The 115,343-nt window shown below is 64.4% G+C and carries 91 protein-coding genes, 6 tRNA genes and 3 pseudogenes (2 of these 100 only partly in view); 33 read left to right on the top strand and 67 right to left on the bottom strand.

Features of this window, described 5'->3' with window-relative positions; genetic code table 11:
- From OKW35_RS35175 to OKW35_RS35145, 7 genes are all read right to left on the bottom strand, one after another.
- Positions 1–1,438 carry the 5' portion of an NCS1 family nucleobase:cation symporter-1 gene (locus OKW35_RS35175; protein ID WP_429554464.1) on the bottom strand. It extends 44 nt beyond the left edge of the window, so 1,438 of the gene's 1,482 nt are visible here — the first part of the coding sequence; the start codon lies at positions 1,436–1,438; its stop codon lies beyond the left edge, outside the window.
- Positions 1,439–1,807: 369 nt separating this feature from the next.
- Positions 1,808–2,521, bottom strand: coding sequence for a GntR family transcriptional regulator (locus tag OKW35_RS35170; RefSeq protein ID WP_429554463.1), 714 nt, complete (start codon positions 2,519–2,521; stop codon positions 1,808–1,810).
- Between the two features lie 319 nt (positions 2,522–2,840).
- A complete protein-coding gene (ldcA, locus tag OKW35_RS35165; RefSeq protein WP_429355696.1) occupies positions 2,841–3,767 on the bottom strand; it encodes a muramoyltetrapeptide carboxypeptidase in 927 nt (308 codons plus the stop codon).
- 26 nt (positions 3,768–3,793) lie between these two features.
- Positions 3,794–4,513: a tRNA adenosine(34) deaminase TadA gene (gene tadA, locus OKW35_RS35160; RefSeq protein WP_429554462.1), complete on the bottom strand. Its 720-nt coding sequence runs from the start codon at positions 4,511–4,513 to the stop codon at positions 3,794–3,796.
- On the bottom strand, positions 4,510–4,911 hold the full coding sequence (locus tag OKW35_RS35155) for a DnaJ family domain-containing protein (protein WP_429554461.1): 402 nt from the start codon (positions 4,909–4,911) through the stop codon (positions 4,510–4,512). The genes tadA and OKW35_RS35155 overlap by 4 nt, the downstream gene beginning before the upstream one ends.
- Before the next feature lie 459 nt (positions 4,912–5,370).
- Complete coding sequence (locus OKW35_RS35150; protein ID WP_429554460.1) at positions 5,371–5,994, bottom strand: 2'-5' RNA ligase family protein; 624 nt, start codon at positions 5,992–5,994, stop codon at positions 5,371–5,373.
- Positions 5,995–6,114: 120 nt separating this feature from the next.
- A complete protein-coding gene (locus tag OKW35_RS35145; RefSeq protein ID WP_184056838.1) occupies positions 6,115–7,017 on the bottom strand; it encodes a LysR family transcriptional regulator in 903 nt (300 codons plus the stop codon).
- Between the two features lie 125 nt (positions 7,018–7,142).
- On the opposite strand from OKW35_RS35145, the gene OKW35_RS35140 reads away from it, so the two are divergent.
- From OKW35_RS35140 to OKW35_RS35115, 6 genes and pseudogenes are all read left to right on the top strand, one after another.
- Positions 7,143–8,426, top strand: coding sequence for an MFS transporter (locus OKW35_RS35140; protein ID WP_429360902.1), 1,284 nt, complete (start codon positions 7,143–7,145; stop codon positions 8,424–8,426).
- 51 nt (positions 8,427–8,477) lie between these two features.
- The gene (locus OKW35_RS35135) at positions 8,478–9,458 is read left to right on the top strand and encodes an amidohydrolase family protein (protein WP_429554459.1); all 981 of its coding nucleotides are present in this window, start codon (positions 8,478–8,480) and stop codon (positions 9,456–9,458) included.
- A gap of 583 nt (positions 9,459–10,041) precedes the next feature.
- The gene (locus tag OKW35_RS35130; protein WP_429554458.1) at positions 10,042–11,502 is read left to right on the top strand and encodes a DUF3375 domain-containing protein; all 1,461 of its coding nucleotides are present in this window, start codon (positions 10,042–10,044) and stop codon (positions 11,500–11,502) included.
- Positions 11,503–11,504: 2 nt separating this feature from the next.
- Positions 11,505–12,162: pseudogene (locus OKW35_RS35125) on the top strand (DUF4194 domain-containing protein).
- The gene (locus OKW35_RS35120) at positions 12,155–15,526 is read left to right on the top strand and encodes an ATP-binding protein (protein WP_429554457.1); all 3,372 of its coding nucleotides are present in this window, start codon (positions 12,155–12,157) and stop codon (positions 15,524–15,526) included. The pseudogene OKW35_RS35125 and the gene OKW35_RS35120 overlap by 8 nt, the downstream one beginning before the upstream one ends.
- The gene (locus OKW35_RS35115; protein WP_429554456.1) at positions 15,523–16,707 is read left to right on the top strand and encodes a DUF3322 domain-containing protein; all 1,185 of its coding nucleotides are present in this window, start codon (positions 15,523–15,525) and stop codon (positions 16,705–16,707) included. The genes OKW35_RS35120 and OKW35_RS35115 overlap by 4 nt, the downstream gene beginning before the upstream one ends.
- A gap of 92 nt (positions 16,708–16,799) precedes the next feature.
- Here the strand turns inward: OKW35_RS35115 and OKW35_RS35110 are convergent, their stop codons facing one another.
- Positions 16,800–19,271: a DEAD/DEAH box helicase gene (locus OKW35_RS35110; RefSeq protein WP_429554455.1), complete on the bottom strand. Its 2,472-nt coding sequence runs from the start codon at positions 19,269–19,271 to the stop codon at positions 16,800–16,802.
- 424 nt (positions 19,272–19,695) lie between these two features.
- On the opposite strand from OKW35_RS35110, the gene OKW35_RS35105 reads away from it, so the two are divergent.
- On the top strand, positions 19,696–19,968 hold the full coding sequence (locus OKW35_RS35105; protein ID WP_184003951.1) for a DUF1778 domain-containing protein: 273 nt from the start codon (positions 19,696–19,698) through the stop codon (positions 19,966–19,968).
- A gap of 874 nt (positions 19,969–20,842) precedes the next feature.
- On the opposite strand, the gene guaA is transcribed toward OKW35_RS35105, so the two are convergent.
- From guaA to guaB, 3 genes are all read right to left on the bottom strand, one after another.
- Positions 20,843–22,426 (bottom strand): glutamine-hydrolyzing GMP synthase, encoded by a 1,584-nt coding sequence (gene guaA, locus OKW35_RS35100; RefSeq protein WP_090800560.1) that lies wholly within the window; start codon positions 22,424–22,426, stop codon positions 20,843–20,845.
- A 215-nt stretch (positions 22,427–22,641) separates the two neighbouring features.
- The gene (locus OKW35_RS35095) at positions 22,642–23,385 is read right to left on the bottom strand and encodes a hypothetical protein (protein WP_184056874.1); all 744 of its coding nucleotides are present in this window, start codon (positions 23,383–23,385) and stop codon (positions 22,642–22,644) included.
- A 6-nt stretch (positions 23,386–23,391) separates the two neighbouring features.
- Positions 23,392–24,852, bottom strand: a complete 1,461-nt coding sequence (guaB, locus tag OKW35_RS35090; protein WP_429355707.1) for an IMP dehydrogenase — start codon at positions 24,850–24,852, stop codon at positions 23,392–23,394.
- Between the two features lie 317 nt (positions 24,853–25,169).
- On the opposite strand from guaB, the gene OKW35_RS35085 reads away from it, so the two are divergent.
- Positions 25,170–26,156, top strand: coding sequence for a DMT family transporter (locus OKW35_RS35085; protein WP_429554454.1), 987 nt, complete (start codon positions 25,170–25,172; stop codon positions 26,154–26,156).
- Between the two features lie 70 nt (positions 26,157–26,226).
- Here OKW35_RS35085 and OKW35_RS35080 read toward each other — a convergent pair whose 3' ends face one another.
- A complete protein-coding gene (locus OKW35_RS35080; protein WP_090800565.1) occupies positions 26,227–26,559 on the bottom strand; it encodes an RnfH family protein in 333 nt (110 codons plus the stop codon).
- Complete coding sequence (locus OKW35_RS35075; RefSeq protein ID WP_429554453.1) at positions 26,556–26,993, bottom strand: type II toxin-antitoxin system RatA family toxin; 438 nt, start codon at positions 26,991–26,993, stop codon at positions 26,556–26,558. The genes OKW35_RS35080 and OKW35_RS35075 overlap by 4 nt, the downstream gene beginning before the upstream one ends.
- 100 nt (positions 26,994–27,093) lie before the next feature.
- Between OKW35_RS35075 and smpB the strand changes: the two genes are divergently transcribed.
- Positions 27,094–27,540, top strand: a complete 447-nt coding sequence (gene smpB / locus OKW35_RS35070) for an SsrA-binding protein SmpB (RefSeq protein WP_013089686.1) — start codon at positions 27,094–27,096, stop codon at positions 27,538–27,540.
- A gap of 104 nt (positions 27,541–27,644) precedes the next feature.
- Here the strand turns inward: smpB and OKW35_RS35065 are convergent, their stop codons facing one another.
- The 3 genes from OKW35_RS35065 to ppsA form a co-directional block, all read right to left on the bottom strand.
- Positions 27,645–28,592, bottom strand: coding sequence for an SPFH domain-containing protein (locus OKW35_RS35065; protein WP_184056883.1), 948 nt, complete (start codon positions 28,590–28,592; stop codon positions 27,645–27,647).
- Between the two features lie 87 nt (positions 28,593–28,679).
- Positions 28,680–29,135 (bottom strand): NfeD family protein, encoded by a 456-nt coding sequence (locus OKW35_RS35060; protein ID WP_018417664.1) that lies wholly within the window; start codon positions 29,133–29,135, stop codon positions 28,680–28,682.
- 118 nt (positions 29,136–29,253) lie between these two features.
- Entirely contained in the window at positions 29,254–31,656 is a 2,403-nt protein-coding gene (gene ppsA, locus OKW35_RS35055; RefSeq protein WP_429405577.1) for a phosphoenolpyruvate synthase, read from the bottom strand.
- 514 nt (positions 31,657–32,170) lie between these two features.
- Between ppsA and ppsR the strand changes: the two genes are divergently transcribed.
- On the top strand, positions 32,171–32,986 hold the full coding sequence (ppsR, locus tag OKW35_RS35050) for a posphoenolpyruvate synthetase regulatory kinase/phosphorylase PpsR (protein WP_090800570.1): 816 nt from the start codon (positions 32,171–32,173) through the stop codon (positions 32,984–32,986).
- Between the two features lie 58 nt (positions 32,987–33,044).
- On the opposite strand, the gene OKW35_RS35045 is transcribed toward ppsR, so the two are convergent.
- The 16 genes and pseudogenes from OKW35_RS35045 to rpsB all read right to left on the bottom strand — a co-directional run bounded on the left by OKW35_RS35045 (position 33,045) and on the right by rpsB (position 49,344).
- Complete coding sequence (locus OKW35_RS35045; RefSeq protein ID WP_429554452.1) at positions 33,045–33,833, bottom strand: TrmH family RNA methyltransferase; 789 nt, start codon at positions 33,831–33,833, stop codon at positions 33,045–33,047.
- 92 nt (positions 33,834–33,925) lie between these two features.
- The gene (gene rnhB / locus OKW35_RS35040; RefSeq protein ID WP_090800573.1) at positions 33,926–34,675 is read right to left on the bottom strand and encodes a ribonuclease HII; all 750 of its coding nucleotides are present in this window, start codon (positions 34,673–34,675) and stop codon (positions 33,926–33,928) included.
- Positions 34,672–35,841, bottom strand: coding sequence for a lipid-A-disaccharide synthase (gene lpxB, locus OKW35_RS35035; protein ID WP_429554451.1), 1,170 nt, complete (start codon positions 35,839–35,841; stop codon positions 34,672–34,674). The genes rnhB and lpxB overlap by 4 nt, the downstream gene beginning before the upstream one ends.
- Positions 35,842–35,844: 3 nt before the next feature.
- A complete protein-coding gene (gene lpxA, locus OKW35_RS35030; protein WP_184056892.1) occupies positions 35,845–36,633 on the bottom strand; it encodes an acyl-ACP--UDP-N-acetylglucosamine O-acyltransferase in 789 nt (262 codons plus the stop codon).
- 101 nt (positions 36,634–36,734) lie between these two features.
- On the bottom strand, positions 36,735–37,199 hold the full coding sequence (gene fabZ, locus OKW35_RS35025; RefSeq protein WP_006048683.1) for a 3-hydroxyacyl-ACP dehydratase FabZ: 465 nt from the start codon (positions 37,197–37,199) through the stop codon (positions 36,735–36,737).
- A gap of 186 nt (positions 37,200–37,385) precedes the next feature.
- A pseudogene (lpxD, locus tag OKW35_RS35020) lies at positions 37,386–38,499 on the bottom strand (UDP-3-O-(3-hydroxymyristoyl)glucosamine N-acyltransferase).
- Positions 38,500–38,641: 142 nt separating this feature from the next.
- Positions 38,642–39,163: an OmpH family outer membrane protein gene (locus tag OKW35_RS35015; RefSeq protein ID WP_026225318.1), complete on the bottom strand. Its 522-nt coding sequence runs from the start codon at positions 39,161–39,163 to the stop codon at positions 38,642–38,644.
- An 89-nt stretch (positions 39,164–39,252) separates the two neighbouring features.
- Positions 39,253–41,556: an outer membrane protein assembly factor BamA gene (gene bamA / locus OKW35_RS35010; RefSeq protein WP_184056894.1), complete on the bottom strand. Its 2,304-nt coding sequence runs from the start codon at positions 41,554–41,556 to the stop codon at positions 39,253–39,255.
- Between the two features lie 67 nt (positions 41,557–41,623).
- Positions 41,624–43,018: an RIP metalloprotease RseP gene (gene rseP, locus OKW35_RS35005; RefSeq protein WP_429355714.1), complete on the bottom strand. Its 1,395-nt coding sequence runs from the start codon at positions 43,016–43,018 to the stop codon at positions 41,624–41,626.
- A gap of 7 nt (positions 43,019–43,025) precedes the next feature.
- Entirely contained in the window at positions 43,026–44,231 is a 1,206-nt protein-coding gene (locus OKW35_RS35000) for a 1-deoxy-D-xylulose-5-phosphate reductoisomerase (RefSeq protein WP_184056899.1), read from the bottom strand.
- A gap of 10 nt (positions 44,232–44,241) precedes the next feature.
- On the bottom strand, positions 44,242–45,063 hold the full coding sequence (locus tag OKW35_RS34995) for a phosphatidate cytidylyltransferase (RefSeq protein ID WP_184056901.1): 822 nt from the start codon (positions 45,061–45,063) through the stop codon (positions 44,242–44,244).
- Positions 45,057–45,836 (bottom strand): polyprenyl diphosphate synthase, encoded by a 780-nt coding sequence (uppS, locus tag OKW35_RS34990; protein ID WP_090800585.1) that lies wholly within the window; start codon positions 45,834–45,836, stop codon positions 45,057–45,059. The genes OKW35_RS34995 and uppS overlap by 7 nt, the downstream gene beginning before the upstream one ends.
- Before the next feature lie 62 nt (positions 45,837–45,898).
- Positions 45,899–46,459: a ribosome recycling factor gene (gene frr / locus OKW35_RS34985; RefSeq protein ID WP_090800586.1), complete on the bottom strand. Its 561-nt coding sequence runs from the start codon at positions 46,457–46,459 to the stop codon at positions 45,899–45,901.
- 97 nt (positions 46,460–46,556) lie between these two features.
- Positions 46,557–47,270 (bottom strand): UMP kinase, encoded by a 714-nt coding sequence (gene pyrH, locus OKW35_RS34980; protein WP_090800588.1) that lies wholly within the window; start codon positions 47,268–47,270, stop codon positions 46,557–46,559.
- A gap of 222 nt (positions 47,271–47,492) precedes the next feature.
- Positions 47,493–48,374, bottom strand: a complete 882-nt coding sequence (gene tsf, locus OKW35_RS34975) for a translation elongation factor Ts (protein WP_090800589.1) — start codon at positions 48,372–48,374, stop codon at positions 47,493–47,495.
- Positions 48,375–48,591: 217 nt separating this feature from the next.
- Entirely contained in the window at positions 48,592–49,344 is a 753-nt protein-coding gene (gene rpsB / locus OKW35_RS34970) for a 30S ribosomal protein S2 (RefSeq protein WP_013089705.1), read from the bottom strand.
- A 555-nt stretch (positions 49,345–49,899) separates the two neighbouring features.
- Here rpsB and map point away from each other — a divergent pair.
- Genes map through OKW35_RS34955 form a run of 3 tightly spaced genes read left to right on the top strand, consistent with a single transcriptional unit; the run spans position 49,900 to position 55,469 of the window.
- Positions 49,900–50,709: a type I methionyl aminopeptidase gene (gene map, locus OKW35_RS34965; protein ID WP_184056903.1), complete on the top strand. Its 810-nt coding sequence runs from the start codon at positions 49,900–49,902 to the stop codon at positions 50,707–50,709.
- A gap of 29 nt (positions 50,710–50,738) precedes the next feature.
- Positions 50,739–53,318, top strand: coding sequence for a [protein-PII] uridylyltransferase (locus tag OKW35_RS34960; RefSeq protein WP_184056905.1), 2,580 nt, complete (start codon positions 50,739–50,741; stop codon positions 53,316–53,318).
- 6 nt (positions 53,319–53,324) lie between these two features.
- On the top strand, positions 53,325–55,469 hold the full coding sequence (locus OKW35_RS34955; protein WP_429554450.1) for a pseudouridine synthase: 2,145 nt from the start codon (positions 53,325–53,327) through the stop codon (positions 55,467–55,469).
- Between the two features lie 96 nt (positions 55,470–55,565).
- Here the strand turns inward: OKW35_RS34955 and def are convergent, their stop codons facing one another.
- The 5 genes from def to OKW35_RS34930 all read right to left on the bottom strand — a co-directional run bounded on the left by def (position 55,566) and on the right by OKW35_RS34930 (position 64,523).
- Positions 55,566–56,099, bottom strand: coding sequence for a peptide deformylase (gene def / locus OKW35_RS34950; protein WP_090800596.1), 534 nt, complete (start codon positions 56,097–56,099; stop codon positions 55,566–55,568).
- Positions 56,099–58,162 carry an NAD-dependent DNA ligase LigA gene (ligA, locus tag OKW35_RS34945; protein WP_429554449.1) on the bottom strand — a complete coding sequence of 688 codons (2,064 nt, stop codon included), beginning with the start codon at positions 58,160–58,162 and terminating at the stop codon, positions 56,099–56,101. Before ligA ends, def begins: the two co-directional genes overlap by 1 nt.
- Positions 58,163–58,328: 166 nt before the next feature.
- Positions 58,329–59,645 (bottom strand): cell division protein ZipA C-terminal FtsZ-binding domain-containing protein, encoded by a 1,317-nt coding sequence (locus OKW35_RS34940; protein ID WP_429554448.1) that lies wholly within the window; start codon positions 59,643–59,645, stop codon positions 58,329–58,331.
- 113 nt (positions 59,646–59,758) lie between these two features.
- Positions 59,759–63,277: a chromosome segregation protein SMC gene (smc, locus tag OKW35_RS34935; RefSeq protein WP_429554447.1), complete on the bottom strand. Its 3,519-nt coding sequence runs from the start codon at positions 63,275–63,277 to the stop codon at positions 59,759–59,761.
- Positions 63,278–63,461: 184 nt separating this feature from the next.
- Entirely contained in the window at positions 63,462–64,523 is a 1,062-nt protein-coding gene (locus tag OKW35_RS34930) for a DMT family transporter (protein ID WP_429554446.1), read from the bottom strand.
- 304 nt (positions 64,524–64,827) lie between these two features.
- Between OKW35_RS34930 and dapC the strand changes: the two genes are divergently transcribed.
- The 6 genes from dapC to cls all read left to right on the top strand — a co-directional run bounded on the left by dapC (position 64,828) and on the right by cls (position 71,183).
- Positions 64,828–66,048, top strand: coding sequence for a succinyldiaminopimelate transaminase (gene dapC, locus OKW35_RS34925; RefSeq protein ID WP_429405560.1), 1,221 nt, complete (start codon positions 64,828–64,830; stop codon positions 66,046–66,048).
- 73 nt (positions 66,049–66,121) lie between these two features.
- Positions 66,122–66,949 (top strand): 2,3,4,5-tetrahydropyridine-2,6-dicarboxylate N-succinyltransferase, encoded by an 828-nt coding sequence (gene dapD / locus OKW35_RS34920; RefSeq protein ID WP_090800603.1) that lies wholly within the window; start codon positions 66,122–66,124, stop codon positions 66,947–66,949.
- Positions 66,949–67,314 carry an ArsC family reductase gene (locus OKW35_RS34915; RefSeq protein ID WP_090800605.1) on the top strand — a complete coding sequence of 122 codons (366 nt, stop codon included), beginning with the start codon at positions 66,949–66,951 and terminating at the stop codon, positions 67,312–67,314. Before dapD ends, OKW35_RS34915 begins: the two co-directional genes overlap by 1 nt.
- A gap of 141 nt (positions 67,315–67,455) precedes the next feature.
- Positions 67,456–68,595 carry a succinyl-diaminopimelate desuccinylase gene (gene dapE, locus OKW35_RS34910; protein WP_429346400.1) on the top strand — a complete coding sequence of 380 codons (1,140 nt, stop codon included), beginning with the start codon at positions 67,456–67,458 and terminating at the stop codon, positions 68,593–68,595.
- A gap of 14 nt (positions 68,596–68,609) precedes the next feature.
- Positions 68,610–69,494 carry a 50S ribosomal protein L3 N(5)-glutamine methyltransferase gene (gene prmB, locus OKW35_RS34905; RefSeq protein ID WP_090800608.1) on the top strand — a complete coding sequence of 295 codons (885 nt, stop codon included), beginning with the start codon at positions 68,610–68,612 and terminating at the stop codon, positions 69,492–69,494.
- A gap of 201 nt (positions 69,495–69,695) precedes the next feature.
- The gene (gene cls, locus OKW35_RS34900) at positions 69,696–71,183 is read left to right on the top strand and encodes a cardiolipin synthase (protein ID WP_429554445.1); all 1,488 of its coding nucleotides are present in this window, start codon (positions 69,696–69,698) and stop codon (positions 71,181–71,183) included.
- 10 nt (positions 71,184–71,193) lie between these two features.
- Here cls and OKW35_RS34895 read toward each other — a convergent pair whose 3' ends face one another.
- Complete coding sequence (locus OKW35_RS34895) at positions 71,194–71,673, bottom strand: glutathione peroxidase (RefSeq protein WP_090800611.1); 480 nt, start codon at positions 71,671–71,673, stop codon at positions 71,194–71,196.
- A gap of 166 nt (positions 71,674–71,839) precedes the next feature.
- Here OKW35_RS34895 and OKW35_RS34890 point away from each other — a divergent pair, with 166 nt between their 5' ends.
- Positions 71,840–73,795 (top strand): ATP-binding cassette domain-containing protein, encoded by a 1,956-nt coding sequence (locus OKW35_RS34890; RefSeq protein WP_429489112.1) that lies wholly within the window; start codon positions 71,840–71,842, stop codon positions 73,793–73,795.
- A gap of 109 nt (positions 73,796–73,904) precedes the next feature.
- Positions 73,905–74,960, top strand: coding sequence for a CaiB/BaiF CoA transferase family protein (locus OKW35_RS34885; protein ID WP_429555112.1), 1,056 nt, complete (start codon positions 73,905–73,907; stop codon positions 74,958–74,960).
- 70 nt (positions 74,961–75,030) lie between these two features.
- Here OKW35_RS34885 and OKW35_RS34880 read toward each other — a convergent pair whose 3' ends face one another.
- From OKW35_RS34880 to alr, 3 genes are all read right to left on the bottom strand, one after another.
- Positions 75,031–75,309, bottom strand: a complete 279-nt coding sequence (locus OKW35_RS34880) for a DUF2866 domain-containing protein (protein WP_090800615.1) — start codon at positions 75,307–75,309, stop codon at positions 75,031–75,033.
- 153 nt (positions 75,310–75,462) lie between these two features.
- Entirely contained in the window at positions 75,463–76,839 is a 1,377-nt protein-coding gene (gene radA / locus OKW35_RS34875) for a DNA repair protein RadA (RefSeq protein WP_184056927.1), read from the bottom strand.
- A 3-nt stretch (positions 76,840–76,842) separates the two neighbouring features.
- Complete coding sequence (gene alr, locus OKW35_RS34870; RefSeq protein ID WP_429489120.1) at positions 76,843–77,913, bottom strand: alanine racemase; 1,071 nt, start codon at positions 77,911–77,913, stop codon at positions 76,843–76,845.
- A 218-nt stretch (positions 77,914–78,131) separates the two neighbouring features.
- Here alr and lplT point away from each other — a divergent pair, with 218 nt between their 5' ends.
- Positions 78,132–79,439 (top strand): lysophospholipid transporter LplT, encoded by a 1,308-nt coding sequence (gene lplT / locus OKW35_RS34865; protein WP_184056931.1) that lies wholly within the window; start codon positions 78,132–78,134, stop codon positions 79,437–79,439.
- 62 nt (positions 79,440–79,501) lie between these two features.
- Positions 79,502–80,308 carry a bifunctional hydroxymethylpyrimidine kinase/phosphomethylpyrimidine kinase gene (gene thiD, locus OKW35_RS34860; RefSeq protein ID WP_187610460.1) on the top strand — a complete coding sequence of 269 codons (807 nt, stop codon included), beginning with the start codon at positions 79,502–79,504 and terminating at the stop codon, positions 80,306–80,308.
- A 6-nt stretch (positions 80,309–80,314) separates the two neighbouring features.
- Here the strand turns inward: thiD and OKW35_RS34855 are convergent, their stop codons facing one another.
- Genes OKW35_RS34855 through tsaB form a run of 4 tightly spaced genes read right to left on the bottom strand, consistent with a single transcriptional unit; the run spans position 80,315 to position 83,640 of the window.
- Positions 80,315–81,316, bottom strand: coding sequence for a DUF1853 family protein (locus OKW35_RS34855; RefSeq protein WP_429554444.1), 1,002 nt, complete (start codon positions 81,314–81,316; stop codon positions 80,315–80,317).
- 26 nt (positions 81,317–81,342) lie between these two features.
- Positions 81,343–82,326 carry a uracil-DNA glycosylase gene (locus OKW35_RS34850; protein ID WP_429554443.1) on the bottom strand — a complete coding sequence of 328 codons (984 nt, stop codon included), beginning with the start codon at positions 82,324–82,326 and terminating at the stop codon, positions 81,343–81,345.
- Complete coding sequence (rimI, locus tag OKW35_RS34845; protein ID WP_184049061.1) at positions 82,313–82,807, bottom strand: ribosomal protein S18-alanine N-acetyltransferase; 495 nt, start codon at positions 82,805–82,807, stop codon at positions 82,313–82,315. The genes OKW35_RS34850 and rimI overlap by 14 nt, the downstream gene beginning before the upstream one ends.
- Complete coding sequence (gene tsaB / locus OKW35_RS34840) at positions 82,804–83,640, bottom strand: tRNA (adenosine(37)-N6)-threonylcarbamoyltransferase complex dimerization subunit type 1 TsaB (protein WP_429554442.1); 837 nt, start codon at positions 83,638–83,640, stop codon at positions 82,804–82,806. The genes rimI and tsaB overlap by 4 nt, the downstream gene beginning before the upstream one ends.
- A 167-nt stretch (positions 83,641–83,807) precedes the next feature.
- On the opposite strand from tsaB, the gene OKW35_RS34835 reads away from it, so the two are divergent.
- Complete coding sequence (locus OKW35_RS34835) at positions 83,808–84,077, top strand: acyl-CoA-binding protein (RefSeq protein WP_429554441.1); 270 nt, start codon at positions 83,808–83,810, stop codon at positions 84,075–84,077.
- A 169-nt stretch (positions 84,078–84,246) separates the two neighbouring features.
- Here OKW35_RS34835 and OKW35_RS34830 read toward each other — a convergent pair whose 3' ends face one another.
- Complete coding sequence (locus OKW35_RS34830; RefSeq protein ID WP_184056947.1) at positions 84,247–84,570, bottom strand: hypothetical protein; 324 nt, start codon at positions 84,568–84,570, stop codon at positions 84,247–84,249.
- 8 nt (positions 84,571–84,578) lie between these two features.
- Here OKW35_RS34830 and OKW35_RS34825 point away from each other — a divergent pair, with 8 nt between their 5' ends.
- Together OKW35_RS34825 and aceA are read left to right on the top strand one after the other, a co-directional pair.
- A complete protein-coding gene (locus tag OKW35_RS34825) occupies positions 84,579–86,186 on the top strand; it encodes a DEAD/DEAH box helicase (RefSeq protein ID WP_429405542.1) in 1,608 nt (535 codons plus the stop codon).
- 401 nt (positions 86,187–86,587) lie between these two features.
- Entirely contained in the window at positions 86,588–87,892 is a 1,305-nt protein-coding gene (aceA, locus tag OKW35_RS34820) for an isocitrate lyase (RefSeq protein ID WP_184057372.1), read from the top strand.
- Positions 87,893–88,161: 269 nt separating this feature from the next.
- On the opposite strand, the gene OKW35_RS34815 is transcribed toward aceA, so the two are convergent.
- Both OKW35_RS34815 and OKW35_RS34810 read right to left on the bottom strand, forming a co-directional pair.
- Positions 88,162–88,596: a universal stress protein gene (locus OKW35_RS34815; RefSeq protein WP_429554440.1), complete on the bottom strand. Its 435-nt coding sequence runs from the start codon at positions 88,594–88,596 to the stop codon at positions 88,162–88,164.
- A 127-nt stretch (positions 88,597–88,723) separates the two neighbouring features.
- Positions 88,724–89,626: a LysR family transcriptional regulator gene (locus OKW35_RS34810; RefSeq protein ID WP_429554439.1), complete on the bottom strand. Its 903-nt coding sequence runs from the start codon at positions 89,624–89,626 to the stop codon at positions 88,724–88,726.
- A gap of 151 nt (positions 89,627–89,777) precedes the next feature.
- Here OKW35_RS34810 and OKW35_RS34805 point away from each other — a divergent pair, with 151 nt between their 5' ends.
- Both OKW35_RS34805 and aceB read left to right on the top strand, forming a co-directional pair.
- Positions 89,778–90,584 carry a haloacid dehalogenase type II gene (locus OKW35_RS34805; protein WP_184056955.1) on the top strand — a complete coding sequence of 269 codons (807 nt, stop codon included), beginning with the start codon at positions 89,778–89,780 and terminating at the stop codon, positions 90,582–90,584.
- Between the two features lie 80 nt (positions 90,585–90,664).
- The gene (aceB, locus tag OKW35_RS34800; RefSeq protein ID WP_429554438.1) at positions 90,665–92,257 is read left to right on the top strand and encodes a malate synthase A; all 1,593 of its coding nucleotides are present in this window, start codon (positions 90,665–90,667) and stop codon (positions 92,255–92,257) included.
- 125 nt (positions 92,258–92,382) lie between these two features.
- On the opposite strand, the gene OKW35_RS34795 is transcribed toward aceB, so the two are convergent.
- A complete protein-coding gene (locus OKW35_RS34795) occupies positions 92,383–92,784 on the bottom strand; it encodes a gamma-glutamylcyclotransferase family protein (protein ID WP_090800635.1) in 402 nt (133 codons plus the stop codon).
- Positions 92,785–92,966: 182 nt separating this feature from the next.
- Here OKW35_RS34795 and OKW35_RS34790 point away from each other — a divergent pair, with 182 nt between their 5' ends.
- Entirely contained in the window at positions 92,967–93,866 is a 900-nt protein-coding gene (locus OKW35_RS34790) for an AraC family transcriptional regulator (protein ID WP_184056960.1), read from the top strand.
- A gap of 47 nt (positions 93,867–93,913) precedes the next feature.
- Here the strand turns inward: OKW35_RS34790 and OKW35_RS34785 are convergent, their stop codons facing one another.
- The 8 genes and pseudogenes from OKW35_RS34785 to gltX form a co-directional block, all read right to left on the bottom strand.
- A complete protein-coding gene (locus OKW35_RS34785) occupies positions 93,914–94,378 on the bottom strand; it encodes a GNAT family N-acetyltransferase (RefSeq protein ID WP_184056962.1) in 465 nt (154 codons plus the stop codon).
- 123 nt (positions 94,379–94,501) lie between these two features.
- Positions 94,502–94,834, bottom strand: a pseudogene (locus tag OKW35_RS34780) (group II intron reverse transcriptase/maturase); the annotation flags it as partial.
- A gap of 298 nt (positions 94,835–95,132) precedes the next feature.
- Positions 95,133–95,209 (bottom strand) — tRNA-Asp (locus tag OKW35_RS34775).
- A gap of 80 nt (positions 95,210–95,289) precedes the next feature.
- A tRNA-Glu gene (locus tag OKW35_RS34770) sits at positions 95,290–95,365 on the bottom strand.
- 61 nt (positions 95,366–95,426) lie between these two features.
- Positions 95,427–95,503, bottom strand: a tRNA-Asp gene (locus OKW35_RS34765).
- Between the two features lie 90 nt (positions 95,504–95,593).
- Positions 95,594–95,669: transfer RNA gene (locus tag OKW35_RS34760), tRNA-Glu, on the bottom strand.
- 187 nt (positions 95,670–95,856) lie between these two features.
- A tRNA-Ala gene (locus tag OKW35_RS34755) sits at positions 95,857–95,932 on the bottom strand.
- Positions 95,933–96,051: 119 nt separating this feature from the next.
- Positions 96,052–97,461, bottom strand: a complete 1,410-nt coding sequence (gene gltX, locus OKW35_RS34750; protein WP_429554437.1) for a glutamate--tRNA ligase — start codon at positions 97,459–97,461, stop codon at positions 96,052–96,054.
- Positions 97,462–97,949: 488 nt separating this feature from the next.
- Here gltX and OKW35_RS34745 point away from each other — a divergent pair, with 488 nt between their 5' ends.
- The gene (locus tag OKW35_RS34745) at positions 97,950–98,897 is read left to right on the top strand and encodes a patatin-like phospholipase family protein (protein WP_090805355.1); all 948 of its coding nucleotides are present in this window, start codon (positions 97,950–97,952) and stop codon (positions 98,895–98,897) included.
- Between the two features lie 113 nt (positions 98,898–99,010).
- Here OKW35_RS34745 and OKW35_RS34740 read toward each other — a convergent pair whose 3' ends face one another.
- The 6 genes from OKW35_RS34740 to OKW35_RS34715 form a co-directional block, all read right to left on the bottom strand.
- On the bottom strand, positions 99,011–99,676 hold the full coding sequence (locus tag OKW35_RS34740; protein ID WP_429355731.1) for a C40 family peptidase: 666 nt from the start codon (positions 99,674–99,676) through the stop codon (positions 99,011–99,013).
- A gap of 136 nt (positions 99,677–99,812) precedes the next feature.
- The gene (locus tag OKW35_RS34735; protein ID WP_429554436.1) at positions 99,813–101,444 is read right to left on the bottom strand and encodes an ABC transporter ATP-binding protein; all 1,632 of its coding nucleotides are present in this window, start codon (positions 101,442–101,444) and stop codon (positions 99,813–99,815) included.
- Positions 101,441–102,547 carry an ABC transporter permease gene (locus OKW35_RS34730; RefSeq protein ID WP_184056969.1) on the bottom strand — a complete coding sequence of 369 codons (1,107 nt, stop codon included), beginning with the start codon at positions 102,545–102,547 and terminating at the stop codon, positions 101,441–101,443. Before OKW35_RS34730 ends, OKW35_RS34735 begins: the two co-directional genes overlap by 4 nt.
- Complete coding sequence (locus OKW35_RS34725; protein ID WP_090800650.1) at positions 102,547–103,584, bottom strand: microcin C ABC transporter permease YejB; 1,038 nt, start codon at positions 103,582–103,584, stop codon at positions 102,547–102,549. Before OKW35_RS34725 ends, OKW35_RS34730 begins: the two co-directional genes overlap by 1 nt.
- A 49-nt stretch (positions 103,585–103,633) precedes the next feature.
- Positions 103,634–105,550, bottom strand: a complete 1,917-nt coding sequence (locus OKW35_RS34720) for an extracellular solute-binding protein (protein ID WP_184056971.1) — start codon at positions 105,548–105,550, stop codon at positions 103,634–103,636.
- A 192-nt stretch (positions 105,551–105,742) separates the two neighbouring features.
- Positions 105,743–106,090 carry a hypothetical protein gene (locus OKW35_RS34715; RefSeq protein ID WP_184056973.1) on the bottom strand — a complete coding sequence of 116 codons (348 nt, stop codon included), beginning with the start codon at positions 106,088–106,090 and terminating at the stop codon, positions 105,743–105,745.
- Positions 106,091–106,553: 463 nt separating this feature from the next.
- Between OKW35_RS34715 and OKW35_RS34710 the strand changes: the two genes are divergently transcribed.
- From OKW35_RS34710 to OKW35_RS34700, 3 genes are all read left to right on the top strand, one after another.
- Positions 106,554–107,840, top strand: coding sequence for an MFS transporter (locus OKW35_RS34710; protein WP_184056975.1), 1,287 nt, complete (start codon positions 106,554–106,556; stop codon positions 107,838–107,840).
- A 19-nt stretch (positions 107,841–107,859) separates the two neighbouring features.
- Positions 107,860–110,295 (top strand): TIM-barrel domain-containing protein, encoded by a 2,436-nt coding sequence (locus tag OKW35_RS34705; RefSeq protein WP_429554435.1) that lies wholly within the window; start codon positions 107,860–107,862, stop codon positions 110,293–110,295.
- Positions 110,296–110,356: 61 nt separating this feature from the next.
- Positions 110,357–111,541 (top strand): porin, encoded by a 1,185-nt coding sequence (locus tag OKW35_RS34700; RefSeq protein WP_429554434.1) that lies wholly within the window; start codon positions 110,357–110,359, stop codon positions 111,539–111,541.
- 275 nt (positions 111,542–111,816) lie between these two features.
- Here the strand turns inward: OKW35_RS34700 and OKW35_RS34695 are convergent.
- The 4 genes from OKW35_RS34695 to OKW35_RS34680 all read right to left on the bottom strand — a co-directional run.
- Positions 111,817–111,910, bottom strand: a tRNA-Ser gene (locus tag OKW35_RS34695).
- 180 nt (positions 111,911–112,090) lie between these two features.
- Positions 112,091–113,341, bottom strand: coding sequence for an aspartate kinase (locus OKW35_RS34690; protein WP_429489372.1), 1,251 nt, complete (start codon positions 113,339–113,341; stop codon positions 112,091–112,093).
- A gap of 414 nt (positions 113,342–113,755) precedes the next feature.
- A complete protein-coding gene (gene tilS / locus OKW35_RS34685; RefSeq protein WP_429554433.1) occupies positions 113,756–115,231 on the bottom strand; it encodes a tRNA lysidine(34) synthetase TilS in 1,476 nt (491 codons plus the stop codon).
- Between the two features lie 53 nt (positions 115,232–115,284).
- Positions 115,285–115,343: the end of an acetyl-CoA carboxylase carboxyltransferase subunit alpha gene (locus OKW35_RS34680; protein WP_184057263.1), read on the bottom strand. Its footprint extends 913 nt past the window's final position; only the last 59 of its 972 coding nucleotides appear in the window; its start codon lies off the right edge, out of view; the stop codon is at positions 115,285–115,287.

The raw sequence follows: 115,343 nt of genomic DNA, 5'->3' as shown, positions 1-115,343 counted from the left end.
CGATGAACCACGAGAAATTCGCGCAGCCGTCGAGCCCCGGCACCATCACGCAGATCACCGCGATCAGCGCGGCCGGCAGCAACGCGGCCACCGCGCGATAGTTGACGCCGTTGCGATACCAGTACGAGCCGCTCGGCGCGACCGTGTACAGATCGTCGAGCACGATCTTCTGACGCTTGACGAGGTAGAAGTCGACGATCAGGACGCCGTACAAAGGCCCGATGAAGCTGCCGAGCACGTCGAGCGTGTAGTGGATCACGGCCGGATTGTTGAACAGGTTCCACGGCGTGATGAACACCGACGCAACCGCCGCGAGCATGCCGCCCGCGCGCCAGCTGATCAGACGCGGTGCAACGTTCGAGAAGTCGAAGGCCGGCGACACGAAGTTCGCGACGATGTTGATGCCGATCGTCGCGATCGTGAAGGTCAGCGCGCCGAGAATCACGGCCATCGGATAGTCGATGCGGCCCACCGTCTCGACCGGGTCCGTAATCAGTTCGCCGAACACCGGCAGCGTGGCCGCGGTGGTGATCACCGTGACGAGCGAGAACGCGAGGAAGTTGATCGGCAGGCCCCAGAAGTTGCCGCGCTTGACGCTGCGAAAGCTCCTGCCGTAGCGCGAGAAGTCACCGAAATTCAGCATCGGTCCGGAGAAGTACGACACCACCAGCGAGATCGCCGTGATCATCACCGGTACCACTTCCATGCCGTGATATTTGACGCCGCCGAGGTTGATGCCGATGTTGCGCCAACCCGCGCGATACACCATGTAGCCGGCGAGAATGAACATCACGACGTAGACGGCTGGCCCGGCAAAGTCGATGAACTTCTTGATGGTCTCCATGCCGTGCCAGAACACCAGCGCCTGCAGTACCCACAGCAGCATGAAGCCCGCCCAGCCGAGCGTCGACAGACCGAGCAGACCATGCCGATGCACGTCCGCATACGGCAGCAGTTGCGGCACGAACTTCAGCACGACGATCACGAGCGCGCTCGACGCGAGATAGGTCTGGATGCCATACCACGCGACCGCGATCAGGCCGCGGATCACTGCGGGGACATTCGCGCCGAGCACGCCGAAGGTCGCGCGGCACGCGACCGGATACGGCACGCCGTTCAGTTGGCTCGGCTTCGCGATCAGGTTGCACAGCACGTTCACGAGCGTGATGCCGATCAGCAGCGACACCAGCACCTGCCAGCTCGTCAGGCCGAGCGCGAACAGACTTCCCGCGAATACATAACCACCCACGCTATGCACGTCCGACATCCAGAACGCGAAGATGTTGTACGCGCTCCAGTTCTGCGCGCGCAGCGGCGCGAGGTCCTTGTTGTAGAGCCGCTCGCTGTAGCCGGCCGGCATCGACGGATCGGTTTGAGCCGTGCCGTCCGGATAGTTGGAGATGGGGTGACTGCCTGGCGCTGCACTGAACTGAGCCATGATTCCTCCTTTGGATAGGGACCGTCGAAAGAGCATCGACGGACATTGCATCGGCCATGCCAGTTGCTCGCTTCTCGTCCCGCGTGGGTCGAAGAAGTCGGCGTCGTGGTTCCGGACCGTGCCGCGCGTGTCTCCGTACTGACGTACTTGTGGTTGTCGCATCGCCAGCCGCCGCGGCTTTCCGGCGATGCGTCGCTACCCGAGCTCCGTCGTCTCGCGACGGACGTGCGTGTTCAGGCCGGCGGCGCTCACGCGAGGCCGCCTGGCCGTGCATCTATCGGTTCAGTTCAATTCAGTGCGGCGCGCACCACGAACGGGCGCTCGCCTGCTGCTTGCCTCAGCCTGGGGTGGAGTCGGCTTCGGCTCTGTCTAGGTGGATGCTTCTTTCGACGCAAGCGCGCCGAATACTTCATGCAGATCCGCTGCCCCGCGCGCGGGGCGCTCCAGCATCTTCAACTCGACGCTTTGCAGATGGCGCGACATCAGCGCGGCCGCCTGCTTCGCATCGCCGGCGTCGAGCGCGGCGAGAATCGCTTCGTGGTCCTCGAACGAGCACGGGCTGCGTCCGAGCGATTCGTACAGCGCGGAAATCAGCGTGGAACGCGCGACCAGCCCGTTCAGGCAATCGCACAGCACTGAGTTGCCGGTCAGGTTCGCGAGCTCCGTATGAAACTCGCCCGACAAGCGGATCCATGCCGGAAAATCCCGCGTTTCGAATGCCTTGCGTTCCCGGCCGATCATGCCGCCGATGTTCTTCAGACGCCGCATGCCGTGTCCGCTACAGATCTTTTCGACGACGGCCAGCTCGATGATGCGGCGCATTTCGAACACCTCGTGCACCTCCTGCAACGACGGACTCGCGACGAACGCGCCACGATTCGGCTCGAGATCGACGAGGCGCTCAGTCGCCAGCTGCGACAGCGCCTGGCGGATGGGGCCGCGCTTCACACCGAATACTTCGCATAGCTGAGCTTCGGTGAGCTTCGCGCCGGGTGCCAGCCGGTGCTCGAGGATCGCCGCGCGGATGCGCTCGGCGATTGCTTCGGGCTTCGAACTGTTCGCGACGGATTCGGTGTCGGACATGATTGGCGTCTCGGTATGTTGGTCATCATAGGACGGACACAAATATTGTCAACAATTTTTGCGTCGATTTTCGACAGTTTTTGTGCTGTGTTGCGTCAGCGGAAGGCTGTGAGCCAAGCTGCGCGGCTGTCTGGCGGGAATCTTACCCGGTTTTGATAGTGCCAAGATGAGTACTGGCAGCCAGTTTTTGTCAACAAAAACTGAAAACATTGGCGATGGGTGTGGGAGGTGGTGAGTGTGGAAATGCTGACAGTTAGTTGCGTTACTGACGCAAAAAAAAGCGAGCGATCCGCCCGCCTCCGCCCCGCCCACGACGGCTTCAGCCAATGCTCGGATAGCCCGACGCCGTCAGCCTGAAGCCATGCGCATTGGCGACCAGATGCGCGGCCGCGCCGACCGGCAGCGTCACCATGTTATGAACGTGCCCGAACTGCAGCCCCGTCACGACAGGAATGCCGATCAGCGAGCGCACTTGCTCGACCATCGCGTGCAGGTCGTAGCCGTTGTCGTAGTCGTACGGCTTGCCGCCCGAGAAATCACCGAGCACGAGCGCCTTCTGCTGCGCGAGGATGCCGGCCAGATGCAGTTGATAGATCATCCGCTCGATGCGGAACGGCTGCTCGTTGACGTCCTCGACGAACAGGATTCCACCCTGCACCGGCGGCATGTACGGCGTGCCGACAAGCGACGCAACCACCGCCAGATTGCCGCCCCACAGCGTGCCCGTTACGTCGACGCTCTGCGCTTGCGGCGTGTCGCTCGCGACCGTGATGGTCGGCTGCGTCAACGCCGACCAGAAATGCCGCATCGTGAATTCGCTGAGCTGCTCGGCGCCGAAATCACTCATCAGCATCGGGCCGCCGAAGGTCTTCAAGCCGGCCCGCGCGAGCAGCGCCAGTTGGATCGCGGTGAAGTCGCTGTGACCGACCAGCGCTATCGGCTGATCGGCGAGCCGCCGCTGCAGCCCTTCGTAGTCGAGACCGTGCAGAATCCGCACCGCGCCGTAGCCGCCGCGCACGGCCAACACGACATCGGGCAGCTCACGCGATGGATCGGCGAGCCGGTTCAGATCGGCCGCGCGCTCGCCGTCGGTGCCGGCGAAGCGCTGGTAGCGGCGCTTCGCGGCCTCCTCGCCGTCGACTCGATGCCCCTGCGCACGCAGCCGATGCAGCGCGCGATGCAGCACCTCCGGATCATGCGGATAGCCGGATGGCGCAATCAGTTCGATGGTGCGAGAAGCGGTCATGGCGAGACCCGTTGGGCGTTGTTGTTTTAGAGCGGCGTGGTTGGGGGCGGTTCGCTGCTGGAGGGTGTGGCGGTGTCAACGGCCGCTTCAGCCGTTTCGTCACGCGCCGCCGCGCGGGCTGCGCGACTCGTCCGACGCCGTTCGGCAAAAAACGACCTGAGCGCGGCACCACATTCGGCTTCGAGGACGCCGCCGCTGACCGTCGCGTGATGGTTCAACTGAGGATTCGCGAACGCATCGACCACGCTGCCGCACGCGCCGGTTTTTGGATCGCGCGCGCCGAACACGACACGGGCGATGCGCGCGTGCATGATCGCGCCGGCGCACATCAGGCAAGGCTCGAGCGTCACATAGAGTTCGCAACCCGGCAGACGGTAGTTTTGGAGCGACTGCGCGGCTGCGCGCAGCGCGACCATTTCGGCGTGCGCGGACGGGTCATGCGCGCCGATCGGATGATTGAAGCCCGTGGCGATGACTTCGTCACCGCGCACGAGCACCGCGCCGACCGGTACTTCGCCGGCTGCGCGCGCTTCTTCGGCGGCGGCCTGAGCGAGCGTCATGAAGCGCAGGTCGCGTTCGGAGATGATGGGAGCGTCGGAATTTCCGGGAGGGATGGCGGCAGCGGCCATCGGGTGATCAGCCGCCGGTGCGAAGACCGCGCCGACGCAAGCGCCAACGGATTTCTCACCGGCCTCGGCTTGCGCAGAAGAGCCGATCGAGGCGGCACACGGGAGCGGCTCGTTCACTGCGAACCCGCGGCGGCCACATCGACATTGCCCACGCGCTCAGAGAGACGCTCCGCGATGCGGCGGCAATATTCGCGCGGCAGGACCATCGGGCCGCCGCGCAGCGATTCGAGCGCCATATCGAGCGCGAGCATGCGCGCCTGAAAACGGCAACGGGTCGGCTGATCGCTCACGGCATTCAGCTCCGTTTGCAGATCGCGCAACGCGCGAAGCTGCTCGACGGCGGGCGGCACGAAGCCCGCATTTTTCAGAATCCGGTTGGCGACGCGCACCTCTTCCGGCACCAACGCATCGTCGTCAAGGGCCAGCGGCGCGCCCGCTCCCGGCAAGTCGTCGAATTCTCCGCGCGCAGCGGCGGCGGCAATACGCTGTTCGACAAGCGCATCAAGCAATTTCATCTGCAATCCACAACGTTGCGGCCCGAGCATTCTATCAGGGAGCGCACGGACGCTCCGTGCTCACTTGACGGCATAAAGGCGCCGATTTGCCGGCAACCCGGCATTTGACGGTGCTTCAGCGTGGACTTAGAGTAAGTCATCAAGTCGCACAACGCGCGCGGCGCTTAACCGGCGCGGCACGCAGAGGTTCCCTCTCGTCGAATTTGACGCCGCCATGCCATTCAAACCGATCGGCCGTCCCAGTGCTCTTCCCGTCCAAGCGTCTCGGCGGATCGGCGTGCGTAGCGCGCTGGCGGCGATTACCGCGGCCGCGCTGCTTTCCGGCTGCGGCGTTTTTTGCGGTGGCGCCGCGGCGAGCGGCGGAGCCTATGCCGGGGGCTGCGGGACGAGCGTGCGGTTCTAGCCGGCGCCTCGCGAAACAGCCGCGAATTCGTTACCGAGGTGGCCTATGCCCCTCCCTCAGCTCGGCCCCACCAACGGCCAACGCGCGAGGACGACATGTCTGGTCCGTCCCAGCAGGCTGTGCATCAGCGCAAACTCGCGCACATTCCAGCACGCCGCCTCGGCCGTATGGCGCTCGATCCACTGCATCCCGTACGCCAGCGTCATGTGCGGCGTAAAACGTGCGTCGGGCTCGATGCCGTCGTCGCGCAAGCCCGCTTCGAGCGCATCGTGAAGCGCTTGCAGTCCGTGCACACCGTGCTCGCCCACCAGCACCGCCGGCCCATGCCGCGGCCTTTTCGCGAAGCTGGCGACCGCGTCGAATTCGACCGTAAATGGCGCCATGCTGACCGCCGCGGCCGCCCGTTTCGCCGCCTCGACCACATTCGCCGGCAAGCCGCCCGCGAAATTGCCGAGATGCCTGAGCGTGACGTGCAAGCGGTTCGCCGCGAGCGGTTTGCCGCGCACGCCGCTGTGCCCGCCGCTACGCACGCCGCTGCGCATGCGTGCCTCCGCACAAAGCTGCTGCGCGAACTTCGCGATACCGGCCGCGGTATTGGCATCGGGATAGACCGCGAAAAAGAGCCCGTCGGTGGGCGGAGACGGCGCCTCGAGCCCGGGCAACCACAGTTGTTCAGGCATCGCGCCTCGTTCCTTCGCTGATTCTTTCCGTCGATGCGCACACCGCCGCACAAGCGGCCCATTGCAGTCATGATACTGTATATTCATACAGTATGACAGGCCGTGTGCAACTGCGACGCGCTACAGATCGGCCGGCTTGCCGATGCGTTTGTACCAAAGCTCGATAAACGACTCGGCCGCCGGCGACAGCGAATGCTCGGCGCGTCGGATCAGATTCACGTCGCGTGTGACGAGCGGCGCTTCGAGCCTGCGCGCGACCAGATCGCGATGTGGAAACGACCCGAGCAGAATGCCCGGAAAAATCGCGATGCCGAGACCGGCCTGCACCATCGAAAGCCCGGTCGTCATATAGGACACTTCGTACTCGACCGCCTTGCGCATGCCGAGCGTGAACAACGTTTCGTCGATCAACTTGCGGATGCCGCTCGTCGACTTGATGCCGAGCCACGGATACTGCAGCGCATCCTTCCAGCTCACACGCCGCTTTTTCGCGAGTGCCGAATCCTTGCGGCAGATCGCGCACAAGTTGTCGCGCGCGAGGCATTGCAGCGTGATGCCCTCGGGGCGCTCGCTGATCGTGCCGATGCCGAACTCGACGTCGCCCGTCAGCGTCGACGCGGTCAGGCGATCGGGCGCGGCGTCGTCGACCGAGACCTCGATATTCGGGTACAGCGCGCGATATTCGGCGAGCAGTTTCGGCACGATCGCCGCCGCGATCGACGGCGTCGCCGCGAAGCGCAGCCGACCGCGCTCGCGCCCGGCCAGCTCCTTCACGCTCGACTGGATCGACTCGAGATCACGCAGCATCCGCTCGACGGTCGGCAGGATTTCATGCGCGGCCGCGGTCGGCCGCAACGAGCGCGACGTGCGGTCGAACAGCCGCAGGCCGAGCGCCACCTCCATTTGCCGGATCAATACGCTGACCGCGGGCTGGGTGATGAACATCTCGTCGGCAGCGCGCGTCAGCACGCCGAAACGGCAGACGAGCGCGAATGCACGCAACTGTTTGATGGTTGGAGTCATGGAAGCGCAATCATAAAGTTACTTTATGGGACCATTGATTTTGTTCGATTGTTTTCATTCGGACAGTACCCTACATTGCTCTCCTACGCAGCGCACAGCCGTTCAAAAAACGACAGGAGACAGTCGTGACAGCAATCGATTCGCGCAAACGCTTGATCGGCGCAATGGCGTCGACGCTCGGCAATGTGCTCGAGTGGTACGACTTCGTCGTGTTCGGGTTTCTGTCGATCATCATCGCGAAGCAGTTCTTCCCCAGCCACAGCGAGTACGCCGCGCTGATGCTCACCACGGCGACGTTCGGCGCGGGCTTCGTCGTGCGGCCGCTCGGCGGGATTCTGCTGGGCATGTACGCGGACCGCAAAGGCCGCAAGGCAGGCCTCACGCTCGTCATCGCGATGATGACGGTGGCCGCCGCGATGATCGCGCTCACCCCCGGCTTCCAGCAGATCGGCCTGATCGCGCCGGCGATCGTGCTGTGCGCGCGTCTGTTGCAGGGCATTTCGGCCGGCGGCGAATTCGGCACCGCGACCGCGATGTTGATCGAATATGCACCGACAGCGCGCCGCAATCTGTATGGCAGCTGGCAGATGTTCGCGCAGGCCCTGGGCGCGTTGCTCGCGGTCGCGATGGGCAGCGCGCTCACGCATCTGTTCACGCATGAGGCGCTCGAGTCGTGGGCATGGCGCATTCCGTTCCTGCTTGGTCTGCTGATCGGCCCGGTCGGCTTCTATATCCGCCGCAACCTGCCCGAAACCGAGGCGTTCCAGAAGCTTGGCGCGCGTGTGAAGGTGCCGTTCTCGCGCGTCGTGATGCACTATCCGCGCGAGTTGTTCGTCGCGACCGCGCTGTCGGCCGCGCTCAACGTGATGGCCTACGTGATCATCACGTATCTGCCGATTTACGCGGTGCAGAACCTGCATATGCCGGTGACGCTGCCGTTTTCCGTGCTGCTCGCGAGCGTGCTGCTGCGCGTGGTGACGATTCCTCTATTCGGTCATCTCGCGGATCGCATCGGCGGCGAGCGCATGATTCGCGTCGCGCTCGCGCTGTTTCTCGTCGTGCTGTACCCCGCTTACTACTGGATCGTCAACGCGCCGTCGTTCGCGTCGATCATGTCCGTCGAACTCGGCTTCGCGCTGCTGATCAGCGCGTCGAACGCGCCGATTCCGACCGCGCTCGCCGGCCTGTTTCCGACCGAAGTGCGCTCGACCGGCCTCGCGATCTCGTACAACATCGGCGCGGCCGTTTTCGGCGGCTTCTCGCCGATGGTGCTGACGTGGCTGCTGCACGTGACTGGCAACAACATGATGCCTGCGCATTTCTGCGCGGTGTTCTTCGCGCTCGGCCTGATCGGCGCGTTCATGCTGAAACGCCGCGCCGCGCCGGTGAACGAGTTCGCCACCCAGTAGCCCGCTCATCCCCGTTTTCCTCTTACCCGCACTTTCTCCGGGAGATCCCGCATGCCTGTCATTGACGTTCATACGCACATCTTCACGCACAAATGGCTCGAACTGCTGCGGCAGCGCGGCGGTGCGTACAACATTCAGACGCGCCCCGACGGTCAGCAGGAAGTGTTTCGCGGCAACACGCCGGTCGTGATTCCGCAAAAAGGCCACTTCGATTTCGACATGCGGATCCGCCAGATGGATGAATCGGGCATCGATATTTCGGTCGTGTCGCTGACCTGCCCGAACGTGTACTGGGGCGATCAGGCAACCAGTTGCCTCGCCGCGCGCGAATCGAACGACACGATCGCCGAAGCACAGGCCAGATATCCCGGCCGCATCCGCTGGTTCACGTCGCTGCCGTGGGAATATCCGGAAGCGGCGCTCGAAGAACTGCACCGCACCTGCGAGAACGGCGCGAGCGGCGTGATGGTGCTCGCGAACATCGCGGGACGCAGCCTCACCGATCCGATGTTCGCGCCGATCTGGGCCGAGATCGACCGTCGCGCGTTGCCGGTGCTCGTGCATCCGACCGATCCGCCCGGCGTCGATCTGATGGACATGACGAAGTTCGATCTGAGCTGGGCGGTCGGTTTCATGTTCGACACGACGCTCGCCATCACGCGCATGATCTTCGAAGGCTTCTTCGATCAGTATCCGAATCTGAAGCTCATCGCGTCACATGCGGGCGGCGCGTTGCCTTATCTGGCGGGCCGCTTCGAGAAAGGCAACGAGGTCGAGATCCCGCAACGTCGCAAGATGAAGCGCAAGCCGATCGATTATCTGCGCCATATCTACTACGACTGCATCACGTACAGCCCGGCGTCGTTCGAATTTCTCGTCTCGGTGGTCGGCGCGGATCGCGTGATGTTCGGCACCGACTGGCCGCATCAGGTGTACGACATTCGCGGCGCGTTCGCCAACACCGCGCGTCTGCCGAAGGAGCAATGCGACGCGATCCGCGGCAACAACGCGCTGCGGGTCTTCGGGTTCTGACGCGAGTCGCGGCGGCAGCTACCTGCCAGGAACCGTCAGCTGGTCGCCACCTACGCGGCGCTGCTCGACGATCTGATCGCGCGAGCGCCGCGGTAGTCGTCGCGCGCGGTGCAAGGGCGAGGTGTCGTTGCGAGAACAGAATTGCCAGCGTATCCCGGCGCATCAGGTCCTCCGATCGTGCCGGTACGTGCGGGGCGTCCAATCACTCCCACTCGATCGTCAATCAGCCGGCTGGAGCCTTGTGGGAACGGCGTTTCCGCCTGGTCACGCGGCGTCGATGCCGTCAGTCATACCGAAATTCTGGCTCGGCAGTTAATGGCTTCCATTGCACGGCATTGGACAATCGGCACCCGCTCCGTTAAAAAAGCCAGCAAGACCGAGCATCTGAAGCCGATTCGATACCGTCGTCGATACCGTGAGCGAACCCCTGCGCGGGCGTCCACGTACACCGCCAGAAACACCGTGAGACTCATTCCAGAGCGGAGCCTTGCAAAATTGGGATGATAGTCGGAGTAGGATACTGGCCTTTTGAGCCAAAGTTCGGCGATCTCCTCAGGGGTGCCGAACCCGTCATCTCGCACCGATGCCCCTCGACTACCCTACCCTCGATGCGCTGCGCACGCGCCATCCCGCTTGGCGCCTGTTACGCTCCGACCACGCGCCGCTCGCTGTCAGCTTCCTGCACCGCGTGTTCGTCGCGCCAAACGTGCGCGTGGTGGCGGCTCCGCTTCTTGCCGAAGCACTCGAAGATGAGCTTTACGCGTTGCGCGAACAACTCGGCGATGACGCCTTCCCGAAGCCGGCGCTCGAGTATCTGAACGACTGGGCCAGCCCTGAAAAGGGATGGTTGCGCAAGTACTATCGCCAAGGTTCCGATGAACCGCAGTTCGACCTGACACCCGCCACGGAGAAAGCGATCGCGTGGCTCGGCACGCTGACGGAACGCAGCTTTGTCGGCACGGAATCGAGGCTCTTGACACTTTTCGAGCTGCTGCGGCAGATGGGCGAAGGCAGCGAGGCGGACCCCGAAAAGCGTCTTGCCGAGCTCCACACGCGGCGCGGCCAGATCGATGAAGAAATCGCCCGCGTGGAGGCCGGTGACGTTCGGCTGCTCGACGATGCCGCGCTCAAGGACCGCTTTCAGCAATTCATGCAAATGGCGCGCGACCTGCTCACGGATTTCCGTGAAGTCGAACAAAACTTTCGGCTGCTGGACCGACATGTGCGCGAGCGAATCGCGCTCTGGGAAGGATCGAAGGGTGCGCTCATCGAGGAAATCATGGGCGAGCGCGACGCGATCGCCGATTCGGACCAGGGCAGCAGCTTCCGGGCGTTTTGGGACTTCCTGATGTCGAGCCGCCGTCAAGAGGAACTCTCGAAACGGCTCGAGCGCGTGCTGGCGCTGCCGGCGGTCATGGAAATGAGGCCCGACGCGCGCACGCGGCGCGTCCACTATGACTGGCTGGAAGCCGGCGAGCATACGCAGCGCACGGTAGCTCAGCTCTCGCAGCAGCTTCGACGCTTCCTCGACGATCAAGCGTGGCTCGAAAACCGCCGCATCATGGACATTCTGCGCGGTATCGAAACGAAAGCGCTTGCGCTGCGCGAAGGGCCCCCACCAGGCTCCGTCATGGAGATCGAGACCGCATCCACTGACATCGAGCTGCCGATGGAACGCCCGCTTTACGCGCCGGCGCTGCGCCCTCTCATTGCCAACGTCTCAATCGAAACCGGTGAGGCGAACCTCGATGCCTCGGCACTCTACACGCAGATCGTCGTCGATCGCGCGCGCCTCGCAGGCCATATCCGTCGATGCCTGCAAGATCGGCCGCAAGTGACGCTAGCCGAACTGACCGCTTCGCAGCCTCTCGAGCATGGGCTCGCCGAGCTCGTCGCCTATTTGCAACTGAGCGCCGAAGCTGGATCATTTCGCGCGACCGTCGACGAGACCATTTCCGATACGATCGAGTGGCAGGCGAACGACGCCAACGGAACACCAATCATTAAGCGCACGACGATGCCGCGTGTGATTTTCACAAGGTAGAGATGACGGAAGAACAGCAAGCCTCGTCGCCTGGTCGAGGTGATTTGTCGACAGTTGCCATCGCGCTGCTCAAGGGCGTGGTTTATCGTGATGGAAACGAGCGCCTCTGGGCCGCACTGCTCGAATTGCAGACGCACGCGCGCGACTACGTCGCCGTGCTTGGCCTCGAGCTCGTCGTGGACGAGGCGGAAGGCTACGCCTTCGTAAAAAGCCGCGCCGCGCATGACGCCGAAGTCGATGGGGAACAGGCTCAGCTACCCCGGCTCGTTGCCCGGCGTCCACTCTCGTTCCCCGTGAGCCTGCTGCTCGCGCTGCTGCGAAAGAAGCTGGCGGAATGGGATGCTGGCGGCGGCGACACGCGGCTCGTCCTTGCGCGCGAGGACATCGTCGAGCTCGTACGCGTATTCCTTCCCGCGAGCACCACACGAGGCGCGCCTGGTCGATCAAATCGATACACACGTGAACAAGATCGTCGAGCTCGGCTTCCTACGCCGGATGAAGACCACGAGCGGACCGCCCACATTCGAGGTGCGGCGCATTCTCAAGGCGTTCGTCGATGCGCAATGGCTGCTCGATTTCGACGCGCGGCTCGCGAGCTATCGGGCGCACCACCTTCAAGATTCGACGGTTTCTGACCAACAGGAGAGTCGCGATGAATGAGCCGCGCACGCTCGGCCTCGATTTTGCCGTCGACGACGCCCTGACGGGCTTTCGCCTCGAGCGGCTCGAGGTTTTCAATTGGGGAACCTTCGACCAACGAGTCTGGGTGCTGCGGGTCGATGGCCGCAACGGCCTGCTGACAGGAGACATCGGCTCCGGAAAGTCGACGCTCGTCGACGCCATCACCACCCTCCTCGTGCCCGCGCAGCGCATCGCCTACAACAAGGCGGCAGGCGCGGACAGCAAGGAACGTACGTTACGCTCGTATGTGCTTGGCTACTACAAGTCGGAGCGCAACGAGGTCACGGGGACGGCCAGGCCCGTGAGCCTGCGCGACCATAACAGCTATTCGGTGGTTTTGGGCGTGTTTCGTAACGCCGGGTACGATGCCACAGTCACACTCGCGCAGGTGTTCTGGATGAAAGACGCACACGCTCAACCCGCGCGATTCTTCGTCTGTGCCGAACGCGACCTCTCGATCGCCGCTGACTTCTCGCGCTTCGGCACCGACATCGCACAGCTGCGCAAAAAGCTGCGCGGGCTGGGTGCCGAAATCGAGGACACATTTCCGAAATACAGCGCCTGGTTCCGGCGGCGCTTTGGAATCGAAAACGAGCAAGCGCTCGAGCTCTTCCATCAAACGGTATCGATGAAATCGGTGGGCAATCTCACCGACTTCGTACGCAGCCACATGCTTGAGCCGTTCGACGTCGCACCGCGCGTCGACGCACTGATCACGCACTTCGACGATCTGAATCGCGCGCACGAGGCGGTACTGAAAGCCAAGCGCCAGGTGGAACTGCTGACACCGCTCGTCGACGACTGCGATCGCCACAGCGAGCAAGGACACGTTCTCGAAGGCTGGCGAGCGTGCCGTGAAGCACTGAAACCCTACTTCGCCGGGCTCAAGCTCGGCCTCATCGAGCGCCGCCTCCAATTGCTCGACGAGGACCACGCGCGTGCAATATCACGCAAGGCGCGGCACGAAGAAGCGCGCGACCAGGCGCGCCAGCGCGTGGACGATTTGCGCCGCGCCGTGGCCGAGCAAGGCGGCGATCGCATCGCGCAACTCGAGGTCGAAATCCGCCAGCACGAGCGAGAAAGCGCGCGTCGCCGCGAACGCGCGCAACGCTATGCCGCCATCGTTACGCTGCTCGGCGAAACCGAGGCCACGGATGAGGCCGCATTCGCTTCCCAACGCCAACGTCTGGCCGAGCGGCGCAGCTCGCTCGTCGACGACGAAGCGCAAGAGCAAAATGCGATTACCGAATGGAGCGTGGCCTTTCGCGAAGGGAAAGCGCAGCGTGATCTGCTAGAGGACGAAATCGCGAGCCTGAAAGCTCGACGTAACAACATCCCGAAGGAACAAGTCGCGATGCGGGCGAGCCTATGCTCGGCGCTCGGTCTGGAGGAAGACGCCCTGCCGTTCGCCGGCGAACTCATTCAGGTGCAAGAGGATGCGCGCGATTGGGAGGGCGCCGCCGAGCGCGTCCTGCACAACTTCGGCCTGTCGCTGCTCGTGCCCGACGAGCACTATGCGAACGTCGCGGCGTGGGTCGATCGCACTCATCTCCGGGGGCGGCTCGTCTACTTTCGCGTGCGCTCTGAACGCGCCGCGCGCGCAGCCGAGGCCATCGAGCTACACCGCCACTCGCTCGCGCACAAACTCGCGATCAAGCCCGATTCGCTGTTCTATGGCTGGCTCGAGCGCGAAATCGGCCGCCGGTTCGACTATGCATGCTGCGATACGCAGGAGCAGTTTCGGCGCGAGATGCGCGCGATCACGCGTGCGGGCCAGGCGAAAGCGCTTGGCGAGCGCCACGAAAAAGACGACCGCCGCGCGCTTGACGATCGCAGCCGCTACGTGCTGGGTTGGAGCAACACGGCCAAAATTGCCGCCCTCGAAGCCCAACGGCGAGCGCTCGAGGTTCGGCTTGGCGAGATCGGACAGAAGCTTGAAGAAGCTCAAAGCGAGCACGCGAAGGTGCGCGAGCAGCTCGAAGCGCTTGCGCGCATCGGCGAGTTCGTCGACTTCCGCGACATCGACTGGGGAAGCTGCGCGACCGCGATCGCACGTCTGGCAGACGAAAAAGCCCGCCTCGAAGCGGCAAGCGACGCCCTCGCGGAGCTAACGGCCCAATTGGACTCGGCGCAAGCGTCGTTGACAGAGAGTGAAGCGGCGATCTCGGAAACCGACTCGGAACTGGGCGGTATCCTGGCCAGGCGGGAGGCAGCGCAAACGTTGCGCGACGAGACGCACGCGCTCGTTGCGCAAGTGAATGCCGAACTTGCCGAGCGAATCGAGGCGCTGCGAGCGGAGATTCTCGGCGAACACCAGCTTTCCGTCGAGTCATGCGACAACCGCGAGCGGGACGTGCGAGAGACGTTGACAACCCGTATCGACAACGAAACGAAGTCGCTCGGCCGCCTTGCCGAAAAAATCGTCAAGGCCATGGCGGCCTTCAAGGATGCCTACAAGCTCGAAACGGCCGACTTCGATGCGAGCCTCGACGCGACCTCAGAGTACCGTGACATGCTCGCGCGGCTGCAAGCGGACGATCTGCCGCGCTTCGAAGCGCGTTTCAAAGAGCTGCTCAACGTCAATACGATCAACGAGATCGCCAACTTCCACGGCCAGCTCGCCCGCGAACGGCAAACGATCAAGGAACGTATCGAACGCATCAACGAATCGTTGCGACAAATCGACTACAACGCGGGCCGATACATCGTCCTCGAGAGTCAGTCCAGCCCCGACGCGGAGATCCGCGAATTCCAGAGCGACCTGCGTGCTTGCACCGAGGGCGAACTCACCGGCTCGGACGATAGCCAATACTCGGAGACCAAGTTCCTGCAAGTCAAACGGATCATTGACCGCTTCCGCGGCCGCGAAGGGTTGACCGAGCAGGACCGGCGCTGGCGCGCCAAAGTGACCGACGTGCGCAACTGGTTTCTGTTCGCCGCCAGCGAGCGTTGGCGTGAGGACGACAGCGAATACGAGCACTATTCGGACTCGGGCGGTAAATCGGGCGGCCAGAAGGAAAAACTCGCCTATACGATCCTTGCCGCGAGTCTCGCCTATCAGTTCGGCCTCGAATGGGGCGCCGTGCGTTCTCGATCGTTCCGCTTCGTCGTCATCGACGAGGCGTTTGGACGAGGCTCCGACGAATCGGCGCAATACGGTCTCACATTGTTTCAAAAACTGAACCTGCAATTGCTGATCGTCACGCCGCTGCAGAAGATTCACATCATCGAGCCGTTCGTTTCGAGCGTCGGATTCGTTCAGAACGAGGGCGGACGCGCCTCGAAGCTGCGCAACCTGTCGATCGAGGAGTACCGCGCGCGCAAGGCGGAGTTCGAGCAATGAATTGGACCACGACCGCCGAACTGCGCGTTCGCCTCCAGCGCCTATGGGAGCGTGGCGAATGGCTGCGGAGCCTCGTAGACGGCACCGAGGGGCTGTTCCCACTACGTCTAACGATAAAAGGCCCGAGCTCGTCCGAATTGGCCGAACGCTTCGACGCGGTACGCGCATGGATCGCGGAGATTGCCGCGACACCGCGCGTACGCATCGAATGGCGAGAAATCAATCATCGCATTCTCGGCCTGCAGCGTTTGCCACAAGCAGCTTGGGTGGACAGTCTGGACGATGCGCTCGCGGTCGCCGGCAAGCGCCGCGACGCAGCGCAGTTCGAGCGGCTGCTCGAAATCACACGCTCGCGCCAGCCGAAGCTCACCACGTGGCTTGCGCAGCGCCCGTTGCAAGCACTCGAATTCGCAGGCGATTGGGAACGACTGCTGGCAGTCGTCGATTGGCTGCAAGCACATCCGCAGCCGGGCGTATATCTTCGCCAGGCCGAAATCGCCAACGTCGACACGAAATTCATCGAGGCGCGGCGCGGCGTCCTCGCCCAATGGCTCGATCTCGTGCTGCCGTCGGAGTCAATCGACAGCAGCCGGACAGCCGCCGCCCAATTCGCTGCTCGCTACGGGTTCCGCGAGAAGCCGCCTCGGATTCGATTTCGCGCGCTCGATGACAGGCTCGCCGTTCTGCCTGGCATGGGCCGGCCCGACATCGCACTCGACGCTGACAGCTTCGCGCGCCTCACACTGCCATGCCGCCACGTGTTCATTACGGAAAACGAGATAAATTTTTTGGCGTTTCCCGACGTTCCACAGTCGATCGTGCTCTTCGGGGCGGGCTACGGTTGGGAAGCTCTCGAGCCGGCGCGATGGCTCACGGACTGTGCGCTCCACTACTGGGGCGACATCGACACGCACGGCTTCGCCATTCTCGATCAATTGCGCAGCCGGCTCCCGCATGTTGGATCGTTCTTGATGGACCGCGCGACGCTGGTGGCGCATGAAGCGTTCTGGGGAGAAGAAGGCGATCAGGTCACGCGCGATCTGCCGCGGCTCACTGCCAGAGAGCGGGAACTCTTCGATGACCTCCGCGACAACCGGATTCGCCATGGATTGCGGCTCGAGCAGGAGCGCGTGGGATTCGGGTGGGTCAGGGCGGCGCTCGAAGAGCGGGCTTGCGCTTAGAACTTCCCCATCTCACCGCCAGGTACAACTCGAATACGACTCGAAGCAGGCCGCCTCGAAGATGCCTGCCCCGACTCCCACGTTCAGCGACTTTAGTTTGCGCTGCCGTTGCGCAGCAGAGCATCCGAGATCGTCGACAGCACCTCAGCCAGTCGTCTTGCCGTCTCGGGAGATGGCAGCGGCAACTTGAGACTTCGCGCGCCCGTCACGGCATCGCGCTCGACCCACGGGTGTGCGGACACCGCGCCATCGCCCGGCTCATTCAACGCCGACGCTAGCGCCGCGCCGAACTGCAGCAACCCTGACCACGGTTCGATGGACGCGCCTCGTTGCGCTGTATCGATGGTCGAAGCTTGAAGCCGCTCGCCGGTACCGGCGAGGTCGGTTTCCACGACGCTCGCGTCACGCGCCGCGTCGCCGGACACGACTGCGCCGCTCGCGGCTTCCTCCGCCGCGGCCATGACCTCGCTCTCTCCCATGCGCCCCGCGACGTTTTCGACATCCTTCATGAAGCGGGTCAGGCGCGAACCACCGAGCAGAATTTCGCTGGCGCCGCCATCGAGGATGCCTTCCGCCAGCGAGCGCTTGAAAGCCAGCACCGACAGCATGCCCTCCTCGATCGTTCCCTTCGCGATGTAATTGACGACTTGTACCGGCTTTTTCTGGCCCAACCGATAGATGCGCGCGATGCGCTGTTCCAGCACCGCCGGGTTCCACGGCAGATCCATGTTCACGAGCGTCGACGCGTGCTGGAGGTTGAGCCCCGTGCTACCTGCGTCCGTCGACAGAAATACCCGACAGTCCGAATCGTCCCGAAAGCGCTGCACCAGCGCGGGCCGATTTTCCGACGGCACGCCGCCATGGAAGCTGACGTAGCCGATGCCGAGCTTCTTGAGCCGGCGAATGACTATCTCATGCGTGCGCGTCCATTGACTGAACACCACGACTTTCTCGTCCGGCTGCGTGAAAAGCGACTCGAACAACGTCGCCAGCTCGTCGGCCTTCACGCCATGATCGGTTTCCTGGTCCAGCAGATAGGTGCTGTTGCACGACATGCGCATGTTCTGCAAAGCACAGGTGAGGCGCCGCTGGTCCTGATCCGACAGAAACCTGGTGTTACGCCAGCGCCGGACGATTTTGGCCACGATGTCCGCGTTTTCCGTGTGATACGCCATCTGCAGCTCGGTCATGGGCACCAGCAGATTCTGGTCGGTGCGCCCGGGCAACTGCAGCAGCACCTCGGACTTGCGACGCCGTATCATGATCGGTGCCAGGGTCTGGCTGATCTTCTCGAGGCCCGTGTATCCCGTCACGCGTCCCGCCTCGTCCTTGACCTGATGTTCGTGCAGCAGCTTCCACGTGGGCCCAAGACGGTGCTGGTCGACGAATTGAACGATGGAAACGAGTTCCTCCAGCTTGTTTTCGAGAGGCGTTCCCGTCAGCACGACGGCATAGGGGCTGTCGATTCGCTTGAGAGCCTTCGCCGCAATGGTGTTCCAGTTCTTGATGCGCTGCGCCTCGTCGACGATGACCAGCTCCGGCGCCCACGCGGAAATCATGTCAAGGTCCGATTTCAGCTTCTCATAGTTGGTGATCTTGTAGAGATCCTGGGCCGCATATTCGCCCCGCCTCTGGGCAAGGCCGCCCGCGACTACCCTCGAAGCGTGGCCGGAGAACCGCGTGATCTCGCTCTGCCACTGATACTTGAGCGAAGTCGGGCAAATCACCAGCACTCTCGACACGCCAAAATGCCGGATCAGGATTTCCGCCGCCGCGACGGCCTGCACCGTCTTGCCGAGGCCCATTTCGTCGCCGATCAAGGCGCGCCCGGCACGCACGGCGAACAATGCGCCTTCGGCCTGGTACGGATAGAGCGGCACCTTGAGCAGCTTCTTCAGCGAGGGCGTCGCCCCTCCTTGCGGAAACTGCCCGTCGAGCATCCTGGCACGGCGCGCCGCATCGTTTCGGCCAGCGATGAAGTCGAGCGCGTCGTCATGGGCGCGCAATTCGTGCCCGGCCTTCGCCACCCTGGAGAGAAAGCGCCCGAGATCTTCGAAACGGTCCTCCGGCAGATGCCATCGCCGAGACTCGTCGAACAAAGCGGCGGCCGCTTTGGCTACCTTTGCCGGACAATCCGCGCCGGCGCGAAAATGGACCGCTCGCCCTCCCTCGTTTCGCAAATACAGCTCCGAGAATGCGGGCTGATAACCACGGGCGAAGGCCGCCTTTGCGCCTCGCTTGCGCAGCAGTCGCGACAAGGTAAATTCAATGTGCTTGCAGGTGCCGAGTTCGTTGGTGGCGTAATCGGGACAGTCGCAAAAGTTGTCGCCCGGGCAGGTCCCACGAATCGACACGCGATAGCTGAAGTTCGACTCCGGATTGCCGACGCGGAATTCGGAGAAATACGTCTCCGTCCCGAGATTCTCCAGCGAGAACGCTTGCTCTTGCCCGAATTGCCGACGCAAGGCGCGCTGCCAGTCGGCGGGCGACATGTGATCGGGGGCGTGGATGCGGGAAAGCTTCGAGGATCGACGTGACTTGGTGGAAGAGTGTTTGCTAGTCATGACTTGACGTGATATTTGCGCGACCGACCCGCTCAAACAATGCGAAGTCCAGCGGGTCTCGGATTGCCTCCCACGCGGGCAGATCCAGTCAAGTCAATCCGCCAACGGCTGAATCCGCCCCCCGGATCGAGTCCGTAAGGCGTCCTTGATTGCCTACCGGCTCGGTAAAAAAGAGGCCACACAGAATATCCCGGGCCTCGTCCTCCATCGCCCGCAGATTCGACACACAAGGTGGCACTCAGCACCGGCACTACCACATTCTCGGGCAATAGTTTCGGCACGTAGCTCTACCCGTCGATCCAGGCAATTCTCGATCCAGTCGCCAGGCTGAAACCTGACTGATTCAGCCACGGCGCGTACTGACATCAGATATACATTGCTCCATCATACGTATATCTATCGTATATACAGTATGGAGTGCATCATGCGCGACGCACCTATTAATCTTCGCGCCTTGCCAGAGCAACGTGATCTGATCGATTACGCAGCGAGCCTGCTTGGCAAAAACCGCTCTGACTTTATGTTGGAGGCCGCTTGCGAGCGCGCTCAGGCCGTCGTCCTGGATCGCACTTTCTTTGGGCTTGATTCGGAAAAATTTAAGCAGTTCACCGAATTGCTAGACGCACCGAAAGTCGCAAACGCGGGTCTTGCACGTCTTATGGACGTGAAAACACCTTGGAATGAAAACAGCGAATGAATCGGAAGCTTTCTGCTCCGCAGCCGCTGCTGGCCGAGCACGACGTTGCCAGCTTTTCCTGCGGAAGGCCGGAGCTTGACGACTGGGCTGAAGCGGCGCGCCCTGAATAACCACAACAGTGGGACAAGCCGTGTATTTGTAACGACCGATGATACCGGCCGCGTCTACGGCTCCTATGCCCTCGCGGCTGGAGCCGTTGCCCATGTCGATGCAACCGGCAACGTTCGTCGAAATATGCCGGATCCAATTCCGGTGGTTGTGCTTGGCCGGCTAGCGCGAGACGTAAATACAAAAGGCATCCAACTCGGCGCTGCCCTTTTGAAGGACGCCCTCAATCGCGCTAGCTCGATCGCAAAAGATCTTGGCGTACGTGCGATGCTTGTGCATGCGATTGACGCACACGCAGCGGCTTTCTATGAGTCGTACGGGCTCACACCGTCTCCGATTCATACCCTCACACTCATGCTCCGACTGGCATGACGAGTGCGCAGAAAAGCCGCAGGGTGCGGCTTTTCTTCACCTGGCCAACTTTCCGCCACTACAGGCGCGTGGTTGGGACGACTTTTTACCGTCACCAACCACAAGACCTACAGACGCCCGCAAACCCACGCGGAGTCTAGCTTTTCGGGGAAAACTTTACCGTCATGCCCGGAATCGCATTGACGGTAACAATTGAAACCCGAATTTCGAACGGAACCATACCGTCCGGTTTAGCGATACTTGTACCGTCCTTGATACCGTCGAAGACGCCCAGCTTTCTACGGAATGGTGGATATATTCATTAAAAATCAAATACTTAGAGGCAACGTTGCACTCTGATAGACAATCCGAACACACCTCGTAAGCCATTGATTTAATTGAGATATTTTTACCCTCACTCCCACTCGATCGTCGCAGGCGGCTTCCCCGAGATGTCGTAGACGACCCGGTTGATCCCGCGCACTTCGTTGATGATCCGGTTCGACACATGCCCAAGCAGTTCATGCGGCAGATGCGCCCAATGCGCGGTCATGAAGTCGAGCGTCTGCACCGCGCGCAACGCGACGACGTACTCGTAGGTGCGCCCGTCGCCCATCACGCCGACGCTCTTGACCGGCAGGAACACCGCGAATGCCTGGCTCGTCAGGTCGTACCACGACTTGCCGGTTTCCTTGTCGATCGTGTCGCGCAGCGTCTCGATGAAAATCGCGTCCGCGCGGCGCAGCAGGTCCGCGAAATCGCGCTTCACTTCGCCGAGGATCCGCACGCCCAGACCCGGACCCGGGAACGGATGGCGATACACCATCGAGTGCGGCAGACCCAGCTTCACGCCAAGCTCGCGCACTTCGTCCTTGAACAGCTCGCGCAGCGGTTCGAGCAGCTTCAGGTTCAGCGTCTCCGGCAGACCACCGACGTTGTGGTGGCTCTTGATGGTTTGCGCGGCCTTCTTGCCCTTGCCCGCCGATTCGATCACGTCCGGATAGATCGTGCCTTGTGCCAGCCACTTCGCGTCGGTCAGCTTGCCGGCTTCGGCCTGGAACACTTCGACGAACTCCGCGCCGATGATCTTGCGCTTCGCTTCAGGATCGGTCACGCCGGCGAGCTTACCGAGGAATGCTTGGCTCGCGTCGACGTGAATCACCTTCACGCCAAGGTGATCGGCGAACAGCGCCATCACCTGCTCGGCTTCGTTCAGGCGCAGCAGGCCATGGTCGACGAACACGCAGGTCAGTTGATCGCCGATCGCGCGGTGCAGCAGCGCCGCCGCCACCGACGAATCCACGCCGCCCGACAAGCCCAGAATGACGTGCTCGTTACCGACCTGCTCGCGAATCTTCGCGACGGCTTCGTCGATGTAGTGGCCCATTTCCCAATCGGCCTTCGCGCCGCAGATCTGCAGCACGAAGCGCTCGAGCATCGCGCGGCCCTGCACCGTGTGCGTGACTTCCGGATGCCATTGCAGGCCATAGAAGCGGCGCTGCTCGTCGGCCATCGCGGCGATCGGGCACGATTCCGTCGATGCCATCAGCGCGAAACCCGGCGGCATCTCCAGCACCTTGTCGCCGTGGCTCATCCATACCTTCAGCATGCCGTGGCCTTCGGACGTGGTGAAGTCGCTGATGCCTTCGAGCAGGCTCGTATGGTTGCGCGCGCGCACTTCGGCGTAGCCGAATTCGCGCAGATGACCGATGTCGACCTTGCCGCCGAGCTGCTGCGCCATCGCCTGCATGCCGTAGCAGATGCCGAGCACCGGCACGCCGAGTTCGAACACGGCTTGCGGCACGCGCGGCGTGTCTTCCTCGGTGACCGAGCTCGGGCCGCCCGACAGAATCACGCCCTTCGGCGCGAAGTCGCGGATGAACGACGCGTCGACGTCGTACGGATGGATTTCCGAATACACGTTGGCTTCGCGAACGCGACGTGCAATCAGTTGGGTGACTTGCGAACCGAAGTCGAGAATCAGGATCTTGTCATGCATGGCAGCGGACGGAATCAGAAGTGAGCGGATACGGAATGCCGCGCGCGAGGCGCGGCGTCGAATTCAAAGCGGTCCGCGCGGCGACGGTCTTGGCGCGGAGCGGACCGCCAACATTACGATGAAGCACAAGGGCGCGGCCAACCACGGAACTCGCCGCCTGCGATGCGCGCGAACGAAATCCGCTAGCTTCGGCAAACGGCCTGGCGCGCGGCGCTTCAACCATGAAACGGCGGGCGGGGTGCGCCGGGCACGTCGTTGCTGGTGTCGCGCGCGGCGCGTTCGGACTCGCTCTGGCCGGGCTCGCTTGCGGCCGGATGAAGCGGCGCGGGAGTGGCAACGGAAGCCGCGGAAGCCGGATTGGCCGGCCGCGTGACCGGCACGACGGGCTCTGGCACCGGCTCGGCGTGATAGACCGGAAAGCCCGCTGAGGCACGTGGCTCGCGCGCGTTGTCGCGTTCGGGTTCACGCTGCCGTGCGGCATCCTTTTCGGCCTCTTTCGCGGCACGCTTATCGGCACGACTGTCGGCCTTGCTCGACGAGGGCTTGACCACGATCCCCTTCTCGCGCCGCCGCACCGCACCCGACAGTCGCACGCCGCCGAGCCCGATCACCACCAGCACGACACCGGCCAGCACCGCCACCATCTGGCCGATACCGGTCAGCGACGGCGTATGCAGCCCCAGCAGCCAGACCAGCATCAGCACGCCGATCAGCCAGTGCACATGACCGACGACCTTCGCGACCGTCGAGGTCAGCGCCCCGTCGAACGACGCATGCACCGCGAGCCACGCGAGCCCGATCAGCGCGACGCCGAACGCCTGGCCGACCAGCATCGGCTCCGTTGGCACCAGTTGCAACGCGTCGTACAGCGAGGTCCAAGGCGTCAGCACGAACAGCAGGCCGAACGCCAGCAGCAACAACGCATCGAGGATCAGTACAACGCGCAGCAGTGGCTTCATGGGCGTTTAGTCCACGTGGTAGTTGGGCGCTTCCTTGGTGATTTGCACATCGTGCACATGCGACTCGCGCAGGCCCGCACCGGTGATCTGCACGAACTCGGCCTTCTCGTTCATTTCGGCGATGGTGCGGCAGCCGCAGTAGCCCATGCTCGCGCGCACGCCGCCGATCAGCTGGAACAGGATCGCGTTGACCGAACCCTTGTACGCGACGCGACCTTCGATGCCCTCCGGCACCAGCTTGTCGATGTTGGCCGAGTTGTCCTGGAAGTAGCGGTCCGCCGCGCCGTCCTTCATGGCGCCGACCGAGCCCATGCCACGGTACGACTTGTACTGGCGGCCCTGGTACAGGAATACATCGCCCGGCGACTCCTCGGTACCGGCGAACATGCTGCCCATCATGACCGCGCTGGCGCCCGCCGCGAGCGCCTTGCTGACGTCGCCCGAGAAGCGCACGCCGCCGTCGGCGATGACCGGCACGCCGGTGCCACTCAGCGCTTCGGACACGTTGGAGATAGCGGTGACCTGCGGCACGCCGACGCCTGCGACGATTCGCGTCGTGCAGATGGAGCCCGGGCCGATACCGACCTTGACGCCGTCCGCGCCGTATTCGACGAGCGCCCTGGCGGCCGCGGCGGTTGCGATGTTGCCGCCGATCACCTCGACGTGCGGGAAGTTCTGCTTGACCCACTTGACGCGCTCGAGCACGCCCATGCTGTGGCCATGCGCGGTATCGACGACGATCACGTCGACGCCGGCCTGCACGAGCAGCTCGACGCGCTCTTCGTTGTCCGCGCCGACGCCGACCGCCGCGCCCGCGCGCAGCTTGCCGTGCTCGTCCTTGCATGCATCCGGGTGCTCGGTCTGCTTGGTGATGTCCTTGACGGTCATCAGGCCGCGCAGTTCGAAGGCGTCGTTGATGACCAGCACGCGCTCGAGGCGGTGGCTGTGCATCAGCGCCTTCGCTTCGGCGAGCGGCGTGCCTTCCTTGACGGTGACGAGGCGCTCGCGCGGCGTCATGATGTTGCGCACCGGCTCGTCCAGACGCTCTTCGAAGCGCAGGTCGCGATTCGTCACGATGCCGACGAGCTGCGAGCCCTCGACGACCGGGAAGCCCGAAATGCCATGCTGGCGCGACAGTGCGATCACGTCGCGCACTTTCATATGCGGCGGCACGGTGATCGGATCGCGCACGACGCCCGACTCGAAACGCTTGACCTTCGCGACTTCACGCGCCTGCTCGGCCGGCGTAAGGTTCTTGTGGATGATGCCGACGCCGCCCATTTGCGCCATGGCGATTGCCAGACGTGCTTCAGTGACCGTGTCCATCGCGGCGGACACGAGCGGCATGTTGAGGGAGATGTTGCGGGTCAGCCGGGTCTTGAGGCTGGTGTCGCGCGGCAGAACATCGGAGAAGGCCGGGACGAGGAGCACGTCATCGAACGTGAGTGCTGTTTGGATCAGACGCATGGCAAATCCTATAGGCGCAAAAGCGAATTATACGCGATACCACCCCGGTTTTCACTGCGCGAACAGCAGCTTAGCGAATTTCAGACGATTTTTTGCCGCTCCCGCCTGCGTCGATTTCGCTCGCCTGTTCGCGTCAGGTTCGAACGGGTTTCGTTTGCGCGTTCGCAGGCGAAACCGGAGCAGAGCCGGCGGCATTTTCGCGGCACGTACCCTGTCGAGCGGCGGTCGAGCGGTCCGAATGCAGGATCGAACAAGACGCCCTGCTCGCAAAACCGCTATTCTGCCGGCCATTCCAGTTTATCCAGCAGAGGCAGTCGATGCAGCGCGGTGTCGTATATGGCGTCATGGCCGGAGCCTTGTGGGGCATGGTGTTTCTGGTGCCGCGGGTGCTGCCCGACTTCTCCCCGCTCCTGCTCGTCGCCGGCCGCTACTCGATGTACGGCGTCGTGTCGCTCGCCGCGGCGCTGCCGATCGCGCGTTCGCTCGCCAAACGGCTGAGCCGCGAGGATCTGATCGCGCTCGTCAAGCTCGCGCTGGCCGGCAATATCGTCTATTACCTGCTGCTGACGGCCGCCGTGCACCTGATCGGAATCGCGCCGGCCTCGCTGATCGTCGGCGTGCTGCCGGTCACGGTCACGCTGGTCGGCCGGCGCGATCACGGCGCGGTGCCGCTCGCGCGCCTCGCATGGCCGCTCGCGACCGTGATGGCGGGCATCGTCTGCATCAATATCGACGTCTTTACGGTGGCCGGCGCGGCGCCGGTGAGCATCGCGACGCGCCTGCTCGGCGTGGCCTGCGCGGTGGGCGCGCTCATCTGCTGGACCTGGTTCGCGGTCGAGAACGCCCGTTACCTGCAGCGTCAGACGCATTTCAGCGGCAATGAGTGGTCGGTGCTGTGGGGCGTCGTGACTGGCGCGCTCGGCGGCGCGTTGTGGCTCGTGGTCGCGGTGCTGCCGTCGGGCGGCCCGCACGGTGAGTTGGCCGACCCGCGCTGGCACACGTTCTGGCTGCTCAACCTCGCACTCGCGATCGGCGCGTCGTGGCTCGGCAACGGCCTGTGGAATGCCGCGGCAAAACGGCTGCCGCTAACGCTGTCCGGCCAGATGATCGTGTTCGAGACGCTGTTCGCGCTGCTTTACGCGTTCATTTACGACGAGCGCCTGCCGCGCCCGCTCGAACTCGCGGCGATCCTGCTGCTGGTGGCGGGGGTCTGGTGGTCGGTGCGCCGGCATTCGGACGACGATTCGTCGGGTACGGCGCGCATCGAGGGCATGAACGATAAGGCGCAGACGGCGGCGCCTTGAGGTGACGTGACGCGATGATGCAAAACGGGCGGCGCGCAAAAAAAGTCCGCCGCCCCCCAACTAGCGCCGCCTAGCGCGAATCCTTGTTCAACCAACGCCGCCCCTCGATCGACCCCGCCTTGCGTGTCTTTTCGACGCGGCGTTGGCGCGACACCTTCGGATCCACCAGCAACGGCCGGTAAATCTCGACGCGATCATGGTCGGCCAGCACCGTATCGAGCGGCTTGAGCTTGCCGAACACGCCCACCTTCTGCGTGTTCAGATCGATCGACGGAAAGCGCTGCAGAATCCCGCTTGCGCCGATCGCCTGTTGCAGCGTCGCGCCCGCGGGCAACTCGACCGCAATCAGCGCCTGCTCGGCAGCGAGCGCATAGCAGACCTCGACCGTTAGCCGCGCGCTCATGACTGACCATAGCGCTGGTTGGCGCGCTTCACGAAAGATTCGACGAAGGTATTGGCGATGTGATTGAACACCGGCCCGATGATCTTCTCGAGCAGGATGCTGGTGAACTCGTAGTGCAGCGCGAATTCGATCTTGCACGCATTGGCGCGCAGCGGCGTGAAGCGCCAGAAACCGGTGAACTTGCGAAACGGACCGTCGGCGAATTCCATGTCGATGCGCGTGGGGCGCTCCATCGAGTTACGCGTGGCGAAATGCTGCTTGATGCCCTTGAAGTTGATATCGATCCTCGCCTCCATGCTGGTGTCGTCCCGGTGACGAATTTCGATGCCCCCGCACCATGGCAGGAACTTGGGGTAATCGTCGACGTCGGTGACGAGGTCGAACATCTGCTCCGCCGAGTGGCGAATCAAAACGGTTTTCTGGACATCTGCCATAAATTGAACAGCGCGTGGCAACGGTGGACGAGCGCCGCGGGCTTTCCTTGCCCCGCTTTGCTAAAATCGTGATTTTAAACGAGTTGGGCACTTTCCATTCATGAGCATCATAGACAACAGAAAAGCCTTCTACGACTACTCGGTCGAGGAACGCTATGAGGCAGGCCTCGTGCTCGAAGGATGGGAGGTCAAGGCGTTGCGCGCCGGGCGCGGCCAGATCAAGGAAGGCTACGTGGTGATCCGCAACGGCGAGCTGTTCCTGATCGGCACGCACATCAGCCCGCTGCCCGAAGCGTCGACGCACATCCATCCCGACCCGGTGCGCACGCGCAAGTTGCTGCTGCATAGCGAGGAGATCAGCAAGCTGATCGGCAAGGTCGAGCAGCGCGGCTACACGCTCGTGCCGCTGAATTTTCACTACAAGAACGGTCGCGTCAAATGCGAGATCGGTCTCGCGAAGGGCAAGAAGATGCACGACAAGCGCGAGACCGAGAAGAAGCGCGACTGGGAGCGCGAGAAGGCGCGCTTGATGCGCTCGCCGACCTGAACGCGATTCGTTTCCGGCTCATGCAAAAATGGCCCGCGCATCGATCGATGTGCGGGCCATTTGCTTTTACGTCACGCACTCATTGCGCATGCATTGCCCGTTCGTCAGCGCAAGTCGCCGCGCGGCGGCTCCGCTGCCGCCTTGCTCCTGTTCACGATGGTCAGCGCCGACGCGATCATCGAACTCATGTTCGACATGTCGCCCGGCACGATCAGTGTCGTGCCCTGCCTGGCCAGGTTCGAGAACGCGTTCACGTACTGTTCGGCCACCTTCAGATTCACCGCGTCCATGCCGCCGTTCAGCTGGATCGCCGCCGCGATCTTCTGGATCGCCTGCGCGTTCGCCTCGGCCACCGCCAGAATCGCCGCGGCCTGCCCCTGCGCCTGATTGATCGCTGCCTGACGCTCGCCCTCGGACTTCTGGATCGCCGCCTCGCGGCCGCCCGACGCGATATTGATCTGCTCCTGCTTGCGCCCTTCCGATGCCGCGATCAGCGCGCGTTTCTCGCGCTCGGCGGTGATCTGCGCCTGCATCGCGTGAAGGATTTCCTTTGGCGGCGTCAGGTCCTTGATCTCGTAGCGCAGCACTTTTACGCCCCAGTTCGCGGCCGCCTCGTCCAGCGCGGACACGATGCTGTGATTGATGAAATCGCGCTCCTCGAAGGTCCGGTCCAGCTCCAGCTTGCCGATGACCGAGCGCAGCGTGGTCTGCGACAACTGCGTGATCGCGAACACGAAGTTGCTCGATCCGTACGATGCCTTCATCGGATCGGTGACCTGGAAATACAGCACACCGTCGACCTGCAGTTGCGTGTTGTCGCGCGTAATACAGACCTGGCTCGGCACTTCGAGAGGAATTTCCTTCAGCACGTGCTTGTACGCGACCCGGTCGACGAACGGGAACGCGAAGCTCAGACCCGGCGTCAGCGTCGCGTGATAACGGCCGAGGCGCTCGAGCACCCACGCATGCTGCTGCGGCACGATCTTGATGGTCTGCGACGCGAGCATGATCACGACGATCAGCAGCACTGCCCCGACGATGGTTGAATCCATATCGCTACCCTCCGATTCTGCTTCGAATAGTTGTGCGCAGGTTGGTCGGGCCTGCGTTTTCAGCTTGGGCGGCCGGCGCTCAGATCGTCAGGTCGCGCTCGCGCGCGCCTTCGGCTGCCGGCTCGCGACGACGACGAGGCAACTGCCCCGCAACTCCCTGATCTCGTAGACCTGCGCGTCTTCGGGTTCGCCCGCGGCCAGCTCGACGTCCCATGCCGCGCCACGATAGGTCGCGCGTGCTTTGCGCCCCTGCCAGGCCGGCACGTTCAGCGTCTGCCCGATATCCAGATTGACATCCGGATTGCGCGACGCCTGCTCGCGCCTACGACGGCCGAAGCGCGAGCGTCTGAGCACCACGACCGCCGCGAGTGCAACCAGCGCCGCCACTACGAATTGCAGATCGGTCCCGGCGCCGGCAATGCGCGCAAGCGCGGCCGCGACGAAGCCGAACGCGATCATCAACAGATAGAAGGTGCCGCTCATCAGTTCCAGCACGACAAGCACACCCGCCCCGATCCACCAGAACAGTCCACCAGGCGCCACGTCGACCTCCACAAAGCAAAACACCCCGGTTCTACCGGGGTGTTTATAGCACGAAGCGCACGTGCCTTTAACGCGTGCCGAATGCCGCCTGCGAAAGCGGCATTCGATACCTCGCGAGTTACTGCTTCGCCTTTGCCAGCTGCTGCCACGTATCGATGATCGTGTCGGGGTTGAGCGAGATCGACTTGATGCCTTCGTCAGTCAGCCATTGCGCGAAGTCCGGATGATCCGACGGCCCCTGGCCGCAGATACCGACGTACTTGTCGAGACGCAGACAGGTTTCGATCGCGCGCTTGAGCAGGAACTTGACCGCTGGATCACGCTCGTCGAAATCGACCGCGAGCAGTTCCATGCCCGAGTCGCGGTCGAGGCCGAGCGTGAGCTGCGTCAGGTCGTTCGAGCCGATCGAGAATCCGTCGAAGTACTGCAGGAACTCTTCCGCGAGGATCGCGTTCGTCGGCACTTCGCACATCATGATCAGACGCAGGCCCTTCTCGCCGCGCTTCAGGCCGAACTTCGCGAGCAGCCCGACCACGCGCTCCGCCTGCTTCAACGTACGCACGAACGGCACCATGATCTCGACGTTGTCGAGGCCCATCTCTTCACGCACCTTCTTCAGCGCGACGCATTCCATCTGGAACGCCTCGGCGAAGTCTTCCGCGATATAGCGCGACGCGCCGCGGAAACCCAGCATCGGGTTTTCCTCGTCCGGCTCGTAGCGCGAACCACCGATCAGCTTCTTGTACTCGTTCGACTTGAAGTCCGACAGACGCACGATGACGGGCTTCGGATAGAACGCCGCCGCGATCGTTGCGATGCCTTCGGTCAGCTTGTCGACGTAGAACGCCCGCGGCGAGGCGTGACCGCGCGCGACGCTTTCGACCGCCTTCTTCAGGTCCTGATCGACGTTCGGGTACTCGAGGATCGCCTTCGGGTGCACGCCAATGTTGTTGTTGATGATGAACTCGAGCCGCGCGAGACCCACACCTGCGTTCGGCAGTTGCGAGAAGTCGAATGCGAGCTGCGGATTGCCGACGTTCATCATGATCTTCACCGGAATCGGCGGCAGTTCGCCGCGCTGCACTTCGGTGACTTCGGTTTCGAGCAGGCCGTCGTAGATCTTGCCTTCGTCGCCTTCCGCACATGACACGGTGACGAGCGCGCCGTCCTTCAGCACGTCGGTCGCGTCGCCGCAGCCGACCACGGCCGGCACGCCCAGCTCACGCGCGATGATCGCCGCATGGCAGGTGCGGCCGCCACGGTTCGTGACGATCGCCGACGCACGCTTCATGACCGGCTCCCAGTTCGGGTCGGTCATGTCGGCGACGAGCACGTCACCCGGCTGCACGCGGTCCATCTCCGACGGGTCGTGGACCACGCGCACCGGACCCGCGCCGATCTTCTGACCGATCGCGCGGCCCGTTGCCAGCACGTTCGACTGGCCCTTCAGCTTGAAGCGCTGCTCGGCCTTGCCGCCGCCCTGGCTCTTCACCGTTTCCGGACGCGCCTGCAGGATGAAAATCTTGCCGTCGCGGCCGTCCTTGCCCCACTCGATGTCCATCGGACGCTGGTAGTGCTTCTCGATGATCACCGCGTACTTCGCGAGCTCGATCACGTCTTCGTCGGTGATCGAGAAGCGGTTGCGCTGTTCGTGCGCGACGTCGACGGTCTTCACGCGGCCCGGCTCGCCCGGCTTCGTGAACTCCATCTTGATCAGCTTCGAGCCGATCGAGCGGCGAATGATTGGGTACTTGCCCTGCGCGAGCGTGGTCTTGAACACGTAGAACTCGTCCGGATTCACCGCGCCCTGCACGACGGTTTCGCCGAGGCCATAGCTCGACGTGATGAAGACGGCGTCCTTGAAGCCCGATTCGGTGTCCAGCGTGAACATCACGCCCGCGGCGCCGACGTCCGAACGCACCATGCGCTGCACGCCCGCCGACAACGCGACTTCAGCATGCGTGAAGCCCTTGTGGACGCGATAGGAGATGGCGCGGTCGTTATACAGCGACGCGAACACGTGCTTCATGCGATCGAGCACGTCGTCGATGCCGACCACGTTCAGGTAGCTTTCCTGCTGACCGGCGAACGATGCGTCCGGCAGGTCTTCCGCGGTCGCGGATGAACGCACGGCAAACGACAGCTCCTCGGGCGAGCTCTGTTGCAGCGTGTCGAACCCCGCGCGAATGTCAGCCTCGAGCTGCGGCTGCAGCGGCGCGTCGACGATCCATTGACGGATCTCCTTGCCCGCTTCGGCGAGCGCCTTCACGTCGTCGACGTCGAGCGTCTCGAGACGTTTGGCGATGCGCTCGGTCAGATCGTTGTGCTGCAGGAAGTCACGGAACGCGAGCGCGGTGGTCGCGAAGCCGGTCGGCACGCGCACGCCGGCTTCCGCGAGCTGGCTGATCATCTCGCCCAGCGACGCGTTCTTGCCGCCGACGATCTCCACGTCGGTCATCCGCAACTGCTCGAACGGAACTACATACGCCTTGTCCTTTGCGACGGTAACTGCGTTAGTCATACAAGCCCCTAAGTGTGAAAGAAATTCACGACTGTGCAAGTGGGCTTGAACACGGGCAGCCCATTGGAAGCCTCGACCCCGTGTCTTGCACAACCTGTTAGATAAGCAATCGCCTGGACGGCGGAGATGCGTTGCATGGCGCGCCGGCCGTGGCGCACGAGGCGGAGCACCGAAGAACGCGGTTGAGCGGACTTACCGCTCGATCTGTTGCGTTCAACGCATATTGACATTAGATAACGTGACGTTGAACGACCGTTCGCGGCAAGTTAGCGGCCAATCGCCTGCAATTGCTTATCCAACAGGTTGCCGCTATTCTACCGTGCCGACTCCTGAAATGTGGCAGTCGGTCGAGAATTGCGCCTCGAATCGCGCGCCGACCGAGCCAGCGGGCTTTTGCGGGACCGCCCGCGCGGGACACGAGTGTGGCGCGCCCGCCGCCGCGCGGTTTGATTCGAGCGCGTTGTCGCGCTCGCGCTTTCCGGCTCATTTGCCTTTCACGTTCACAACTCCTCTGATGCCGCCCACCGTATTCATCGTCTCAGACGGTACCGGGATTACTGCCGAAACCTTCGCGCATTCGATCCTCTCCCAGTTCGACCAGAAATTCCGCCTGGTCCGCGTGCCATTCGTCGACTCGACCGAGAAGGCCTACGCAACGCTCGAAAAGATCAACGAAGCGGTCGTGCAGGACGGCCGTCGACCGATCGTGTTCACCACGCTGGTCGATAGCTCGTCGAATCAGATCGTGAAGGGTTCGAACGCGCTCGTGCTCGACATGTTCCAGACCTTCGTCGAGCCGCTCGAGCAGGAACTGGAACTGAAGTCGAGCCACGCGATGGGGCGCGGCCACCAGAACGCGGACACCGAGGAGTACAAGAACCGGATCGAGGCGATCAATTTCTCGCTCGCGCACGACGACGGTCAATCGAATCGCAATCTCGCAGACGCCGACGTGATCCTCGTCGGCGTGTCGCGCAGCGGCAAGACGCCGACGAGCCTTTACCTGGCGATGCAGTACGGCGTGAAAGCGGCGAACTATCCGCTGATTCCCGAAGATTTCGAACGCGGCAAACTGCCGACGCCGCTACGCGAGCATCGACAGAAGATGTTCGGGTTGTCGATCGATCCGCAGCGGCTGTCGGAGATCCGTAACGAGCGGCGGCCGGGCAGCAAGTATGCGGCGCCGGAAAACTGTCGCTATGAGATCAACGAAGCCGAAACGATGATGCGGCGCGAGGGGATCAAGTGGCTGTCGTCGACGCACAAGTCGATCGAGGAAATCGCGACGACGATCCTGCAGGAGATCAAGCTGGATCGGCCGTCGTATTGAGGGATGGCCGAGCAGGCGTTGCGTTGCCGGGCCAGAGCCCTCGCAACGCCACTTAAGTCTACTTTTTGCGCCCGCGCTGCTGCCGGCACTGCTCGAACACGCAGACCGCCGCCGCGGCCGCCACGTTCAGCGACTCCATACCGCCGGGCTGCGGAATCGTCACCCGCAACGACACGGCATCGCGCCACGCCTGCGACACGCCCGCCCCTTCGTTGCCGAACACCCACGCGAGCGGCCTGCTCAGGTCGCTGTCATAGATCGCTTCGGCACCATGCGAATCGGTGATGACGATCGGTACCGCGAGCCGTTCGATCAGCGCACGCGCTTCGACATCCTCATGAATCTGCAACAGGAAGTGCGCGCCCATCCCGGAACGCAGCACCTTCGACGACCACGCGTATGCGGTGCCCGGCGCGCAGAACACGTGCTCGATACCCGCAGCCGCTGCGCTGCGCAGAATCGAGCCGACGTTGCCCGCGTCCTGCACGCCGTCGAGCACGAGACAGTTTTGCTCGACGCGCTCGGGCAGCGGTGCGTCGAGCTTCTCGACGAGCAGCAGAATCCCGACCCCATGCACGACATTCGACAACTGTCCGAACAACGCATCCGGCAGCGTCACGAGCCGATGCTCGTCGATCCGTGACACGATCGCCTGCGCTTCGTCGTGACCCAACGCGCCGTCGGTGACGACGCATAGCTCCGGCTGACCTGCGACGTCGAGATACGTGCTCGCGAGATGGAAGCCCTCGAGCAGCGCGTGGACGCTGCGGCGCTGTTGATGCGTCGAGCCGGCCAGTGCCTTCAGGCGCTTGTAGAGCGGATTGTCCCGCGAGGTGATGGCTTTCACAGGCAGCGAAGGCGGTGAGAAGGGAAAAGGAATCAGCGGCAATCAACGGCACGCAAGCGCGGAGCGCGCTCGAGCCGCGCTGATGGGGTCGGTCACGCGAAGCCGGCTTCGCCGAACGCATCGTCGTCGAGCAGCAGCGCGTCGGCCACGATGACGGCGTCCGCCGACGGCAACGGCACGCCAGTGCCGAACCTCAAATGCGCTTCGCGCACCGGCGCGAACGATCGCCGATGATGCTCGCACGGCCCATGCTCGCGCAGCGCCGCGAGATGCTGCGGCGTGCCATAACCGGCATGCGCGTCGAAGCCGTACATCGGATACGCCTGGTGCAGTTCGACCAGCATGCGGTCGCGCGTGACCTTCGCGAGAATCGACGCCGCCGAGATGCTCTTCACGAGCGCGTCGCCGCCAATCACCGCCTCGCTACGGATGCTGAGCGTCGGGCAACGGTTGCCGTCGATCTTCACGAGCGTCGGCACGACCGACAGGCCCTCGACCGCGCGCTTCATCGCGAGCATGGTGGCGTGCAGGATGTTCAGCGAATCGATTTCCTCGACTGTCGCCGACGCGACGCAGTACGCGAGCGCACGCTCGACGATCTTGTCGTACAGCGCTTCACGCTTGAGTGCGCTCAGCACCTTCGAATCGTCGAGGCCACGGATCATCGGTTTGGCGGGATCGAAAATCACCGCCGCCGCGACGACCGGACCGGCCAGCGGTCCGCGCCCTGCCTCGTCGACGCCGCAGACGATGTCGTCGGCGCTCTCGAAGTTCAGGCCGGCTTGCGCCACTACCCGAACGGTGGCCGCGATCTTCCGGCGAGGCGCGCCCGCGGCGGTCATGGCCGCCCCGCCCGCTGCTCGACGACGCTCGCCACGACTTCGGCCGCGCGCTGCGCGGTGTTCTGCTTCAGCACGTGATGCATCTCCGTGAAGATTTCCTTCAGCGTGCGCCGGTTCGCCTCGTCGCGCAACTGTTTCAGCGTCGCCTCGGCGAGCGCCTGCGGCGTCGCGAAGTGCTGCAGGATCTCCGGCACCACGAAACGCCCGGCCAGGATGTTCGGCAGGCCGACGTACGGCAGATAGCCCTGGCGGCGCATGATCTGCCCGGTCAGCCAGGGCACCTTGTACGAAATCACCATCGGCTTTTTCAGCAGCGCGGCTTCGAGCGTGACGGTGCCGCTCTTCACGAGAATCGCGTCGGCGGCGGTCATCGCGAGTTGCGACTGGCCTTCGGTGATGGTCAGCACGAGGCCCGGATGCGCATCGACGAGCGGCTGCAGCAACGCGCGCAACGCGGGCGTCGCCGCCGGCATCACGAAGCGCACGCTGGGCTCCTGGTGCTGCATCATCTCCATCGCCGCGAAGAACGTCGGGCCGATCAGGTCGATCTCGGAGCGCCGGCTGCCCGGCAGCACCGCGATCACCGGCCCGCTTTCCGCGAGACCGAGTGCGCGGCGCGCACCGAGGGTGTCGGGTTCGAGCGGGATCTGATCGGCCAGCGGATGCCCGACGTACGACGCCGCGACACCCGCCTTTTCGAGCAGCGCGGTTTCGAACGGGAACACGCACAGCATGTGATCGACGGCCTTGGCGATCTTCTTGATGCGCCCGCCACGCCACGCCCAGATGGACGGGCAAACGAAGTGCACGGTCGGAATGCCGGCGTCGCGCAGTGCGTGCTCGAGCCCGAAATTGAAGTCGGGCGCGTCGACGCCGACGAACACGGACGGCGGTTCGGCGAGCAACTGACGCTTGAGCTCATTGCGGATACCGAGGATTTCAGGAATGTGCCGCAGTGCTTCGACATAGCCGCGCACCGTCAGCCTTTCCATCGGCCAGTGGGCGTCGAAGCCCGCGGCGATCATGCGCGGACCGCCGATGCCGTAGTACTGCGTGGCGGCCGGCAACCGGCTGGCGAGGCCGTCGAGCAGCGACGCAGCGAGCAGGTCGCCGGACGGCTCGCCGGCCACCATCGCGACGCGCAGCGGACTGGGTTGCAACGTCATCGGTTAGCGGATGATGCCGCGCTGCGACGCTTCGACGAACGCGAGCAGCGTCTGCACCGGGGCGTCGCCGTCACCGCCGGCCGAACCGAGTTCCTTCAGTTGCACCTTCGCTTCTTCGAGCGACAGGCCGTTCTTGTACAGCACGCGATACGCGGTGCGCAGCACCGAGATCGCGTCGGCCGAGAAGCCGCGGCGACGCAGCCCTTCGACGTTGATGCCGTGCGGCTCGGCCTTGTTGCCCGCGGCGATCACGTACGGCGGCACGTCCTGCACGAGCGCCGAGGCGCCGCCGAGCATCGAATGCGCACCGATGCGCACGAACTGATGCACGCCCGACATGCCGCCGATGATCGCGTAGTCGCCGATCGTCACGTGACCGGCCATCTGCGCGTTGCTCGACAGGATCACGTTGTTGCCGACGTGGCAGTCGTGACCGATGTGCACGTAGGCCATGATCCAGTTGTCGTCGCCGAGCGTGGTGACGCCCGCGTCCTGCACCGTGCCGGTGTGGATCGTCGTGAACTCGCGGATCATGTTGCGGTTGCCGATCACGAGCCTGGTCGGCTCGTCCTGGTACTTCATGTCCTGCGGACGGCCGCCGACCGATGCGTAATGGCCGATGCGGTTGTCTTCGCCGAGCGTGGTATAGCCTTCGATCACGCTGTGCGAGCCGACCGTGCTGCGCGCACCGATCGTCACGTGTGCGCCGATCACCGCATAGGGCCCGACTTCGACGGATTCGTCCAGCTGCGCGCCCGCTTCGATGATCGCGGTGGGATGGATCCTGCTCATGCGTCCTCGCTTCTGATTCTGTTGCGTTGTGTGGATGGCCTTGCCGTCAGGGCCGCCGCGCGCGTGCCTTGCCGCGCCGCGACCTGCCCCGACGCGGGCTTTTACGCGTCTTTGTCCGTGTGGCGCACCGCGCACATCAGATCGGCTTCCGCCGCGACGACGCCATCCACTTCGGCGCGCGCCTTGAACTTCCAGATGCCGCGCATGTGACGCTCGAACGTGCAGTTCAGGATCAGCTGATCGCCCGGTTCCACCACGCGCTTGAAGCGCGCGTTGTCGATGCCGACGAACAGGTACAGCGTGTTCGACGGATCGCTCGGCTCTTCCGAGAACGTCAGCAGCGCCGCGGTCTGCGCGAGGGCTTCGAGGATCAGCACGCCTGGCATCACCGGCCGCGTCGGGAAATGTCCCTGAAAATACGGCTCATTGATCGACACGTTCTTCAACGCTTTGATGCTCTTGTGCGGTTCGAGTTCGAGCACCCGGTCGACCAGCAGGATCGGATAACGATGCGGCAGCAGCGTGAGAATCTTATGAATGTCGAGATTGATTTTTTCGGTGCTCATGGTGTTTCTGCTCACGCATTGACTGCGCGATGATGACTGCGGATGCTGGGTGCAGGTGGGTTGAAAACGCGCACGACCGGCGCCTCTGATGACCGGTGGTCGTGCCACCCGGTCACGGCCACCGGCTTTGCTTCACGATGCTCGACCACTATTTTACGCGGTGCGGATGGGTCGCCGGGATAACTGTCAGATCTTGTTGCCTGCGGGTTGACCCGCGGCGCCGTCAGCTGGCATTGCCGGCTTTGTCGACGGTGGCGTTCTCCAGCGCTTTGATGCGATCGCGAAGCTTGTCGATATTGCGCAGCAGCGCGGCGCTTTTGTTCCAGTCCGCGTGGTTCACGGCCGGGAACGCGCTCGTGTACATGCCGGGCTTCAGCAGCGACTTCGACACGCCCGACTTTGCGGTGACGATCACGTAATCGGCGAGCGTCACGTGTCCGGCAATGCCGACCGCGCCGCCGATCATGCAATGACGGCCGATGGTCGTGCTGCCCGCGATGCCCGCGCAGCCCGCGATCACCGTGTAGGCGCCGACCTTGCAGTTGTGGCCGATCTGCACGAGGTTGTCGATCTTCACGCACTCCTCGATGATCGTGTCGGCCATCGCGCCGCGGTCGATCGTGGTGTTCGCGCCGATTTCGACGTCGTTCGCGATCGACACGCCGCCGACCTGCGGAATCTTGACCCAACTGCCGGTGCGTGCGTCGCCCTCGCCGACGAAGTCGGGCGCGAAGCCGAAGCCGTCCGAGCCGATCACCGCGCCCGCGTGGACGATCGCGCGCTCGCCGAGCTTGCAGCCGTGGTACACGGTCACGTTCGGATACAGATGTGAGTTCGCCCCGACGCGGGTGCCGCGGCCGATTACGACGTTGGCGTCGAGCCGCGCGTGCTCGCCGATCACTGCGCCCGCTTCCACGGTGACACGCGGACCGATCACCGCGCTCGCGGCGACCTGGGCGGAAGGATCGATGGTTGCGCTGGGATGCACGCCGGGGACCGCCCTCGGCGCGGCCAGGTCGATGAAGGTTTGCGCGATGCGCGCAAAGTAAGCGTAGGGATTCGGCGTGACGATGAAGTTTCGAGCTTCGCGCGAGGCGAGCTTCGCAAGGTCGCCGGCATTGATCAGCACGGCGCCGGCGCGGGTCGTTTCGACCTGCGACAGATACTTCGGATTGGCGAGGAACGCCAACTGGTCCGGGCCGGCCTGGTCGAGCGGCGCAAGACTGCTCACGCGCTGCGCCCCGTTACCGACTACTTCACCGCCGAACCGCTGGACGATGTCCTCGAGCGTAAATGCCATGCCTATCCTGTCTCCAATGTCGACCAGAGTTGGCGCTTTAGCGCTTACTCTGGTCCCATTCAAATCATTGCGAGGGCGCGCGCCGAGGCGTGCGGGGCGACCGTGCGCCGCCCTCAGTCGCCCTCATTGCCCTTAGTTGCCCTCAGTTGCCCGATGCCGCAAGTGCCTTCAGCACCTGGTCGGTGATATCGATGCGCGGGCTCACGTACACCGCTTCCTGGACGATCAGATCGTAGTGCTGCGTTTCGGCGATCTGCTTGATGACCTTGTTCGCGCGATCGAGCACCGCCGCGAGTTCCTCGTTGCGGCGCTGGTTCAGGTCTTCGCGGAACTCACGCTGCTTGCGTTGGAAGTCCGAGTCGAGCTGCGACAGGTCGCGCTGCTTTTGCGCGCGATCGGTCGCCGACATTGTCGCGCCATTCTTGTCGAGTGCATCGGACATCGACTTGAGCTTTTGCGCCATGTCGGCGAGATCCTTGTCCCGCTTCGCGAATTCGGCCTCGAGCTTCAGCTGCGCGGCTTTCGCCGCCGCCGATTCGCGCAGGATGCGGTCGGAATTCACCGCGGCGATCCTCGCCTCCTGCGCGTGCGCCATGCCGACCCCGAGGGTCATTGCCAGCGCCAATGCGCACGCTACACGTTTCGAAAACATACCGGTTAGCAAAGTCATCCTCTCGATACTGTAGTTTGGCCGGGTCCGCCGCCGCAGCCGGCCGCCGGCAACGCCGGCCGCCGGGAACACCCGCCGCCCGATCAGAACGCCGTCCCGATCTGGAACTGGAACTTCTGGTACTGGTCGCCAGTGTGCTTCGTGAGCGGGAAGCCAAGGCTCAACTTGAGCGGGCCGATCGGCGAGATCCACGCGAGACCCACACCGTAGCCGTAACGCAGGCCATTTGCGCCGATGCTGTTACCTTCCGTTCCCCACACGTTACCGGCGTCGAGGAACGTGAACACACGCAGCGTGCGATCGTAGCCCGTGCCCGGCAGCGGGAACGTGAGCTCGATATTGCCGACGAGCAGCTTCGAGCCGCCGATCGGGTCGTTGGTCTTCGCGTCTCGCGGACCGAGCGAGCTCGGCTCGTAGCCGCGCACCGAACCGATACCGCCGGCGAAGTAGTTCTTGAAGATCGGATAAGGCTTGCCGCCGAGGCCGTTACCGTAGCCGCCCTGGAAGTTGAAGCCCAGCACGAAGCCACGCGCGAACGAGTAATAGTACTGCGCGTTGATGTCGGCCTTGTAGTACTGCGTGCCCCCGATCGGCGTGCCGTACTCGGCGTTCGCCTGCGTGAAGTAGCCGCGGCTCGGCACCAGCGCGCTGTCACGCGCGTCGCGCGACCAACCGACCGTCAGCGGTACGTTGTTCGACACGCGGCCGAACTGGTTCACGTAGTCGATATAGCTTTGCGGCGTATTCGAGTCGATGTCGAGCTGGTTCTGCTCGAAACCGACGCCGAAAAACACCGTGTCGACTTCGGAGAACGGAATGCCGAACTTCAGGTCACCGCCAATCGTGACGATCTTGAAGCTCGAATCGGTCGAATAGTACAGCGGCTGGTACGTGCGGTAGTAGACGTCGGTGATCCGCTTGATGCCGTCCACCGTGAAGTACGGGTCGACCTGCGTGACCGTCAGCGTACGGTACGTCTTCGCGGTATTGATGTTCACCGAGAGGCTCGTGCCGGAGCCGAACACGTTGTCCTGCGAGATACCCGCCGACAGCACCACCTTGTCCGTCGATGAGAAGCCCGCGCCAAGCGTGATCGCGCCGGTCGGTTTTTCGGCGACCTTCACGTCGATGTCGACCTGGTCGGGCGTGCCTTCGACCGGCACCGTGGTCACGTCGACGTCGGTGAAGTAGCCGAGACGGTTGATACGGTCCTTCGACAGCGCGAGGCGGTTCGAATCGAACCACGAGCTTTCGAGCTGGCGCATCTCGCGGCGCACCACTTCGTCGCGCGTGCGCGTGTTGCCGACCACGTTGATGCGGCGCACGTACACGCGACGGCTCGGGTCGACCTGAAGCGTCAGGTCGACGGTGTGGTTGTTCTGGTCGATCTGCGGCTGTGCATTGACGGTCGCGAACGCGTAGCCGTACTCGCCGAGCTTGTCGACGATCGCCTTCGTGGTGGCCTGCAGCTTTTCGGCCGAGAAGCGGTCGCCCGGCTTGATCTTGATCAGCTTCTTCAGTTCCGCTTCGCGGTCGAGCAGATTGCCGGCGAGGCGGATGTTCGAAATCGTGTACGGCTGACCTTCATGCAGCGTGACCGTCAGGTACATGTCCTTCTTGTCCGGCGAAATCGACACCTGGGTCGATTCGATGCTGAACTCGAGATAGCCGCGGTTCAGGTAGTACGAGCGGACGTTCTCGAGGTCGCCGGTGAGCTTGTCTTTCGCGTACAGGTCGTTCTTCGTGTACCACGAGAACCAGTTCGGCGTGGACAGCTGCATTTCGTCGCGCAACGTGCCGGTGCTGAATGTCTTGTTGCCGATGAAGTTGATCTGACGGATCTTCGCGCTCGGACCTTCGGCCACCGAGAACAGGATGCCGACGCGGTTGCGGTCGATCGGCGTGATCGTCGTGGTGACTTCAGCCGCGTAAAAACCGCGCGTCAGATACTGGCGCTTCAGTTCCTGCTCGGCCTTGTCGACGAGGGCCTTGTCGTAGTAGCGACCTTGCGACAGCCCGACCGCGCGCAGAGCCTTGATCAGATTGTCCTTGTCGAACTCGTGGATACCGGCGAAGTCGATCGTGCCGATGGCCGGGCGCTCTTGCACCTGCACGATCACCACGTTGCCTTCGGTCGCGATCTTGACGTCGTTGAAGAAGCCCGTCGCGTACAGCGCGCGAATCGCTTCGGACGCCTTGTCGTCGGAAAAGGTATCGCCTTGCTTGATGGGCAGGTACGCGAACACCGTGCCCGGTTCGACGCGTTGCAATCCCTCAATGCGAATGTCTTGCACCACGAAGGGCGTCGTTGCGTGAGCAACCAGCCCATGCGCGGCGAACGCCGCGGCTACAACCGTCTTTGGACCAAAGCGATGAGGTTTGAACAACGTGCTTCCCCAGTATGTATAGCTGCATCAGGCCTGGCGGCCGCCCTCGTGAACGCCGCCGGACACTTTAAAAATGGATTAAACGAGCCAGATCGTTGAACAGCGCAATCGCCGACAACGCGACGATGCAGGCAAGCCCCGCCCTCTGAAAAACGAGTTGCCAGCGATCGGAGACAACTTTACCGGTCACAGCTTCAACCAAATAATATAACAGATGACCCCCATCCAATACCGGAATTGGTAGCAGGTTCAGCACGCCGAGGCTAATGCTGACAAGGGCCAGGAACGACAGAAACGCGGCAGGACCCAGACGTGCGCTCTTTCCCGCGTAGTCGGCGATCGTCACCGGACCGGACAGATTCTTCAGCGATGCCTCGCCGACGATCATCCGGCCGAACATCCTGACCGAGTACACCGCGAGATCCCAGGTACGGCGCGCGCCGAGGTGGAGGCTCTCGAGCGGCCCGTAGCGCACGTCGATCGACGGCACCTGGGTCGCCAGCTCCGCGCCGATGCGGCCGATCTGCTGCCCGCTCGCCGCATCGCGCTGCAGTTGCGGCACGATGGTGATTTCTTCGAGCGCGCCCGCCGCATGACCGCCACGGCCCCCGCGCTCCACCCGCAGCGTGACCGGCACGCCGGCGTGCGATTTTACAAAAGCGATGAAGGCCGAGGCATTATCGGTCGGCGTGCCGTTGATCGCGCGCAGCCGGTCGCCGGCGACGAGCCCCGCCTTTTGCGCGGCGCTGCCCGCCTGCACGCCCGCCACCGTCAGCTTGCCGCCGCCGGGCTCGAAGCCGAGGCGCGACATCAGATCGTCGTCGACGTCTTTCTCGCCGAGGCCGCGCAGGTCCATCGGAAAATCGGACGTGCCGTGCGCGTCTTTTGCACTGAGCACGACGCGCTGCTGATCGAACGCGGCGCCGAGCAGTTTCCAGCGCAGATCCGACCACGACCGCACCGGCTCGGTCTCATCGCTATGGCCGGTGCGCACACCGACGATGGTCTCGCCGCCCTCGAAGCCCGCCAGCGCGGCCGGCGTGTTCGGCGCGGGTGTCGCGATCACGGCGGCCGGTTCGGTCACGCCAGTTGCGAACACGAGCGCGAACAGCACGATCGCGAGCAGGAAATTCGCGACCGGACCGGCCGCGACGATCGCGAAGCGCCGCCACACCGACTGGCGGTTGAACGCATGCGGCAGATCCGCTTCGGGAATCGAACCGGGGCCGGTCTCGCGCTCGTCGAGCATCTTCACGTAGCCGCCGAGCGGCAGCGCGGCAATCGTCCACTCGGTGCCCGTCTTCGGACTGACCCACTGAACGAGCGGCTTGCCGAAGCCGATCGAGAAGCGCAGCACCTTCACGCCGCACAGACGCGCGACGCTGTAGTGCCCGTACTCGTGGACTACCACGAGTACGCCAATCGCAACCGCGAAAGCGAGCAGTTCGATCAGCAGATTCATAAACGCCTCACTGGACGGCGCGTTCCGTGCGACGGGCGCCGTCAGGCAGACGCGCGATGAATTCGGTAGCAGCTCGGCGCGCGGCGGCGTCCGCTTCGATGACGTCGTCGAGCGCGTGCGCGCTGCGGTTCGGCAACGCGTTCAGCACGGAGTCGACCGCCTCGGCAATCGCCATGAAGCCGATGCGGCGCGCGAGAAATGCCTCCACCGCGATCTCGTTCGCGGCGTTCAACGCCGCGCTCGCGACGCCGCCTTCCGCAAGCGCCTTCATGGCGAGCGCCAGGCACGGGAAGCGCGCGTAGTCGGGTTTTTCGAACGACAGCGACGCGATCTCCGCGAGATCGAGCTGCGCGACCCCGGAATCGACGCGATCCGGAAACGCGAGCGCGTGCGCGATCGGCGTGCGCATGTCGGGGTTGCCGAGCTGCGCGAGCACCGAACCGTCCGCGTACGACACCAGCGAATGAATCACGCTCTGCGGATGGATCAGCACCTCGATGCGCTCGCCGGGCAGGTTGAACAGCCAGTGCGCCTCGATCACTTCGAGGCCCTTGTTCATCATCGTGGCCGAGTCGACCGAGATCTTGCGGCCCATCACCCAGTTCGGATGCTTGCAGGCTTCGTCAGGCGTCACGTCGACGAGCGTGGCCGGTTCGCGCGTGCGGAACGGGCCGCCCGATGCGGTCAGGATGATCTTTGAAACGCCGCCATGCAGCGACGCTTCACGCGGCAGGCATTGGAAAATCGCGTTGTGTTCGCTGTCGACCGGCAGCAGCACCGCGCCGTGGTCGCGCACCGCGTCCATGAAGATCGCGCCGGACATCACCAGCGCTTCCTTGTTCGCGAGCAGGATACGCTTGCCGGCGCGCGCCGCGGCAAGGCTCGGCGCGAGACCGGCCGCGCCGACGATCGCCGCGACCACCGTGTCGCAGCCCTCGCTCTTCGCGACGTCGACGAGCGCCTGCGGCCCGTACGTGACCTCGGTCTTGCTGCCCGCTTCGCGCAGCTTCGCGGCGACCTTCGCGGCCGTGTCGGCGTCGCCGACCACCGCCACTTCGGGCGCGAACCGCAGGCATTGCCCGACGAGCTTGTCGCCGTTGCGATGCGCGCTCAGCGCGTAAATCGAAAACCGCTCGGGATGACGCGCGACCACGTCGAGCGTACTGTCTCCAATCGAGCCCGTAGAACCGAGCAATGTCAGACGTTTTTGCATATCTCTTTCTCTAGCCGAGCAGCAGCATGGCGAGCGGCAGCACCGGCAACAACGCGTCGATGCGATCGAGCACGCCGCCGTGCCCCGGCAACAGGCCGCTCGAGTCTTTGACGCCGGCCTGACGTTTCATCAGCGATTCGAACAGATCACCGACCACGCTGAAAACCACCAGCAGGGTCAGCGCGAGCACCGTGCGCAGCGCACCCAGTTGCGCCAGCAGCGCAGAATACAGGGTCGGCTCGAACGCGTGCAAAAAGATCGCCGCGGCCGCGACGATCATGACCAGCAGCCAGCCGCCGATCGCCCCCTCCCAGGTTTTACCCGGACTGATCGCTGGCGCCAGCTTGTGCTTGCCAAATGCCTTCCCGGAGAAGTATGCGCCGATATCGGCGAGCCATACCAATAGCAGCAGCGACAGCACGAACGGCACACCCTGCATGCGCGCGGCGACGAGAGCATGCCAGCACGCGATGAAACCGACGATTCCGGCAAGAAACAGAAACGCGCGCCACGCGCCCTGCGCGAGCACGGGCTTGCGCAGCAGCACGAATGGACCGGCGATCACCCAGAAAATCGCCGCCGCCTGGAAGAACGGCCGCGCAGGCTCGGTGCCGATGCCCACCCGCGTACTGGTGACGAGTCCGAGTGCCGCGACGAGCGCGTACAGCACCGGACCCGCGCCACCGAGCTTCAGCAGGCGCGCCCACTCCCACGCTGCGAACACGACGACGAAAGCGATCAGCGCGCCGAATGCGCCGACAGGCGCGAACAGCGTGACAGGCAGGAACACTGCCAGCAACACGATCGCCGTGATGACACGGGTTTTTAGCATGGAAGCGAATCGACGTTCTGCGATTGCGGCTCGAGCTGAGCACTGGTGCGGCCGAAGCGGCGTTCCCGCTCCGTGTACGAAGCGATGGCGTGACCGAGCGCGTCGGCGTCGAAATCCGGCCAGAACGTGTCGGTGAAATAGAACTCGGTGTAGGCAAGCTGCCACAGCAGGAAGTTGCTGACGCGGCGCTCGCCGCCGGTGCGGATGAACAGGTCCGGCTCGGGTGCGTAGGCCATCGACAGGTGCTCGGCGAACGCGTCCTCGTTGACCTCGACCGGCTTGCCCGCCGCCGCTTGCTCGACGAGCTTGCGGGCGGCCTGCATGATGTCCCAGCGCCCGCCGTAGTTCGCGGCGATGGTCAGCGTGAGACGGGTGTTGCGCGCGGTCTTGGTTTCCGCGCGCTTGATCAGATCGCGGATCTTGTCGTCGAAACGCTCGAGATCGCCGACCACGCGCAAACGGATCCCGTTCGCGTGCAGCTTGCCGATCTCGCGCTCGAGCGCGGTGACGAACAGGCGCATCAGGAACGATACCTCCTCGTTCGGACGGCGCCAGTTCTCCGAGCTGAACGCGAATAGCGTCAGATATTCGACACCCCGCCGCGCGCACGCCTCGACGGCCGCCCGCACCGCGTCGACGCCGCGCGTATGGCCCGCCACGCGGGGCAGACGCCGCTGCGTGGCCCAACGGCCGTTGCCATCCATGATGATCGCGATATGTCGCGGCACCGCGGCGACTTCAGGCACGCGCACGGTTGAGCTGGTATAGGTCATGGCCGTCGGGACAGTAATGCCAGTAAAGAAGTGGAAATCAGAAGGTGCTGAGCCGAACGGCGTCAGACCGTCATGATCTCGGCTTCTTTCGTTGTGACGAGCTTGTCGATTTCGGCGACGAACTTGTCCGTCAGCTTCTGGACGTCGTCACCGGCACGACGCTCGTCGTCTTCCGAGATTTCCTTGTCCTTGACGAGCTTCTTCAGTTGCTCGTTGGCGTCGCGGCGCAGGTTGCGCACGGCCACCTTGGCCGTTTCGGCTTCGCTGCGAACGACCTTGGTCAGCTCGCGGCGACGCTCTTCGGTCAACGCGGGCATCGGTACGCGGATCACATCGCCATGGGTAGCTGGGTTCAGACCGAGATCCGACTCGCGGATCGCCTTTTCGACGACCTGGACCATCTTCTTTTCCCACGGCTGCACGCCGATCGTGCGCGCGTCGATCAGCGTCAGGTTCGCGACCTGCGAAATCGGCACCGGCGAGCCATAGTAGTCGCACTGGATATGATCGAGCAGGCCCGTGTGCGCACGGCCCGTGCGGATCTTCGACAGGTCGTTCCTGAACGCGTCGATGGAGCGCTGCATCTTCTGTTCAGCGCCCTTCCTGATATCAGCCACAGACATTTTTAAACCTCCGAACCTTCAAAACGGTGCGAGCCGCCCGGCACGCGCGATGCGGCGGCCCGGGCTCGCGTCAAAGCCCACGTAATGTAAACGAAGTTTACACGTGGACGAGGGTGCCCTCGTCCTCACCTAGCACGATGCGCTTGAGCGCACCGGGTTTGACGATCGAAAACACGCGGATCGGCAGCTTCTGGTCGCGGCACAGAGCGAAAGCCGTCGCGTCCATCACCTGCAGATTGCGGCCGATTGCCTCGTCGAAGCTGATCGTGCTGTAGCGGGTCGCGCTCGAATCCTTCTTCGGATCGGCCGAATAGACGCCGTCCACCTTGGTCGCCTTCAGCACCACTTCCGCGCCGATTTCCGCGCCGCGCAATGCAGCGGCCGTGTCGGTCGTGAAGAACGGGTTGCCGGTGCCGGCCGCGAAGATCACGACCTTGCCTTCCTCGAGCTGGCGGATCGCGCGGGGCCGGATGTACGGCTCGACGACCTGGTCCATGCGCAGCGCCGATTGCACGCGCGCCTCGATGCCGGCGTGACGCATCGCGTCCTGCAGCGCCAGCGCGTTCATCATCGTGGCGAGCATACCCATGTAGTCGGCCGTTGCGCGGTCCATACCCGCCGCACCGCCCGCGACGCCGCGAAAAATATTGCCGCCGCCGATCACCACGGCCAGTTGCGTTCCGAGACGGACCACTTCGGCCACGTCCGCCACCATTCGTTCAATGGTTCCGCGATTGATGCCGAAGGCATCGTCGCCCATCAGAGCTTCACCGGAGAGTTTGAGCAGGACGCGTTTATAGGCAGTGGGCATAGGGGTATCCAGATCGCGCAGAACAGGGCAACAACAAGGGACTAATGTAGGGGTGAAATGCTGATTCGGGCAAGCACCGCCAAATTGGCGAACCCTGAGGTTCGCCAGCGGCGGCCGCGCGGCGAGGGTCAACTCGTGCGCGGCCTTGCGGCGCTGCCGACCGCGGCGAGGTCTTGCCTCGCCGCGGGTCCAAACGGTACGGCGGTGAAGCTTGGGTAACGCTTATTGTTGCTTTGCAGCAGCGACCTGGGCGGCCACTTCCGCTGCGAAGTCGTCCTGCTTCTTCTCGATGCCTTCGCCGACCACGAACAGCGCGAACTTCTGCACGCTCGAGTTGCCCGCCTTCAGCATCTGCTCGATCGTCTGCTTGTCGTTCTTCACGAACGTCTGGTTCAGCAGCGACACTTCCTTCAGGTACTTCTGCACGGTGCCGTCGACCATCTTGGCAACGATTTCAGCCGGCTTGCCCGATTCGGCGGCCTTCTGTTCAGCGATGCTGCGTTCCTTGGCGATCAGGTCCGCCGGCACGTCGTCCGACGACAGCGAGACCGGCTTCATCGCAGCGATGTGCATCGCCACGTCCTTGCCGACCTGTTCGTCCGCGCCGGTGTACTCGACCAGCACGCCGATGCGCGTGCCGTGCAGGTACGCCGCCAGCTTGTTCGCGGTGTCGAAGCGCACGAAACGGCGGATCGACAGGTTTTCGCCGATCTTGCCGACCAGCGCGAGGCGCACTGCGTCGACGGTTTGGCCGTCGAGCGGCAGGGCTGACAGCGCCGCGACGTCAGCCGGGTTTTGCGTCGCGACGAGTTCGGCGATCTTCTTCGAGAACGCGAGGAAGTCGTCGTTCTTCGAGACGAAGTCGGTTTCGCAGTTCAGCTCGACGAGCGAACCAGCGTTGCCGTTGATGAACGATGCGACGACGCCTTCGGCCGTCACGCGCGATGCCGCCTTGCTCGCCTTGTTGCCGAGCTTCACGCGCAGCAGTTCTTCAGCGCGCGCCAGATCGCCGTCGGCTTCCGTCAGCGCCTTCTTGCATTCCATCATCGGCGCGTCGGTCTTCGCGCGCAGTTCTGCAACCATGCTTGCGGTAATTGCCGCCATCATTTGCTCCTTGAGTTCTGTCTGTCACACGCCGCCCGCATTTCGATGCCGGCGGCAGGAATTCGTTTCAGCGTTTTCGCGCATTTTTTGCGAGCGACGCGCCCGCGTCGCCTCGAGCACTCTGCCAGATGCCCGTTACAACAACTGTCATAGACATCGCGACTTAAAAAAAGGGGGCCTGTAGAAAGCCCCCTTTTATGCCGGACACTGGGCAGCCTTACGCTTCCGGGTTGACCTCGACGAACTCGTCGCCATCGCCGCCACGCGCAGCCTGGACCACTTCGTTGACCGCGTTGGCACGGCCTTCGAGGATCGCATCGGCCACGCCAGCCGCGTACAGGGCGACGGCCTTGCTGGCGTCGTCGTTACCCGGGATCACGTAGTCCACACCTTCCGGCGAGTGGTTCGTATCGACCACGGCGATGACCGGAATGCCGAGCTTGTTTGCTTCGGTCACGGCAATCTTGTGGTAGCCGACGTCAACCACGAAGATCGCGTCCGGAATGCCGCCCATGTCCTTCACGCCGCCGATCGACTTCTGCAGCTTGGCCATTTCACGTTCGAACAGAAGCGCTTCCTTCTTGCTCATGCGCTCGGTTTCACCGGCTTCCAGCGCCGCTTCCATGTCCTTCAGGCGCTTGATCGAAACCTTCAGCGTCTTGAAGTTGGTCAGCATGCCGCCGAGCCAGCGCGCGTTCACGAACGGCATACCAGCGCGCTGCGCTTCCTGGGCGATCGTGTCACGCGATTGACGCTTCGTACCGACGAACAGGATCGTGCCGCGGTTCGATGCCAGCTGACGCGCGTACTTCAGCGCGTCGTTGTACATCGGCAGCGTCTTTTCGAGGTTGATGATGTGAATCTTGTTGCGATGACCGAAAATGAAGGGGGCCATCTTCGGGTTCCAGAAGCGGGTCTGGTGACCGAAGTGGACACCTGCTTCCAGCATTTGACGCATCGTAACTGCCATGAAATTCTCCACGAGGGTTGGGTCTTAAACCGGCTGCCGTATCGGCCGCGCCCGCCTCTACCTTGGCTGGAACGCGACGACACCCTGGGTGCGCCGGCTTGCGAATTGGTTGCCTGACACGACTTTCTCTCACTCACGACACCCAACAACCGGAGTGCCGCGAGAAGCCGTTCCGCCCAGCTGCCATGCGCGAATTTGCGGACTCGCGAACAAAAGCGGACTAGGATCGACTTAGCCAAAGATTATAGCACGCGAGGACCGGCTGACTCAACCGGCCCGACCACCGGCCGATGGTCCTACGCACGGGACCGCGCCGCCGGGCCCGAAGCCCGGCCTGGCGTCCTTTGGGCCGCCAATTTGCCGATTCTGGCGCTTTTCGCCCATTGCCGCCCGATCCAGCGCAACGACCCGGCCCCCACTGCTGTAAAATGGCTCGATTCCGCCACGCGCGGGGGGCATTAAGGATCGACCGGCATTCCGTGCCCGGCAGACGCCCCTCCGCCCGGCCACCGCAACACCCAGCAGGCCTTATCCAGCAAGGCTTCCGAGGAAACCATGGCTATCACCATCAAAAACGAAGACGATATCGCGAAGATGCGCGTCGCCTGCCGGCTCGCGAGCGAAGTGCTCGACTACATCACGCCGTTCGTCAAGGCCGGCGTCACCACTGGCGAGCTCGACCGTCTGTGTCACGAATACATGCTGAAGGACCAGGGCACGGTCCCCGCGCCGCTGAATTACCAGCCGCCCGGCTACCCGCCCTACCCGAAAGCCACCTGCATTTCCGTCAACGACGTGATCTGCCACGGCATTCCGGGCGACAAGGCACTCAAAACCGGCGACGCGCTGAACATCGACATCACCGTGATCAAGGACGGCTATTTCGGCGACACGAGCCGCATGTTCATCGTCGGCGAAGGGTCGATCATGGCAAAGCGCCTCGTGCAAGCCACTTTCGAATGCATGTGGCTCGGCATCGACCAGGTGCGACCCGGCGCGCATCTCGGCGACATCGGCTATGCGATCCAGAAGCACGCCGAAGGCCTCGGCTACAGCGTGGTGCGCGAATATTGCGGACACGGCATCGGCACCGTATTCCACGAAGATCCGCAGATCCTGCACTACGGTCGCCCCGGCACCGGGTTCGAACTGCAGGCCGGTATGATCTTCACGATCGAGCCGATGATCAACGCCGGCCGCCGTGACATCCGCACGATGCCCGACCAGTGGACCGTCAAGACCAAGGACCGCAGCCTGTCCGCGCAGTGGGAGCACACGGTGCTCGTCACCGAGACCGGTCACGACGTGCTGACCGTGTCGGCCGGCACGCCGGCGCGTCCGCCCGTGGTCGCGGCCACGGCCTGACCGATTCCGACCACACCGCCTTCCTGCCAATGAGTAGCGTTCCAGCCGTCGCCCCCTCCCATGCCTCGTCGCTCAAGGCGGACTACAAAGTGGCCAAAGCCCAGTTGCTGGAACGCTTCCGAACGTCCACCAACGTCGACGCGTTGATGGCCGCCCTCGCGCGCGCCACGGACCATTCGCTGCGCGCCGCCTGGGACACCTGCGAGCTGCCCGACGACCTCGCGCTGGTCGCGGTTGGCGGCTATGGGCGCGGCGAACTCGCGCCGCACTCCGACATCGACATCCTGGTGCTGTTGCCCGACGCGCGGCTCGAGCATCTGGACGCGCGCATCGAGCGCTTCATCAGTCTCGCGTGGGATCTCGGGCTGGAACTCGGCAGCAGCGTGCGCAGCGTGTCGCAATGCATCGAGGAAGCGGCCAACGACGTCACGGTGCGTACCTCGCTGCTGGAAGCGCGCCGCATCACCGGCAGCACCGCACTGTTCGACGATTTCGCCCGGCGCTACCGTGCGGCGCTCGACCCGAAGGCGTTCTTCCAGGCGAAGGTGCTCGAAATGCGCCAGCGTCACGCGAAGTTTCAGGACACGCCCTACGCGCTCGAGCCGAACATCAAGGAAAGCCCGGGCGGGCTGCGCGACCTGCAGCTGATCCTGTGGATCACACAGGCGGCCGGCTTCGGCAGCAGCTGGCGCGAACTCGAAGCACGCGGACTCATCACCGAGCGCGAGGCGCGCGAGCTGCGCCACAACGAAGGCTTCCTGAAGTCGCTGCGTGCGCGGCTGCACGTGATCGCCGGGCGCCGCCAGGACATCCTGGTGTTCGACCTGCAGACGCCGGTCGCGGAAAGCTTCGGCCTCAAGCCGACCGCGACCAAGCGCGCGAGCGAGCAGCTGATGCGCCGCTACTACTGGGCCGCGAAAGCGGTCACGCAACTCGCGACGATCCTGATCCAGAACATCGAGGCGCAGCTGTTTCCGAGCACGAGCGGCATCACGCGCGTGCTGTCGGATCGCTTCGTCGAAAAGCAGGGCATGCTCGAAATCGCCTCCGACGACGTGTTCCAGCGCGAGCCGAATGCGATCCTCGAGGCGTTCCTGCTATACGAGCGCACCCCCGGCGTGAAGGGACTGTCGGCGCGCACGCTGCGCGCGATCTACAACGCCCGCGACGTGATGGACCAGCACTGGCGGCGCGATCCGGAAAATCGCCGGCTCTTCATGGAAATCCTGAAGCAGCCGGCCGGTATCACGCATGCGTTCCGGTTGATGAACCAGACGAGCGTGCTCGGGCGTTATCTGCTGAATTTCCGGCGCATCGTCGGGCAGATGCAGCACGACCTGTACCACGTGTTCACGGTCGATCAGCACATCCTGATGGTGCTGCGCAATCTGCGCCGCTTCGCGGTCGCCGAGCATGCGCACGAATACCCGTTCTGCAGTCAGTTGATCGTCAACTTCGACCGGCCGTGGGTGCTGTACGTGGCCGCGCTGTTTCATGACATCGCGAAGGGCCGCGGCGGCGATCATTCCACGCTGGGCATGGCCGACGCACGGCGCTTCTGCCGCCAGCACGGCATCGAAGGCGAGGATGGCGAGCTGGTCGTGTGGCTCGTGCAGCAGCATCTGACGATGAGCCAGGTCGCGCAGAAGCAGGACACGAGCGACCCTGAAGTGATCAAGCGCTTCGCCGAGCTGGTCGGCACCGAGCGCCGCCTGACCGCGCTCTATCTGCTGACCGTCGCCGACATCCGCGGCACCAGCCCGAAGGTCTGGAACACGTGGAAAGGCAAGCTGCTCGAAGACCTCTACCGGACCACGCTCGCCGTGCTTGGCGGTGCCCAGCCGGACGCGCATTCCGAGCTGAAGTCGCGCCAGGAAGAGGCGCTCGCGCTGCTGCGTCTCGAAACCGTGCCGGAAGGCGCGCAACGGGCGCTGTGGGACAAGCTGGACGTCGGCTATTTCCTGCGTCACGACGCGGCGGACATCGCGTGGCAGACGCGCGTGCTGTACCGCCACGTCGAAACGCCGACGCCGCTCGTACGCGCGCGGCCGTCGCCGATCGGCGAGGCGCTGCAGGTGCTCGTCTACGTGAAGGACCAGCCCGATCTGTTCGCGGGCATCTGCGCGTATTTCGACCGCAACGGCCTGTCGGTGCTCGATGCGCGCGTCAGTACGACGCGTCACGGCTACGCGCTCGACAACTTCCTCGTCGCGCACACCGAAGAGGACGTGCACTATCGCGACATCGCCAATCTGGTCGAGCAGGAGCTGACCGCGCGCCTCGGGGGCCACGGCACCTTGCTGCCGGGACCGTCGAAGGGCCGGCTGTCACGGCTGTCGCGCACCTTCCCCATTACGCCGCGCGTCGACCTGCGGGCCGATGAGCGCGGCCAATACTACATCCTGTCCGTGTCGGCGAACGACCGGCCGGGCCTTCTTTATTCGATCGCGCGCGTGCTGGCTGAGCACCGGGTCGGCGTCGCCTCGGCGCGGATCAATACGCTCGGCGAACGCGTCGAGGACGTGTTTCTGCTCGAAGGACACAGCCTGTCGGACAACCGCCTGCAAATTCAGGTCGAGACCGAACTACTGCGCGCGATCGCAATGTGAGATTTCATGCGAATCAAATTAACAGCGAAGCATCCGCGGCCGGCGGCGTCCGAACGCGCCCCTGTCCGCCCCGGCAGCGCGTCGGCGCGTAAGCCGACCCGTCCAGCGCGGCCGAAGCCATTCGAGGCGGAGGCCGGCGCGAAGCGCGAAGGCGCGGCATCGACGGGTGGTGGCGCGAAGCGGCCGGTCGGTGCGAAGCCGGCGGGCGCCGGTGCACGCGCGCCGCGTGCCGAAGGGTCGGGCGTGCGCGAACGGGGCACGGCTGCCGCGGGCGCACCGCGCCGCTTCGAAGGTGCGGCTCAGCGAGGCGAGCGCGGAGAACGCGCGCCGCGTCGTTTTGAGGGCGGCGCCGAGCGTGGCGAACGGGCGCCTCGGCGCGAATTCGGCGAACGGACTGAACGCGCGCCGCGTCGTTTCGAAGGCAACGCTGAGCGTGGCGAACGCGCTCCTCGGCGCGAATTCGGCGAACGGACTGAACGCGCGCCGCGTCGTTTCGAAGGCAACGCTGAGCGTGGTGAACGCGGGCCTCGGCGCGATTTCGGCGAACGGACTGAACGCGCGCCGCGTCGTTTCGAAGGCAACGCTGAGCGTGGCGAACGCGGGCCTCGGCGCGAATTCGGCGAACGGACTGAACGCGCGCCGCGTCGTTTCGAAGGCAACGCTGAGCGTGGCGAACGCGCTCCTCGACGCGAATTCGGCGAACGGACTGAACGCGCGCCGCGTCGTTTCGAAGGCAACGCTGAGCGTGGTGAACGCGCTCCTCGACGCGAATTCGGCGAACGGACTGAACGCGCGCCGCGTCATTTCGAAGGCAGCGCTGAGCGTGGCGAACGCGCTCCTCGGCGCGAATTCGGCGAGCGTGCAGAACGCGCACCCCGTCGTTTCGAGGGCAATGCGGAGCGCGGCGAGCGCGCACCGCGCGGTTTCGGTGAGCGCGCACCGGGCCGCGACGCCGGCGAACGCCGTCCGTTCAGCGGTCCGCGTCCAGGCACAGGCAGGCCGCCGGAAGGCGGCGCGCGTGGCGATCGTCCGGTGCGCCGGGAGCGCGAGGCCGCCGACCGTCCGCGCTTCGGTAGCGATCGCGGTGAGCCGCAGGAGCGTCGCAGTGGCGATCGAGGCGCGCGCAGCGACAGCACCTCGCGCCGCTTCGAAAGCGAGCGTGGCGAGCGCAGCTTCGCGAAGCCGGCAAAAGGCGGCTACGGCGAACGCACCGAGCGTCGCGAGCGCCCTGCGCGCAGCTTCGACGGCACGTTGCCGGCCGCGAACCGCCGCTTCGGCGACGACCGACCAGCCCGCGCCGCCAAGCCGCGAGCCTCGGCATCAGCAACCGCCCGCCCCGTCGACACCACCATCGACACTCCGCACCCGCCCCGCCGCGATCGCGAAGACGCGCCGGGCATGCTGCGTCTGTCGAAGCTGATGTCCAAGCTCGGCCTGTGCTCGCGTCGCGAGGCCGACGAATGGATCGAGAAAGGCTGGGTCATGGTCGACGGCGAGCGCGTCGATACGCTCGGCACGAAGGTGTTCCCGGATCAGCGCATCGACATCGACCCGGCCGCCGAAGCCTTTCAGTCGAGCCAGGTGACCGTGATCGTTCACAAGCCGGTCGGGCTCGTGTCGGGCCAGGCGGAGGACGGCTATCAGCCGGCCATCACGCTCATCACGCCGGAGAATCGCTGGGAAGGCGACCGTTCGGGGATCCCCTTCTCGGCGTCGCATCTGCGCCAGCTCGCGCCGGCCGGGCGTCTCGACATCGATTCGACGGGCCTGCTCGTGCTGACGCAGGACGGCCGCATCGCGAAGCAACTGATCGGCGGTCACTCGGACGTGGACAAGGAGTATCTGGTGCGCGTCGCCTACGGCGATCACACGGTCGACGTCGAAAGCCATTTCCCGGCCGAAAAACTCGCGCTGCTGCGCCACGGCCTGTCGCTCGACGACGTCGCGCTGAAGCCCGCGCAGGTCAGCTGGCAGAACGGCGAGCAGCTGCGTTTCGTGCTGCGCGAAGGCAAGAAGCGTCAGATTCGCCGCATGTGCGAACTGGTCGGTCTCGAGGTGGTGGGCCTGAAGCGTGTGCGCGTGGGCCAGGTGATGCTCGGCGCGCTGCCGCCGGGACAGTGGCGCTATCTGTCGGAAGACGAGTCGTTCTGAGGTCTGTCCAATGCGCCTCCTTGCTGAGAGCGGGCGCATCGGCACAACAAAAAACCCACGCACTTTGGCGTGGGTTTTTTGTTGGCGGCAGCTGTGTCAGTCGTCGCTATTCGTATCGAGATCCGGGAACAGGACCTCCGTAAAGCCGAACTTCGAGAAATCGGTAATCCGCATCGGATACAGCTTGCCGATCAGATGATCGCATTCGTGCTGCACAACCCGTGCGTGAAAACCCTCGGCGACCCGGTCGATCGGATTGCCGAACTGATCGAAGCCGTGATAACGGATCATCGAAAACCGGCTCACCACGCCGCGCAGCCCCGGCACCGACAGGCAACCTTCCCAGCTTTCTTCCATGTCCTGCGAGACCGGCGTGACGGTCGGGTTGATCAGCACCGTTTCGGGCACCGGCGGCGCGTCCGGATAGCGCTCGTTCGAACCGAAGCCGAAGATCACCACCTGCAGATCGACGCCGATCTGCGGCGCGGCGAGACCCGCGCCGTTCGCCGCGTGCATGGTCTCGAACATGTCTTCCACGAGCCGGTGCAGCTCGGGCGTGTCGAAGTGATCGACCGGCTCGGCGATTCGCAGCAGGCGCGGATCGCCCATCTTCAGAATGTCGTGAATCATCAGTGCCCCTCCAGGAGCTTGCGCATACCATCTTCGTCGAGTACGGGGATGCCGAGTTCCTCGGCCTTCGAAAGTTTGCTGCCCGCGTCGGCCCCCGCCACCACGTAACTGGTTTTCTTCGATACCGACCCCGCCACCTTCGCGCCGGCCGCCTCGAGCATATCCTTCGCGTCCTCGCGCGACAGGTTTGGCAGCGTACCGGTCAGCACGACCGTCTGCCCGGCCAGCGCGCCCTGCGGCGCCTTCGGCGCTGGTGGCCCCTCGGGCCACGTGACCTTGCCCGGCGCGCGCAGCTGTTCGATCACCGTGCGGTTGTGGTCCTCGGCGAAGAACTGGTGGATCGATTCGGCGACGACCGGCCCCACGTCGTTGACTTCGAGCAGTTCCTCCAGCGACGCATCCATGATCGGATCGAGCGAGCCGAAGTGCTTCGCGAGATCCTTCGCGGTCGATTCGCCGACATGGCGAATCCCCAATGCGTAGATAAAGCGCGCGAGCGACGTGTGCCTGGCCTTGTCGAGCGAGTCGAGCAGGTTCTGCGCGGACTTTTCGGCGAAGCGGTCGAGTTCCGCGAGCGTCGTGAAGCCGAGATTGAACAGATCGGCCGGCGTGCGCACCAGGTTCTGTTCGACCAGTTGATCGATGATCTTCTCGCCGAGGCCGTCGATATCGAGCGCGCGCCGCTGCGCGAAGTGCCACAACGCCTGCTTGCGCTGCGCCGGACAGAAGAGCCCGCCCGTGCAGCGCGCGATCGCCTCGTCGGGCAGCCGCTCGATCGCCGAACCGCACACCGGGCACTGCGTCGGCATCACGAACTCGCGCGCGTCGGCCGGACGACGCTCGAGCAGCGCGCTGACCACCTCCGGAATCACGTCGCCGGCGCGCCGCACGATCACTGTGTCGCCGATGCGGATGTCCTTGCGGCGCACTTCATCCTCGTTGTGCAAGGTCGCGTTCGTGACCGTCGCGCCGCCGACGAACACCGGTTCCAGCCGCGCGACCGGCGTGATCGCGCCGGTGCGGCCGACCTGCACGTCGATCGCGACCAGCTTCGTCAGCGCTTCCTGCGCGGGGAATTTGTGCGCGAGCGCGAAGCGCGGCGCGCGCGACACGAAACCGAGCGCATCCTGCTCGTCGCGCCGGTTGACCTTGTAGACCACGCCGTCGATGTCGTAGGGGAGCCTGTCGCGCTTCTCGCCGACCGCGTGGAAGAAGCCGAGCAGGCCTTCGGCGCCCTGCACGACCGCGCGCTCGCCATTGACCGGCAAGCCCATCTCCTTGTACCAGTCGAGCAGTTCGCTATGGGTGGCCGGCATCTCGATGCCTTCGAGCACGCCGATGCCATACGCGAAAAACGACAGCGGCCGCTGCGCGGTGATCTTCGAATCGAGCTGCCGCAAGCTGCCCGCCGCCGCATTGCGCGGGTTCGCGAATTCGCGTTGTTCGGCGCTGCGCTGGCGTTCGTTCAGGCGCTCGAAATCGCGCTTGAACATCAGCACTTCGCCGCGCACGTCGAGCACGCGCGGCACTCGCTTACCCTTCAGCTTCAACGGAATCGAGCGGATCGTGCGGACGTTTTCGGTGACGTTCTCGCCGGTCGTGCCGTCACCGCGCGTGGAGGCCTGCACGAACACGCCGTCGGCGTAGCGCAGCGAGATCGCGAGGCCGTCGAATTTCAGCTCGGCCGCGTAGTCGACGGGAACCGGCGGCTCGCTCGCGTTGTTGCCGAGCGCGTCGCCGATGCGCTTGTCGAACGCGACGATGTCTTCGTCGGCGAAACCGTTGTTCAACGACAGCATCGGCAGATCGTGCACGACCGGCTCGAAACCGCTCGCGGCCTCGCCGCCGACGCGCTGCGTCGGCGAGTCCGGCACGATCAGATCGGGATGCTCGGCCTCGATGCGCTCCAGCTCCTTGAACAGCTTGTCGTACTCGGCGTCCGGCAGGTCCGGTTGATCGAGCACGTAATACGCGTAGTTCGCGCGTTCGAGTTCCGCGCGCAACCACACGGCCCGCTCGGCCGGAGCGCTGGTTGCGGAAGGAGGGACGGAGGATCGGGCCATGCTGTCGGAAGCTTCTCGAGAAGAAAGTCGGACATCGGATTATCGCAGGAAGCGTGCCCCTTTACATCGCTGAATCGGGGCGGGCCGCGCTGCGACGCAAGCCGGAAACGACGACGGCCGCACATCGTGCGGCCGTCGTCAAAACGCGTAGAACGCTGCAAAAGGCTTACTGGCTGAACAGGCGCCGCGTGGCCGGCGAACCCGCCGGAATACCCGCCTGTTCGAGCTTCGCGTACAGCGTCATCAACTGTTTTTCGATCGCGAGCAGCGCGCTTTCCGGCAGCGGCCGGCGACCGTCGTCGACCACGCGTCCGCCGATGCGCTCGGCCAGCGACTTCGCGTAATCGCACATCAGCCGGAACGGCAGGATGTCTTCGTCGGCGACCGGCACGTCGAGCACCAGCGTGATCATCTCGCCGCCTTTGTACGTGAGGTCGTCGCGCAGGAAGTTGGTGTCGCCGAACTGCAGCATGAACACCGGGCTTTGCCGCGAGTCGAGCTTGACGAAGCGCGTGCCGTCGCGCGACAGCAGCAGACCGTCCTGCGACGCGACCGCCTGCACGTAGTTGGCCGACCACGGCGCGCCGTCCGACAGCACGTTGATCGACAACTGCGCGTCGCACTGGGCGGCAAAGCCGTCGAGCTCGCGCGCCATCGCGACGGTTTCGAGCATGTCGGGGAATTCCGGCGCCGCGTCGAGCGCATCGGCGAACTGCTGTACGCCGGTCACGAACTCGGAAAATTCGAGCTCGTTCAGCGCGCCGCTACGGTTCGCGAGCTGCGCGGCCGCGCGCAGCTCTTCATAGCGCGTGCCGTTCTGCAGCAGCTCCCACGAGCCGCCGCCTTCGGGTTTGCCTTCGATGTGCACGGGCTTGCTGCCCGCCCGACGCAAGCGCTGCGCAAGCGGAAGCACCTTGTCGCCGGCCACGGGGCCGTTCAGCCGGATCGGCACGATACAGTCGATGCGTCGATCGACGATCGCGGGCGGCGCCGACGAAATCGTCGTGGCGGCCGGCAGGATCGGTTCGACCCGCTCGTGCCCGGCGGACGCGGGCTGGGCCGCGGGCGTTTCGGCCGTGGGCGGCTTCGCGTGCGCGCCCGGCGCCGCCGCAGGTTCGCCTTCGCCCACGGTATCGGCGTCCGCCGACGGATAACCGTTCGGCGACGTCATCTCGGCCTGGATATCGGCCGGTGTATCGAGCGGTGCGGCGCCCGCGCCGAACGTCGGCTCGACGCGCGCCGCGCTCCGGTCCGCGGCCGCCTCGGCGCTCACGCTCGGCTCGCGCCGCGTGGTCGGCCGGGCCGGCTCGATGAACGGGCTCTGCTCCTCATGCTCGTCCCGCGCAAAGCTCTCGGCGGTGTCGGCCGGCATCGGCCGCGGCATTTTGCGGCGCACCTTCGCGCCCTGCCACGCGTTGTACACGACCACGCCCCCCACCACCACGGCACCCGCGCCGATCAAACCGAGTGTCAACTCGTCCATGCATGCTCCATCAGCAATTCTTCTATCCGCGCGGGCCTGTCGTCCGCTCCACGTACCGCGCGGCGCTCATCGAGGCCGCTGCGCTGGATGCGGATGCCCGCGAAGGCGTTAACTCAAACGATATTCTGGGCGAAACCCGCCGCCGTTTCCATGTCGACCGCGACGATCCGCGAGACGCCCTGCTCCTGCATCGTCACGCCGATCAGCTGCTGCGCCATCTCCATCGCGATCTTGTTGTGCGAAATGAACAGGAACTGGGTTTTGTCGGACATCGCCCGTACCAGATTCGCGAAACGCTCGGTGTTGGCGTCGTCGAGCGGTGCGTCCACTTCGTCGAGCAGACAGAACGGCGCGGGATTCAGCTGGAACATAGCGAACACGAGCGCGGTCGCGGTCAGCGCTTTCTCGCCGCCCGACAGCAGGTGAATCGTCGAATTCTTCTTGCCCGGCGGTTGCGCCATCACCTGCACGCCGGCGTCGAGAATTTCGTCGCCGGTCATGATCAGCTTCGCCTGGCCGCCGCCAAAGAGACGCGGGAACAGCTCGCCGAAATGACGGTTCACTTCGTCGAACGTGCTTTGCAGCAGCGTGCGCGTTTCGGCGTCGATCTTGCGGATCGCGTCTTCGAGCGTTTCGATCGCGCTCGTCAGGTCGGCCGACTGCGAATCGAGGAAGCTCTTACGCTCGGTCGCGGCCTTCAGCTCGTCGAGCGCGGCCATGTTGACCGGCCCGAGCGCGGTGATCGCGTTGTTGATGCGCGTGACTTCGCCCTGCAGGTACGACGGCTTCATGTCCGCCGTCAGCTTGGCTTGCAGTTCGGCTTCATCGACACCGGCCGCGGCCAGCTGCTCGACGAACTGCTCGCCGCTGATGCGCGCGGCCTGCTCCTTCAACTGCAATTCGTTGATGCGGTCGCGCAGCGGCTGCAGGGCGCGCTCGGCGGTGAGGCGCGTTTCGTCGGCCGAGCGCAGCTTCGCGGTCAGGTCGTCGAGCTCGACGCGCGCGGCGCGCAGCGCCTCTTCTTTCACGGCGCGGATGTCGAGCGCGTCCTGCAGCCCGGTGTGCGCGGTCTGCTCGTTGATCGTTTCCAGTTCGGCGCGCGCGTCTTCGAGCGCGCCCGCAACGCGCTCGCTCTGCTCGTGCGCGACCTGGATGCTGCGCTTCAATTCGTCGATGCGGTTCGCCATGTTGCGGGCGGCGAAGCGCGCGTCGGTGGCGGCGCGGTCGAGCTCGCGTGCTTCGCCGCGGGCGGTCGTCAGTTCTTCGTCGAGTGCTTCGAACGCGAGCTGGTGATCTTCGAAGCGCGCCTGCAGTTCGGCGAGCTCGCCGTCGTGACGCTCGAAGTTCGCTTCCGACTCGGCGCGCAGCGCCCGCTGCTCGTCGATCTGCGCGGCGATTTCTTCGAGTTCCTCGCGAATCTGCGTGCTGCGCTGCGTGTAGCGTTCGTGTGCCTGGGTGAGCCTCAGCACGTCCATCTGCAACGCGTGCACCCGCTGCGTCGCGCGTTCGGCCTGCTGGCGCAGCTCGGCGAGCGCCTGCGCGGCTTGCGTGTGCGCGGCTTCGGCGCGGATCGCGGCGGCCTTCGCCTCGTCGGCGAGCAATGCCTGTGCGCGCACCTGGCGGCCGAGGTTTTCGATTTCCTGCTGACGCGCGAGCATGCCGGCCTGTTCGGAATCGGCCGCATACAGCTGTACGCCGACGCGCGTGACCACGTGCCCCGCCTTGACGACGAACGCGCCGCCCTCGGGCAGCTGCGCGCGCATCGAAAGCGCCTGCTGCAGATCGTCGGCGACGAACGCGAGGCCGAGCCAGTCGGTCAGCACCGCGCGGATACCCGCGTCCTCGATGCGCACGAGCGACAGCAGCGAGCGCAGCGCGCCCGCCGCCGGGGCAGGCTGACCAGCCGCGGGCGGCGCGTAGAACGCGAGCTTGGCCGGTGGCGCGTCGGTTGCGAACGCCTTGACCCAGTCGAGATTCGACACTTCGAGCGCGGCGAGGCGCTCGCGCAGCACCGCTTCGAGCGCGGTTTCCCAACCGGCCTCGACATGCAGTTTCTTCCACAGACGCGGCAGGCTGCCCAGCTCGTGCTTGTCGAGCCACGGCTGGATCTTGCCTTCGGTCTGCACGTTTTCCTGCAACTGCCTGAGCGCGGCGAGGCGCGCGTCGAGCTGATGGATCTGCGCGCTTTCGGCCTGCACGCGCTCCTGCGCGGCGCGGCGTTCACCGTCGAGCCGCGGCAGTGTTTCCTGCGCGTCGGCGAGGCGGCTCTGCGCGTCGTGAAGGATTTCCTCGTGCTCGGCGAGCTGCATGCGCAATTCTTCGAGCTGCGCCTCGTCGGGCGCGTCGAGGCCACCCTCTTCCGATTTCAGCCGCTCATGGCGCTGCTGCAGCTGCTGCAACTGCTGATCGGCATTGCGCTGATGCGCGGCTTCGAGCTTCAGCGCCTGCTCGGTCTGCGCGATGCCGCCGCGCTCGGTGTTCAGTTCCGCCTGAGCGTCGCGCCAGCGCGCTTCGAGGGCGGGCAGCGCATCGTGCTTCGCGGCGGCGTCCTCTTCGGCGAGCACGGCTTTTTCTTCAGCGACGGCCAGTTGCTCTTCAGCGTCGGCGATATCGTCCTGCGCCTTGTCGGCCTGCGATTGCCACTGCTCGCGCTGCGCGGTCAGCGCGGCGATCTGCGCCTGCACGCGGTTGCGCGATTCGACGATGAAGCGGATCTCGGCTTCCAGCCGGCTCACTTCCGCGTTCGCCTCGTACAGCGCGCCCTGCGCGCCTTGCATCGCGTCGCTCGCCGAATAGTGCGCGACGCGCAGCGTTTCGAGTTCCGCCTCGACTTCGCGCAGCTTCGCGGTTTGCGCCTCGAGGTCGATCTGCGCCTGCTCGATCGCGCGTTGCTGGCGCTGCTGCTCGCCGGCCGCCTCGTTCTTGCGCAGCAACCACAGCAGACGCTGCTTTTCCTCGCCGTCGCTTTGCAGCTCGCGATAACGGGTCGCGACGACCGCCTGCCCCTCGAGCTTCTCGAGATTCGTGCCGAGCTCGCGGACGATGTCCTCGACGCGCGTCAGGTTCTCGCGCGTGTCGTGCAGACGGTTCTCGGTCTCGCGGCGGCGCTCCTTGTACTTCGACACGCCGGCGGCTTCTTCGAGGAACACGCGCAGCTCTTCGGGCTTCGCCTCGATCAGCCGCGCGATCATGCCCTGCCCGATGATCGCGTACGCACGCGGCCCGAGGCCGGTGCCGAGGAAGATGTCCTGGATGTCGCGGCGCCGCGCCGGCAGATTGTTGATGTAGTAGCTCGACGTGCCGTCGCGCGTCAGCACGCGCTTCACGGCGATCTCCGCATACTGGCCCCACTGGCCGGCGGCGCGGCCGTCCGCGTTGTCGAACACGAGTTCGACGCTCGCGCGGCTGCCGGGCTTGCGGGCGGTCGAGCCGTTGAAGATCACGTCCTGCATCGACTCGCCGCGCAATTCGGAGGCGCGCGATTCGCCGAGCACCCAGCGCACGGCGTCGATGATGTTGGATTTGCCGCACCCGTTCGGACCGACCACGCCAACCAACTGGCCTGGGACCTGGAAATGCGTGGGATCGACGAAGGATTTGAAACCAGCGAGTTTGATCGAGGTGAGCCGCACGGCGATTTCGCTGTTTGAAAAGAGAGAGTGATAGGTGGCTCGCGAGGTTGCGCCAGTCGTTCACCGCCGCAGCGGGACGGCCCCGCGCAACCTCGCGAGCCTTCGCAATTTGGTTGCCGGCTGCATGCGCTCATGCATATCTGAGGCACACGCAGATACGCATGCGCCGGCTAATGAGGGGGAATCATACCATCGCGCGTGGACGATTCTTACCGCCCTTTCGGCGGTCGTCACTGTCGCCGTCAGGGCCGTGTTCGTCACCGCGTTGGTCGCCGCGTTTGCTACCGCATTGACCACCGCGTCCATCGTCGCCGCCGGGCCCCTCCGTGTCCCCGATGGCGGGATCGGGCGGCGCCAATTTCGTCCGATGCACCCAGCTCGACAAGGCCGACGCGAGCACGATGCACGCGCCGCCGGCCCATTCGCGCGGGCCCGGTACTTCGCCGGCGAACAACCACGCCGACAGCGCCGTCACGACGAGTTCGAACAGCATGATGATCGACGCGCGATTGGCCCGCACGCGCGAGAGCCCGTATTGCACGAGCATGTTGTTCGACGCGAGCAGCAGACCGAGACCGAGCACCAGCAGCGCCGCCGTGCCCAGATGCGCGCCGACGGGCGGCGCGGGCATCGGCTCGAACAGCGACGCGAGCGCGCCGAACAGCGCCGCGCCGCCGAAGATCACCGCGGTGCGCATTTCGGGCTTCATGTCCGGCAGCACGCGGCTCGTCTTCAGGATCAGCACGTTGCTCATCGCGAAGCCCATGCCGCCGGCGAGCCCGGCCCATTCGGCGGGATTGCCGGGTACCGGAATGCCGAGACGCGGCGACCATAGCATCGTCATCGCGCCCGCGAGCGACAGCGCGGCCAGCGCCGCGCCCGACCACGTGAGCCGCTCGTGCAGGATGAAATGCGCGAACAGCGCGGTCCACGCGGGCGTCAGATAAAACAGCAGCAGCACGCGCATCACCTGACCGTGGATCGCGCCCCACACGAAGCCGAGATTCGTGACGCCCGCGGCGAGCGCGAGCGCCGGCAGCAGCCAGTGCCACCGCACGGTCTTCAGCGCGCCATTCCGCACGAGCAGCACGAACAGGCAGCCGGTGCCGCTCGTGAGCGCGCTCGCGGCGGTGCCGGTCACCCCGAGCGCGGCCAGCATCCGCAGCGGATACCAGACCATCCCCCAGACCGACGCGCCCAGCATGATCGCGAGCGTCGGCCAGCCGTTGCGAAGCCAGTTGGTCATGGGGCGGGACTCCGACGGACGTCGTGGGGGGGTCGTATGAGGGTCCAGCCGGCCGTCTCCTGAACTGCTGCGTACATTGCTGCTCCTGCGTATTCTTTTACGCGAACCGTGGCGGATTTCGCGCCGTTCCCGCCGCGGCGCCCCGGTGTGCCGCCTCGCGGATTGCTCCCGCGCCGCGCGCCCGGCTCCCGCCTGGTCCGCGGGCGCGCCACGCTATAATCGTCCGTTCGCCGCCGCCCGCCGGCGCGCGTGCCCGGTTGTCCCGCCATTCGTCCGCGTCCATCCCGATCAGGCCATTTCGTCCGTGAATCCGCTACTCGACTCCCTTCAGCCCTATCCGTTCGAAAAGCTGCGCCTGCTTTTCAAGGACGTCACGCCGCCGGCCGGCCTTGCGCACATCAGCTTCGGCATCGGCGAGCCGAAACATCCAACCCCGCCGCTGATCCGCGACGCCGTCATCGATTCGCTCGGCGGCCTCGCCGCGTACCCGGCCACGCTCGGCTCGGCGCCGCTGCGCGAGTCGATCGCGAAATGGGTCGCGCAACGCTACGACCTGCCGCCGCTCGATCCGCTGACCGAGGTGCTGCCGGTGGCGGGCTCGCGCGAGGCGCTGTTCGCGCTCGCGCAGACGGTGCTCAATCCGCGCCGCGATGCTGACGGCGAGCCTGCGATCGTACTCTGTCCGAATCCGTTCTACCAAATCTACGAAGGCGCGGCGCTGCTCGGCGGCGCGCAGCCGTACTTCGTCAACAGCGACCCGGCGCGCAACTTCGCGTGCGACTACTCGGCGGTGCCCGCCGACGTGTGGGCCCGCACGCAACTGCTGTACGTCTGCTCGCCGGGCAACCCGACCGGCGCCGTGCTCACGCTCGACGACTGGCGCGAGCTGTTCGCGCTGTCGGACCGCTACGGCTTCGTGATCGCGTCGGACGAGTGCTACTCGGAAATCTATTTCGACGAGTCGAAGCCGCCGCTCGGCGGCCTCGAAGCGGCGCACAAGCTCGGACGCGGCTTCGAGCGCCTCGTGATGCTGTCGAGTCTGTCGAAGCGCTCGAACGTGCCGGGCATGCGCTCGGGCTTCGTCGCCGGCGACGCCGCGATTCTCAAGGCATTCCTGCTGTACCGCACGTACCACGGCACGGCGCTGTCGACCGTGTTCCAGAGCGCGAGCGTGGTCGCCTGGAGCGACGAGACGCACGTGCGCGAGAACCGCGCGAAGTACCTGCAGAAGTTCACGACCGTCACGCCGATGCTCGCCGACGTGCTCGACGTGCGCCTGCCCGACGCCGCGTTCTACCTGTGGGCCAACGTCGAGCGCACCGGCCTCACGGACACCGAGTTCGCCCAGCGCCTCTACGCCGACTATAATGTGACGGTTCTGCCGGGCTCGTTCCTCGCGCGCACCGCGCACGGCGTGAACCCCGGCCGCAATTTCGTGCGCCTCGCGCTCGTCGCCGACGTCGACGAATGCACGGCGGGCGCGCAGCGGATCGTCGAATTCTGCCGCTCGCTCAGTGTCAACTGAGTGCAGCCTGAGCCTCGCTCGAGCTACACGGCATCCCCTTCTTCAGACTTCAACCCTTCAGATAATCACGCATATGTCGCAACAACTTCAGAGCATCATCGATACCGCCTGGGACAACCGCGCCGAACTGTCGCCGAAGGCCGCGCCGGCAGAAGTGCGCGAAGCCGTCGCCCATGCGATCGAGCAACTCGATAAGGGCGCGCTGCGCGTCGCCGAAAAGAAGGACGGCGACTGGGTCGTCAACCAGTGGCTGAAGAAGGCCGTGCTGCTGTCGTTCCGTCTGGAAGACAACGCGCCGATGCCGGCCGGCGGCTACAGCCAGTTCTACGACAAGGTGCCGTCGAAGTTCGCGAACTACACCGCTGAAGACTTCGCCGCCGGCGGCTTCCGCGTGGTGCCGCCCGCGATCGCGCGCCGCGGCTCGTTCATCGCGAAGAACGTCGTGCTGATGCCGTCGTACACCAACATCGGCGCGTACGTCGACGAAGGCACGATGGTCGACACGTGGGCCACCGTCGGCTCGTGCGCGCAGATCGGCAAGAACGTGCACCTGTCGGGCGGCGTCGGCATCGGCGGCGTGCTGGAGCCGCTGCAGGCCAACCCGGTCATCATCGAAGACAACTGCTTCATCGGCGCGCGCTCGGAAGTCGTCGAAGGCGTGATCGTCGAGGAAAACTCGGTGATCTCGATGGGCGTGTACCTCGGCCAGAGCACCAAAATTTACGACCGCGAAACCGGCGCAGTCACGTACGGCCGCATTCCGGCGGGATCGGTCGTGGTAGCGGGCAACCTGCCGTCGAAGGACGGCACGCACAGCCTGTACTGCGCGGTCATCGTCAAGAAGGTCGACGCGAAGACGCGCGCGAAGGTCGGCCTGAACGAGTTGCTGCGAGGCGATTGATGGCGCGCGGCACCAAAACCGTCGTCTACGGCATTCCGAACTGCGACACCGTGAAGAAGGCCCGTGTGTGGCTCGAAGAGCACGGCGTCGAGTTCGAGTTCCACGACTTCAAGAAGGCCGGCGTGACCGAGCCGCTCGTGCAGGACTGGCTCAAGGACGTCAAGCTCGAGGCGCTGCTGAACCGCCGCGGCACGACGTGGCGCGCTCTGTCCGACGACATGAAGGCGGCCGCGGAAACGCAGCCGGGCGCGATCGCGCTGATGATCCACAAGCCGTCGGTGATCAAGCGGCCGGTGCTGGTCGTGAACGGGCGGGTGAAGTCGCTCGGCTTTTCGGCGGACGAGTACGCGGCGCTGTTTGTCTGAGCGCGGCGCTGAAGCGCCAGGCTCCAGCACGAGGTAGTCGAACGCGCGGCCTCGCGCCGCGTCGTTCAAAGGCTGTTGCCGGCTGCGGTGCCTCACCGCGAGCCGGCATTTTTTCATTTCAAAGTGGCTTGTACTGAATCCATGTCCGGCACCCTCGCCCTTACCGAACAACTGATCGCGCGCGCGTCCGTCACGCCCGACGATCAGCATTGCCAGCGTCTCCTGATCGAGCGCCTCGCCGCGCTCGGCTTCGAGCACGAGACGATCGAATCCAACGGCGTGACCAACCTGTGGGCCGTCAAACGCGGCGTCGACGGCACGCAAGGCAAGCTGCTCGCGTTCGCCGGCCACACCGACGTGGTACCGACCGGCCCGCTCGAACAGTGGCGCTCGGCGCCGTTCGAGCCGACCCAGCGCGACGGCAAGCTGTACGGCCGCGGCGCGGCGGACATGAAGGCGTCGATCGCCGGCTTCGTCGTCGCGAGCGAGGAGTTCGTCGCCGCGCACCCCGAGCACCGCGGCTCGATCGCGTTCCTGATCACGAGCGACGAGGAAGGCCCCGCCACCGACGGCACCGTCAAGGTCGTCGAAGCATTGCAGCAGCGCGGTGAGCGCATGGACTACTGCATCGTCGGCGAGCCGACCTCGAGCGAGCGTTTCGGCGACATGGTCAAGAACGGCCGGCGCGGCTCGATGTCGGGCAAGCTGATCGTCAAGGGCGTGCAGGGCCATATCGCCTACCCGCATCTGGCGAAGAATCCGGTGCACCTGCTGGCGCCAGCGCTCGCCGAACTCGTCGCCGAGCGCTGGGACGAAGGCAACGAATATTTCCCGCCGACCACCTGGCAGGTGTCGAACCTCCACAGCGGCGCCGGCGCGACCAACGTGATCCCCGGCCACGCGGACGTGATGTTCAACTTCCGCTTCTCGACCGCGAGCACCGTCGAAGGACTGCAAAAGCGCGTGCATGCGATTCTCGACAAACACGGCCTCGAATACGAACTGCAATGGACCGTGAGCGGCCTGCCATTTCTCACCCCGAGCGGCGAGCTGTCGAGCGCGCTCGCGCAGGCGATCAAGGACGAAACCGGCGTGGACACCGAACTGTCGACCACCGGCGGCACGTCGGACGGCCGCTTCATCGCGCGCATCTGCAAGCAGGTGATCGAGTTCGGTCCGCTGAACGCGAGCATCCACAAGATCGACGAACATATCGAAGTCGCCCATATCGAGCCGCTGAAGAACGTGTATCGCCGCGTGCTCGAACAACTGATCGCGTAACCTGGAACTTTGCGATGACGCTTCCTTTTTGCACCGTCCGCGACCTGCTGCGTTATGCAGTGTCGCGTTTTAGCGAGGCCAAACTGTCGTTCGGCCACGGCTCGGCCAATGCCTACGACGAAGCCGCCTATCTGATCCTGCACACGCTGCATTTGCCGCTCGACCTGCTCGAACCGTTTCTCGACGCGCGCCTGACCACGGCCGAAATCGAGGCGGTGCTGAAAGTGATCGAGCGACGCGCAGCCGAACGCGTGCCGGCCGCGTACATCACGCAGGAAGCGTGGATGCACGGCTATCGCTTTTACGTCGACGAGCGCGTGATCGTGCCGCGCTCGTTCATCGGCGAGCTGCTGCAGGACGGCCTGCAGCCGTACGTCGAGGACCCCGAGCAGGTCGGCGCGGTGCTCGAACTGTGCACCGGCTCCGGGTGCCTCGCGATCCTCGCCGCGCACGCGTTCCCGAACGCCGACGTCGACGCGGTCGATCTGTCCGCGCCCGCGCTCGAAGTCGCGACGCGCAATGTGCTGGACTACCACCTCGACGAGCGCATCGCGCTGTTCGAAGGCGATCTGTATGCGCCGCTCGCCGAGCGCCGCTACGATGTGATCATCAGCAATCCGCCGTACGTGAACGCCACGTCGATGCAGGAGCTGCCGGCCGAATACAAGCACGAGCCGGAGATGGCGCTCGCCGGTGGCGCCGACGGCATGGACATCGTGCGACGGATCATTGCCGACGCGCGCAACTGGCTGACCGAAGACGGCGTGCTCGTCATCGAGATCGGCAACGAACGCGAGCACGTCGAGGCCGCGTTCGGCGGTCTCGACCTCGTGTGGCTGTCGACCAGCGCCGGCGACGACAACGTGTTTCTGATCCAGGCCAGCGACTTGCCGGTCTGAGTCCGGCATGCTGAGCGTTTGATCGTCGTTTCAAGCGCGTTTCTCAGGCAGGGGCACGAGCAATCGCCGCGACAGCGCGTGGCCTTGCCCGCAACCGCAGCCTGAGCCCGTTGCCCGACGCGTTCGCCGCAGACCACGGAGCGAGCCCCTGCCCGCCTCCGTTTCCTGAACCACGGCGCTTCGCCAACTGTTCGCGAGCTTATGTCATTCGACCTGCTTCACGTCGGCACGCTGGTTGCTGTTGCCCACATTCTCGGCATCATCGCGGCCGCTCACGCGATTCTCCATACCCGCACCTCGCAAGGGGCGATCGCGTGGGCCGTGTCGCTGGTCGCGATGCCTTATCTGACGCTCATACCCTACCTGTTCCTTGGCCGCAGCAAGTTCGCCGGCTACGCGGACGCGCGCCGCGTCGAGAACGAGCTGCTGCGCACGCGCGCGCATCCGCTGGAGTGGGACACGCAGGCGTCGTCGGCCGGGGTGCCGACGCAGCAGCTCGGCTCGCGGCTCGTGCAGTCGCTGACGCGCCTCGGCGGCATGCCGTTCCTGCCCGGCAATACCGTGCGCACGCTGGTCAACGGCACGGCGACTTTCGAGGCGATCTTCGAGGCGATCGAGAACGCGCGCCGCTATGTGATCGTGCAATTCTTCATCGTGCGCGACGACGCGCTCGGCGACATGCTGAAGGACGCGCTGATCGCCAAAGCCAAACAGGGCGTGCGGGTCTACTTCCTGTATGACAGTATCGGCAGCTTCGATCTGCCGCACCGCTACGTCGCGGCGCTGCGCGCCGCCGGCATCGAGATGCAGCCGTTCGCCACGAACCGCCTCTTCGTCAACCGTCTGCAACTGAATTTCCGCAATCACCGCAAGATCGTGGCGGTCGACGGCGAGCGCGCGTTTGTCGGCGGTCATAACGTCGGGGTCGAATATCTGGGCGCGAAGCCGCCACTGTCGCCGTGGCGCGATACGCACATCGAAGTGCGTGGTCCGGCGGTCGCAAGCATCCAGTTCGTCTTCATCGAGGACTGGTACTGGGCCACGCAGCAGTTGCCCAAGTTCGACGCGCCGGCCGCGGATTCCGTGACCCCATCCTTCGACCAGCCCGGCGACCACGGCGCCAACGAGCGCGCCGCGAACAACATGCACTGCCTCGTGCTGCCGAGCGGCCCGGCCGACAAGCAGGAGACCTGCTCGCTGTTTTTCGTCGAAGCAATCAACGCGGCACGTGAACGCATCTGGATCACGACGCCCTACCTCGTCCCAGACGAAGCCGTATTCGCTGCGTTGCGCCTCGCTGCGCTGCGCGGCGTCGACGTGCGCATCCTGATTCCGAGCCGGCGCGATCACCTCGTGGTGTTCGCGGCGTCGAAGCTCTATGCGTACGACTCGCTGCGCGCGGGCATTCGCATCTTCCGCTATCAGCCGGGCTTCCTGCATCAGAAGGTCGTGCTGATCGACAGCAGCGCGGCCGCGATCGGCAGCGCCAATCTCGACAACCGCTCGTTTCGCCTGAACTTCGAGATCATGGTGCTGACCGTCGACCGCGGCTTCGCGCTCGAAGTCGAGACGATGCTGCTCGACGACTTTGCCGAGTCGCGCGAAATCGACCGCGACGAGTACCGCAAGTCGAACGCGCTGCGACGCATGCTGATGCACGTCGCGCGGCTCTTTTCGCCGATCCTGTAGGCGTGCCCGCTTACAGCAGCGCTTCGATATCCCCGGTGATCGCCTCGGGCTTGGTCAGCGGCGCATAGCGCTTGACGACGTTGCCGTCGCGGCCGATCAGAAACTTCGTGAAATTCCACTTGATCGCCTCGAGACCGAGCAGTCCCGGCGCCTCGATCGTCAGATAGCGGAACAGCGGGTGCGCGTTCGGGCCGTTCACGTCGATCTTGTCGAACATCGGAAACGTCACGCCGTAGTTCTTCTCGCAGAAGCTGCCGATCTGCGCGGCGTCGCCCGGCTCCTGCTTGCCGAACTGGTTGCACGGAAAACCTAGCACCGCGAGCCCGCGCGCCGCGTACGCGTCATACAGTTTCTGCAAGCCCGCGTATTGCGGCGTGAACCCGCATTCGCTCGCGGTATTGACGATCAGCATCACCTTGCCTTCGTACTGCGCGAGACTCGCTTCCTCGCCGCCGAGCGTGCGTGCCGAAAACGAAAAGATCGATGTCATGTGCCCTCCCGTGAAAGCCGTCAGTCTATGCCAAAAGCGCTACCGATACAGTCGGCCGGATGGCCGATGAGCGCTGCGCGCGAAGTGACAGACGGGCAATCGGCGCCGCGCGCCCGGCAACGCGCCGGGCAGTCTAAAATAGCGGTTTTCTTCAGCCGGCCACGTCGTGATCCGCTTCAACCAGTTCAGCCTCGCGCGCGGCACCAAGCCGCTTTTCGACAACACCACGTTCACCTTGAACCCCGGTGAAAAAGCCGGCCTCGTCGGAGCGAACGGCGCGGGCAAGTCGACGCTGTTCGCCGTGCTGCTCGGCGAGCTGCATGCGGACGGCGGCGATTTCTCGATCCCGCCGACCTGGCGCATCGCGCACGTCGCGCAGGAAACGCCCGCCGTCGACAAAACCGCCCTCGCCTACACGCTAGACGGCGACGCCGCGCTGCGCGACATCGAAGCGCGCATCGCTTCGGCCTCCGCGGCGCACGACGGCGCGGCAGAAGCCGAAGCGCACGCCGCGTTCGCCGACGCCGACGGCTACACCGCGCCGGCTCGCGCCGAAGCGTTGCTGCTCGGCCTCGGCTTCACGCTCGACCAGACCCGCGAGCCGGTCAGCAGCTTCTCGGGCGGCTGGCGCATGCGCCTGAATCTGGCGCAGGCGCTGATGTGTCGCTCCGATCTGCTGCTGCTCGACGAACCGACCAACCACCTCGACCTCGACGCGATCGTCTGGCTGGAAGATTGGCTGAATCGCTATGCGGGCACGCTGATCGTGATCTCGCACGACCGCGAGTTTCTCGATTCCGTCTGCAACGTCACGCTGCATCTCGAGAACCAGCAGATCAAACGCTACGGCGGCAACTACTCGCAATTCGAAGTGCTGCGCGCGCAGCAGATCGCGCTGCAACAGAGCGCGTACGAAAAGCAGCAGCGCACGGTCGCGCATCTGCAGAGCTACATCAACCGCTTCAAGGCGCAGGCCACCAAGGCGCGTCAGGCGCAAAGCCGGGTGAAAGCGCTCGAGAAGATGGAGCTGATCGCGCCCGCGCACGTCGGGTCGCCGTTCACGTTCGAGTTCCGCACTCCCGACTCCGCGCCGAATCCGATGATGGTGATGGAAGACGTGCGCTGCGGCTACCATGCCGAAGACGGCAGCGAGATTCCGATCGTCGAGCGCGTGATGCTGTCGATCCAGAATGGTCAGCGCATCGGCCTGCTCGGCGCGAACGGCCAGGGCAAGTCGACGCTGATCAAGACGCTCGCGGGCACGCTCGAACCGTTGAGCGGCCACGTACGCGAAGGCAAGGGTCTGCGCATCGGCTACTTCGCGCAGCATCAGCTCGAAACGCTGCGTCCGGACGACACCCCGTTGCAGCACCTCGCGCGTCTCGCGCCCGATACGCGCGAGCAGGAGCTGCGCGACTTCCTCGGCAGCTTCAACTTTTCCGGCGACATGGCGACCGCGAAGATCGCGCCGTTCTCGGGCGGCGAGAAGGCACGCCTCGCGCTCGCGCTGATCATCTGGCAAAAGCCGAACCTGCTGCTGCTCGACGAGCCGACCAACCACCTCGACCTCGAAACGCGCCACGCGCTGACGATGGCGCTCGCGCAATTCGAAGGCACGCTGATCCTGGTCTCGCACGACCGGCATCTGCTGCGCGCGACGACCGATCAGTTCATGCTGGTCGCGAAGCATCGTCTGCAGGAATTCGACGGCGATCTCGACGACTACCGCGACTGGCTGCTGCAGCATGCGGCCGAGCAGCGCGCCGCGCTGAAGGCCAATGCTTCCGGTGCGTCGGACGCAGCGTCCAACGGCGCGGCAAGTGGCGACAGCAACGTCAATCGCAAGGAACAGCGCCGCCTCGAAGCGGAAACGCGGCAGAAGCTCGCGCATCTGAAGAAGCCGCTGCAAAGCCGCATCGCGAAGATCGAAAGGGAAATGGACGCACTCAACGCGGAGAAAGCGACGCTCGATACATTCGTCGCCGATCCCGCGAGTTACGAACCGGAGCAGAAGAGCAAGCTGACGGAGGCGATCCGCCGTCAGGCAGACGTGAACGCGCGCCTCGACACGCTCGAAGCCGAATGGCTCGGGACGCACGAGGAACTCGAACAGATCGGCTAGCGGCACCGCGCCGGCATCCACGGGGAGCTTGGCTTTGTCATTTGCGAATTCATCGTCCGGGTTATTGGCCCCAGAATCCGTAGCTGCATCGGCAGCCGATGCGCCGCCGTTGCAAGGACTGCGCGTGCTCGACCTCACGCGTCTGCTGCCGGGTCCGGTGGCCGCGCTGCGCCTCGCCGAGCTCGGCGCCGATGTGCTGAAGATCGAGGCGCCCGGCGCGGGCGACCCGACTCGCACGATGATGCAGTCGTCGAGCGATCGTGTCGCGGGCCGACCCGGCGCGTTTTACCGGATGGTCAATCGCGGCAAGCGCGAGACGCGCCTCGACCTCAAGTCCGAAGCAGGACGCCAGGTGCTGCGCGCACTCGCGACTGAAGCCGACGTGCTGATCGAGAGCTTCCGGCCCGGCGTGATGGAGCGGCTCGGCCTCGGCTACGCGACGCTCAGCGCAGCCAATCCGCGGCTCGTCTATTGCGCGATCAGCGGATATGGCGCGAGCGGTCCGTTCGCGGACCATGCCGGCCACGATCTGAATTACCTCGGCTATGCAGGCGTGCTCGATCAACTGGCGAACCGCGACGGTGCGCCGATCCTGCCGAACTTCCAGATCGCCGATCTGCTCGGCGGCGCATTGAGCGCGGTCACGCAGATTCTCGCGGCGCTCTGGCATGTCGCGCGAGGCGGCGCGGGCCGCTTCGTCGATGTATCGATGACGCACACGAGCTATGCGCACAACTTCGTCGCGCAGGTGTCGCTCGTCAACGAAGGTGCGGCGCCCGCCGCGGGCAGTGGTCTGTTGAACGGCGGCGTGCCCTGCTACAACCTCTACCCCACCAGCGATGAACGCTGGCTCGCGGTCGGCGCGCTCGAATTGAAGTTCTGGGAAACGCTGTGCATGGCGCTCGATCGGCCGGAATGGGCGACGCGTCACTGGAGCCTGGGTCAGGCGATCGGCGGTCCCGATGCCGTGGCACTCATTCAGGAAGTCGCCAATCTGATTGCGACGCGCACGCTCGGCGAATGGGTGGAATCGCTGGAATCGCTCGATTGCTGCGTGTCGCCGGTGCTGACGCCCGCTGAAGCGGCGCAGCATCCGCTGTTCAATCCGCACGCGTATGCGGCGGTGGCCGCGAGCGCCGCCGACTCACACGACGACGCGGCCTAATGCGCGTGGCGCAGCCGCGACGCGGGCGCAATGAAGATCAAGGCCCGGTCAATCGAAAAACCCGCCGCCGTCAACGCCGCGTCGGCGTCTGCCTCGGCAGCGTTTGCCGCGGCGACTTTTCGTCGTCGTACAGCAGGTGCTTGCGGCCTTCCACATGGCGGCTGATCGTGGCACGCACTTCGGCGGCCGTTACGTCTTCGGCCACCACCCGCCGCGAGATCTGACCCGCGGTGTCGATCCACTCGACGATCCGGCAAGCGCCGCCCCACGGCTGATGAATCGGTGCGGAGACCCGGCAGCCGCGCACCTGGATGTTATGGTGGGCAGCGGTTTCACGAGACTGTTTCAAGGCGCGATCCTTTTTCGAGCATCAGACGGGATGCATATCATTACAGCTTAGAAAAAAGGTATGGCGACCAGGTTACAGCCAATATGAAGATATTTACCGGGCATTACGGTACCGCAAGCGTACAAAGTACCGGCGAGCCGTCCCGGCCCCCGTCTATTCGAGCGTGCGGACGCGGTCGATGGCCTGTTCGATCCGTTCGACCGCAACGACCTGTAAGCCTTCGATTGGCTGTTTCGGCGCATTGGCCTTCGGAATCACCGCTACCGAGAAGCCGAGCTTGGCTGCTTCCTTCAGGCGCTCCTGACCGCGCGGCGACGGCCGGATTTCGCCGGCGAGGCCCACTTCGCCGAATACGACGAGCCCCTTCGGCAGCGGCTTGTTGCGCATCGACGAATGGATCGCGAGCAATACCGCGAGGTCGGCGGCGGGCTCGGAGATCTTCACCCCGCCCACCGCGTTCAGGAACACGTCCTGATCGAAACAGGCGATGCCCGCGTGCCGATGCAGCACCGCGAGCAGCATCGCGAGCCGGTTCTGTTCGAGGCCGACCGCAAGGCGTCGCGGATTCGGCGCGTTGGCCGCATCGACGAGCGCCTGCACTTCGACCAGCAACGGCCGCGTGCCTTCCTGCGTGACGAGCACACATGAGCCCGGCACCGACTGCTCGTGCTGCGATAAAAACAATGCCGACGGATTCGCGACGCCGCGCAAACCACGCTCGGTCATCGCGAACACGCCGAGTTCGTTGACCGCGCCGAAACGGTTCTTGATCGCGCGCACGAGACGGTACGACGAGTGCGTATCCCCCTCGAAATACAGCACCGTATCGACGATATGTTCGAGCACGCGCGGTCCCGCGAGCGCGCCCTCTTTCGTCACGTGCCCGACCATGATGATCGTCGTGCCCGACTGCTTGGCGATGCGCGTGAGTTGCGCCGCGCACTCGCGCACCTGCGCGACCGAGCCCGGCGCCGATGTCAAAGCATCCGAATAGACGGTCTGGATCGAATCAATCACGGCGACTTCAGGCCGTTGCTCCGTGATCGTCGCCTGAATTTTTTCGAGCTGGATTTCCGCGAGCAATTGCAGCTCGCTTGCCTTCGAGCCGGGTTCGAGCAACGCCAGCCGTTGCGCGCGCAACGCGATCTGCGCGCCAGATTCTTCGCCGCTGATATAGAGCGCGCGTTTGTCCGCCGCGATTTCCGCGAGCGATTGCAACAACAGCGTCGATTTACCGATGCCCGGATCGCCGCCGATCAACACCACGCCGCCCGGCACGAGGCCGCCGCCGAGCACGCGGTCGAATTCGCTGACGCCGGTTGAAAAGCGCGGCACGTCCGACGCGTCGATGTCGGCGAGGCGCCGTACCGGCGTGCTCTTCGCGAGCGACTGGAAACGGTGACCGGACGGCGCCTCCGCGACCGATTCGACGAGCGTGTTCCACGTCTGGCAGGACGGGCATTGACCGGACCACTTCGGCGACTGTCCGCCGCATTCCCCGCAGATGTACAACGTCTTCGCTTTCGCCACGCGTTACTCCGCCCGAACCGGCACACGCGGCGCGACCGCGCACATCAGCTCGTAGCCGATCGTGCCGCAGGCCTGCGCGACGTCGTCGATGGGCAGCGCGGTGCCCCACAATTCCACGCGCGAGCCGACGTTGGCGGTCGGCACCGGGGTCAGGTCGACGGTCAGCATGTCCATCGACACACGTCCAACGATCCGTGTGCGCACGCCATCGACGATCACCGGCGTGCCTTCCGGCGCGACGCGCGGATAGCCGTCCGCGTAACCGCACGCGACCACGCCGATGCGCATCGGAGCGCGCGCAGTGAACCTCGACCCATAGCCGACCGAGCTGCCTTCGCCGAGCGTCTGCACGGCGATCAGTTCCGACGCGAGCGTCATCGCGGGCTGCAGGCCCGTGCCGTCGATCGCGGCCGTCACGCCGGACGGCGACGCGCCGTACAGGATGATGCCCGGACGCACCCAGTCGAAATGCGCTTCCGGATGCCACAGCGTCGCGGCCGAATTCGACAGACTGCGCGCACCGGCGATGCCCTGCGCGCCGCGCTCGAACGCCTCCATCTGATGCGCGATGCCGCGCTCGGCATCGGCATCGGAAAAATGCGTCATCAACGTGATCTGGCCGACGCCCTGACAGGCGCGCGCACGTTCCCACGCGGCACGGAATTTTTCGACCGTGTAGCCGAGCCGGTTCATGCCGGTGTTCATCTTCAACTGAATATTGACCGGTTTCGACAGACGCGCCATTTCGAGCATGCGCAGTTGCTCGTCCGAATGCAGCGCCGTGGTCAAACTGTAGCGGTCGATTACGTCGATGTCGGTCGGCCGAAAAAAGCCTTCCAGCAGAAGAATTGGGCCCGCCCAGCCCAATTCACGCAACTTCACCGCTTCTTCGAGGTCCAGCAGCCCAAAGCCGTCCGTAGCGCGCAAACCGGGAAACACGCGCGCGAGGCCATGCCCGTAGGCATTAGCCTTGACGACGGCCCAGATTTTCGATTTCGGCGCATAGCGCCGCGCGACAGCGAGGTTATTGGCGAGAGCAGCGGTATGAATCGTGGCGGAAAGGGGGCGCGGCATGGGATTTTTTCGTAAAGACACTTGCGAATCAGCGGCTTACAGGGCGTTTTCAGCGCTCGGCGGCCCGCTGGGCGGTGCGATCAAGGATTCTGCTAGTCCGAATTCAGCTATTTTCATGATATAAAGCCGTGCGCACAACCCATTTCGATCGGCATAAGCCCGGACACATGACAAACGGCCGGGGCGGACAGACCGCAGCGAGGACAGCATCGCATCAGATGAAAAAAGGTTTTTACACCATCATGGCCGCGCAGTTTTTTTCGTCGCTGGCCGACAATGCGCTTCTGATCGCTGCTATCGCTCTGCTGAAAGATCTTCACGCTCCGAACTGGATGACGCCGCTGCTCAAGCTGTTTTTTGTGCTGTCGTACGTCGTTCTTGCCGCCTTCGTGGGCGCATTCGCTGACTCCCGTCCGAAAGGACGCGTGATGTTCATCACCAATACGATCAAGGTGGTTGGCTGCATAACGATGCTGGTCGGCGCGCATCCGCTGATTGCGTACGGCATCGTCGGCTTCGGCGCGGCGGCCTACTCGCCCGCCAAATACGGCATTCTCACCGAACTGTTGCCGCCTGACCGGCTCGTTGCCGCGAACGGCTGGATCGAAGGCACCACGGTCGGCTCGATCATTCTCGGCACGGTGCTCGGCGGCGCGCTGATCAGCCCGCATATCGCCGCGCCGATTCTCAAATGGCACATCCCCACCGTGAACACGCCCGCGGAAGCCGCGATGGTCGTGATCATGGCCATTTACGTGATCGCCGCGCTGTTCAATCTGCGCATTCCCGACACCGGCGCGCGCTATCCGCGACAGGAGCACGGGCCGATCCGCCTGATCACCGATTTCGCCGACTGCTTTCTCGTGCTGTGGCGTGACAAGCTCGGACAGATTTCGCTCGCCGTGACGACGCTGTTCTGGGGTGCGGGCGCGACGCTGCAATTCATCGTGCTGAAGTGGGCCGAAGTGTCGCTGGGCATGTCGCTGTCCGAGGCGGCGATCCTGCAGGCGGTGGTCGCGGTTGGCGTCGCGTTCGGCGCGATTTTCGCGGCTTCGCGTGTGCCGTTGAAGAAGTCGCTGTCGGTCTTGCCGGTCGGCATCATGATGGGTATCTCCGTGATGCTGATGGCGTTCTACACGCGCGATCTGTTTCCCCCGCATTGGGGCGTGTATTTTGGCCGCATGCACGTGTCGGGCTATCTGATTTTCGCGTATATCTTCCTGATGTTCGTGGGCGGCCTGTCGGGCTTTTTCGTCGTGCCGATGAATGCGCTGCTGCAGCATCGCGGGCACGTGCTGCTGTCGGCGGGCCATTCGATCGCCGTGCAGAACTTCAACGAGAATCTGTCCGTGCTCGTGATGCTGTGCCTGTACGCGGTGCTCGTGTGGCTCGACGTGCCGGTCACCATCGTGATCGTGCTGTTCGGCACCTTCGTCTGCCTGATGATGTGGCTCGTGATGCGACGCCATCAGGCGAACCAGCGCGCCTTCGATTCGGTCGCGCTGATCGGCGAAGCCAAGCACTGATCGGCTGCGCCGGGCCGGCCGCGGCACACACGAGCGCGCCCCCCCTTCTTCCTCGCTCGACCATGACTCAATCGATTCCCAATGTGCTGACGATCGCCGGTTCCGACTCCGGCGGCGGCGCCGGCATCCAGGCCGATCTGAAGACCTTCTCCGCGCTCGGCGCCTATGGCGCGAGCGTGATCACCGCGCTGACCGCGCAGAACACGCGCGGCGTGACCGCGATTCACGCGCCGGACCCGGGCTTCGTCACCGCGCAGCTCGACGCGGTGTTCGACGACATCCGCATCGACGCGGTGAAGATCGGCATGCTCGCGAATGCGCCGATCGCGCGTGCGGTCGCCGACGCGCTGCGCCGTCATCAGCCCAAACACATCGTGCTCGACACGGTGATGATCTCGAAGAGCAATCACGCGCTATTACTACCCGATGCGGTCGCGGTGGTACGCGACGAACTGCTGCCGCTCGCCGATCTGCTGACGCCGAATCTGCCGGAAGCGGCCGCATTGCTGGGCATGCAACCCGCCGCCGACGAAGCCGGCATGGTCGAGCAAGGCGAAGCGTTGCGCGCGCTCGGCGCGCGCGCGGTGCTGATGAAGGGCGGCCATCTGAGCGCGACCGATAGCCCCGACTGGCTCGTGCAGGAAAGCGGCACGCTGCGTCTCGGCGGTCCGCGCGTGCCGGTGAAGAACACGCACGGAACGGGCTGCACGTTGTCGTCGGCGATCGCGGCCTTGATTGCGCAGCGCGACGATCTCGCTAGCGCCGTCGCCGATGCGAAGGTTTATCTGACGGGTGCGTTGCAGGCGAGCGAGCGGCTCGACGTCGGCCACGGCGTGGGGCCGGTGCATCACTTTCATCGGTGGTGGTGAGCGACGTCATTGCTTCGCGTAACGCCGCGCGTGCTCGGGCCAGTCGTCGGGCACGATAAAACCGCGCGAGCGTTCAAGTACACGCCCCGTGTTGTCTTCGATGAATCCGGCGACCATCGTCGGGCCGTGTTGCGGTGAGATCCGCGCGGCGAGCGTGTTTGCGTCGACGTAGCACGTGTCGTCCGCACCGGCTTGCGTTCGATATTGCGGCGCGAGCCATTCGAGCCGCGCCAACACCCGCCACCTGTGCGCATGCGCGCACGCGAAAGCCGGCCAGTCGCGATGCGTGACCCACCAGCCGCGACCGTGCGCGGGATCGAGTTCGGCAGGATCGGTGGGCATCTCGCCATGCCGGTAAAACAGCCAGCCTTTGACGAACATCTGCGGCGTCCACGCGCCCGCATAGCCCGTCGAGGCAAATTCCTCGCGTGCGCTGAGCGGCAACTGATGATCGAGCAAATGCGCGAGCTTCAGATCGAGGCGGTCTTTCAGATTGGGGCCGACGTAATCGGCGAGACGCGCCGCCTCTGCCCCATTCGCATCGCCCGCATGCAGATAGCACTTCACCGCGAGTTCCCAATGCAGTCGCGCGCCCTGGCGCGTGCGCACGAGGAAATCGCATTCACCGAGCGTGAGGCCCGCATGTCGTAGCGGCACACCCGCTGCGATCAGTTGCGTCGCCGGTCCATGACGAAGGAAAAAGCCCAGCAGGCGTTCGGCGTAGCGGCCAAGGCGCGTGATACGCGTGGCCGCGAGATCCTGACGCAGAAGTGCCGGCGCGGCGTCGAGCGCGCGCAGCCAGTCGAGCGTGGCCTGCAATTCCTGCGGTGTGCCGAAAGGATCGGCGAGCGCGCCTGTGGGAAGCTGAGGGCGCAACAGATCGGGACTGAGCAGCAGCCACGCGAGATCGCGGACAGCGGGATCGCGCAACGCATCGACTGAAGCATCGCCACGCAAACCCAGCAAGGTATCGAGAAGCGCCGCGCGGCTGACAGACGCGGCGGGCATGCGCGCCGCCGGTCCCTCGGGCATCGTCACTTTGATTGGTTCGACGGCACGCCGCCGTTCGCGAGCCACGTGGCACGCGCGAGGCACAGATCCGCCCAGGCCTTGGCCTTGTCGGGCAGGCTACGCAGCAGATAGGCCGGGTGATAGGTGACGATCACCGGCACGCCCTCGTACGTGTGGACGCGGCCGCGCAACGACGAAATGCTCGCGTCGGTCTTGAGCAGACTTTGCGCGGCGAAACGGCCGAGCGCGACGATCAGCTTCGGCTTCACGAGCGACACCTGACGCTGTAGATAAGGTTCACAACGCGCGACTTCGTCCGGCTGCGGATTGCGATTGCCAGGCGGCCGGCACTTGATCACGTTCGCGATATACACGTTGGTGCCGCGCGCGAGCGCGAGCGAGTGCAGCATGTTGTCGAGCAGCTTGCCGGCCTGGCCAACGAACGGTTCGCCTTGTCGGTCCTCGTTCTCGCCGGGCGCTTCGCCGATCAGCATCCAGTCGGCCTCGCGATCGCCGACGCCGAACACCGTGTTCGCGCGCTTCTCGCACAGCCGGCACGCCTCGCATCCGGCGACGCGCTCGGCGAGCGCGTCCCAGTCGAGTGTGTGGATAGACGGCAGCGCGGGCGCGTCGCGGCGCGCTTCGGCGGGCGCGGCGGCCGATGCGGTCGGATCGTCGAACCACGCGAAGTCGTCCTCGGAAGGGGCGTCGAAAGTCGGCGGGGCTGAAAAGTCAGTTTGCGGTTCTGATGTTTCGCGCCGCGCTGCAGTTTCGTCGAAGCGCGGCGTGGATTCGCGCTGCACTTGCGGCGGCTGCACCTCGGCGGACGCGCGCAGCGGTTCGCGCGAGGTCTGCGTCGCAGGCTCCGCGCGACGCAAGTCTTCCGCGTGTTCCCGCGGCGACTGCAGCGCATCGCTCTGCCCGGCCTCCTCTCGCGCCGCGAGTCCGCGACGCACCCACAACGGCGCGAGTCCGAATTCTTCGAGCACCGATTCATGCAGCGCCATCTGCGCCCTCCGTGGCTAACGACAGACGCATCACGATCGCGTCCTCCCGGCCGCGATGCCGCGCCGGATAATAATTTTTGCGCCGGCCGATCGACGCGAAGCCGAAGCGCTCGTACAACCGGATCGCCCGACGATTCGACGGCCGCACTTCGAGCAGCAGCCCCTCGAGCCTCTCCGCGTGCGTGATGCGCACCGCCTCGCGCAGCAGCGCGAGGCCTGCGCCGGCGCCTTGTGCTTGCGGCGTGACGCACAGATTCAGCAGATGCATTTCATCGACGACTGGCATCAGCACGCAGTAGCCGATCAACGTCCCCGTCACGTGACGTAGACAGACGCCGAAATAGCCATTGCGCAGCGAGTCGCCGAAGTTGCCGCGGCTCCACGGAAACTCATACGCGAGTTTCTCGATCGCGGCGACTTCGTCCAGGTCGCTTTCGGTCATCGGCGACATGTAGCGGTCCGTGAGCAGCACGCCGCTCATGGGCGCGCCTCGTCGTGGGACGGTTGGCCGGAGCCGCCATCGGGCGCGTGCTGCGCGGACTGCTCGGCGCTATGAGCCGCTTTGGCTGATTTCGCCGCTTTGTCGGCCATGCGCTCTGCGGTCGTCCGCGCGACCTTGTCGCGCACGTACTCGGGTGCGGCCTGATCGGCGCGCACCGTGCGGCCCGCATGAAACGCGCGCAGCGCCGCGTACGCGAGCGGCAACGCATGCGGCAACGCTTGGCCATCGACGCTCCGCGCGGCCGCGACCGCCGGCAAGCGCTCGCCGAACGCGGCGGCCGCGTTGCCGGCGAGTGTGAATGGCACGTCGGGCAGCACGAGCCGCTCGGGTGCATCGAGCGTCGCCGCCTGCACGGTGCGCCATTCGTGTTGCGTGTCGTCCCACGCGTAGTCGGCCCAGTAGATTTCGTCCATGCGCGCGTCGAGCGCGGCGAGCACGCGCATCGTCGACGGATCGCGCAGGCGGGCGCTCTCCGCGCACGCGAGCAGCGTGCCGATCGGTACGACCGGCAGGTTCAGGCCGAACGCGAGGCCTTGGGCGACGCCGGTCGCCGTACGCAGTCCGGTGAACGAACCCGGACCCGAGCCGAACGCGATCGCGTCGCAATCCGCCAGCGTGAGGCCGGCTTCGTCGAACAGTTCGCGGATCGCCGGCAGCAGGCGGGTACTGGACACCGCGCCGGTTTGTTCGTGACGAACCCAGACGCGCGGTTCGGCGCTGGGCTGACCGGCGGCATCGACGGACGCGGAGACGAGCGCCGCCGAGCAGAACTCGGTCGATGTATCGAGGGCAAGAAGCACTGTTTGAGTCATGGACCGTATTGTAATCGGCGCGGTGCGCGTGAATGGTGGTTTGCGCGGCCGCGCTGCCCGGCTTCGCGGCCGTCATCGTTTGGAATAAGCCCTCGGTCCCGGGGCGGCGGGCAATTGCTATGATTTTCGGCCGATCTCATCTATCCCGCCACGCGGGCCAAACGACCATGAACGACATTAATTCCCAGTTCGAGCAAGCCCAGCAAGACGTCAAGCAACTGCCCGAGCGTCCGGGCAACCTGACGCTGCTGCGTCTCTATGCGCTCTTCAAGCAGGCGAGCGAAGGCGACGTGCACGGCGACAAGCCGGGCTTCACCGACATCGTCGGCAAATACAAGTACGATGCGTGGGCGGCGCTCAAGGGCACCGCGCAGGACGCCGCGAAGCAGCAATACGTCGAACTCGTCGAATCGCTGAAGAGCGGCACCGCGGCCTGAGTTTCCGGCGCGCCAATCATCTGCCGAAATGGCCGTCTGGCAATGCTGCGACCGCCTCGCGGCGGTTTCGGACACGAAGCTCCGGGCCGCCGCCCTCACTCGCCTACTTCATTCCGACACTTTCTTCTGTCGGAATTGCCTGAATGGTGGCGCAGTGCAGCAAATGTCGCTACAATGCCGCCTGCGCTTCACTGCTTTGCCCGTTTTTTCCAGCGGTCCTCGCGGCGCAGCGTCCATAGCGTTTGCTCCAATCCAGTTTAGAACCTGTCCCCTTCTGCCTAGCCCACTCCGGGCTCAAGTCCCAGGCTGGCGACTCGCCATGTTGGCACGTCGCATCCGATACAGCTTCTAACGAAAAACTCGCCTTCATTGTCGCGAGTTGCCCCCGTTTTTCGATTTGCTCGCTGCTGTTTTGCTCGCTGAATCCGACGACTTGGGTATGCCGATTGGCGTTGACGTTTTCATCCGATGAACCACCCAGGATCGTTTTCAAGGATTCACATGACTTTGAGCAACACCCCCAGCAGCCCGTTGAACGCCGTCGCCGACGAAGCACTCGGTCTTACGCCCGCCGCTCCCGAAGCCGTCGCGCAGGCTGACGCCAAGCCGACCTTCGCGTCGCTCGGCCTGTCCGCGGACGTCGTCTCCGCGCTGACCGCCGCCGGCTACGAGCACCCGACGCCGGTGCAGCAACGCGCGGTGCCGGCAGCGATCGCCGGCCGCGATCTGCTGGTTTCGAGCCCGACCGGCTCGGGCAAGACCGCCGCGTTCATGCTGCCCGCCATCGAGCGTTTCTCGCAGCTGCAAAAGACGCAGGCGAGCCAGCCGCGCGAGCCGCGCCCGGCCGACGGTGGCCGCGGCCGTCGTCCGCAGCCGGTCGCGCGTCCTACCATGCTGGTGCTGACCCCGACCCGCGAACTGGCGATGCAGGTCACGACCGCCGCCGCGACGTACGGCAAGCACCTGAAGCGCCTGCGCACCGTCAGCATTCTCGGCGGCGTCGCTTATGGCCAGCAGCTGATGCTGCTCGCGAAGAATCCTGAAATCCTCGTCGCGACGCCGGGCCGTCTGATCGACCACCTCGAGCGCGGCCGCATCGATCTGTCGCAACTGCAGATCCTCGTGCTCGACGAAGCCGACCGCATGCTCGACATGGGCTTCATCGACGACATCGACACGATCGTCGCCCAAACGCCGGCTACGCGTCAGACCATGCTGTTCTCCGCCACGCTCGACGGCAAAATCGGCTCGCTGACCGGCCGTCTGTTGAAGGACCCGGAGCGGATCGAGATCGTCCAGCGCTTGGAACAGCGCACCAACATCGCGCAAACCGTCCACTACGTCGACGACCGCGATCACAAGGACCGTCTGCTCGACCATCTGCTGCGTGACGACGGCCTCGACCAGGCCATCGTCTTCACGGCCACCAAGATGGACGCCGACCAGTTGGCGGGCCGTCTGGCCGACGCCGGCTTCGAATCGGCCGCGCTGCACGGCGACCTGCCGCAAGGCGCGCGTAACCGCACGATCCGCGCACTGCGCGAGCGCCGCGTGCGCGTGCTGGTTGCGACCGACGTCGCCGCTCGCGGTATCGACATCCCGGGCATCACGCACGTGTTCAACTACGACCTGCCGAAGTTCGCCGAAGACTACGTGCACCGTATCGGCCGTACCGGCCGTGCGGGCCGCTCCGGTATCGCCGTGAGCCTCGTGCATCACGCCGAACAGGGCGCGTTGAAGCGCATCGAGCGCTTCGTGCGCACGCCGCTTCCGGTCAACGTCGTCGAAGGCTTCGAGCCGCGCAAGGCGGCGCCCTCGGGCAACGGCCGTCCTGGCTTCGGCGGCCGCGGCCGTCCTGGCGGTGGTAATGGCCGTCGCTTCGGCAGCGGCTCGGGCAAGCCGGGCGGCTACGGCGGCTCGCGCAACGGTAACGGCACTGGCAACAGCAACGGCGGCGGCTGGGGCAACAAGTCGGCCGGCGGTTCGCGCGAAGGCTTCGGCTCGCGCGAAAGCCACGGCGGTTCGCGCGAAGGCTTCGGCGGTGGCTCGCGTGACGGCTACGGCGCGCGCCGCAACGACGGTCCCCGTTCGGCACGTCGCGGCAGCTAATAGCGACCCACCTGACCGACCGGATGGCTTCGCGCCGTCCGTGACACAGAAGAAAACCGGCGCTCGGGCGCCGGTTTTTTTTCGTCTATCGACTGGCCGCCCCAAATTTCACGATGTAAAAAATTTTTTTGCGTCGTAAAAAATCATGCTGCAAAGCACAAGAAGGACTATTGCAACAGGGAAAATATCGTTTCTTATCGCGAAAAGCAGGCATCAAGTCATTGATTTTATATAAAAATAAATATTGGAAAAACGCTTTGCGGCGTCTATTGTGCGTCCTTCGATTTGCCTAGACTCTTATATAAGACTTCACGAAACAGAACGCCTCTCCGGGCCCGACGCTTCGAGAAGACAGAGTCACCCATCCTCCATAACTGGCATCGAAGGAGCACATCATGACCATGACCCGCGAACAGCAAGTGCAGCAACTCAAGCAGCAATGGGAATCGGACCCGCGTTGGAAAGGTGTCAAGCGCACCTACTCGGCCGAAGACGTGGTGCGTCTGCGCGGCTCGGTGCAACCTGAGCACACGCTCGCGAAGCGCGGCGCGGAAAAGCTGTGGGCCGCCGTCAACAACGAGCCGTTCGTCAACTCGCTCGGCGCGCTGACCGGCAACCAGGCGATGCAGCAGGTGAAGGCTGGTCTGAAGGCAATCTATCTGTCGGGCTGGCAGGTCGCGGGCGATGCCAACGTCGCCGGTGAAATGTACCCGGACCAGTCGCTGTATCCGGCCAACTCGGTGCCCCTCGTTGTCAAGCGCATCAACAACACGCTGACGCGCGCCGACCAGATCCAGTGGTCGGAAGGCAAGAACCCGGGCGATGAAGGCTACGTCGATTACTTCGCGCCGATCGTGGCCGACGCGGAAGCCGGTTTCGGCGGCGTGCTGAACGCATTCGAACTGATGAAGGCGATGATCGAAGCGGGCGCGTCCGGCGTGCACTTCGAAGACCAGCTCGCATCGGTCAAGAAGTGCGGTCACATGGGTGGCAAGGTGCTCGTGCCGACCCGCGAAGCCGTCGCGAAGCTGACAGCCGCGCGTCTGGCCGCCGATGTGTCGGGCGTGCCGACCGTGCTGCTCGCCCGCACCGACGCGGAAGCCGCCGACCTCGTGACCTCGGACATCGACGACAACGACCGCCCGTTCCTGACCGGCGAGCGTACCGTCGAAGGCTTCTACCGCACGAAGCCCGGTCTCGAGCAGGCAATCTCGCGCGGCCTCGCCTATGCGCCGTACGCAGACATGATCTGGTGCGAAACCGGCAAGCCGGACCTCGAGTTCGCCAAGAAATTCGCCGACGCGATCCACAAGGAGTACCCGGACCAACTGCTGTCGTACAACTGCTCGCCGTCGTTCAACTGGAAGAAGAACCTCGACGACGCGACGATCGCGAAGTTCCAGCGCGAACTCGGCGCGATGGGCTACAAGTTCCAGTTCATCACGCTGGCCGGCTTCCACGCGCTGAACTACTCGATGTTCAACCTCGCGTACGGCTATGCGCGCAACCAGATGACCGCGTTCGTCGAAATGCAGCAGGCGGAGTTCGCGGCGGCCGAAAAGGGCTTCACCGCGGTCAAGCATCAGCGCGAAGTCGGTACCGGCTACTTCGACGCGGTCACGCAGACGGTCGAGCGCGAAGCATCGACGACCGCGCTGCACGGTTCGACGGAAAACGAGCAGTTCTTCGACAAGAAGGTCGCCTGAGATCAGCCAGTCGGGTTATGCAGTCCCGTGGCCTGAGCGCAGGAACGATCGGCAAACGTCGAGCGGCACCACCAGAGTGCCGCCGACGCAGGGAGGGCCGTGCCGTGCTGGATTGGCAGGAGCGTCAGCGCGAACGCCGACGGCCGGAGAGTCTCAAAGAGCCAGCGCGCGGCAAGCGTGCGGCGAACCTGAACGCGCCGGCAGCGCCGCCGGCGCGCTTTTTTTCGAAGGCGGTGCCTGCCGGCACGCTGCCGGCAGTGCCAAGCGATTCAGCGATAGACGATCACAGGAATTTTCGTATGCGTGAGCACGCGCTGCGTTTCACTGCCGATCAGCAGGCTGCCGAGCCCGCGCCGCCCATGCGATGCCATGAAGATCACGTCGCAGCGCCCCTGCTCGGCCGCTTCGATGATGCCGAGATACGGCGCCGGATGCACGCTCGTGCGGCTCTCGACACTGACGCCGACGCGGCGCGCCGCATGCTCGACTTCGCGCGGATGCACGCGCGCCTCGCGCTCGCTGCGTTGCAGGAACTCGCCGGGCGGTTCGACCACGACATCGGAGAACGGCGAGTACGGATATTGCGGCAGACAGGCGTATGCGGTAACGCGGGCGCCCACGGCCTGCGCGAGGTCGATCGCGCCCGCTATCGCCTTGCGTGACAGATCTGAACCATCGGTCGGAACCAGGATGTGCCTGAACATGATCCCCTCCGTCGCCGGCTGCCCGCAGCACGGCGTCAGCGTTCAACACAGCCCAGGGTGCAGGCTGCTCGAAACGATTGTAATGCGTATGAATGCGGGTATTCGCGTCTGTCTGGAGATTGGCGCATCAGTCCCAGTAACCGCGTTCGCCGTACGTATGCTTGAGAAAGTCCAGAAACAGCCGCACCCTCAGCGGCAGATGACGGCGCTGCGGGAACACCGCGTGGATGCCGATCGGCGGCGCGGCGAATTCGTCGAGCACGCTGACGAGGCGGCCCGCCGCGATCTCCGCGCCGACCTCCCACCACGAGCGCCACGCGAGCCCGTGTCCGGCGAGACACCATTCGTGCAGCACCGCGCCGTCCGAGCACTCCATCGTGCCGGACACCTTGATCGACGCGACCTTGCCGTCGTGCTGAAACATCCAGCCGCGCTGCTGGTTCGCGCTGGCGCCGAGCGCGAGGCAGTTGTGGCGCGCGAGATCGGCCAGGCTGTGCGGCGCGCCGCGCCGGCTCAGATACGCGGGCGACGCGACGCATACGCGCCGGTTCTCCGCGAGCTTCAGCGACACCAGCGACGAATCGGGCAACTCGCCGAGCCGCACCGCGCAATCGAAGCCTTCGTTGACGAGGTCGACGAGGCGGTCGGACAGATCGAGCGTGATCGACACGTCCGGATGCGCGACCGTGAACGCGGGCACCAGTGGCGCCACGTGCCGGCGCCCGAAGCCGGCCGGCGCCGACAGCCGGAGATGGCCGCTCGCCTTCACGCCGCCCGCCGACACGCTCGCCTCGGCGTTCTGCATGTCGTGAAGAATGCGCTGGCAATCTTCGAGAAAGGCCGAGCCTTCGAAGGTCAGCGTGATCTTGCGCGTCGTGCGCACGAGCAGCTTGACGCCGAGGCGCTCCTCCAGTGCGTCGATGCGCCGGCCGATGATCGCGGGCGCGACGCCCTCGGCGAGCGCCGCCGCGGACAGGCTCCCTTTGGCCGCGACAGTGGCGAAGGTCTCGATCTGCTTGAAACGGTCCATGAACGATACGCGCCGCGGCGAGGCGGAAAAGTGAGCAGTGCGCGTCAGATTAGGTACGTAAAAGTAAAAGATCAAGTGATTGTTAGCCTATTTTTTAGCACCCAAGGTCAGCAATACAATCGATCCCGACCTCTGACAGGAGTGCATGGCAATGTCGGCCACAACGACACCTTCCCCGCGAGCAGTGATTTTCGACGCCTACGGCACGTTGTTCGACGTGCATTCGGTGATCGCCGCCGCGGAGCAACTGTTCCCCGGCCACGGCGACGCGCTGTCGCAGCTGTGGCGCCAGAAGCAGATCGAATACACGCAATTGCGCACGCTCGCCGCGCGCAGCGACGCCCCCGGCGAACACTACCGCCCGTTCTGGGACATCACGCTCGACGCACTGCGCTTCGCCGCGAAAAGACTGCAGCTCACGCTCGGCCGCGCGGCCGAAAAGCGGCTGATGGACGAATACGCGTGCCTGTCCGCATTTCCCGACGCGGTGCCCGTGCTGCGTGCGTTGCGCGAGGCCGCCGCCGCGCCACGCGTGGGGCTCGCGATTCTGTCAAACGGCAATCCGCAAATGCTCGATATCGCGGTCAAGAGCGCCGGCATGAACACCCTCTTCGATCACGTGCTGTCGGTCGACGCCGTGCGCGCGTACAAACCCTCGCCTGCCGCGTATGCGCTCGGCCCCGACGCGTTCGGCGTGGCCGCGCGCGAGATCGTGTTCGTGTCGTCGAACGGCTGGGACGTCGCGGGCGCGACATGGTTCGGCTTCACGACGTTCTGGCTGAACCGGCAGAACCTGCCCGTCGAAGAGCTCGGCGTGACGCCGCATGGCACCGGTAGCGGCATGAACGATCTGCTGGACTTTCTGCGCACACTCGCGACGTCGTCACGTTCGAGCGGCGGCCGTCGAACGAAAGTTCCTGGCAGTGGCAGTCGCAAGCGCGCCGGCCCGCGCGTATGACGGCGCCCCTCGCATTCGGCAATCCACTTCCCCCTTTTCAACCTTCGCATTTTTGCAATCTGACCGACCAAGGAAAAAACATGGCTAATCCGCTGTCGTTGCCGCAAGGCATGGAAATCACCGGCGACATCAAGCCCGGCTTTGAAGCGATCCTCACCCGCGAAGCGCTGGAACTCGTCGCGGCCTTGCACCGTACCTTCGAGCCGCGCCGTCAGCAGTTGCTGCAGGCGCGCGTCGAGCGCGCGAAGCGGCTCGACGCGGGCGAGCGGCCCGACTTCCTCGCCGCCACGAAGAGCGTGCGCGAAGGCGACTGGAAGATCGCGCCGCTGCCGCAGGATCTGCAGTGCCGGCGCGTCGAGATCACCGGCCCCGTCGAGCGCAAGATGATCATCAACGCGCTCAATTCGGGCGCCGACTCCTACATGACCGACTTCGAGGATTCGAACGCGCCGAGCTGGGACAATCAGATCACCGGTCATATCAATCTGAAGGACGCGGTGCGCCGTACGATCTCGCTCGAACAGAACGGCAAGTCGTACCGGCTCAACGACAGGACCGCGACGCTGATCGTACGTCCGCGCGGCTGGCATCTCGACGAGAAGCACGTGAAGGTCGACGGCCAGCGCGTGTCGGGTGGCATCTTCGATTTCGCGCTGTACATGGTGCACAACGCGAAGGAGTTGATCGCGCGCGGCTCGGGTCCGTACTTCTATCTGCCGAAGATGGAGAGCCACCTCGAAGCGCGGCTGTGGAACGACCTCTTCGTCGCCGCGCAGGAAGCGGTCGGCGTGCCGCGCGGCACGATTCGCGCGACGGTGCTGATCGAGACGATCGTCGCCGCGTTCGAAATGGACGAGATCCTGTACGAGCTGCGTGAACATAGCTCGGGCCTGAACGCGGGCCGCTGGGACTACATCTTCTCGGCGATCAAGAAGTTCAAGAGCGACCGCGACTTCTGCCTCGCCGATCGCTCGCAGATCACGATGACCTCGCCGTTCATGCGCGCGTACGCGTTGCTGCTGCTGAAGACCTGCCATCGCCGCAACGCGCCGGCGATCGGCGGCATGAGCGCGCTGATTCCGATCAGGAACGATGCGGCCGCGAACGACAAGGCGATGGCCGGCGTGCGTTCAGACAAGGCGCGCGACGCGGGCGACGGCTACGACGGCGGCTGGGTCGCGCACCCGGGCCTCGTGCCGGTCGCGATGGAAGAGTTCGTCAAGGTGCTCGGCGATCGGCCGAACCAGATCGGCAAGCAGCGCGTCGACGTGCTCGTGAGCGCGACCGACCTGCTCGACTTCCGCCCGGAAGCGCCGATCACCGAAGCGGGCTTGCGCAACAACATCAACGTCGGCATTCACTACCTCGGTTCGTGGCTCGCGGGCAATGGCTGTGTGCCGATTCACAACCTGATGGAAGATGCGGCCACCGCCGAGATTTCGCGCTCGCAGGTCTGGCAGTGGATCCGCTCGCCGAAGGGCAAACTCGACGACGGTCGCAAGGTGACGGTCGAACTGGTGCGCGAGCTCGCGGCGCAGGAGCTCGACAAGGTCAAACAGACGGTGGGCGGAGATACGAAGCCGTATGAGCGTGCCGCGCAGATCTTCGAGCAGATGTCGACCGCGGAGCAGTTCACCGATTTTCTGACGCTGCCGCTTTACGAAGAGATTTGATGGTGTTGATGATGCGGGCTCGAGCGCCTTGGGCCTGCTCGAGCCGGGTGATCGCATCGGCTTGAACGACGGCACGCCGCGGACATACGTGGCGCACTTTTTTTTGCTCGCCTTCGTGCACCAGCTCAGCGCGTGCGCCGATGTTCGACCCAATCTCCTGAACGGATCTCGGGCAGCCCTTTTACGGCGCTCGGCGCGACCGGATAGAAGCGGCAATTCACGACGTTGCCGTCCACTTTGACCATCACCTCACGTGTCAGAAAACGATCCTCGACGCCCGGATACACGGCTTCGATTTCGTCGAGCACCGCGACGAGCGCATCGTCGATTTCATAGACGTCGCCGAGCACGTCGATACCCGCTTCGTCGACGACGAGACCCGGATAGTCGCCAAAATCGAACAGATGGCCGCGCACGGTGGTACTGCCGAGCAGGCTCGGTGCGGGGATGTCGTTGCGCGCGGCGGCTTCGCTGATGTCGTTGGTTTCACCGGCACGCAGCGTGCCGTAGACAAAGACGGTCTGCATCGTCGTTGAGTCTCCATGGTCAGAGGTGATGTCGGTGGCTCGGAGGCCATCGGGACATTATGCAACGGCGGCCCGTCGGCAACAGAAACTGGGCACGGCCTACAATGCTTGATGCCCGCGGCGGTGAATGGCCTCGACCGCGCTTCGCCGTTGCCAGCTCCGTGATCCGAACCGACCTTGCCATGACCTCGTCCTCCGACTCCGACTTGTTGAGCCGCGTGCGTTTCGCCGACATACCGCCCGAGTTCGCGCCGAACGAGATGCATCCGATCCGCGTGCGCTCGCGGCCAATGCCGGCGGGCTGGCATATCGCGCGTCATACGCATGCCTGGGCGCAGGTCGCGTATGCGTCGCGCGGCGTACTGCGGGTCGCAACGACGGGCACGACATGGATGGTGCCGCCATCGCGCGCAATCTGGTTGCCGCCGCATGTGACGCACGAAGTGGTCGCCGTCGAGGATGCGTTCCTGCGCACGCTGTACATCACCGAGAGTACGGTGCCGGCCGGGCTCGATACGCCGCGCGTCGTCGAAGTATCGAACCTGTTGCGCGAGGTGATTGCCGCGCTCGATACGCCTGGCCTGTCCGCCGCGCGCGAGCAGCTGCTCGGCGCGCTCGCGCTCGATGAACTGACGCGCTCCGAGCCGTTGCCGCTGTCCGTGCCGATGCCCAGCGAAAAGCGCCTGCGCGCGCTGTGCGAGGCCGTGATCGCCGACCCGATGCATGGCGAGTCGCTCGAGCAGTGGGCATCGACGGTGGGCGCGAGCACGCGCACGATCGCGCGGCTGTTCCGCCAGGAACTGGGTGTGAGTTTTTCGCAGTGGCGTCAGCAGGCGATTCTCGCGCGCGCCATTCCATTGTTGAGCCAGGGACGGCCGCTGTCGCACGTCGCGCAGGAACTGGGCTATCAGAGCCAGAGCGCCTTCTCCGCGATGTTCCGGCGTGCGTTCGGCGCGAGTCCACGCGCGTTTATCGAACGAGGCGCCGAGCATCGCGCGAGCAACGGCGAGCATGATGACGCGCAAACGGATGAAGAAACGGCACAGGATCAAGCCGGTTCGACGGACGTCGCCGAGCGGTGAATGGCGACAACTAGCGGTGCGCGTCGGCCATCAATGCGGGGCACGCCTCAAACCCGCCGCGCCAGATGACGGATTGCGCCTAGCTGCGCGAGCCGCGGCCCGGTGAGCTTATAGCCCTTGCGCAGATAGAGCCGCGCCGCCGGATTGTCGACGAACACGCGCAACTGCAACTCGCGCAGCCCGCGCTCGCGCGCCCATTGATGCGAGATGTCGAGCAGGAACGTACCGGCGCCAAGCCGACGATATCCTTCGGCGATCTGCACGTCGCGGATATGCAGCGAATCACCCTCTTCGGTGATACGCAGCACGCCCATCGGCACGCCATCCACTTCGAGAATGAAATTCTCCGATTCGCGCCAACTGCCGAGAAACAGATCGCTGCGCCACACCAGATGATGCCGGCGATAGTAGCCGCCCATGTTGTTGCGGGTCAGCGCCTCGGCAAACTCGAAATCGTCCATGCTGGCCGTGCGCAGATGAAACGGTGACGGAGCTTCGGTGGGATCGAACATGGCAGGACCGCGAGGATGAGTCGGATAAACGGTAAAACAGGCCGCGCGCGCTGGCAATGGCTGTTTGTCCCGAGCCTTCCGGGGGGCGGCCGGCAACGGCAGTAGAAACGGAGCGGTTACGGTCCTATGTGCAGGCGCCATCAACCGCTCACCAGCACGACGGCTGCGGATATACACGTTCGCATCGTCGGCACAGCGCACGAAGCAGTGGCCGCGCCGTTCCAGTTCCTTGTCCACCACGTCGAGCAACACGTTGGCCAGCAACGGCGGATCAGCCGGATCACGCGGGCCTCCCCAATTCGTTTTCTGTAGACGGTCAATCAGGATGTCGTGGTTGACCTCCGACCGGTTTGGGGATCGTCACCCGACATACCGGAGCGGGCCGGTACGTCCCCTCTGCAACTGTTCATAAATCGCCGCGTCGTGCGCACGCCGTCCGGGCCGGAAGCCGTAGGTAAGAGCGCACTCCTTCATGGCACAGCCGCCGCATTTACGCCGCTTCGTCCTGGTCACGAGAGCTTCGCGGTCTATTACCCGCCCGCCCTGCTTGGCAACGCCTTCTATGCGGTTCTTGTTTATCGGCTCGCGACTTACGCTCCACGCTTCCTTCCCACATTCGGCCGCCGTCATGCAGTTGCGCTTCACTTCATTCGCTGTGACCAGCTCATGGCGGGACTTGCACTCGCAGGAGTGCGCCCATGCTGGGCGCACAATAAAAAAAGCCCACTTCTTGCGAAGTGGGCTTTCTCAAATCTGGCGGAGCGGACGGGACTCGAACCCGCGACCCCCGGCGTGACAGGCCGGTATTCTAACCAACTGAACTACCGCTCCAGATTTTGCATCGCAGCCTGCGAGCCATACTCTCAGCTTGCTGCACCGTTCAAACTTCCAACCGAACGACGCCGATGTTCTGGCGTCCCCTAGGGGATTCGAACCCCTGTACTCACCGTGAAAGGGTGATGTCCTAGGCCTCTAGACGAAGGGGACAACGTACTGCTTACACCTTTAATGAAAAAGCCCGTTCAAGTATGTGTGAACGGGCTTTGTCTGGCGGAGTGGACGGGACTCGAACCCGCGACCCCCGGCGTGACAGGCCGGTATTCTAACCGACTGAACTACCACTCCAGTCTTTACACCCTGCTTGCGAGCGTCGGTTAATTCTCTGCAAGCTGCGCTGCTTTACTACTACTCGAATACTAAAGCGACGCTGATGTTTGGCGTCCCCTAGGGGATTCGAACCCCTGTACTCACCGTGAAAGGGTGATGTCCTAGGCCTCTAGACGAAGGGGACAAAATCTTTTCAGATCCGTCTCAATTCGCTTTTGACTTGATCAACTCGCGCTAACTTTTCAGTTAATTCGCCAAGCTATTTTCAGGTCAACAGCGAAGACCGCTACTTTAACTACATTTCAGCGATTTGTGAAGTCTTTTTTCTACAACTATCAGACTTCTTAACCACTTTCACCTCTTTGCTCTGTTGGTGGAGGTAAGCGGGATCGAACCGCTGACCTCTTGCATGCCATGCAAGCGCTCTCCCAGCTGAGCTATACCCCCGCGCACATCAGAGAAACGAGATTTTAGAGGGCGATCTGCGCTTTGTAAATACCCTTTGAGCGATTACATGCGGATTTTTCCGGCGGCATGCGAAACCTCTGACGCACGCCGCCAACGGATTAGCCAAGCGCTTTTTCGATGCGGCTAACGACGACGTCGCGACCGAACAGCATCAGCACGCTATCGATCGACGGTGTATGCGTCGTACCCGCCACCAGCAGACGCACCGGCATCGCGAGCTGCGGCATCTTCAGCTTGTGCGTGCCGAGCGTCGCTTTCAGCGCGGCGGCGATCGCCTCCTTGGTCCATTCGACCGTATTCAATGCAGCGGCCAGATCAGCGAGCGCCGGACGAACCGCGTCGGTGACGTGCTGTGCAAGCGACTCAGCGTCGGGTGCCGGGGTGCGATAGAACATCGCGGCGTTCTGCGCGATCTCCTTCACGGTCGACGCCCGATCCTTCATCAGGCCCACCACGCCCGTCAGATCCGGACCTTGGGCGAGTGTGGCTTCGTCGATGTCGAGCTCCGCGAAGAACGGTTTCGCCAGTTCGGCGAGGCGTGCGCTGTCGGCTTCCTTGATGTAGTGCGCGTTGAGCCAGTTCAGCTTGTCATGGTCGTACTGCGCCGGCGACTTGCCGAGGTGCTCGAGATCGAACCACTCGACGAACTGCTCGCGCGTGAAAATCTCCGCGTCACCATGCGACCAGCCGAGGCGCGCCAGATAGTTGACGACCGCTTCCGGCAGATACCCCGCATCGCGATAACCCATCACGCTCATTGCGCCGTGGCGCTTGCTCATCTTCTCGCCCTGCTCGTTCAGCACGGTCGGCAGGTGTGCATACACCGGCGGCTCGCCACCGAGCGCGCGCAGTATGTTGATCTGGCGCGGCGTGTTGTTGACGTGGTCGTCGCCACGAATCACGTGAGTGATGCGCATGTCGAGATCGTCGACGACGACGCAGAAGTTATACGTCGGCGTGCCGTCCGGACGCGCGATCACGAGGTCGTCGAGTTCTTCGTTCGAGATTTCGATGCGGCCTTTCACCGCGTCGTCCCACGCGACCACGCCGGTCAGCGGATTGCGAAACCTTAGCACCGGCTTCACGCCCACGGGCGGCTCCGGCAGCACCTTGCCCGGCTCCGGGCGCCACGTGCCGTCGTAGCGCGGCTTTTCGCCTGCTTCGCGCTGGCGCTCGCGCAGCGCTTCGAGCTCTTCGGTCGACATGTAGCACGGATAGACGAGCCCCGCCTCCTGCATCTGCTTCAGCACTTCGCCGTACCGGTCCATGCGCTGCATCTGGTAGAACGGGCCTTCGTCGAAATCGAGGCCGAGCCACGCCATGCCTTCGAGAATCGCGTCGACGGATTCGGTCGTGGAGCGCTCGAGGTCGGTGTCCTCGACCCGCAGCACGAAGGTCCCTTTCATCTTGCGCGCGAACGCCCACGGATACAGCGCGGAGCGGATGTTGCCCAGGTGGATGAAGCCGGTGGGACTCGGTGCGAAACGGGTACGAACGGAGGTGGTCATTAGCGGTTACTCGGAAAACAGGCGCCGGCGCTCAGGCGAACACGACTGCGAAGCGCGGCAGCGAAGCGTGCCCATGCTGCGCGCGACGTCGCGCACGGCCACGAGGGAATAAGTGCAAGAGCCGAATTATACCTTCCGCACGCGGGTTGCCGCCCTCGTCCGAACGGCCTATGGCGCATGGGCGAACGGCGTCCGGACATCTGCGTACGCACCTTCCCGGCGCTCGCCCAACTCATCTTGAAAAAGCGCCGCGTCAGTTCCGAATACTTCCTCTGCAACGTTTCATTACAGCGGACCGCGCGAGCCGATCGTTTGCATTAAGATGTGCGCGCGCTGCGATGCGGGCTTACCGCACCTCGATCCGATCCGGAGCGAACACCGCTGCAAGCGCGCGCAATCGCCGTCGGCGATCCGCCCGGTCTGACCTCAGCCTGATCGCGGTACGCGCGACGCCGCTCGCGTCGCGCGCGCCGTTGCTGGAGAACTCGTTGAAACCCTCATCCCCGAACTTGAGCCGCCGCAGCTTTTCGCTAGCGGCCGCATCCGCGGTGCTTGCCGCCTGCACCACGACCGCCGGCAAACTCGATGGCGCGCCGATCACCGCGACGCCCGCCGTTCCCCCGCCGCCTGAAAAAGCGCAACAGAAGCCGGTTCGCGTCGCGCTCGCTCTCGGCGGCGGCGCCGCGCGCGGCTTTGCGCACATCGGCGTCATCAAGGCTCTCGAGGCGCGCAATATCCAGATCGACCTGATTGCCGGCACGAGCGCCGGCTCCGTCGTCGGTGCGCTGTACGCGTCGGGCATGAACGGCTTCGCGCTGAACAAGCTCGCGCTGTCGATGGACGAAGCGTCGATCAGCGACTGGGCGATGCCGTTTCGTACGCGCGGCTTCCTGCAGGGCGTCGCGCTGCAGAACTACCTGAACACGACGCTGAACAACCGCCCGATCGAGAAGATGGCTAGGCCGCTCGGCGTGGTCGCGACCGATCTGCAAACCGGCCAGCCGATCCTGTTCCAGCGTGGCAACACCGGCATCGCGGTGCGCGCGTCGTGCAGCGTACCGTCGATTTTCGAGCCGGTGAAGATCGGCGGTCACGAGTACGTGGATGGGGGTCTCGTGAGTCCGGTACCGGCGTCGTTCGCGCGCAAGATGGGCGCGGATTTCGTGATCGCCGTCGATATCTCCCAGCGACCGGAAAACGGCGTCACGGCAAGCTCGTTCGACGTGTTGATGCAGACCTTCACGATCATGGGCCAGACGATCAAGGCCTACGAGCTCGACAAGTATGCCGACGTGGTGATCCGGCCGAATCTCGCGGCGATGAGCGGCAGCGATTTCTCACAGCGCAACGCCGCGATCCTCGCCGGCGAGGAAGCAGTCGCGAAGATGATGCCGGAGTTGCAGCGCAAGCTCGCCGCGCGGCGCATGGGAGCCTGAAAGCCCGGCGACGCACGGTCGCTGTGCGTCGCCATGGCAAAAACGCGCGCATCAAACGCAAAAAGCCTGCTTCGAACGAAGCAGGCTTTTTTATCGCCAGGCCTGGCGCCGAATCAGTTATTCCCGCCGATCGTCGCGGTCACGCGCTTGCGCAGATCGTCGGCCTGATACGAGGTCTCGATCCGACGCGCACCCGTAAAGCGCTTTTCCCAGTAGCCGTCATCCATGTCGTCGACGCGGATCGTGCTGCCGGTGGACGGCGAGTGCACGAACTTGTTGTCGCCGATATAGATGCCGACGTGCGAGAACGTGCGGCGCATCGTATTGAAGAACACCAGATCGCCCGGCTTCAGGTCGCTTACCCGCACCTTCTCGCCCAGGCGGCTCATTTCCTCGGCACGGCGCGGCAGCGCGAGACCGAGCGTGTCCTGGAACACGTAGCGCACGAAACCGCTGCAATCGAGCCCCGAATCAGGCGTATTGCCGCCCCAACGGTAGCGAACGCCGATCATGTTCAACGCGCCGACCACCACGTCGCCCGCTTTGCCGGCCATGCCCGAAAGGAACGATTTGGCGCTGCCGCTTTCGCCGCCTGCGGCCTTGGTTTGGGGAGTGAGAAGGGAGAGAGGATCCGAGCCGTTGGTGGGCGGATATGAGGCATTCTGATTAAAACCGCTTACTTCGTCGGCGAACGCGCCGGGAGCTGCTGCCATCAAGACGCCAATGAACATCCCGGCGACGACGCGCGTGCAAGCCTGGGTGAAGTTTCTGTGCTGCATTGGTCGGTAGTTTTTGCCAAAAAATCAGGGGTCTAGAAAAAAAGTTTGCTCGATACTAGCCAGTAAGTATTTGCCTGTCAAAAGGAATAGGAAAAATCAATCGACAGACGCACTCAATTGGGGAAAGGGTGAAAAATCAACGATCAAGCGCCGCTTTCAGCAGCTTTCGCGTGTAAGGATGCACGGGTGCAGCAAAAATTTTCTCGACTTCGCCGGTCTCGACGATCGATCCGTTTTGCATCACCACGACTCGGTGCGCCATCGCCCCGATCACTTCCAGGTCGTGGCTGATGAATACGAAGCCGAGGTTGTATTTGTGCTGCAAACCGGTGAGCAGCTTGAGCACCTGCTGCTGGATCGATACGTCGAGCGCGCTGGTCGGTTCGTCGAGGATCAGCACGCGCGGCTCCAGTACCAGCGCGCGCGCGATCGCGATGCGCTGCCGCTGCCCGCCCGAAAATTCATGCGGGTAGCGATACAGCGCAGTCCGGTCGATGCCGACTTCGCGCAGCACCGCGACGACCTTGTCGCGCCGCGCCTGCGGAGTCATCTGCGGCCGATGCAGCGCGAGCCCCTCACCGACGATCCGCTCGATCGTCTGCCGCGGCGAAAGCGAACTAAAAGGGTCTTGAAAGACGACCTGCATATTCGAGCGCAGCGCGGTCTTTTCGGCGCCGCGATAGCTCGCGAGCGCCCTGCCCTGAAACTGGATCTCGCCATGCGCGGTGCGCTGCAGACCGAGCAGTGCCATCGCGAGCGTCGACTTGCCCGATCCCGATTCACCGACGATCCCGAGCGTCTCGCCCTGGCGCACCGACACGTTCGCCGCGTCGACCGCGCGAAACCGCCCCGCGCCGAACCAGCCACGCAGGCCGGTCAGTTTCGTTCTGAAGTCGACCGCCACATCGCGCGCTTCGAGCAGCACCGGCGAGATCGGCAGCACCGGCACGACCTCGCGCTGCGGCCGGCTCGCGAGCAGCCGCTGGGTATACGGATGGCGCGGCGCCTCGAACACCTGCTCGACCGTGCCGGTTTCGACCAGCACGCCTCGCTCCATCACCGCGACGCGCTGCGCGAAGTGACGCACGAGGTTCAGGTCGTGCGTGATCAGCAGCACGGCCATGCCGCGCTTTTTTGCTTCGTCGCGCTGCAGTTCCAGCAGAAGCTCGACGATTTGCGCGCGAATCGTCACGTCGAGCGCGGTGGTCGGCTCGTCGGCGAGCAACAGGCGCGGCCGGCAGGCGAGCGCCATCGCGATCATCGCGCGCTGCCGCTGCCCGCCCGACAACTGATGCGGGTAGCTGTTGATGCGCTTCTCCGGCTCGGTGATGCCGGTGCGCGCGAGCAGCGCGACCGCCCGCCTGCACGCTTCGGTCGCGCTGACGCCGTCATGCACGACGATCGTTTCCGCAATCTGGTCGCCGATCGTATACAGCGGATTGAGCGCGGTCATCGGTTCCTGGAAGATCATCGCGATGTCCGAGCCGCGCAGGCCACGCATCGCACGCTCGCTCTTCGCGAGCAGATCTTTGCCATCGAAGCGGATCGCCCCGCTCACCTGCGCGTCGTTCAGCAGGCGCAGCACCGACAGCGCGGTCACGCTCTTGCCCGAGCCCGACTCGCCGACGAGCGCGACGCGTTCACCGCGCGCGATCGCGAGCGTGACGTCGTCGACGGCCACCGTGTCGCCGAACGCGATACGCAGATGGTCGAGTTCGAGCAGCGGCATGTCCGTCGATTGCGGATCGATTTGCGGCAGCGCGCTCATTGACCACCTCCGGCGTGTATCGCATCGGAGATACGCGTGTCGAGCGCGTTGCGCAGCGCGTCGCCCATGAAGGTCAATAGCAGCAGCATCGCCACCAGCACGCCGAAGGTCGACACCGAGATCCACCACGCGTCGAGATTCGCCTTGCCCTGAGCGAGCAGTTCGCCCAGGCTCGGCGTCGGCGGCGGCACGCCGAGGCCGAGGAAGTCGAGACTCGTCAGCGCGAGAATCGCGCTGCTCATGCTGAACGGCAGGAACGTGATGACCGACGTCAGACTGTTCGGCAACACGTGACGCCACATGATCTGCCAATGCGACAGGCCCATCGCGCGCGCGGCGCGCACGTAGTCCTGCTGGCGATTGCGCAGGAACTCGGCGCGCACGTAGTCGGACAGGCCGATCCAGTTGAACAGCGACAGCAGCACGATCAAAAGAGCGAAGCTGCGCTCGAAGATCGATGAAAAGATGATCAGCAGATAGAGCTGCGGCATCGCGTTCCAGATCTCGATCAGACGCTGCCCGACGATGTCCGTTCGCCCTCCGAAGTAACCTTGCACCGCCCCCGCGGCGATGCCGACGATCGTGCTGATCACGGTCAGCACGAGGCCGAACACGACCGACACGCCGAAGCCGTACAGCAGACGCGCGAACAGATCGCGGCCGCGGTCGTCGGTGCCGAGCCAGTTCTCGCGCGACGGTGGCGCCGGGTTGGGCGTCTTCGAAAAGTAATTGAGCGTGTCGTAGTAGTAGTGATTCGGCGGATACAGCGCGAAGTTGCCCGGCGCATCGAAGCGGTGACGGATGTACGGATCGAGATAATCGGCCGGCGTGGGGAAGTCGCCACCGAAGGTGGTCTCGGCGTAGGTCTTGACGAGCGGGAAATACAGATGGCCGTCGTAGCGCACGACGACCGGCTTGTCGTTCGACCACAGCGGCCCCACGAGGCTCGCCGCGAACGCGACGACGAAGATGATCAGGCTCCAGTAGCCGAGACGCTGCTGGCGAAAACGCTGCCACACGCGACGCGCCGGCGACGGCGACATCAGTGCCCGCGCAGGTTCGGTGCGCGCCGCCGCGTCGGCGGAAAGGCGGGCTCGATTCATCAGCGCTCCAGTTGTTCGAATTGGATGCGGGGATCGACCCACACATAGCAAAGGTCGGAGATCAGCCGCGTGACGAGGCCGATCAGCGTGAACAGATACAACGTGCCGAGCACGACCGGATAGTCCCGCCGCATCACCGATTCATACGACAGCAACCCGAGCCCGTCGAGCGAGAACAGCGTTTCGATCAGCAGGCTGCCGGTGAAGAACGCGCCGATGAACGCGCCCGGGAAATTGACGATCAGCGGCAGCAGCGCATTGCGAAACACGTGCTTCCACAACACGCGCCGCTCGGACAAACCTTTGGCACGCGCGGTCAGCACGTACTGCTTGCGGATTTCGTCGAGGAACGCGTTTTTCGTCAGCATCGTGACGACCGCGAAGCTGCCCACCACCGACGCCGTGATCGGCAGCGTGATATGCCATAGATAGTCGAGGATCTTGCCGACGAGGCTCAACTGGTCCCAGTTGTCGGAAGTGAGGTTGCGCAGCGGAAACAGCTGCAGGAACGTGCCGCCGCCGAACAGCACGAGCAGCAGCACGCCGAGCACGAAGCCCGGAATCGCGTAGCCGACCAGCACGACGAGGCTCGTCGCGATATCGAAGTGCGAGCCGTTGCGCACCGCCTTCGCGATGCCGAGCGGCACCGATATCAGATAGGTGAGAAAGAACGTCCACAGGCCGATGCTGATCGACACCGGCAGCTTCGACACGATCAGCGACAATACGCTCTGGTGACGGAAATAGCTCTGGCCGAGATCGAAGGTCGCGAAGCGCTTGAGCATCAGCACGTAGCGTTCGAGCGGCGGTTTGTCGAAGCCGTACAGCTGCTTCAGTTGCGCGATCTGTTGCGCATCGACGCCGCTATGCGAGCGCAGCCCGAACGGCGAGGCGCCCTCCGCGCCCTTGCGCAGTTCGTGCTGCATCTGCTCGACGGGGCCGCCCGGCACGAACTGGATCACGACGAAGGTCAGCGTCAGCACGCCGAGCAGCGTCGGGATCATCAGCAGCAGGCGTTTGAGGATGTAGCTCCACATAGGCGGTGTTCCAGTGCGAACGCGTTGGTGGGGGCGATGGATCTGCGGATCAGTCGGCGCTGCCCGTGGGCGTGCGCGCCCGCGGATCCTCGTACCACCACATCGTCGTGATCCAGCCCTCCGCACCATAGTACAGCGGCAAAGTCTTCGGCCACGCGAGCCCGCGCTTGAACGCGACGCGATGGGTGCCGCTGTACCAGTGCGGCACCACATAGTAGCCATGCATCAGCAGACGGTCGAGCGCGTGCGCGGCATCGGTCAGTTGCTCGCGCGTTTGCGCATGCACGAGCGCGTTCAACACCGCGTCGACGGCCGGCGACTTCAGGCCGATCGCGTTGTCCGAGCCGGGGGTATCGGCGGCCTTGCTGCCGAAGCGGGTGATCTGCTCGGAGCCCGGCACCTGCACGTCGGGCATGCGAATCGTCGTCACGTCGAAGTCGAATGCGTCGAGCCGCTTCTGATAGACCGCGAAGTCGGTGGTGCGGAAGTTCGCGGTAATGCCGAGCTTTTGCAGATTGCGCGTGAAGGTCGCGATGATCGGCTCCATCGACGAGGCCGAACCCGAGTCGTCGAGTATCTCGAACTGGAACGGCTCGCCCTTCGCGTTGCGCAGCGCGCCGTCACGATAGGTCCAGCCGGCCTGCTGCAGCAGATCGCGCGCCTGCAGCAGATTCGCGCGCAGCGAGCCGGGCGGATCGGTATCGGGCTGCTTCGGCGGCGGCCCGAATACCGCCGGGTCGAGTTGGGCGCGAAACGGCTCCAGCAGCGCGAGTTCGCCAGGCGAAGGCAGCCCCTTCGCCTGCCATTCGGTATTGGCGAAATAGCTGTCGATGCGCGTGTACTGGTTGAAAAACAGCTGGCGGTTCAGCCACTGAAAGTCGAGCGCGAGATCGAGCGCCTTGCGCACCCGCACATCCTGGAACAGCGGCCGGCGCGTGTTCAGGAAAAAGCCCTGCATGCCGGTGCCGTTGTGCTGCGCAAACTCGCGCTTGATCAACTCGCCACTGTCGAACTTCTTGCCGACGTCGCGCCGCACCCAGTTGCGCGCGATATATTCGACCAGCGCGTCGTACTCGCCAGCCTTGAACGCCTCGAGCCGCGCGGTGCTATCGGCATACAGCTTGTAGACGATGCGATCGAAGTTGTTCATGCCGACGCGCACCGGCAGATCGGCGCCCCAATAGTGCGGGTCGCGTTTGAACGTGATCGTGCGGCCGTTGTCGTAGCTGTCGATCAGATACGGCCCGCTGCCGACTGGCTTTTCGAATGCGAGCTGGTCGAATGGAACACGGCTGCCGTCGGGCTTCATCCCCCACTTGCGCGAGAACACCGGCATGCTGCCCGCGAGCAGCGGCAACTCGCGATCGCGATCGCGAAACTCGAAGCGCACCGTGGCCGGATCGACGACGACCGCACGCTTGATCTCGCTGAAAAGCGATGCGAACTGTGGCGCGGCCTGCGGGCTCTTCAGCGTGTCGAGAGAGAACTTGACGTCGTCGGCGGTCACAGGGTCGCCGTTCGAAAAGCGCGCGCGCGGATTGATGTGAAACGTGACCGACAGGCCGTCGGGCGCGACGACGATGTCGTCGGCGAGCAGCCCGTAGGCGGACGCGACTTCGTCGCTGCTGCCGATCGTCAGGCTCTCGAACATCAATTCGAGGCCGGGCGCCGCATTGCCACGCAGAGTGAACGGATTGAACTTGTCGAAGCTCGTTAGACGGCTCGGGTTCGCGAGCACGAGCGTGCCGCCTTTCGGCGCATCGGGATTGACGTAGTCGAAGTGCTTGAAGCCGGCCGGATATTTGGGCTCGCCGTATTGCGCGATCGCATGCGCGGCATGCGCGTGCGGCGCGACGAGCAGACTCGCGCACAGCAACGCGACGGCGAGCGCGGCGCGCAAGGGTCCGTGGATCACGCTGTGTCGAAGTCCCTCAGGCGTTTGAACCCGTCGCGAGCCAGTTGTCATGGAGTCGTGCTGGTAAATGGGCAGTGGCGATGTGGGGGATTCTACCCAATTAGCTTGCGCGATCTGGCGGGCGACTGCGACGAAATGCGTCAGCGACGGATGTTTCAGCACAAAAAACAAAACCGCCCTCCAAGGGCGGTTCTGTCATCGCTGCGGCCGGTTGGCGCGCTTCAGCGCTGACGCAGTGGCGACTCAGTGCCAGCCGCGATGTTGGTCGTAGTGACCCCGCGCATAGTCGCCGCGGCCCGGCGGATGGTGGCGATACCAGTCGTTGCGCGCCCAGTAGCGATGGCCGTCCCAGTAACGGTCGCCATGCCAGCCGATCACGATTTGCGGACCGCCGTAGTACACGGGAGCCGGCTGATAGACGACGGGCGGCGGCGGAGGCGGCGGCGGTGCGTAGACCGGCGCCGGTGCGACGTAGACCGGCGCGGGAATGCCGATATTGACCCCAACGTTGAGCCCCGCGGCCATCGCGGCACCCGATGCAGCCAACGTCAACACGCCGAACACAAGCGGAACAAGACGAGCGGACTTCATTGATCACCTTTGTAGGAACATGTTTTGTTGGCGGAAATATAACGCAAAGGCAGCAACACGCGTATTTCAACTTTGTAATAACTGATGCTGAAAATCGCCTCGCCGGCGGCGCGTAATGTCTGGTTACACACGCCAGACGGCGGTGAAAAGCACCCTCCGCGCGGGCGCCGGCTCGCGGCCTGACTGACATCCCGAAAACGAACATTTTAAAGTTCGAAAGAACATATCTGTTCGATATTCCTCACCACAGTCATCCGATCACCGCTCGGAGACGTGGCAAAAAAAATATTAAATTATCGAGAAAAATCAAGGAAACACGTGGCACCGCCTATGGTTTTCCCCGATATCCAGGTCGTTTCCAAGTGATAGGATGACTGCCATTGAAAACCAATAAATGTTCGAATTCGCGCATGCCCGAGCACTGCGTCGGAAGCAACCGCTCAATGCGCCACGGAGACTGATTTTGAAAACGATCAAGGGATTGCGCTGGTGGATCATCGCCCTCGTGTGCGTTGGGACGATCGTCAACTATCTGTCGCGCAACGCGCTCGGCGTGATGGCGCCCGAGCTGATGAAACTGCTGCACATGAACACGCGGCAGTACTCGTACGTGGTCGGCGCGTTCCAGGTCGGCTATACGGTGATGCAGCCCGTCTGCGGCCTGATCATCGATCTGATCGGCCTGCGCCTCGGCTTCGCGCTGTTCGCGTGCCTGTGGTCGCTGACCGGCGTGTTCCACGGTTTCGCGGGCAGCTGGTTTTCGCTCGCGGCGCTGCGCGGCTTCATGGGCCTGTCCGAAGCGGTCGCGATTCCGGCCGGCATGAAGGTCGTCGCCGAATGGTTTCCCGATCGCGAGAAATCCGTCGCGGTCGGCTACTTCAATGCGGGCACCTCGCTCGGCTCGCTGCTCGCGCCGCCGCTCGTCGTTTTCCTGTCGCTGCGCTACGGCTGGCAGAGCGCGTTCGCGGTGACCGGCGCGCTCGGCTTCGTGTGGGCCGCCGCATGGTTCGTGCTGTACCGCTCGCCCGCCGAGCACAAGCGCGTGAGCGATGCCGAGCGCGCCGCGATCGTCGAAGGCCAGGCACCGCCCGCCGCGCGCCGCGCGAGCGTGCGTGAAGTGCTGCGCACGCGCCGCTTCTGGGCGATCGCGCAAGCGCGCTTTTTCGCCGAGCCCGCGTGGCAGACGTTCAGCTTCTGGATTCCGCTGTATCTCGCCACGCAGCGTCATATGGATCTGAAGCAGATCGCGATGTTCGCGTGGCTGCCGTTTCTCGCCGCGGACCTGGGCGGTCTGTTCGGCGGCTATCTGTCGCCATTCCTGATGAAGCATTTTCGCGTGCCGCTGATCTGGTCGCGCATCTCGGGCGTCGTGCTCGGCGCGCTGATGATGATCGGGCCGGCATCGATCGGTCTCGTCGCGTCGCCCTACCAGGCCATCGCCCTCTTCTGCGTCGGCGGCTTCGCGCACCAGATGATCTCGGCGCTCGTCAACACGCTCGCCGCCGACGTATTCGATCCGGGCGAAGTCGGCACCGTCGCCGGCTTCGCGGGCATGGCCGCGTGGATCGGCGGCCTCGGCTTCTCGCTGATGGTCGGCGCGCTCGCCGATTCGATCGGCTACACGCCGCTGTTCGGTGCGCTCGGCGCATTCGACATCATCGGCGCGACGCTGCTGATCATCCTGATGCGCGGTGTGCCGCGCCACGGCCGCGCGCGCCGCGCCGAACTGAGCGTCAACACGGCTGCCTGACCTTCCTGGAAGACTCATCATGCGTTCACATATCAATCTCAAATATCCGCCGCGCTTCGCGCTCGTCTCCCACGCTGGCAACCCGGCGGCCAACCCGGTCGTGCTAAGCGCGCAGCCGAATTGCCGCATCGAGCTGTTCGTGCTCGCCGAGGACATCATCCGCGTGCTCGTGCTGCCGGACGGCAAAACGCGCGGCCCGCGCACATGGGCGATCGCGCCCGGGATGGACGACGTGCCGCTCGAAGGCCGCGAGCGCCGCGACCTGAGCGGCTTCACGCCGCCGCCGTTCACGGTGAACGAAGCAGCCGGTCACATCGTGATCGAAACGGCGCGCGTGCGCGTGAGCGTGGCGCTCGAATGCGGCGCCTGCGCCTGGGACATCCTGCACGAAGGCACATGGCATCGCGTGATGAGCGATCGCAAGACCCAGGCGTACAACTTCGGCTGGTGGGACTCGCGCGTCTATCACTACGTCGAGCGGCGCCGCGACGAAATGTACGTGGGCCTCGGCGAGCGTGCCGGCTCGCTCGATCGCGCGCGGCAAAGCTACGAGATGCGCAACATCGACGCGATGGGCTACAGCGCGCGCACCACGGACCCGCTGTACAAGCACATCCCGTTCTACGTGACGTGGCAGCCGCAGACGTCGACGGGCTTCGGCCTGTTCTACGACACGCTCGCCGATTGCCGCTTCGACATGGGGCGCGAGCTCGACAACTATCACGGCCACTATCGGCACTTCATCGCCGAGCATGGCGATCTCGACTACTACTTCATCGCATCGCCCGGCTCGCCACTCGACGCGGTGCGCCGCTTCACGTGGCTCACCGGACGTCCCACGTGGATGCCGAAGTGGGGCCTCGGCTACTCGGGCTCGACGATGAGCTATACCGACGCGCCGGACGCGCAACAGCAGATGGGCAAATTCATCGAGCGTTGCCGCGAACACGACGTGCTGTGCGATTCGTTCCATCTGTCGTCGGGCTATACGTCGATCGGGCCGAAGCGCTACGTGTTCAACTGGAATCACGACAAGTTTCCGGACATCGACGGCTTCGTGCGGAGCTATCTCGATCACGGCGTGCGTCTGTGCGCGAACATCAAGCCGTGTCTGCTGCAAGACCACCCAGCGTTCGACGACGTCGCCCACGCCGGCCTGTTGATCGAAGCGCCCGATGGCGAGCCCGCATGGGTGCAGTTCTGGGACGAAGTCGGCGCGTACCTCGACTTCACGAATCCCGCGACGATCGACTGGTGGAAAGCTCGCGTGAAGGACGCACTGCTCAAATACGGCATCGCGGCCACCTGGAACGACAACAACGAGTTCGAGATCTGGTCGCCGCATGCGATCGCGCGCGGCTTCGGCAAGCCGTATCCGGCACACCAGGCGAAGGTGCTGCAGACGCAGCTGATGATGCGCGCGTCGCACGACGCGCAGCGCGAGCACGCGCCTGACAGGCGCCCGTTCCTCGTGTCGCGCTCGGGCGGCGTCGGCATGCATCGCTACGTGCAGACGTGGTCGGGCGACAACTACACGTCGTGGGAAACGCTGCGCTTCAATCTGAAGATGGGTCTCGGGCTCGCGATGTCGGGCGTGTCGAATAGCGGTCACGACATCGGCGGCTTCTCGGGTCCGGCGCCGGAGCCGGAGCTGTTGGCGCGCTGGGTCGGGTTCGGCATCTTCCTGCCGCGCTTTTCGATTCACTCGTGGAACGACGACGGCACCGTCAACGAGCCGTGGATGCATCCCGAAGTCACGCGGCACGTGGCAGACCTGATCAAGCTGCGCTATCGCCTGATCCCTTATCTCTACGAGCTGCTGTGGCAATCGCATAGCGCGTACGAGCCGGTGCTGCGGCCGCTGTTCGCGGAGTTTCCGCACGATCCGCGCTGCCTCGTCGATGGCGACGACATGATGCTCGGCTCGTCGATGCTGGTCGCGCCAGTGGTCGATCCGGGCCAGAGCACGCGCGCCGTGTATCTACCGGCCGGTTCGCGCTGGGTGTCGTACTGGAGCGGCGAAACGTTCGACGGCGGCCAGACCGTCACGTTGCCCGCGCCGTTCGAGCGGCCGGTGTTCCTGCTGCGTGAAGGCAGCGTGATTCCGCTCAACATCGCCGAGCAGCATTTTGGCCGCCCTGCCGACGAACGCGCATTCCTCGCGGTGCCGTCTGCCGACGCGGGCACCGCGCAAGGCGGCTCGATCGAGGACGACGGCGAGACCGAAGCCTGGCGCAACGGCGAGCAAGGCCGCTGGAACGTCACGCTGACGGGCGACGCAAACACTTTGCGGGTGACGCTAGAGCGTTCGCAATGGATGCCGCGCGTGCAGCCGCAAGTGCGCGTGTTCGTGCCGATGCGCGAAACACGCGCGGTCGTCTGCGCTAACGGCACGCTCGTCGCCGATCACACCGCGAACGGCTGGCGCTGCCTGACGATTTCGGTGCCGCACTGAACTACCCACCGCACCGGCCTGAGGGATCAGGCCGTCCCATCAGTCTGGAGACATCCCAATCATGAAAATAAACCAGCGCGCGCGCACCCGCGCGTTCGTCCTCTGCTGCCTGCCGTTTGCGGGCACCGCGTTGTCCACCAGCGCATCGGCACAAAGCAGCGTCACGCTGTATGGCGTCGTCGACAATGCGTTCGCCTATGCCAGCAACCAGAAGGGGCATTCGAATTTCTATATGAGCCAGGGCAACCTGCAGGCGAGCAAGTTCGGTTTACTCGGCTCGGAAGATCTCGGCGGCGGCACGAAGGCGATCTTCCGGCTCGAGAGCGGCTTCAATTCGCTGACTGGCGCGCAAAGCACCGCGGGCTACCTGTTCAACCGCCAGGCCTATGTCGGCCTCGCGAACGACCGCTACGGCACGGTAACGCTCGGCCGCCAGTACACACCCTACTTCCAGATGGTCGGCGCGCTCGGACCGACCGGCGTGCTGACCGGCGCGACCGGCGCGCACCCCGGCGATCTCGACGCCCTCGACACGACGCTGCGCTTCAATAATTCGGTAACCTACCTATCGCCGACGATCGGGGGCCTGCAGGCAAGCGCGCAGTATGGTCTCGGCGGCGTGCCCGGCAGCGTCGCGAACGGCAGCCTGTTCAGCGCGGCGCTGCGCTATGACTTCCAGCCCGTGTCGCTCGCAGCCGGCTACGTGAAGCTGAAGGACATTTCGACGAGCGCGGCGCTCGGCAGCTTCGCGATCAACTCGCCGGTCAACAACGGTTACGCGAGCGCGCGTAGCGCGCAACTGCTCGCCGCGGCGGGTCGCTATACGTGGCACGATCTGATGGTGGGCCTCAACTACTCGAATGTGCAGTACGCGCCGGGCCACGGCTCGCTGTTCTTCGACAAGGCCGTGTTCAACACGTACGGTGCGATCGCGACGTACCGGATCACGCCGAGCGTGACGGTCGGCGGCGGCTATAGCTTCACCCAGGCAAGCAAGGCGAACGGCATCAGCGATCCGGCGCACTATCATCAGATCTCGCTCGAACAGACCTACAACCTGTCGACGCGCACCACGCTGTACGCGATCGAGGCCTATCAGCATGCAGGCGGCAAGTCGCTGATCTCGTCGGGCAGCGGTGTGACCATCGCCGACGCGGTCGCGGTGGTCGGCGACTCGCAGAACACGACGCCGTCATCGGGTCCGTCTCAGTTCGTCGGCATGGTGGGGTTGCGGCACGCGTTCTAAGCGAGGCGGTCTCGGTCAGCGGCACGACGGGATCAGTCATGCGGACTCCTTGCCTGCCGCGCTGGATCTGGCGCGGTTTTCTGCGGACCAGCGTGGCGGCCTAACGGCGCCATGCATTGATCAGCAGACCTGCCTATTCACGTAGGACGTGGTCACACGCTGGAGGGCTGGGAATGCCGCTGACATCGCTGAAGTATCGAGCGAGATCAAAATCAAGCCGCGCAAAAACAAAAACCCCGCAGAGCCTAGACTCTGCGGGGTTTCGCCACCATTGCTGGCGGAGACGGAGGGATTCGAACCCTCGATCCAGGTTTTGGCCCAGATGCTCCCTTAGCAGGGGAGTGCCTTCGACCTCTCGGCCACGTCTCCCAAACTTTCTGTCGCACAGGGAGTCAGTGCGACGAAGCCAAGATCATAGCGGGCCGGGCCGATAAGGTCAATGTCTGACGAACATTATTTGTGCCAACGTGGCGTCTCATCACGCAATTCATTCACATGAACGCCACAAAACAAACAGGACGCTCTAGAGCGCCCCGTTTTTCCCGCCACTTATGCCTGATCGAGTTCGAAGGCCTTATGCAGCGCGCGTACCGCGAGCTCCATGTACTTTTCGTCGATCAACACCGAAATCTTGATTTCCGAGGTCGAGATCATCTGAATGTTGATGCCCTCTTCCGACAGCGTGCGGAACATCTTGCTGGCGATGCCGACGTGCGAGCGCATCCCGACGCCGACCACCGACACCTTCGACACCTTCGGGTCGCCCAGCACCTGCTCGGCCTGGACGTGCGCCTTTACCGTGCCGGTGAGGATTTCCATTGCACGCGCATAGTCGCCGCGGCCAACCGTGAACGTGAATGCCGTCTTGCCCTCGACGCTCTGGTTCTGGATGATCATGTCGACATCGATATTCGCGTCCGCCACCGGGCCGAGAATCTGATACGCGATGCCCGGCTTGTCGGGCACGCCCATCACGGCGATACGAGCTTCGTCGCGCTGGAACGCGATACCCGAGATGACTGCTTTTTCCATGGTCTCGTCTTCTTCAAAAGTAATCAGGGTGCCCGACTTCATTTCTTCGTCGAGTGGCATCAGCGGATCGGTCAGGCTCGACAGCACGCGCGTTTTCACCTGATATTTGCCGGCGAATTCCACCGAGCGGATCTGCAGCACCTTCGAACCCAGGCTGGCCATTTCCAGCATTTCTTCGAACGTCACGCGGTCGAGCCGGCGCGCTTCTTCAACGACGCGCGGGTCCGTCGTGTACACACCGTCGACGTCCGTGTAGATCAGGCACTCGTCGGCCTTCAGCGCGGCCGCGACCGCGACTGCCGACGTGTCCGAGCCGCCGCGGCCGAGCGTCGTGATGTGGCCGTCCGGGTCAATGCCCTGGAAGCCGGTGATCACGACCACCTTGCCGGCTGCGAGGTCTTGCATGACGCGCTCGCCGTCGATGTCGCTGATGCGCGCTTTCGTAAACGCGCTATCGGTCTTGACCGGCACCTGCCAGCCTGCGTAGCTGACCGCTTCGACGCCGGCTTCCTGCAGCGCGATCGCGAGCAGACCCGAGCTGACCTGCTCGCCGGTGGCGGCGATCATGTCGAGTTCACGCGGGCTCGGTTGAGTCGTGATTTCTTTCGCGAGGCCAAGCAGGCGATTGGTTTCGCCAGACATTGCCGACGGCACGACGACCATCTGATGGCCGGCCTTGTGCCATTTCGCGACCCGACTGGCGACGTTCTTGATGCGCTCGACCGAGCCCATCGAGGTGCCGCCGTATTTATGTACGATGAGTGCCATTGTCGTTCTGAACTGGAAGAGAAACCGCGCTGGCGCGCTGGAGACGACCGCACAGAAAGCACAGGGGCGCAACGTCTCGTGAACGGCGGCAAAGTGTGTGGCGGCGTAGATGCAGCACGCGTGCAGCACGCGCGGATTTGCCCGGGATGAAATCGCAAATGGCTGATCGGAATTGAACGGCGACGACGGATCACGCACGCCTGCCGGCACTAACGACCGATAGCGACAAAAGCGACGGCGAAATCGGGTCGGGCAAACAAGCTAAAGTACCTGATTAGGCGCAAAAAGACAAGACGCAACGAGCGCTCAAATGCGTCGAATCAGGCCTGCAATGGCCTGTTTTATCGTTGATTTGCGCCTGTTTCACGCTTTCGACATCTGCACGCACGGCTTGCGCGACTGTCCGACCGGCGCTCAGGCGATCAGCAGATCCTCGCGCCAGACGATTTTCAGGCACGCTTCGCGCTCCGGAGATGCGTCGCGCACAGTCCCGCGATTCACGCCGATCAGCGGCACGAACAGCAGTTCATCGCCAACGTAAAGCAATGGCACGTCGCGCTTCCATGCGGGAATGCCGCGCTCCTGAAACAGGTTCTTCAGCGTGCGGCTGGGCGTGTTCGGCACACCGATGCGCATGCGTTCTCCGCCGCGGCGCGCCCGCACGCTTAGAGAGGCTCGTTGCAGGACGCTGACGGGAACCATGTCGCATGCTTCGTTACGTGGCGCTGCGTGCGTTGCGTCGGCTACGTCGGAAGCAGCGGCTGCATCCACCATCGCGAACACGAACGTGCCGCGCCATTGCGGCAAATGCCAGATCTCTTGCCCTTGCCACGCGAGTTCACTGATCTCGCGCTCGACGAGCGCGGTTTCGTCGGCGGGTTCGCTGCTATCGCCGGCTTCCCAGTAGACGAGGCCGCGATAGCTGCGCAACGCATGCCCCGCATGATCGATGCGCAGCCGATGTCCGTCCTGCCCCGCTGCCACTTCGCGCAACTGCCGCAGTGCATCCGCGACACGCGCGCTCGATGCCGCGACGAAGCCGAGCGTACGCATCCAGTAGCGCAGCAGATTCAGCGCGCGATCGTCGTCGAGAGCGAGCAGCACGTCGTGCGCGAGGGCGCGTCCTTCATCGCGCGACGCGCTTTCCATATCGGCGCGCGCGAGCGTGTCGAGCAATCGCTGCGCCGATGCCGAATGCGCGGCCGTGCGCGCGAGCGCATCGCGATAGCCCGGGAAGTGCACCGCGAGCACCGGCATCACCTGATGACGCAAGGCGTTGCGCGCATAACGCGTGTCCGCGTTCGATTCGTCGTCGATCCAGCGCAGCTTGCGCGCGCTCGCATAGTGTTCGAGCTGCGCGCGCAGCAGATGCAAAAGCGGCCGCACGCGTGTCGTCGACGCACCTGTCGGCAGCGAGCCGGGCGCCATCGCCGCGAGACCCGCGAGCCCCGCGCCGCGCAGCAGTTGCAGCAGCACGGTCTCGGCCTGATCGTCCGCATGCTGCGCGAGCCATAGCGTGCCAATGCCGTGCGTTGCGCACATCGCTTCGAGCGCGCGATAACGCGCGTCGCGTGCCGCGGCCTCGATGCTCAGACCCGGCGCGCGCGAAACATCCACGCGTCGCGCGTCGAATTCGACGCCACGTTCGCGCGCGAAAGCCTCGCAGTGCGCGAGCCACGTATCGGCATGTGGACTCAAACCATGATGCACGTGCAGCGCGATACAGCGCGACGCACCCGCGACGCGCACCGCCGCATCGAGGAGCACGCTCGAATCGACGCCGCCGCTGAATGCCACCGCAATGCGCGCGTTCGAATCGAGCCCGGACAGCGCGGCGCCGAGCGCCTCGATCACGAGGCGCTCGGCGGATGAGTCGGCGGTGGTGGTCACGTCGTTAGCGCGGAAAGCGCCGGTGGACGAAAGAGACAGGCCAACGCGCGGGCTTATGCGCCCGGCGTCGTTTCCTTGAATTTGCCGTACGCCATCAGCCGTTGGAAACGGC

The sequence above is a fragment of the Paraburkholderia sp. MM5477-R1 genome (genome assembly GCF_050436385.1).
GTDB classification, from domain to species: domain Bacteria; phylum Pseudomonadota; class Gammaproteobacteria; order Burkholderiales; family Burkholderiaceae; genus Paraburkholderia; species Paraburkholderia tuberum.
Note: the sequence above shows the minus strand (reverse complement) of the source record. Positions and strands in the feature narration are given on the sequence as shown.

Coding starts and splice junctions, on each gene's coding strand:
- OKW35_RS35170 (WP_429554463.1), bottom strand. CDS start 2,521: ATGTCCGACACCGAATCCGTCGCGAACAGTTCGAAGCCCGAAGCAATC.
- ldcA (WP_429355696.1), bottom strand. CDS start 3,767: ATGACCGCTTCTCGCACCATCGAACTGATTGCGCCATCCGGCTATCCG.
- OKW35_RS35155 (WP_429554461.1), bottom strand. CDS start 4,911: ATGAAATTGCTTGATGCGCTTGTCGAACAGCGTATTGCCGCCGCCGCT.
- OKW35_RS35150 (WP_429554460.1), bottom strand. CDS start 5,994: ATGCCTGAACAACTGTGGTTGCCCGGGCTCGAGGCGCCGTCTCCGCCC.
- OKW35_RS35145 (WP_184056838.1), bottom strand. CDS start 7,017: ATGACTCCAACCATCAAACAGTTGCGTGCATTCGCGCTCGTCTGCCGT.
- OKW35_RS35135 (WP_429554459.1), top strand. CDS start 8,478: ATGCCTGTCATTGACGTTCATACGCACATCTTCACGCACAAATGGCTC.
- OKW35_RS35130 (WP_429554458.1), top strand. CDS start 10,042: ATGCCCCTCGACTACCCTACCCTCGATGCGCTGCGCACGCGCCATCCC.
- OKW35_RS35120 (WP_429554457.1), top strand. CDS start 12,155: ATGAATGAGCCGCGCACGCTCGGCCTCGATTTTGCCGTCGACGACGCC.
- OKW35_RS35115 (WP_429554456.1), top strand. CDS start 15,523: ATGAATTGGACCACGACCGCCGAACTGCGCGTTCGCCTCCAGCGCCTA.
- OKW35_RS35110 (WP_429554455.1), bottom strand. CDS start 19,271: ATGACTAGCAAACACTCTTCCACCAAGTCACGTCGATCCTCGAAGCTT.
- OKW35_RS35105 (WP_184003951.1), top strand. CDS start 19,696: ATGCGCGACGCACCTATTAATCTTCGCGCCTTGCCAGAGCAACGTGAT.
- guaA (WP_090800560.1), bottom strand. CDS start 22,426: ATGCATGACAAGATCCTGATTCTCGACTTCGGTTCGCAAGTCACCCAA.
- OKW35_RS35095 (WP_184056874.1), bottom strand. CDS start 23,385: ATGAAGCCACTGCTGCGCGTTGTACTGATCCTCGATGCGTTGTTGCTG.
- guaB (WP_429355707.1), bottom strand. CDS start 24,852: ATGCGTCTGATCCAAACAGCACTCACGTTCGATGACGTGCTCCTCGTC.
- OKW35_RS35085 (WP_429554454.1), top strand. CDS start 25,170: ATGCAGCGCGGTGTCGTATATGGCGTCATGGCCGGAGCCTTGTGGGGC.
- OKW35_RS35080 (WP_090800565.1), bottom strand. CDS start 26,559: ATGAGCGCGCGGCTAACGGTCGAGGTCTGCTATGCGCTCGCTGCCGAG.
- OKW35_RS35075 (WP_429554453.1), bottom strand. CDS start 26,993: ATGGCAGATGTCCAGAAAACCGTTTTGATTCGCCACTCGGCGGAGCAG.
- smpB (WP_013089686.1), top strand. CDS start 27,094: ATGAGCATCATAGACAACAGAAAAGCCTTCTACGACTACTCGGTCGAG.
- OKW35_RS35065 (WP_184056883.1), bottom strand. CDS start 28,592: ATGGATTCAACCATCGTCGGGGCAGTGCTGCTGATCGTCGTGATCATG.
- ppsA (WP_429405577.1), bottom strand. CDS start 31,656: ATGACTAACGCAGTTACCGTCGCAAAGGACAAGGCGTATGTAGTTCCG.
- ppsR (WP_090800570.1), top strand. CDS start 32,171: ATGCCGCCCACCGTATTCATCGTCTCAGACGGTACCGGGATTACTGCC.
- rnhB (WP_090800573.1), bottom strand. CDS start 34,675: ATGACCGCCGCGGGCGCGCCTCGCCGGAAGATCGCGGCCACCGTTCGG.
- lpxB (WP_429554451.1), bottom strand. CDS start 35,841: ATGACGTTGCAACCCAGTCCGCTGCGCGTCGCGATGGTGGCCGGCGAG.
- lpxA (WP_184056892.1), bottom strand. CDS start 36,633: ATGAGCAGGATCCATCCCACCGCGATCATCGAAGCGGGCGCGCAGCTG.
- fabZ (WP_006048683.1), bottom strand. CDS start 37,199: ATGAGCACCGAAAAAATCAATCTCGACATTCATAAGATTCTCACGCTG.
- rseP (WP_429355714.1), bottom strand. CDS start 43,018: ATGAATCTGCTGATCGAACTGCTCGCTTTCGCGGTTGCGATTGGCGTA.
- OKW35_RS35000 (WP_184056899.1), bottom strand. CDS start 44,231: ATGCAAAAACGTCTGACATTGCTCGGTTCTACGGGCTCGATTGGAGAC.
- OKW35_RS34995 (WP_184056901.1), bottom strand. CDS start 45,063: ATGCTAAAAACCCGTGTCATCACGGCGATCGTGTTGCTGGCAGTGTTC.
- uppS (WP_090800585.1), bottom strand. CDS start 45,836: ATGACCTATACCAGCTCAACCGTGCGCGTGCCTGAAGTCGCCGCGGTG.
- frr (WP_090800586.1), bottom strand. CDS start 46,459: ATGTCTGTGGCTGATATCAGGAAGGGCGCTGAACAGAAGATGCAGCGC.
- pyrH (WP_090800588.1), bottom strand. CDS start 47,270: ATGCCCACTGCCTATAAACGCGTCCTGCTCAAACTCTCCGGTGAAGCT.
- tsf (WP_090800589.1), bottom strand. CDS start 48,374: ATGGCGGCAATTACCGCAAGCATGGTTGCAGAACTGCGCGCGAAGACC.
- rpsB (WP_013089705.1), bottom strand. CDS start 49,344: ATGGCAGTTACGATGCGTCAAATGCTGGAAGCAGGTGTCCACTTCGGT.
- map (WP_184056903.1), top strand. CDS start 49,900: ATGGCTATCACCATCAAAAACGAAGACGATATCGCGAAGATGCGCGTC.
- OKW35_RS34960 (WP_184056905.1), top strand. CDS start 50,739: ATGAGTAGCGTTCCAGCCGTCGCCCCCTCCCATGCCTCGTCGCTCAAG.
- OKW35_RS34955 (WP_429554450.1), top strand. CDS start 53,325: ATGCGAATCAAATTAACAGCGAAGCATCCGCGGCCGGCGGCGTCCGAA.
- def (WP_090800596.1), bottom strand. CDS start 56,099: ATGATTCACGACATTCTGAAGATGGGCGATCCGCGCCTGCTGCGAATC.
- ligA (WP_429554449.1), bottom strand. CDS start 58,162: ATGGCCCGATCCTCCGTCCCTCCTTCCGCAACCAGCGCTCCGGCCGAG.
- OKW35_RS34940 (WP_429554448.1), bottom strand. CDS start 59,645: ATGGACGAGTTGACACTCGGTTTGATCGGCGCGGGTGCCGTGGTGGTG.
- OKW35_RS34930 (WP_429554446.1), bottom strand. CDS start 64,523: ATGACCAACTGGCTTCGCAACGGCTGGCCGACGCTCGCGATCATGCTG.
- dapD (WP_090800603.1), top strand. CDS start 66,122: ATGTCGCAACAACTTCAGAGCATCATCGATACCGCCTGGGACAACCGC.
- OKW35_RS34915 (WP_090800605.1), top strand. CDS start 66,949: ATGGCGCGCGGCACCAAAACCGTCGTCTACGGCATTCCGAACTGCGAC.
- dapE (WP_429346400.1), top strand. CDS start 67,456: ATGTCCGGCACCCTCGCCCTTACCGAACAACTGATCGCGCGCGCGTCC.
- prmB (WP_090800608.1), top strand. CDS start 68,610: ATGACGCTTCCTTTTTGCACCGTCCGCGACCTGCTGCGTTATGCAGTG.
- cls (WP_429554445.1), top strand. CDS start 69,696: ATGTCATTCGACCTGCTTCACGTCGGCACGCTGGTTGCTGTTGCCCAC.
- OKW35_RS34895 (WP_090800611.1), bottom strand. CDS start 71,673: ATGACATCGATCTTTTCGTTTTCGGCACGCACGCTCGGCGGCGAGGAA.
- alr (WP_429489120.1), bottom strand. CDS start 77,913: ATGCCGCGCCCCCTTTCCGCCACGATTCATACCGCTGCTCTCGCCAAT.
- lplT (WP_184056931.1), top strand. CDS start 78,132: ATGAAAAAAGGTTTTTACACCATCATGGCCGCGCAGTTTTTTTCGTCG.
- thiD (WP_187610460.1), top strand. CDS start 79,502: ATGACTCAATCGATTCCCAATGTGCTGACGATCGCCGGTTCCGACTCC.
- OKW35_RS34855 (WP_429554444.1), bottom strand. CDS start 81,316: ATGCCCGCCGCGTCTGTCAGCCGCGCGGCGCTTCTCGATACCTTGCTG.
- OKW35_RS34850 (WP_429554443.1), bottom strand. CDS start 82,326: ATGGCGCTGCATGAATCGGTGCTCGAAGAATTCGGACTCGCGCCGTTG.
- rimI (WP_184049061.1), bottom strand. CDS start 82,807: ATGAGCGGCGTGCTGCTCACGGACCGCTACATGTCGCCGATGACCGAA.
- tsaB (WP_429554442.1), bottom strand. CDS start 83,640: ATGACTCAAACAGTGCTTCTTGCCCTCGATACATCGACCGAGTTCTGC.
- OKW35_RS34835 (WP_429554441.1), top strand. CDS start 83,808: ATGAACGACATTAATTCCCAGTTCGAGCAAGCCCAGCAAGACGTCAAG.
- OKW35_RS34825 (WP_429405542.1), top strand. CDS start 84,579: ATGACTTTGAGCAACACCCCCAGCAGCCCGTTGAACGCCGTCGCCGAC.
- aceA (WP_184057372.1), top strand. CDS start 86,588: ATGACCCGCGAACAGCAAGTGCAGCAACTCAAGCAGCAATGGGAATCG.
- OKW35_RS34815 (WP_429554440.1), bottom strand. CDS start 88,596: ATGTTCAGGCACATCCTGGTTCCGACCGATGGTTCAGATCTGTCACGC.
- OKW35_RS34810 (WP_429554439.1), bottom strand. CDS start 89,626: ATGGACCGTTTCAAGCAGATCGAGACCTTCGCCACTGTCGCGGCCAAA.
- OKW35_RS34805 (WP_184056955.1), top strand. CDS start 89,778: ATGTCGGCCACAACGACACCTTCCCCGCGAGCAGTGATTTTCGACGCC.
- aceB (WP_429554438.1), top strand. CDS start 90,665: ATGGCTAATCCGCTGTCGTTGCCGCAAGGCATGGAAATCACCGGCGAC.
- OKW35_RS34795 (WP_090800635.1), bottom strand. CDS start 92,784: ATGCAGACCGTCTTTGTCTACGGCACGCTGCGTGCCGGTGAAACCAAC.
- OKW35_RS34790 (WP_184056960.1), top strand. CDS start 92,967: ATGACCTCGTCCTCCGACTCCGACTTGTTGAGCCGCGTGCGTTTCGCC.
- OKW35_RS34785 (WP_184056962.1), bottom strand. CDS start 94,378: ATGTTCGATCCCACCGAAGCTCCGTCACCGTTTCATCTGCGCACGGCC.
- gltX (WP_429554437.1), bottom strand. CDS start 97,461: ATGACCACCTCCGTTCGTACCCGTTTCGCACCGAGTCCCACCGGCTTC.
- OKW35_RS34740 (WP_429355731.1), bottom strand. CDS start 99,676: ATGCAGCACAGAAACTTCACCCAGGCTTGCACGCGCGTCGTCGCCGGG.
- OKW35_RS34735 (WP_429554436.1), bottom strand. CDS start 101,444: ATGAGCGCGCTGCCGCAAATCGATCCGCAATCGACGGACATGCCGCTG.
- OKW35_RS34730 (WP_184056969.1), bottom strand. CDS start 102,547: ATGAATCGAGCCCGCCTTTCCGCCGACGCGGCGGCGCGCACCGAACCT.
- OKW35_RS34725 (WP_090800650.1), bottom strand. CDS start 103,584: ATGTGGAGCTACATCCTCAAACGCCTGCTGCTGATGATCCCGACGCTG.
- OKW35_RS34720 (WP_184056971.1), bottom strand. CDS start 105,550: ATGACAACTGGCTCGCGACGGGTTCAAACGCCTGAGGGACTTCGACAC.
- OKW35_RS34715 (WP_184056973.1), bottom strand. CDS start 106,090: ATGAAGTCCGCTCGTCTTGTTCCGCTTGTGTTCGGCGTGTTGACGTTG.
- OKW35_RS34705 (WP_429554435.1), top strand. CDS start 107,860: ATGCGTTCACATATCAATCTCAAATATCCGCCGCGCTTCGCGCTCGTC.
- OKW35_RS34700 (WP_429554434.1), top strand. CDS start 110,357: ATGAAAATAAACCAGCGCGCGCGCACCCGCGCGTTCGTCCTCTGCTGC.
- OKW35_RS34690 (WP_429489372.1), bottom strand. CDS start 113,341: ATGGCACTCATCGTACATAAATACGGCGGCACCTCGATGGGCTCGGTC.